General features: G+C 63.3%; 82 protein-coding genes and 2 pseudogenes. 38 read left to right on the forward strand and 46 right to left on the reverse strand.

Translation table 11 applies throughout. The features are described from left to right. Positions 1-114 precede the first annotated feature (114 nt). The 3 genes from ACIOVF_RS04760 to ACIOVF_RS04770 all read right to left on the reverse strand — a co-directional run bounded on the left by ACIOVF_RS04760 (position 115) and on the right by ACIOVF_RS04770 (position 3367). Positions 115-1293: a VWA domain-containing protein gene (locus ACIOVF_RS04760; RefSeq protein ID WP_045193466.1), complete on the reverse strand. Its 1179-nt coding sequence runs from the start codon at positions 1291-1293 to the stop codon at positions 115-117. A gap of 16 nt (positions 1294-1309) precedes the next feature. Next, positions 1310-2155: a MoxR family ATPase gene (locus ACIOVF_RS04765; RefSeq protein ID WP_038996581.1), complete on the reverse strand. Its 846-nt coding sequence runs from the start codon at positions 2153-2155 to the stop codon at positions 1310-1312. 138 nt (positions 2156-2293) lie between these two features. Then, positions 2294-3367 carry a DUF748 domain-containing protein gene (locus ACIOVF_RS04770; protein ID WP_401287899.1) on the reverse strand — a complete coding sequence of 358 codons (1074 nt, stop codon included), beginning with the start codon at positions 3365-3367 and terminating at the stop codon, positions 2294-2296. Positions 3368-3498: 131 nt separating this feature from the next. Here ACIOVF_RS04770 and cysK point away from each other — a divergent pair, with 131 nt between their 5' ends. The 4 genes from cysK to ACIOVF_RS04790 all read left to right on the forward strand — a co-directional run bounded on the left by cysK (position 3499) and on the right by ACIOVF_RS04790 (position 6870). Beyond that, positions 3499-4473: a cysteine synthase A gene (gene cysK, locus ACIOVF_RS04775; RefSeq protein ID WP_045193464.1), complete on the forward strand. Its 975-nt coding sequence runs from the start codon at positions 3499-3501 to the stop codon at positions 4471-4473. A 161-nt stretch (positions 4474-4634) separates the two neighbouring features. Then, positions 4635-5570: an aspartyl/asparaginyl beta-hydroxylase domain-containing protein gene (locus ACIOVF_RS04780; protein ID WP_401287902.1), complete on the forward strand. Its 936-nt coding sequence runs from the start codon at positions 4635-4637 to the stop codon at positions 5568-5570. A gap of 140 nt (positions 5571-5710) precedes the next feature. Then, positions 5711-5872 carry a hypothetical protein gene (locus ACIOVF_RS04785; protein WP_176794290.1) on the forward strand — a complete coding sequence of 54 codons (162 nt, stop codon included), beginning with the start codon at positions 5711-5713 and terminating at the stop codon, positions 5870-5872. A gap of 107 nt (positions 5873-5979) precedes the next feature. Beyond that, positions 5980-6870, forward strand: coding sequence for a DMT family transporter (locus tag ACIOVF_RS04790; RefSeq protein WP_401287905.1), 891 nt, complete (start codon positions 5980-5982; stop codon positions 6868-6870). A gap of 39 nt (positions 6871-6909) precedes the next feature. Here ACIOVF_RS04790 and ACIOVF_RS04795 read toward each other — a convergent pair whose 3' ends face one another. The 20 genes from ACIOVF_RS04795 to ACIOVF_RS04890 all read right to left on the reverse strand — a co-directional run bounded on the left by ACIOVF_RS04795 (position 6910) and on the right by ACIOVF_RS04890 (position 25436). Continuing rightward, the gene (locus ACIOVF_RS04795; RefSeq protein ID WP_401287908.1) at positions 6910-8139 is read right to left on the reverse strand and encodes a hypothetical protein; all 1230 of its coding nucleotides are present in this window, start codon (positions 8137-8139) and stop codon (positions 6910-6912) included. 445 nt (positions 8140-8584) lie between these two features. After that, the gene (locus tag ACIOVF_RS04800; protein WP_258716522.1) at positions 8585-9544 is read right to left on the reverse strand and encodes a PDR/VanB family oxidoreductase; all 960 of its coding nucleotides are present in this window, start codon (positions 9542-9544) and stop codon (positions 8585-8587) included. A 3-nt stretch (positions 9545-9547) separates the two neighbouring features. Then, positions 9548-9985, reverse strand: a complete 438-nt coding sequence (locus tag ACIOVF_RS04805) for a Rid family hydrolase (protein ID WP_401287912.1) — start codon at positions 9983-9985, stop codon at positions 9548-9550. After that, positions 9985-11016 (reverse strand): aromatic ring-hydroxylating dioxygenase subunit alpha, encoded by a 1032-nt coding sequence (locus ACIOVF_RS04810; RefSeq protein ID WP_045193457.1) that lies wholly within the window; start codon positions 11014-11016, stop codon positions 9985-9987. Before ACIOVF_RS04810 ends, ACIOVF_RS04805 begins: the two co-directional genes overlap by 1 nt. A 20-nt stretch (positions 11017-11036) precedes the next feature. After that, positions 11037-11264: a recombinase-like helix-turn-helix domain-containing protein gene (locus ACIOVF_RS04815; RefSeq protein WP_045193456.1), complete on the reverse strand. Its 228-nt coding sequence runs from the start codon at positions 11262-11264 to the stop codon at positions 11037-11039. Between the two features lies 1 nt (position 11265). Further along, positions 11266-11583, reverse strand: a complete 318-nt coding sequence (locus ACIOVF_RS04820) for a hypothetical protein (RefSeq protein ID WP_045193455.1) — start codon at positions 11581-11583, stop codon at positions 11266-11268. Between the two features lie 9 nt (positions 11584-11592). Continuing rightward, positions 11593-12735, reverse strand: a complete 1143-nt coding sequence (locus tag ACIOVF_RS04825; protein WP_401287917.1) for an FAD-dependent monooxygenase — start codon at positions 12733-12735, stop codon at positions 11593-11595. Between the two features lie 13 nt (positions 12736-12748). Beyond that, positions 12749-13714, reverse strand: a complete 966-nt coding sequence (locus ACIOVF_RS04830) for a VOC family protein (RefSeq protein ID WP_045193452.1) — start codon at positions 13712-13714, stop codon at positions 12749-12751. Then, positions 13711-15201, reverse strand: coding sequence for an aldehyde dehydrogenase (locus ACIOVF_RS04835; protein ID WP_045193451.1), 1491 nt, complete (start codon positions 15199-15201; stop codon positions 13711-13713). Before ACIOVF_RS04835 ends, ACIOVF_RS04830 begins: the two co-directional genes overlap by 4 nt. 10 nt (positions 15202-15211) lie before the next feature. Further along, positions 15212-16015 (reverse strand): aspartate dehydrogenase, encoded by an 804-nt coding sequence (locus tag ACIOVF_RS04840; RefSeq protein WP_045193450.1) that lies wholly within the window; start codon positions 16013-16015, stop codon positions 15212-15214. 10 nt (positions 16016-16025) lie between these two features. Then, a complete protein-coding gene (locus ACIOVF_RS04845; RefSeq protein WP_045193448.1) occupies positions 16026-17708 on the reverse strand; it encodes a thiamine pyrophosphate-binding protein in 1683 nt (560 codons plus the stop codon). Further along, positions 17701-18501, reverse strand: a complete 801-nt coding sequence (locus ACIOVF_RS04850) for an SDR family oxidoreductase (protein ID WP_401287922.1) — start codon at positions 18499-18501, stop codon at positions 17701-17703. The genes ACIOVF_RS04845 and ACIOVF_RS04850 overlap by 8 nt, the downstream gene beginning before the upstream one ends. Before the next feature lies 1 nt (position 18502). Further along, on the reverse strand, positions 18503-19330 hold the full coding sequence (locus ACIOVF_RS04855) for an IclR family transcriptional regulator (RefSeq protein ID WP_045193445.1): 828 nt from the start codon (positions 19328-19330) through the stop codon (positions 18503-18505). Then, positions 19327-20196, reverse strand: coding sequence for an alpha/beta fold hydrolase (locus tag ACIOVF_RS04860; protein ID WP_401287925.1), 870 nt, complete (start codon positions 20194-20196; stop codon positions 19327-19329). Before ACIOVF_RS04860 ends, ACIOVF_RS04855 begins: the two co-directional genes overlap by 4 nt. 4 nt (positions 20197-20200) lie before the next feature. Further along, positions 20201-20740, reverse strand: coding sequence for a cupin domain-containing protein (locus tag ACIOVF_RS04865; RefSeq protein WP_093386119.1), 540 nt, complete (start codon positions 20738-20740; stop codon positions 20201-20203). 14 nt (positions 20741-20754) lie between these two features. Then, positions 20755-21519, reverse strand: coding sequence for an SDR family oxidoreductase (locus ACIOVF_RS04870; protein WP_401287928.1), 765 nt, complete (start codon positions 21517-21519; stop codon positions 20755-20757). Next, positions 21519-22295 (reverse strand): ABC transporter permease, encoded by a 777-nt coding sequence (locus ACIOVF_RS04875; RefSeq protein ID WP_045193442.1) that lies wholly within the window; start codon positions 22293-22295, stop codon positions 21519-21521. The genes ACIOVF_RS04870 and ACIOVF_RS04875 overlap by 1 nt, the downstream gene beginning before the upstream one ends. A gap of 29 nt (positions 22296-22324) precedes the next feature. Further along, positions 22325-23323, reverse strand: coding sequence for an ABC transporter substrate-binding protein (locus ACIOVF_RS04880; protein WP_401287932.1), 999 nt, complete (start codon positions 23321-23323; stop codon positions 22325-22327). Positions 23324-23362: 39 nt separating this feature from the next. Beyond that, positions 23363-24199 (reverse strand): ABC transporter ATP-binding protein, encoded by an 837-nt coding sequence (locus ACIOVF_RS04885; RefSeq protein ID WP_045193440.1) that lies wholly within the window; start codon positions 24197-24199, stop codon positions 23363-23365. 334 nt (positions 24200-24533) lie between these two features. Next, positions 24534-25436, reverse strand: coding sequence for a DMT family transporter (locus tag ACIOVF_RS04890; RefSeq protein WP_045193439.1), 903 nt, complete (start codon positions 25434-25436; stop codon positions 24534-24536). 186 nt (positions 25437-25622) lie between these two features. Between ACIOVF_RS04890 and aceK the strand changes: the two genes are divergently transcribed. Continuing rightward, positions 25623-27344, forward strand: a complete 1722-nt coding sequence (gene aceK / locus ACIOVF_RS04895; RefSeq protein WP_401287935.1) for a bifunctional isocitrate dehydrogenase kinase/phosphatase — start codon at positions 25623-25625, stop codon at positions 27342-27344. A 125-nt stretch (positions 27345-27469) separates the two neighbouring features. Here the strand turns inward: aceK and ACIOVF_RS04900 are convergent, their stop codons facing one another. Then, entirely contained in the window at positions 27470-28339 is an 870-nt protein-coding gene (locus ACIOVF_RS04900; protein WP_401287938.1) for a DUF6279 family lipoprotein, read from the reverse strand. Between the two features lie 145 nt (positions 28340-28484). Between ACIOVF_RS04900 and ACIOVF_RS04905 the strand changes: the two genes are divergently transcribed. Next, positions 28485-29321, forward strand: coding sequence for a S1 RNA-binding domain-containing protein (locus ACIOVF_RS04905; RefSeq protein ID WP_045193436.1), 837 nt, complete (start codon positions 28485-28487; stop codon positions 29319-29321). Here ACIOVF_RS04905 and ACIOVF_RS04910 read toward each other — a convergent pair whose 3' ends face one another. Beyond that, positions 29322-29702, reverse strand: coding sequence for a hypothetical protein (locus ACIOVF_RS04910; protein ID WP_038996550.1), 381 nt, complete (start codon positions 29700-29702; stop codon positions 29322-29324). Between the two features lie 206 nt (positions 29703-29908). On the opposite strand from ACIOVF_RS04910, the gene ACIOVF_RS04915 reads away from it, so the two are divergent. The 3 genes from ACIOVF_RS04915 to def all read left to right on the forward strand — a co-directional run bounded on the left by ACIOVF_RS04915 (position 29909) and on the right by def (position 31770). Continuing rightward, positions 29909-30088, forward strand: coding sequence for a CsbD family protein (locus tag ACIOVF_RS04915; RefSeq protein WP_045193435.1), 180 nt, complete (start codon positions 29909-29911; stop codon positions 30086-30088). A 166-nt stretch (positions 30089-30254) separates the two neighbouring features. Next, on the forward strand, positions 30255-31241 hold the full coding sequence (locus ACIOVF_RS04920) for a YihY/virulence factor BrkB family protein (protein WP_093386097.1): 987 nt from the start codon (positions 30255-30257) through the stop codon (positions 31239-31241). Next, positions 31231-31770, forward strand: coding sequence for a peptide deformylase (def, locus tag ACIOVF_RS04925; RefSeq protein ID WP_045193433.1), 540 nt, complete (start codon positions 31231-31233; stop codon positions 31768-31770). The genes ACIOVF_RS04920 and def overlap by 11 nt, the downstream gene beginning before the upstream one ends. Here the strand turns inward: def and ACIOVF_RS04930 are convergent. After that, the gene (locus ACIOVF_RS04930; protein ID WP_401287944.1) at positions 31722-32174 is read right to left on the reverse strand and encodes a GNAT family N-acetyltransferase; all 453 of its coding nucleotides are present in this window, start codon (positions 32172-32174) and stop codon (positions 31722-31724) included. The genes def and ACIOVF_RS04930 overlap by 49 nt on opposite strands. A 285-nt stretch (positions 32175-32459) precedes the next feature. Between ACIOVF_RS04930 and ACIOVF_RS04935 the strand changes: the two genes are divergently transcribed. Together ACIOVF_RS04935 and ACIOVF_RS04940 are read left to right on the forward strand one after the other, a co-directional pair. Continuing rightward, positions 32460-32717: a DUF2790 domain-containing protein gene (locus ACIOVF_RS04935; protein WP_045193430.1), complete on the forward strand. Its 258-nt coding sequence runs from the start codon at positions 32460-32462 to the stop codon at positions 32715-32717. A 99-nt stretch (positions 32718-32816) separates the two neighbouring features. Then, positions 32817-33446 (forward strand): lytic polysaccharide monooxygenase auxiliary activity family 9 protein, encoded by a 630-nt coding sequence (locus tag ACIOVF_RS04940; RefSeq protein ID WP_045193429.1) that lies wholly within the window; start codon positions 32817-32819, stop codon positions 33444-33446. Positions 33447-33452: 6 nt separating this feature from the next. On the opposite strand, the gene ada is transcribed toward ACIOVF_RS04940, so the two are convergent. The 3 genes from ada to ACIOVF_RS04955 form a co-directional block, all read right to left on the reverse strand. After that, positions 33453-34514 (reverse strand): bifunctional DNA-binding transcriptional regulator/O6-methylguanine-DNA methyltransferase Ada, encoded by a 1062-nt coding sequence (ada, locus tag ACIOVF_RS04945; RefSeq protein ID WP_401287948.1) that lies wholly within the window; start codon positions 34512-34514, stop codon positions 33453-33455. Between the two features lie 76 nt (positions 34515-34590). Further along, positions 34591-35220 (reverse strand): DNA-3-methyladenine glycosylase, encoded by a 630-nt coding sequence (locus ACIOVF_RS04950; protein WP_045193427.1) that lies wholly within the window; start codon positions 35218-35220, stop codon positions 34591-34593. After that, positions 35220-36563, reverse strand: a complete 1344-nt coding sequence (locus ACIOVF_RS04955; RefSeq protein ID WP_401287951.1) for a PLP-dependent aminotransferase family protein — start codon at positions 36561-36563, stop codon at positions 35220-35222. The genes ACIOVF_RS04950 and ACIOVF_RS04955 overlap by 1 nt, the downstream gene beginning before the upstream one ends. 87 nt (positions 36564-36650) lie before the next feature. Between ACIOVF_RS04955 and ACIOVF_RS04960 the strand changes: the two genes are divergently transcribed. The 6 genes from ACIOVF_RS04960 (at position 36651) to ACIOVF_RS04985 (ending at position 41316) form a co-directional block, all read left to right on the forward strand. After that, positions 36651-37607 (forward strand): threonine dehydratase, encoded by a 957-nt coding sequence (locus tag ACIOVF_RS04960; protein WP_093386064.1) that lies wholly within the window; start codon positions 36651-36653, stop codon positions 37605-37607. Positions 37608-37729: 122 nt separating this feature from the next. Next, positions 37730-38389 carry a LysE family translocator gene (locus ACIOVF_RS04965; RefSeq protein WP_045193424.1) on the forward strand — a complete coding sequence of 220 codons (660 nt, stop codon included), beginning with the start codon at positions 37730-37732 and terminating at the stop codon, positions 38387-38389. Between the two features lie 315 nt (positions 38390-38704). Next, positions 38705-39139: a nuclear transport factor 2 family protein gene (locus ACIOVF_RS04970; RefSeq protein WP_045193423.1), complete on the forward strand. Its 435-nt coding sequence runs from the start codon at positions 38705-38707 to the stop codon at positions 39137-39139. An 86-nt stretch (positions 39140-39225) separates the two neighbouring features. Then, positions 39226-39570, forward strand: coding sequence for a YciI family protein (locus tag ACIOVF_RS04975; RefSeq protein WP_401287956.1), 345 nt, complete (start codon positions 39226-39228; stop codon positions 39568-39570). 19 nt (positions 39571-39589) lie between these two features. Next, positions 39590-40081, forward strand: a complete 492-nt coding sequence (locus ACIOVF_RS04980; RefSeq protein ID WP_045193421.1) for an SRPBCC family protein — start codon at positions 39590-39592, stop codon at positions 40079-40081. Beyond that, positions 40081-41316, forward strand: a complete 1236-nt coding sequence (locus ACIOVF_RS04985; protein WP_045193420.1) for an RNA polymerase sigma factor — start codon at positions 40081-40083, stop codon at positions 41314-41316. The genes ACIOVF_RS04980 and ACIOVF_RS04985 overlap by 1 nt, the downstream gene beginning before the upstream one ends. A 3-nt stretch (positions 41317-41319) precedes the next feature. On the opposite strand, the gene ACIOVF_RS04990 is transcribed toward ACIOVF_RS04985, so the two are convergent. Next, complete coding sequence (locus ACIOVF_RS04990) at positions 41320-41790, reverse strand: MaoC family dehydratase (protein WP_045187560.1); 471 nt, start codon at positions 41788-41790, stop codon at positions 41320-41322. Positions 41791-41824: 34 nt separating this feature from the next. Beyond that, a complete protein-coding gene (locus ACIOVF_RS04995; RefSeq protein WP_045193418.1) occupies positions 41825-42769 on the reverse strand; it encodes an alpha/beta hydrolase in 945 nt (314 codons plus the stop codon). A 209-nt stretch (positions 42770-42978) separates the two neighbouring features. Between ACIOVF_RS04995 and fadD2 the strand changes: the two genes are divergently transcribed. After that, on the forward strand, positions 42979-44667 hold the full coding sequence (fadD2, locus tag ACIOVF_RS05000) for a long-chain-fatty-acid--CoA ligase FadD2 (RefSeq protein WP_401287961.1): 1689 nt from the start codon (positions 42979-42981) through the stop codon (positions 44665-44667). Between the two features lie 275 nt (positions 44668-44942). Continuing rightward, positions 44943-46640: a long-chain-fatty-acid--CoA ligase FadD1 gene (fadD1, locus tag ACIOVF_RS05005; RefSeq protein WP_401287964.1), complete on the forward strand. Its 1698-nt coding sequence runs from the start codon at positions 44943-44945 to the stop codon at positions 46638-46640. Positions 46641-46724: 84 nt separating this feature from the next. Here the strand turns inward: fadD1 and ACIOVF_RS05010 are convergent, their stop codons facing one another. From ACIOVF_RS05010 to ACIOVF_RS05020, 3 genes are all read right to left on the reverse strand, one after another. Next, complete coding sequence (locus ACIOVF_RS05010; RefSeq protein WP_045193415.1) at positions 46725-48032, reverse strand: FAD-binding oxidoreductase; 1308 nt, start codon at positions 48030-48032, stop codon at positions 46725-46727. A 29-nt stretch (positions 48033-48061) separates the two neighbouring features. Continuing rightward, positions 48062-49426 (reverse strand): glutamine synthetase family protein, encoded by a 1365-nt coding sequence (locus tag ACIOVF_RS05015; RefSeq protein WP_045193414.1) that lies wholly within the window; start codon positions 49424-49426, stop codon positions 48062-48064. Positions 49427-49522: 96 nt separating this feature from the next. Then, entirely contained in the window at positions 49523-49687 is a 165-nt protein-coding gene (locus tag ACIOVF_RS05020) for a hypothetical protein (protein ID WP_177329126.1), read from the reverse strand. 186 nt (positions 49688-49873) lie between these two features. On the opposite strand from ACIOVF_RS05020, the gene hrpA reads away from it, so the two are divergent. The 6 genes from hrpA (at position 49874) to ACIOVF_RS05050 (ending at position 58774) form a co-directional block, all read left to right on the forward strand. Continuing rightward, positions 49874-53779 carry an ATP-dependent RNA helicase HrpA gene (hrpA, locus tag ACIOVF_RS05025; protein WP_401287967.1) on the forward strand — a complete coding sequence of 1302 codons (3906 nt, stop codon included), beginning with the start codon at positions 49874-49876 and terminating at the stop codon, positions 53777-53779. Positions 53780-53984: 205 nt separating this feature from the next. After that, entirely contained in the window at positions 53985-55106 is a 1122-nt protein-coding gene (locus tag ACIOVF_RS05030) for a beta-ketoacyl-ACP synthase III (protein WP_195883324.1), read from the forward strand. Positions 55107-55217: 111 nt separating this feature from the next. Next, positions 55218-55829 (forward strand): RNA polymerase sigma factor, encoded by a 612-nt coding sequence (locus ACIOVF_RS05035; RefSeq protein ID WP_045193411.1) that lies wholly within the window; start codon positions 55218-55220, stop codon positions 55827-55829. Next, on the forward strand, positions 55823-56053 hold the full coding sequence (locus tag ACIOVF_RS05040; RefSeq protein ID WP_045193410.1) for an anti-sigma factor: 231 nt from the start codon (positions 55823-55825) through the stop codon (positions 56051-56053). The genes ACIOVF_RS05035 and ACIOVF_RS05040 overlap by 7 nt, the downstream gene beginning before the upstream one ends. A 198-nt stretch (positions 56054-56251) precedes the next feature. Next, positions 56252-57565: an OprO/OprP family phosphate-selective porin gene (locus ACIOVF_RS05045; RefSeq protein WP_045193409.1), complete on the forward strand. Its 1314-nt coding sequence runs from the start codon at positions 56252-56254 to the stop codon at positions 57563-57565. 84 nt (positions 57566-57649) lie between these two features. Next, positions 57650-58774 (forward strand): GNAT family N-acetyltransferase, encoded by a 1125-nt coding sequence (locus ACIOVF_RS05050; RefSeq protein ID WP_401287972.1) that lies wholly within the window; start codon positions 57650-57652, stop codon positions 58772-58774. An 81-nt stretch (positions 58775-58855) separates the two neighbouring features. On the opposite strand, the gene ACIOVF_RS05055 is transcribed toward ACIOVF_RS05050, so the two are convergent. From ACIOVF_RS05055 to ACIOVF_RS05070, 4 genes are all read right to left on the reverse strand, one after another. Next, positions 58856-60688, reverse strand: a complete 1833-nt coding sequence (locus tag ACIOVF_RS05055) for an ABC transporter ATP-binding protein (RefSeq protein ID WP_401287975.1) — start codon at positions 60686-60688, stop codon at positions 58856-58858. Between the two features lie 64 nt (positions 60689-60752). Further along, entirely contained in the window at positions 60753-61310 is a 558-nt protein-coding gene (locus ACIOVF_RS05060; RefSeq protein ID WP_401287978.1) for a peptidylprolyl isomerase, read from the reverse strand. Beyond that, complete coding sequence (locus tag ACIOVF_RS05065) at positions 61304-62116, reverse strand: alpha/beta fold hydrolase (RefSeq protein ID WP_401287981.1); 813 nt, start codon at positions 62114-62116, stop codon at positions 61304-61306. Before ACIOVF_RS05065 ends, ACIOVF_RS05060 begins: the two co-directional genes overlap by 7 nt. Before the next feature lie 14 nt (positions 62117-62130). Next, on the reverse strand, positions 62131-63054 hold the full coding sequence (locus ACIOVF_RS05070) for a LysR family transcriptional regulator (protein ID WP_045193404.1): 924 nt from the start codon (positions 63052-63054) through the stop codon (positions 62131-62133). 49 nt (positions 63055-63103) lie between these two features. Here ACIOVF_RS05070 and ACIOVF_RS05075 point away from each other — a divergent pair, with 49 nt between their 5' ends. The 3 genes from ACIOVF_RS05075 to ACIOVF_RS05085 all read left to right on the forward strand — a co-directional run bounded on the left by ACIOVF_RS05075 (position 63104) and on the right by ACIOVF_RS05085 (position 65184). Continuing rightward, positions 63104-63418, forward strand: coding sequence for a hypothetical protein (locus ACIOVF_RS05075; protein WP_045193403.1), 315 nt, complete (start codon positions 63104-63106; stop codon positions 63416-63418). 109 nt (positions 63419-63527) lie between these two features. Next, positions 63528-64127 (forward strand): FMN-dependent NADH-azoreductase, encoded by a 600-nt coding sequence (locus ACIOVF_RS05080; protein WP_045193402.1) that lies wholly within the window; start codon positions 63528-63530, stop codon positions 64125-64127. Between the two features lie 178 nt (positions 64128-64305). Further along, positions 64306-65184, forward strand: a complete 879-nt coding sequence (locus tag ACIOVF_RS05085; RefSeq protein WP_045193401.1) for a carboxylate/amino acid/amine transporter — start codon at positions 64306-64308, stop codon at positions 65182-65184. Here ACIOVF_RS05085 and ACIOVF_RS05090 read toward each other — a convergent pair. Then, positions 65125-66426, reverse strand: coding sequence for a mechanosensitive ion channel family protein (locus tag ACIOVF_RS05090; protein WP_258610041.1), 1302 nt, complete (start codon positions 66424-66426; stop codon positions 65125-65127). The two genes, ACIOVF_RS05085 and ACIOVF_RS05090, sit on opposite strands and share 60 nt — an antisense overlap. 144 nt (positions 66427-66570) lie before the next feature. Between ACIOVF_RS05090 and ACIOVF_RS05095 the strand changes: the two genes are divergently transcribed. Further along, the gene (locus tag ACIOVF_RS05095) at positions 66571-67896 is read left to right on the forward strand and encodes a DEAD/DEAH box helicase (RefSeq protein WP_045193399.1); all 1326 of its coding nucleotides are present in this window, start codon (positions 66571-66573) and stop codon (positions 67894-67896) included. A gap of 96 nt (positions 67897-67992) precedes the next feature. On the opposite strand, the gene ACIOVF_RS05100 is transcribed toward ACIOVF_RS05095, so the two are convergent. After that, positions 67993-68262 carry a hypothetical protein gene (locus ACIOVF_RS05100; protein ID WP_093385885.1) on the reverse strand — a complete coding sequence of 90 codons (270 nt, stop codon included), beginning with the start codon at positions 68260-68262 and terminating at the stop codon, positions 67993-67995. A gap of 126 nt (positions 68263-68388) precedes the next feature. Between ACIOVF_RS05100 and ACIOVF_RS05105 the strand changes: the two genes are divergently transcribed. Together ACIOVF_RS05105 and ACIOVF_RS05110 are read left to right on the forward strand one after the other, a co-directional pair. After that, entirely contained in the window at positions 68389-68781 is a 393-nt protein-coding gene (locus ACIOVF_RS05105) for a transcriptional regulator (RefSeq protein ID WP_093385881.1), read from the forward strand. A gap of 109 nt (positions 68782-68890) precedes the next feature. Further along, entirely contained in the window at positions 68891-69817 is a 927-nt protein-coding gene (locus ACIOVF_RS05110; RefSeq protein WP_401287990.1) for a DMT family transporter, read from the forward strand. Here the strand turns inward: ACIOVF_RS05110 and ACIOVF_RS05115 are convergent. Next, entirely contained in the window at positions 69768-70949 is a 1182-nt protein-coding gene (locus tag ACIOVF_RS05115; protein ID WP_401287993.1) for an MFS transporter, read from the reverse strand. The genes ACIOVF_RS05110 and ACIOVF_RS05115 overlap by 50 nt on opposite strands. Before the next feature lie 106 nt (positions 70950-71055). Between ACIOVF_RS05115 and ACIOVF_RS05120 the strand changes: the two genes are divergently transcribed. Further along, positions 71056-71949, forward strand: a complete 894-nt coding sequence (locus tag ACIOVF_RS05120; protein ID WP_045193394.1) for a putrescine utilization regulator PtrR — start codon at positions 71056-71058, stop codon at positions 71947-71949. 124 nt (positions 71950-72073) lie between these two features. Beyond that, positions 72074-72199 (forward strand): PA1414 family protein, encoded by a 126-nt coding sequence (locus ACIOVF_RS05125; RefSeq protein WP_010223057.1) that lies wholly within the window; start codon positions 72074-72076, stop codon positions 72197-72199. 54 nt (positions 72200-72253) lie between these two features. Here the strand turns inward: ACIOVF_RS05125 and ACIOVF_RS05130 are convergent, their stop codons facing one another. Continuing rightward, positions 72254-73633: a sodium:solute symporter gene (locus ACIOVF_RS05130; protein ID WP_045193393.1), complete on the reverse strand. Its 1380-nt coding sequence runs from the start codon at positions 73631-73633 to the stop codon at positions 72254-72256. 145 nt (positions 73634-73778) lie between these two features. Then, entirely contained in the window at positions 73779-74729 is a 951-nt protein-coding gene (speB, locus tag ACIOVF_RS05135; protein WP_045193392.1) for an agmatinase, read from the reverse strand. A 222-nt stretch (positions 74730-74951) separates the two neighbouring features. Between speB and ACIOVF_RS05140 the strand changes: the two genes are divergently transcribed. From ACIOVF_RS05140 to ACIOVF_RS05155, 4 genes and pseudogenes are all read left to right on the forward strand, one after another. After that, a complete protein-coding gene (locus ACIOVF_RS05140) occupies positions 74952-75845 on the forward strand; it encodes a LysR family transcriptional regulator (RefSeq protein WP_045193391.1) in 894 nt (297 codons plus the stop codon). Between the two features lie 141 nt (positions 75846-75986). Next, positions 75987-76292 (forward strand): annotated as a pseudogene (locus tag ACIOVF_RS05145) (PAS domain-containing protein); the annotation flags it as partial. A gap of 279 nt (positions 76293-76571) precedes the next feature. Continuing rightward, positions 76572-77546, forward strand: a pseudogene (locus tag ACIOVF_RS05150) (methyl-accepting chemotaxis protein); the annotation flags it as partial. Positions 77547-77624: 78 nt separating this feature from the next. Beyond that, a complete protein-coding gene (locus tag ACIOVF_RS05155; RefSeq protein WP_401287999.1) occupies positions 77625-78224 on the forward strand; it encodes a tRNA-uridine aminocarboxypropyltransferase in 600 nt (199 codons plus the stop codon). A gap of 15 nt (positions 78225-78239) precedes the next feature. On the opposite strand, the gene ACIOVF_RS05160 is transcribed toward ACIOVF_RS05155, so the two are convergent. Genes ACIOVF_RS05160 through ACIOVF_RS05170 form a run of 3 tightly spaced genes read right to left on the reverse strand, consistent with a single transcriptional unit; the run spans position 78240 to position 83167 of the window. Beyond that, positions 78240-79595, reverse strand: coding sequence for an HlyD family type I secretion periplasmic adaptor subunit (locus tag ACIOVF_RS05160; protein ID WP_093385864.1), 1356 nt, complete (start codon positions 79593-79595; stop codon positions 78240-78242). Between the two features lie 10 nt (positions 79596-79605). Beyond that, positions 79606-81753, reverse strand: coding sequence for a type I secretion system permease/ATPase (locus tag ACIOVF_RS05165; RefSeq protein WP_371128686.1), 2148 nt, complete (start codon positions 81751-81753; stop codon positions 79606-79608). Positions 81754-81793: 40 nt separating this feature from the next. Then, complete coding sequence (locus tag ACIOVF_RS05170) at positions 81794-83167, reverse strand: TolC family outer membrane protein (RefSeq protein WP_045193386.1); 1374 nt, start codon at positions 83165-83167, stop codon at positions 81794-81796. 520 nt (positions 83168-83687) lie between these two features. Here ACIOVF_RS05170 and ACIOVF_RS05175 point away from each other — a divergent pair. Further along, the coding region (locus ACIOVF_RS05175) for a retention module-containing protein (RefSeq protein WP_401288003.1) at positions 83688-84812 on the forward strand (1125 nt) is incomplete at its 3' end.

An 84812-nucleotide genomic window follows, 5' to 3' on the forward strand; every position in this document is an offset into this window, starting at 1 on the left:
TTTGGGGGGTTTTGCGGGGGGGGTTTTTTTTGTTGTGTTTGTGGGGTGGGGGGGCGTATGGGGGGTCAACCCGGGCTCTTCGGGGGGTTTGGGGGGGGTTTCCCCCGCGATGCTCTACTTGGACAAAAACCGCATCCCTTCCTCCAACCCGCGCAAGGTCAGCGGGAACATCCGGTCCTCGACCAGCTCGCGCACGATGTTGGTCGACGCCGTGTAGCCCCAGGTGTCCTTGGGGTAGGGGTTGATCCAGATGAGCTTCTTGTACTTCTCCATGAAGCGCTGCATCCACACGTAGCCGGCTTCCTCGTTCCAGTGCTCGACGCTGCCGCCGGGCTGGGTGATCTCGTAGGGCGCCATGGCCGCGTCACCGACGAACACCACCTTGTAGTCGGCGCCGTACTTGTGCAGCAAATCCAGGGTCGAGGTGCGCTCGGAGGTGCGGCGCAGGTTGTTCTTCCACACCGACTCGTAGACGAAGTTGTGGAAGTAGTAGTACTCCAGGTGCTTGAACTCGGTCTTGCAGGCCGAGAACAGCTCTTCGCAGATCTTCACGTGGGCGTCCATCGAGCCGCCGATGTCGAACAGCAGCAGCAACTTGACGCTGTTGCGCCGCTCCGGGCGCATCTGGATGTTGAGCAGGCCGGCATCGCGGGCGGTGTGGTCGATGGTGCCGTCGATATCCAGCTCTTCGGCCGCGCCCTGGCGGGCGAACTTGCGCAGCCGGCGCAGGGCCAGCTTGATGTTGCGCGTGCCCAGTTCGACCTGGTCGTCGAGGTTCTTGTACTCGCGCTGGTCCCAGACCTTGACCGCCTTGCCCTGGCGCTTGCCGGCATCGCCGACGCGGATGCCCTCGGGGTTGAAACCGCCCGAGCCGAACGGGCTGGTGCCGCCGGTGCCGATCCACTTGTTGCCGCCGGCATGGCGTTCCTTTTGCTCTTCGAGGCGCTTCTTGAACTCTTCGATGAGCTTGTCGAGGCCGCCCAGGGACTGGATCTGCGCGCGTTCCTCGTCGCTCAGCGAGCGTTCGAACTCCTTGCGCAGCCAGTCTTCGGGAATCAAGGCTTCCAGGTGCTGGTTGAGGTTCTCAAGGCCCTTGAAGTAGGCCGAGAACGCCCGGTCGAACTTGTCGAAATGACGCTCGTCCTTGACCAGGATGGCCCGCGACAAGTAGTAGAACTCGTCCATGTCGGCAAAGGTCACGCGCTGCTTGAGGGCATTGAGCAAATCAAGCAGCTCGCGTACCGACACCGGCACCTTGGCCGCGCGCATTTCATTGAACAGATTGAGCAGCATGGCTATTGCTCCCGGCTCAGCGGTTACCGCGACGGCTCATGAAGGCCAGGCGCTCGAGCAACTGCACGTCCTGTTCGTTCTTGACCAGGGCCCCGGCCAGCGGCGGGATGGCCTTGGTCGGATCACGTTCGCGCAGCACCGCTTCGCCGATGTTGTCGGCCATCAGCAGCTTGAGCCAGTCGACCAGCTCGGAGGTCGACGGTTTTTTCTTCAGGCCCGGCACTTTGCGCACGTCGAAGAACACGTCCAGCGCTTCGCTGACCAGGTCCTTCTTGATGTTCGGGTAGTGCACATCGACGATCTGCTGCAGGGTGGTGCGGTCAGGGAAGGCAATGTAGTGGAAGAAGCAGCGGCGCAAGAAGGCGTCGGGCAGTTCCTTTTCGTTGTTCGAGGTAATGATGATGATCGGACGCTGCTTGGCCTTGATCGTCTCGTCGGTCTCGTAAACGTAGAACTCCATTTTGTCGAGTTCCTGCAACAGGTCGTTGGGGAACTCGATGTCGGCCTTGTCGATTTCGTCGATCAGCAGAATGACCCGCTCTTCGGACTCGAAGGCCTCCCAGAGCTTGCCTTTCTTCAGGTAGTTGCGCACGTCGTGGACCTTGTCGACGCCCAGTTGCGAGTCACGCAGGCGGCTGACCGCGTCGTACTCGTAGAGGCCCTGGTGGGCCTTGGTGGTCGACTTGATGTGCCAGGTGATCAGCTTGGCGCCAAAGGATTCGGCCAGCTGTTCGGCGAGCATGGTCTTGCCGGTGCCCGGCTCGCCCTTGACCAGCAGCGGTCGCTCCAGGGTGATTGCCGCGTTGACCGCCAGTTTCAGGTCGTCTGTAGCGACATAAGCGCTGGTGCCTTCGAACTTCATGAACCGATCCTCTAACGTAGCGCCGGGGGTACTTGGCCCCTGGCGGAAAAATTGTCATGCACGACTATAACGCGGGCTCCGGGCGAGTGGGAACGCAGACAGCCCATTCAGTCTCTGAATGGACCGTCACTCGGTGACTCAGTCAGCCTTGGGCGGCGTTTGCTCATAACGGGCGTTGAAGGCCTGGACAAAGCCGTTGCGCAATATTTGCAAAAACGCCTCGAAGGCACTGATATCGCTTTTATGCACGCTGCCGCTGAGTTCCACGCGGGTGGCGAACTGGTTCTTGCCCTGGTTCTTCAGCACGGTTTCGCTGCCGCCGACCAGTGCTTCCCAGATCGAGCGGAAAAAGCCCTTGTCCTGGTTCTGAACGTCCTGCTGCCAGTTGAACACATCGACATCACGCAGCAGCGGTTTGATGTAGCCGGTGAGCCGGCCGTTTTGCGCTTGCGCCTCGATCACCAGGTCGCCGTGGCCGGCATTGAAGTCGAACTTGCCATAGGCGCTGGCGAAGTCATTGAGCCGGCGCAGTTCGATACCGGTGGCGCGCAGGCGGAATTTGAAGTCGTCGAAGTCGCTGAACGGGTCGAAGGTGGCGCTGCTTTCGACACTGGCATCGCCCAGCAGGCGGGCCTTGGCGTCGAAGGTGGCATCGCGGCGGCCCTTGCGGTCTTCGACGTTGGTCAGGTTGCGGATGCTGGCATCGAGTTGGGTGGCCTTGAGGTTGACCGGCGGCCTGGAGTTGAAGTTGCGAAAACTCAAGGTGCCGTCTTCGATGCGCACTTCGTTGAGGGTGATCGGCAGCAGTTTTTCCAGCTGCTGGCGCCAGTCGGTGCCCTGGCCGGTCTGTGAACTCTGCTTGCTGGCGCCGTCGACGAAGTTCAGCTGCGGCTTGAGGAAGGTCACCTCGGCGACCACCGCCTGGTCGTGCCACAGCGAATGCCAGCTGATCGAGAGGTCGATCAATGGCGCTTCAAGCAGGGGCACCGGCACCTTGCCACTGGTCTTGACGATGTTCAGGCCGTTGATCTTATAGGCGCCGCGCCACAACGCCAGGTCGACATCGGTGACCTGCCCGCGGTAGTCGCCCATGTCGGCCAGCTTGTCGTTGAGGTAGTTGCGCACCAGCAGCGGCAGGGTCAGGTGCAAGGCCAATAGTAACAATGTGATACCCAGCAGCCCCCACAAGGGCCAGCGATAGCGGCGTTTCATCGGCGGCGGTTCCCGGCAAGGTAGTGATCGGTTGACCCCTGTCAGCCTCAGGGGTTCGCCGGTTGTGGACGCACTGGCGCTGCAGGCTTACCCTTGAAGTTTTCCGCCCGGTGCATAAAAGGACCCCCGCCATGAGCCGTATCTTTGCTGACAACGCGCATTCCATCGGCAATACGCCGCTGGTGCAGATCAACCGCATCGCCCCCCGCGGCGTCACCGTGCTGGCCAAGATCGAGGGGCGCAACCCCGGTTATTCGGTCAAGTGCCGGATCGGCGCGAACATGATCTGGGACGCCGAAAGCAGCGGCAAACTCAAGCCGGGCATGACCATCGTCGAGCCGACCTCGGGCAACACCGGCATCGGCCTGGCCTTTGTCGCTGCCGCCCGTGGCTACAAGTTGCTGCTGACCATGCCGGCGTCGATGAGCATCGAACGGCGCAAGGTGCTCAAGGCCCTGGGCGCCGAGCTTGTGCTCACGGAGCCTGCCAAGGGCATGAAAGGCGCGATCGAAAAGGCCAGCGAAATTGTCGCCAGCGACCCGTCGGCGTACTTTTTGCCCGGCCAGTTCGAGAACCCGGCCAACCCGGCGATCCATGAAAAGACCACCGGCCCGGAGATCTGGAACGACACCGATGGCGCGGTCGATGTGCTGGTGGCGGGCGTCGGCACCGGCGGCACCATTACCGGGGTGTCGCGTTACATCAAGCAGACCCAGGGCAAGGCCATTCTGTCCGTGGCGGTCGAGCCGCTCGGCTCGCCGGTGATCACCCAGGCCCGTGCCGGTGAAGAGATCAAGCCCAGCCCGCACAAGATCCAGGGCATTGGCGCCGGTTTCGTGCCGAAGAACCTTGACCTGTCGATGGTCGACCAGGTCGAGCTGGTCAGCGACGAGGAGTCCAAGGCCATGGCCCTGCGCCTGATGCAGGAGGAGGGCATCCTCTGCGGAATCTCCTCCGGTGCGGCCATGGCCGCGGCGGTGCGCCTGGCGGAAAAACCGGAAATGCAGGGCAAGACCATCGTCGTGATCCTGCCGGACTCGGGCGAGCGCTACCTGTCGAGCATGCTGTTTGCCGACCTGTTCACCGAGCAGGAAAACCAGCAGTAAGTCGCCGCGGCGCTGATCCCGGGCAATAACCGGCGCCGCTGTTTGTTGCACAATCCTTAACACTGAATCCCGGCCCTGCAGGTTTTCAGCAGGGCTGGATCGGTTAATATGTTCGATTAATCCGGCAGCGATGGCCTGATCGAAATTCCAAGGAGTGTTGCATGACCTTTTCCTTTGTCGCCAAGGCAGGTGTACTGCTGCTGTTTTTCGGCAGCACACTGTATGTGCACCTGCGCGGCAAGGCGCGTTTGCCAATGTTGCGCCAGTTCGTCAACCATTCGGCGCTGTTCGCCCCTTATAACGCCCTGATGTACCTGTTTTCCGGTGTGCCGTCCAAGCCGTACCTGGACCGCAGCCGTTTCCCCGAGCTCGATGTGCTCAAGGACAATTGGGAAGTGATCCGCGAAGAGGCCATGCACCTGTTCGACGAGGGTTACATCCGCGCCGCCGAGAAAGACAACGACGCCGGCTTCGGTTCGTTCTTCAAGAAGGGCTGGAAGCGTTTTTACCTGAAGTGGTACGACAAGCCGCTGCCTTCGGCCGAGGCGCTTTGCCCGAAGACCGTCGCGCTGGTCAACAGCATTCCCAACGTCAAGGGCGCGATGTTCGCCCTGCTGCCCGGTGGCAGCCACCTGAACCCGCACCGCGACCCGTTCGCCGGTTCCCTGCGCTATCACCTGGGCCTGTCGACGCCCAACTCCGACGACTGCCGGATCTACGTCGATGGCCAGGTGTACGCCTGGCGCGACGGTGAAGACGTGATGTTCGACGAGACCTACGTGCACTGGGTCAAGAACGAAACCGAGACCACCCGGGTGATCCTCTTCTGCGACGTCGAGCGCCCGCTCAACAGCCCGCTGATGACCCGCATCAACCGCAAGGTCAGTGCCTTCCTCGGCCGCGCCACCGCGCCGCAGAACACCGACGACGAGCGCGTGGGCGGGATCAACCAGGCCTATGCCTGGAGCAAGCGCTTCAGCAATGTCATCAGCAGCCGCGTGAAGCAGTTCAAGCGTGCCAATCCCAAGGCCTACCGGGTGTTGCGTCCGGTGCTGGCGGTGGTGGTTGCCTACTTGCTGTATCGCTGGTTGTTCTGAAACAGCATCGCGGGGGCAGTCGAGGGGGGGGCCCCCCCCCCCCCCCCCCGGGGGGGGGGGGGGGGGCGGCGACCCGACTTGCCCCGCGATAAACTCACCGCTATAGTCAGACCCACTTCACCCTCACCGAAGACCTGCTCATGCCAGCTTCCTGCCCAGCCACCGTATTCGCTACCGCGCCTGACGCGGTTGTCGTTGTGCGCGCGAGCCAGCAGCCGGCCATGATCAGTCACTACCCACCACCTGTCAGTAGCGTGGTCGTGTGCATCGTTGCACCGCCAGCGGTGGTAGTGCTGGGCTAAGCGGCCAATCGCTGCGCTCCCACACACCTGCACCCTACTGAATACGGTTGGCTGCCCCTCGCGGGTAGCGCCGTTCGGCTTATCTGCCCGAATTACAGGTGGCATTCATGTCTGTTCTATCGAAACAATCTATGGCCTCGGCGGCTACTACCAGCCTTTTCGTCCTGCTCTGGAGTAGCGGGGCGATCGTCTCCAAGCTCGGCCTGGCCCACGCCAGCCCGTTTGCCTTCCTGCTGCTGCGTTCGGCCCTGGCCCTGGCCGGCCTGCTGTTGCTCAGCCCGTTGCTCAAACTGCACTGGCCGCGCAGCCGCCCGGCGCTGCTGCAAGCCCTGGCCACCGGTTGCGTGCTGCTCGGCGCCTACCAGATCTTCTACCTGCTGGCACTCAACACTCACGTTACCCCTGGGGTGATGGCCACGGTCATGGGCGTGCAACCGATCCTCACCGTGGTGCTGATGGAGCGCCAGCGCTCCTGGAGCCGGTTGTTCGGCCTGGGCCTGGGCTTGAGCGGGTTGATCATGGTGGTCTACCAGGGCATCAACCTCGGTGGCGTGTCGCTGGCCGGCATGCTGTTTGCCTTGCTGGCGCTGATGAGCATGACCTGCGGTTCGATCATGCAAAAGCGCATCACCAGCAACCCCATGGGCACCCTGCCGTTGCAGTACATTGCCGGGCTGATGATGTGCGCGGTGTTTGCGCCGTTCCAGCCGCTGCACGTGGAACTGACCGACAGTTTCATCGGCGCGTTATTGTGGATGGGCCTGGTGGTGTCGCTGCTGGCGACCTTGCTGCTGTACCGGCTGATCGCCAAGGGCAACCTGGTCAATGTCACCAGTCTGTTCTACCTGGTGCCCGCAGTGACGGCGGTCATGGACTACCTGATCTTCGGCAACCGCCTGGCGGCGCTCAGCCTGTTGGGCATGGGGCTGATCGTCATCGGCCTGCTGTTCGTGTTCCGCAAGCCCGCAGCCGGGCAGGCGCAGTTGCAAGCTGACTGACCGTACGGACCGCCCGGCAGCGCGCCGGGCGGTTTGCTGTCAGAAGTAGTAGCCGATGTTGATGTTGGTGCGGTAGTACCAGTCGTTGCTGCCGACCGAGTTGGTGCTGGTCCAGCCCGTGCCGTTCTCGGCGCCGCCAAAGGGGTTGGCGTTCTTCGCCCAGGTGAAGTCGACCCAGGCCATGATCGGCATGGCCAAAAACTGCGCGCCGACGGTAAACATCTGCGAGTCATCCCAGCCGCTTTTGTCTTTCATCATGCGGCTGTAGTCGTTGTAGACCTTGATCTTCTTCAACTGGCCAAGGCCCGGGGTGAAGATGTCGTAGCCGACGTTGATCGAGCCGATGGTGGCCTTGGAGGCGATCAGGTAGGCCGGGGTCAGGCCGTTGCCGCCCATCAGCACCGAGTCGTTGCTGACGCCGTCGGGGTTCTTCGGATCGTATTCGTAGCGAATCGCCTGGCTGGTAAGCGTCCAGTTGCCGGCGTTGACGATCGCATGCACGCCGCCGGCCCAGTAGTCGCCATCGTCACGGGTGGTGGCGTTGTACAGCTCGGCTGCGGCCAGCGAGGCGCCGATTTCGGTTTTCCAGCCGTCACCGCTGAAGGTCCGGGCCACCCGGGCGTTGACCTGGTTGCGCTTCTCGTTGTCCTGGCGTGACTGGGTGAAGGCCACGGCGTTGTCGTCAAGATCGCTGTAACGGCCGACTTCCGGCGAGTAGCGGATGCCGCTGGGCAGCATGCGCGGGAAGTAGCCCAGTTGCAGGTCCCAGTCCTTGTCCTTGTAGCTGTACTTCAGGCCGCTGCCGGCGCTGACGCCATAGCCCATGAAAAACGGGATGTGGTAACTCCAGCCGAACTGCGGGTAGGGCTCAAGGCCAAAGGGTTTGAACGGTGCGCCCAGTTGCACGTTGGAATTGGCATTGAAGCGATAACCGACGTAGCCGCGGTCGATCGAGCGCTTGCCGTCGTCCTGGAACCAGTAGCCGACATCGCTGAACAGTTGTTTGTGGGTGGCCTGGACATCCAGGCGGAACGTATCAAAGAGGAAACGCCCGTTGTTCTCGGTGGTGTCCCAGTGTTCATCGCGGTAGTTGACCCGTAGCGCGCCGCCGATATCCAGCGAACTCTGGCCGTCGTCACTGCGCCAGGCAATGTGCGGGAAGGGTTTTTTCAGCGCTGGCGGCTGGTCCGGCGCCGCCGGGCCGGGCTCGGAAGCGAAACTGGTGGCGCTGCCAAGGATCAGGCCCAGGCTTATCACGTACTTGTTCATATCAATGCCCCGCAAGGTTGAGCAGTATCTCTGGGCAACAGCTGTCCGCCGCCTGGAATCAGGCGTTAAGCGAAAGTCAGCGGTGGCGCATCGGTAGGTTTGTTATTGTTTTATAGGTGGCACGTTGTTTTTATTTGAACTCGAGAGGTAAAGAGCAGGAACTGTGCCAGTGCTGATGAGTGACTGTTGTTTTAATAAATATGATGTAAAACAATTATTTATATCTGAAACGCCTTAATTCGTGCCGTGGGTGAAACAGCGTGGTGTTTAAGTAACAGGGGTGGGCAATGGCAGTGCGGTTTAACTGCACAGCGCGCGTTGACAGTGCGTGGGTTGTTTTATCAATGAATAAGTAATTGACTGTTCTGGGGCCGCCGGACCTGCGAAAGCCGCGCAAAAAAAAGCCGGCACACCCGGTGCCGGCCAATTGCGCGTGTTGCAACAGTTACAGATCAAGCACCATGCGCCGGCTCTTGCAGCCCGAGACACAGACCATCATCGATGTGTTCGCCGCCCGTTCGGCCTTGGTCAGCACGCCATCGCGGTGGTCGATATCACCTTCCAGCACCCGGGTTTCGCACGAGCCGCACACCCCTTCGCGGCAGCTGTACTCGATATCGCAGCCGGCTTCGAGCAGCACGTCGAGCAAGTTCAGCCCAGGCTCGACGTTCAGGGTTTTGCCGGACTTTTTCAGCTCGACGCTGTAGCTGTCCTGGGCATCTTCCGAGGGCGGCAGCTCGGCGGCGGTGAAGCGTTCGATATGCGCATGGGGGTAACCGAGGCTTTCGCAGGTGCTCTCGAAGGCATCGAGCATCGGCGTCGGGCCGCAGCAGTAGAAGTGCGTATCGCCGGGCTGCCCGGCCAGGTAATGGGCCAGGTCCGGTACCGCGTTCTTCTCGTCGTTGAAATGGTAGAGCACCTTGGCATCGACCCCGCTGAGTTCTTCCAGCAGCGCCGCTTCCTTGCGCGAGCGGGCGCAGTAGATCAGCTCTGCGGATTTGCCCAGTGCCAGCAACTGGCGAAACATGCAGTAGATCGGCGTGATGCCGATGCCGCCGGCCACCAGCACGTTGTGGCTGGCGTGCGGGTCGAGGGCGAAGTTGTTGCGCGGTTGCGAGATGTGCAGTTGCGTGCCAACCCGCAGTTGCTCATGGACGAACGCCGAGCCGCCGCGGCTGTTGCGATCGCGCAGAATGCCGACTACATAACGGCCCTGGTCGCTCGGCGAGTTGAGCAGTGAATAGCTGCGCACCAGGCCGTTGGGCAGGTGCAGGTCGATGTGCGAGCCGGCTTCGAACGGCGCGAACACGGTGTCGCCCCAGGGGCGCAGTTCGACGCTGATGATGCCTTCGGCTTCGTGGCGCAGGGTGTGCACCAGCGCGGTGATGGTAGAGGAGTTGGACATCGGTCACCTCAATGGCGCAGTGCGCAAGTCAATGTCGAGCCGGGCGCTGGCTTCGATTTCCACCACCAGTTCAGGGAACACCAGGGCGCTCACCTGAACCAGGGTGGAGGTGGGGTAGCAGGCAAAGCCTTGGAAGAAGTCGCGGCGGGCGCGAGCGACTTCATCCTTGTCGGCAATGTCGGTGAGGTACAGCGTCAAGCGGTAGAGATTGCCGATGTGCCCGCCTGCCACTTCGACCAGGGCGCGGATCTTGTTCAGTACCACCAGGGTCTGCTCGTAGGCATCCAGTGGCGCGCCGCCCTCGGTGGCCTGGCGGGTGGCGGGATGGCCGGTCATGCCGGACATCACCAGCTCGTTGCCCAGCAGCAGGGCGTTGGACCAGCTGGCAGTGGCCAGCTCGGTCACCGCCTGTGCCTGGATACGGTGCACGGGCAGGTTCATCACAGTTGCTTCGCTTCGATCAGCGCCAGTTGCTCCTTGGCCTTGCCCTTGAGGTAGCGGCGCAGGCGCACCACACCGAGGTCATGCTGATAGAGGTTCTCGCGCTGGTTGGCGTCGTACTCCATGAACTCCAGCAGCACCCGGTCCTGCTCCAGCACCGCCCAGTGGCGGGCTTCCAGGCGGTTCTTGTAGAGGAAGCGCCAGGTGTCGCGCTGCCAGCCGGTCAGTGGCCGCGCGCGCCAGTGGAACACTGCCGAGAGGCTGCGGCTGCTCGGGGTGTAGCTGCCGATGATGGTGAAGTTGCCGCCCGGGCCGCCGGTCTTCGGATAAGGGATTTCCAGGCGCAGCCAGTGGCAGCCGTTGTCGAGGAATTCGGTCCAGTCGAAGTTGACCCCACGCTGGCCTTCCTTCTCGAAGAAGAAGCCCTGCTCGGTGTCGCGGGTGACGAACTTGGCGGTGGCTTCGCCTTCGCTCATCGAGTGCGACATCTTGTGCAGGTAGGTGCCGTGCATCGGGTCCATGACGTTGTCGAGCACGTAGCGGTAGTCGCCTTGCCACTCGGTGTAGCAGAGAAAGCTGCTCCACTCGGGCGAGGTCAGTTGCTCGGGCAGCACCAGTTCTGGCGGGGTGTCCAGGTGCGGGTCGGTGGCGTTGAACAAAAAGATCGCTCCGGCCGCCTCACGGGTGTGGAACATGCGCGTCGGGCGGCTGCCTTCGAGCTTGCAGCCGGGGCTGCCGGGGACTTTGGTCACGGTGCCGTCGCAGCGCACCTCGACGCCGTGGTACGGGCACTGCAGGCGGTCGCCCAGCACCGGGCCCTGGGACAGCGGCGCGCCGCGATGCGGGCAGTGGTCTTCGAGGGCATGCACGCTGCCATCGTTGTCGCGCCACAGGGCGATCTTGTAGCCCAGGCGGCGCACCGACAGCGGCTTGTCGCCAAGCAGCCCGGAGGGCAATACGGGAAACCAGAGGTCTTTGAGGCCGTTGGCCAGGTGGTTCTCAACAGGATCGACGGTGAATTGCATATTCATCTTGTTTTACCTCCGGCGGGTCATGCGCCCAGCCGCGCCATCAGGGTTTTATAGGAGTCTTCGGTCCACTCGCCGCGGGTCAAGGGGCAAGGCGGCCCGGCCAGGTTCAGGTGCGCCAGCAGCTCGGGCAGCTGGGTGATGCCGTTGCCGTAGGCGCGCTCGATGGAATCGCCGAGCAGTTCTTCGAACGGGGTGTTGGGCCGTTTGCGCGCCTGATGGGGCTCCAGGTAGCGTGGGGTGTTGCTCATGTCATTGACCTCCATTGCGAACCCGTTCGCGGATCATTTCGCGGACCGGGACAAAGTCGTACGTCGGGTAGCATTCGGTGCGGAACACGCCCCAGGCGGCGCGCTCCAGTTCCACATTGACCTTGCCGAGCAGGCTCGGCGGCAGGCGCAGGGTGACGATCTGGCCAAGGCCCATGGCCACGGTCCAGGACACCAGCTCGACGCCGGCCGGCGGGAAGCTGTCCCACCAGCCCATCTGCTTCATGTGCGCCTGGATCTGTTCCAGGTTCTTCGACTGGTCGTGCCTGAGCACCACCGTCAGTTGCATCGTCTCGCTCATGCTTGGGCCTCAGGCGGCGCTGGCGGTAGGCACGGTCCAGGCGTCGTAGCCGTAGACCCAGTCGGCGTTGCCGCCGGCCTTGAGCCACTGGTTGCCGCGTGAACCGATCTGGATCTGGCTGGTGCGCTCCAGGCGCGACCGTTGGTAACCCTGCAGGGCGCTGGCGATCTGCGCCGGGCTGGTGACACCGTGCAGATGACGGGCCAGCACCACCGCGTCTTCGATGGCCTGGCCGGCGCCCTGGGCCATGAACGGCATCATCGGGTGGCAGGCGTCACCGAGCAGGGTGATGGCGCCTTCGGACCAGTACGGCAGCGGGTCACGCTCGTACAGTGCGGTCTTGAGGACTTCGTCGCAGGCGTCGAGCAGCGCCCGGGCGTCGGCGTGAAAGTCCTGGTAGTGGCTGCGCAGTTCGGCGGCGTCGCCAGCAGTGGTCCAGGACTCCAGGTGCCAGCTGTCCTGGGCGGTGGTGGCGAAGATGAAGATGTCGCGGCCCTGGTTCAGCGGGAAGGTGACGATCTGGCTCTGCGGGTTGGGCCCCCACCATTTGGTGAAGGCCTGGATGTTCGGTACATGCGCTACACGCTCGGCCGGGACCACGGCGCGGTAGGCGACCACGCCGGTAAAGCGCGGCTGCTCTTCACCGAACAGGGCATTGCGCACCACCGAGTGAATGCCGTCGGCGCCGATCAGCACGTCGGTGCGATGGCGGCTGCCATCCTTGAAGCGCAGCTCGACGCCGTCGGCATCCTGCAGCACCTGCTCGGCGCGCTTGGCGAACTGCACCTGGTGCAGCGGGAACACATCGGCCAGGGCCGCCAGCAGGTCGGCGCGGTGAATGGTCAATTGCGGTGCACCGTACTGGCTTTGCGCGGCGTCGGCCATTTCCAGGCGCGAGGTTTCTTCGCCTGTGTCCCACATACGGCTGATGCGGTGGGTCGGGCGCGCGGCCGGAATGCGCACGGCCGGGCCGACGCCGAGGCCATCGAGGGCGCGCACGGCGTTGGGGGTGAGGTTGATGTCGGCACCGACCCGCAAAAACGCCTTGGACTGTTCGAAAACCGTGACCTGGTGACCGGCCTGGCGCAGGGCGATGGCGGCGGTGAGGCCGCCGATGCCGGCACCGTTGATGGCGATGTTCAACGAAGACATGGACAACTCCTGCTCAGGGTTTGGGTTTGTCGGTAAGGAACTTGCCTTGCGGCGCCTCGACATGCTGCTGGCGCCGGGTATTGCCATCGATGCCGCCGGCAATCGCCCATTCGGCAAACACCGTCGGGCCCGGCTCGAACTCGCGCGGTTGCCATTCGCCGGTCAGCTGGTCTTCGTCGGCGTAATACTCGACCAGGGCGCCGGCCGGGTTCTTGAAGTACCAGAAGAACGCCGACGACACCGGGTGGCGGCCCGGGCCGATCTCGGTGGCCCAGCCACTGCGCGAGATGTGCATGCCGCCGCCGAACACTTCGTGCAGGTCGCGCACGGTGAAGGCGACGTGGTTCAGACCGGCGCGGGGGGCCGGCAGCTGAAGCATGAACAAATCGTGGTGGCCACCTTCTTCGGCGGTGCGCAGGAACGCGCCGCGGTTGGGATAGCGGTCCGAGGCCTGGAAGCCGAAGCGCTCGTGATAGAAGGCTTCGCAGGCATTCACATCCTTGACGAAGAACACCACGTGGCCGACTTCGATCGGCGTGGCGCGCTCATACACCGGCGCCGGCTTGTTGATCCGGCCCTTGGTCTGCCAGGTGTTGTGGCCGCTGCACTCGATGTCCAGTGCGCGCTTGCGGGTCACCTGCAGGCGGATCGCCAGGCCGTTGGGGTCGGTGCAGCCGATGCGCCCGTTGCCTTCGACAAAGCCCGGGTCGTTGGCGATGCGCTGGCTGTACAGGGCGAGGTCCGCTTCGCTTTCCACGCCCCAGACCACTTCACGCACGGTCGAGCCCGGCTCGATCGCCGCTGGCAGGCCGGGCTTGTTGATGTCGGCCAGTACCACCCGGCAGCCGTTGAGGGTTTCGAAGACCACCTCGTCGGCCTGTTCGCTGACCTTGTCCAGGCCCCAGTCGCTGAAGAAGCGCACGCAGGTGTCGAGGTCTTCGACGCCGTAGGTGACTTCATCGATGCCCAATACGCTCATGGCCTTGCCTCCACACCGGCCCAGGCCAGTGGTTGTTCGTTCATGCCCCAGTAGAGGCTTTTCTGTTCCATGTACTGCAGGATCCCCAGGCGGCCTTTTTCACGACCCAGGCCGCTGTCACGCCAGCCGCCGAACGGGGTGGCGATGGAGAACTGCTTGTAGGTGTTGATCCACACCGTGCCGGCCTGGATCTTGCGGCCCAGGGCCCAGGCGCGCTTGTAGTCGCGGCTCCAGATGCCGGCGGCGAGGGCGTAGAGGCTGTCGTTGGCCTGCTCGATCAGCTCTGCCTCGCTGTCGAACGGCAGGGCCACAAGCACCGGGCCGAAGATTTCTTCCTGGCAGGTCTGCTGGCTGTTGCTCAGGCCTTCGAGGATGGTCGGCGGGTAGAAATAGCCCTGATCAAACAGGCCGCCAGTCGGGCGTTGGCCACCGAGCAGCAGGCGGCCACCTTCGGCCAGGCCCAGGGCCACGTAGCGCTCCACCGACTCGCGGTGCGCGGCACTGATCAGCGGGCCCATCTGCGTGGCTTCGTCCGCCGGGTCGCCCAGGCGCAAACGTGCAGCGCCTGCGACCAGGCGCTGCATGAACGGCTCGTACAGAGCGCGGGCAACAAACAAACGCGAGCCGGCAATGCAGGCCTCGCCCGAGGAGCTGAAGATGCCGTACAACACCCCGGCCACGGCGTGATCGAGGTCGGCATCATCGAGGACGATGGTCGGCGACTTGCCGCCCAGTTCCAGCGACACCGGCATCATCTTGTCGGCGGCAATGTGGGCGATGTGCTTGCCGGTTTTGGTCCCGCCAGTGAACGACACACGCTTGATCAGCGGGTGCTGCGTCAGTGCATCACCGAGCAATGAGCCCTTGCCCGGCAATACGCTGACCAGGCCCTTGGGCAAGCCTGCGTCTTCGCAGATCTGCGCCAGTTGCAGGGCCAGCAGCGGGGTGATTTCTGCCGGCTTGATCACCACCGCATTGCCGGCGGCCAGGGCCGGGGCGACCTTTTGCGCTTCGCTGGCAATCGGCGAGTTCCACGGGGTGATAGCCGCGACCACGCCCATGGGCTCATAGACGCTCATGCTGACGAAGTCGCCGCGCGACGGAGTGATGGTCTCTTCCAGGGTTTCGCAGGCGGCGGCGAAAAACTGGAAAGTACCGGCGGCGCTGGCCACCAGGGCGCGGGTTTCGTTGATCGGCTTGCCGTTGTCCTGGCGTTGCAATTGCGCCAGTTCTTCGCTGCGCTGGCGGATCAGTTCGCCGATGCGGTACAGCACGGCGGCGCGTTCGTGCGGCTTGCGCTGGGCCCAGCCGCTGTTGAGGAAAGCCTGGTGGGCGCCTTGCACGGCGTCTTCGACATCCTCGAGGCTGGCGGCGTTGAGCCAGGCCACCGGCTCGCCGGTGGCCGGGTAGCGCGTGGCGTAGCGCTCACCGCCGCCCAGGCGCCAGGTGCCGGCAATGCAGATAGGTAGAGTCTGTTCCAGCGTCATCGACGTTCCCCTAGATGGAAATGGCATGGGCGTGGTTGCCCAGGGCACGGACCACGCTGTAGACGGTCAGCGCCGAGGTTTTCGGGTTGGCCTGCAGCGGCTTGCCGCGCAGGCTCATCTCGAAACCGCCGAAGGCACCACGGGCTTCGAAGTGGTGGACGTTCTCTTCGCTGAGCGGGTCGGCAATCAGTGTCACTCGCGTGCGGTCCAGGCCCAGCCCTGCCAGCGACAAGGTGGCGGCGACGTTGGCGTTCTTCGGGTACAGGCGCGCAGCTTCGCGGGCGCTGCCTTCGAAGATCACCGTGGCCTGGTCGATGGCGTCCAGGTTGCAAACCTCTTCGGCCGGGGTGTTCTTCCAGGCCCTGGCCGGTTTGCGCCCGGTGTAGTCGACCGAATCCAGGCCGCCGACCTTGGCCGCCGACAGCGCATCGATGCCGCCGATGGCGCCGGGCAGCAGCTCGATGCGGGTGTTGCCACGGGCGGCGGCGGCCTCCAGGCGCTCGACCAGGCCCAGCTCCGACAGCGCACCGACCGAGACGATCAGGCAGGCGATGCCGCGCTCCAGTGCCGGCAGCACGTGCTCCTCGATTGCCTTGTGCCCGGCGCATTCCACCAGCAAATCCGGGCGGGCGTCGGCGGGCAGGGCGGTGAGCACCTGCGGCGGGCGCTTGAAGCTGGCCAGGCGCTGTTGCACCAGGGCTTCGGAGCCGGCCGAGGCGATCACATGCTCGACGCGCAGCTGCGCATCGTTCTCCAGCAGTTCCAGCACCGCGACGCCAATGGCGCCGCAGCCGATCATGGTGATATTGAGCATGCGCAAGTCCTCAGGCCGTGGCTTTCTGGGCTTTGGTTTCGCTGTTGGGGGGACCGGCGAACTGGGTGGCAAAGCCGCCGACGCTGAGCATGTCGACTTCCAGCAAAAACGGCCCGCCCTGGCTCAGGGCGTTGTCCAGCACCGCGCCGAAGTCCTTCAGGTCGCTGACCAGGCCATGGCGCAGGCCGATCGATTCGGCCAGCTTGGTGTAGTCCGGGGTGTGCAGCTCGACATAGGCGTGGCGGGCGCCGTAGATGGCGTCCTGGATGTTGCGGATCACCCCGTAGCGCTGGTCGTTCATCAGCAGGATCACCACATTGGCTTTCTCCTGCACCAGGGTCGCCAGCTCACCGAGGTTGAGGATGAAGCCGCCGTCGCCAGCCAGGGCGAAGACCTTGCGCTGCGGGTCGGTTTCCGCCGCTGCCACCGCCGCGCCAATGCCCATCGCTAGCCCTTGGCCGATGCCGCCACCGAGGGCATGCACGCCGGCCAGCGGGTGGTAGAGGTTGAGCAGGCGGTTGCCCCAGATGCTGTTGGACAGGGTCACGTCGCGCACCCAGGAGAAATTGCGCCCGGTCAGCCCCTGCAGTTGTTCGACCATCGCCGAGTACGGGCCGAGGTCGGCCACCAGCTGCGCGCGCGATTGCGTGCGGACGGCCTTGAGCTCGTCGATAAAGTTCGGGTCGATGTTCAGGCGGCCTTCAAGGCGGTCGGCCAGGCCCTCGAGGGCCAGGGCCGAGTCGCCGCAGATGAACAGCTCGCTGGAGTAGCTGCGCCCTTCGATGGCCGGGTTGGCATCGATGCGCAGGGTGGTGCGCGGCAGCTTCAGGGCGTACTTGAAGGTCTCGTTGCTGCGCAGGCGCGAACCGGCCACCACCAGCGCATCACAGCTTTGCAGGAAGCCTTCGACCAGCTTGTTCTGCGAGAAGGCGCCGAGGCAACGCTCGTCGTCTTCGTTGACTACGCCGCGACCCTGGGTCGAGGTGATCACGCCAACGCCCATGTCCAGCAGGCGCTTGACCTGCGCACCGGCGTGGCGGGCGCCGCCGCCGAGCCAGAGCAGCGGGCGGGTGGCGCTGGCCAGGCGTTCGGCGACCAGGTCGAGGGCTTCCGGCGCCGGCACCGCAACCGGGATCGGCAGCGGCGAGAGGTCGCTCGGCATGGGGATGAAGGTCGACTGGATATCGATCGGGATCTCGACGCTGACCGGGCCGGTGGGCGCGGTCAGGGCGGTCTGCACGGCGAGCTTGAGGGTGCTCAGCGCGGTCTCGACACTGCGCACGCGAAAGGCCGCCTTGGACACCGCCTTGAGCATGGTCAACTGGTCGCGGGCTTCGTGGATGTAGGCGAAGTCCTGGTCCAGGTACGGCGTTTCGATCTGCCCGGTGATGTGCAGCAGCGGCGTGCCGGCGGTCAGTGCTTCGACCAGCGCCCCGGCGGCGTTGCCGGCAGCGGTGCCGGTGGACGTCAGGCACACGCCCAGGCCACCGGTGGTGCGGGCGTAGGCATCGGCCATGTTGGTCGCGCCGGCTTCGCCACGGGCCATGACGAAGCGGATGTTGCCGCGTACGGCGAAGGCATCGAGGATCGGCATGTTGTGGATCGAGATCACGCCGAAGGCGGCCTTGACCTCGCATTGTTCGAGGAACGCGGTGATGGCAGCGCCAACGGTGACAGTGTTTTCATTACGCATGGCGGGACAGGCCTCCAGAAACATCGATATGGCTGCCAGTGGTGTAGGCCGACAGGGGCGAAGCCAGGAACAGGATCGCTTGGGCTGCTTCTTTGGGCAGGCCCAGGCGCCCCAGGGGAATGTGTTTGCGTTGCGCCAGTTGCGCGGTCCATTGCGACCAGTCCAGATCGCGCTCTTCGCGGGCCTCGAAGCGCCGGCGCCACTGGCCGGATTCGACCAGGCCGATAAGGATGCCGTTGACCCGGATGCCCTGTTCGGCGAACTCGGTGGCCATTGAGCGCACCAGGTTCTTAAGGCCCGCACGTGCTGCCGAGGTGGCGACCATGTGCGGCTCCGGCTGGCTGGCCAGCAGCGAGTTGACGCAGACGATCGAGGCGCCGGCCTGGCCTTGCAGTTGCGCCAGGAAGGCGCGCACCGGGTAGATCACCGAGAAGAATTTCAGCTGCAGCTCTTCGCTCCAGGCCTCATCAGTGGTGTCGGCGAAGGTCGAGACCCGGCCTTGACCGGCGTTGTTGATCAGCACCTGGGCCGGGCCGAGGGCGGCCAGGCTGGCGGCAGCGAATGCGTTGACTGACGCGGCATCCAGCACATCGCAGGCTTGAGCCAACAGACGCGCTTCGGGGAAACGTTCGCGCAGGCGGGCTTCGGCGCTGTTCAAGCGGTCCTGATCGCGACCACAAAAGGCCACTGCCGCACCGGCTTCAAGCAGTTGCTCGACACAGGCCAGGCCAATCCCGGAAGAGCCGCCAGTGACGATGGCGGTGCGCCCGTGCAGTTGATAGAGGTTGCTCATGTCAGTCCCTCATCAGCGCGGTGACGCGGCCGGAGCCAGCGTTTGGCGTGTAGTTGAGCAGGCGCGACAGCTCATCGGCGCTGCCCCGCACATGGCCAAGCAGGCCGTCGAAATTGATGTGCGCAACCTGCACGGTAGGGATGGTCACGCCCATGGCGGCAACCACCCGGCCACTGTGATCACGCACCGGCGCAGCGATGGTCGAGATCGATGATTCGAAAAAACCTTCGCCGCTGACATAGCCGCGCTGACGGTCGCTCTGCACCAGGTCGAACAGCTCCAGTACGGTTTTCGGTGTGCACGGCGAGTGCTGTTCCAGGTGCTCCTCCGGGTACAGCTCACGCAGCTCGGCCAGGCTCAGGTCTTCAAGGAGGATGCGCCCCAGCACCGTGGCGTGGGCCGGCAGGCGGGTGCCGACGTTGACCGCGCTGGAGAACACCGACGGCGGCGAAACCTTGGCCACGTAGACGATCGAGCGACCGTCACGCACCACCAGGTTGCTCGGGTAATTAAGGTGATCGCACAGCCGCGCCAGCAGCGGTTGACCGAGCTCGGTCAGCTCCAGCGAGGCCAGGTACTCGAAGCCCAGGCGCAGTACTGACATGCCCAGGCGGTACTCGTTGCCGCTGCGGGTGACGAAGCCCATGGTTTCCAGGGTGGTCAACAGGCGGAAGATGGTCGAGCGTGGCAGCTCCAGGCGCCGCGCCAGTTCCGGCGCGGTGAGGGTGCGGTTTTGCCGGCTGAATTCACAGAGCAGCAACAGGCCGCGCTCAAGGCCGGGGACGATGTACTTGTCCTGGTTGTCTTTCAACAGATCCGAATCATTCATAGCGCAGTACCTGTCAGGGATTCTTCGAGGGCCCGGGCAAGCAGCGTTGCCACGGCCTCGGGTTGTTCGATCGGGCTGGCGTGGCCGGCCTCGGCAATCAACGCGAACGCTGCCCCCAGGGCCTTGGCCAGGGCCTGGCAGTCCTCGGGGCGGGTGATGCTGTCAGCGGCGCCGCAATGCACTTCGCACGGCACGGCCAGGGCGGCGTAGCGCAGCAGGTCATCGCCACACAGCAACTCGATGGCCTGGCGATAGCCCTGGGGCAGCAGCCGCGCCATGTTCCATTGCACCCAGGCGCGGGCCTCGCTGCTGGCCGCTGGCGAGAGCATGTGCGCGCTGCGCTGGTTGGCCATCTGGGCGATGCCCAGTTGTTCGAGGTTGTGCAGGCGCTGGTTACGCACCTGTTGCGCCTGCTCGGCACGGGCCGGGTCACCATAGCCGCGAGCCGGGCTGATCAGCACCAGGCGCCGCACCCGTTGCGGCTGCTGCTGGGCCAGGGCCGCAGCGCTGAGGGCACCGAGGGAATGGCCGACCAGCAGGCAGTCGTCAATCTGCAGCGCATCGAGCAAATGCCGCAGGCGCCGGGCATAGTCCGCCGCCTGTGGCGCAGGGTTGGCCAGTGGGCTGGAGTCGCCGTAGCCCGGTGCATCCCAGGCAATCACCCGGGCGTGCTGGCTCAGTTGCAGCGCCACCTGCAGCCAGGACGCGGCGCCCGAGCCGATGCCATGCAACAGCACGATGGCCGGCCCGTGCCCGGCTTCGCGGATCGCCTGGGCGCCGCTTGCCAGTTGCACCAGGCGCTGGGGGAAGCGCTGCTGCAACTGGGCCGCAAGGCCGGCGAGCGAGTGGTCGGTGGCGTGCAACATCGGCTTAACCGCGCTTGATCGAGGCCAGCGGGTGCGCTGGCGGGTAGGTCGGGGTCACCGGCTTTTTCGCGCCGAGCATCACGCACATCAGCGCGTCTTCATCGCCGATGTTGATCTCTTCGCGGTACACGCCCGGCGGTACCGAAATCAGGTCGCGGTCGGTGAGCACGGTTTCGAAGCGCTCGCCGTCTTTCTCGATGATCACCTTGAGCTTGCCGCGCAACACGAAGAACACTTCCTCGACGTCGGTATGGATGTGCGGCGGGCCTTCATGACCGGCCGGGATGACCATGGTCGAGAAGGTGAAGTGCTCCGAGGGGATGGTGTTCATGTCGCTGTTGACCCCGGTGCCGCCAGTGCCGACGTAACGCATTTGCGCGCGGCGGAACTTGGGGTCGAAGTCGGCCTGGAACTTCAGCGCGTCCCAGTCGTACTTGCGGGTCTGGTAGCGGGCGATGCGGGTCTGCATCCAGCCAGCGAGGTCCGAGCCTGCGGGTTGTTCCCAGGTTTTCGCGGTGGCGTTTTGTACGGATAGGTCGGTCATGGGTTTCTCCTTGCTCAAGGCATGACGAACCCGCCGTTGACCGGCAGGGTTTGTCCAGTGATGAAACGCGACAGGTCGGACAGGGCGAACAGCACGGCGCCGCTGACGTCTTCTGGCAGTTGCGGGCGCTGAATCGCCCGTTGTTCGGTGTACAGGCGGTGGCGCGCCTCGGGCACATAGGCGGTGGCCTCGACCAGCACCAGGCCGGGGGCGATGGCATTGACGGTGATGTTGTCAGTGCCAAGTTCACGGGCCAGGCTGCGGGTCATGGCGATGATCGCGCCCTTGCTGGCGACATACGCCAGCAGGTTCGGTGCGCCCCACAGCGGGGTGTCGGAGGCCAGGTTGATCACCGCGCCCTTGGCGCTGGCGCGCAGGGCCGGCAGGCAGGCGCGGGTCATCAGCCAGGTGCCGCGCACGTTTACCTGCATGACCTGGTCCCAGGTGTCGATGTCCAGTTGCTCGCAGGTCTTGCCGCCGGAGTTGGTGATCGAGGCGTTGTTGACCAGGCCGTCGAGGCCGCCGAGCACGGCAACCGCCTCGGCGACGCAGGCAGTGATCGACTCCGGGTTGCCCAGGTCGAGGGTCACGCCGGTCACCTGCAAGCCTTGCTCGCGCAGCTCGCAGGCGGCCTGCAGCACGCGCTCCTGGAGAATATCGGCGATCACCACGCGGGCACCGGCCTGGCCGATGGCCTGGGCGAAGGCATAGCCCAGGCCACGGGCGCCACCGGTGACCAGCACGCGGCGGCCTTCGAGCATGGTTTTGAATGGGTTCATCATTGGGTACTCAGCATGGCTTTGGGCAGGTAGTGCAGGACGCGTTTCTCGGCCCAGACCACCGCGCCGTAGGCCAGCACGCCGATCAGGGTGAGCATGACGATGGCGACGAAGACCCCGGCGGTGTTGCCCTGGCCTTCAGCGTCGACCAACAGGAAGCCCAGGCCCTGGTTGCCGCCGACCAGTTCGCCGACGGTGACGCCGATCACCGCCAGGGTCGAGGCGATGCGCAGGCCCGAGAACAGCGCGGCCATGGCCGAGGGGAACTCCACCAGGCGGAAGATCTGCCAGCGGCTGGCGTTCATGGTGCGCACCAGGTTGATCATGTCCGGGTCAACGGTACGGATTGCCGAGAGCACGTTGATCATCACCGGGAAGAACACGATGAGGATGGCGATGAGGATCTTCGGGTAGATGGTGTAGCCCAGCCACATCACGAACAGCGGCGCGAAGGCGACTTTCGGGGCGATTTGCAGGGCCAGGATGTACGGCGAGAGCATGGCCTCGGCCGACGGCGACAGGCCCAGCGACACGCCGATGGCCACGCCCAGCAGGGCGCCGAGGCCAAAGCCGACGATGATCTCGAAGGCGGTGATCAGGGTGTGTTGCAGCAGGCCGCTGGACTGCCACATCACCAGGCTTTCCTGGGCCACGCGGCTCAGTTGCGGCATGACGAACTCGGGCATGCCGAGCAGGCCGGGGCCCCACTGCCAGAGCAGCAGGAACAGGATCAGCAGGGCGACGCTGCCGAGCACGGAGGTGTTGAGGTTTCTCATCGGGCTAATACCTTGTTATGCATCCAGGCTTATTGCGCGGCCGTGGTGGTTTCGATGAACTGGTTGCTGTAGAGCTCGTCGAGCTTGGGTTCCTTGGCGACGATGCCTTCGCTGACGTAGAACTTGCGCACTGCGTCCAGGCGCGCCGGGTCGATGCGCCCGAGCACGGTCTGGTTGGCGTAGACGTGCTCGACATACAGGCGCAAGGTTTTCTCCAGCGCCGCTTCCTTGCCGGCGTAGGCCGGCACGGCCTTGGCGAAGGTGGCGGCGGCGGCCTTCGGGTCCTGGATGATGTCGCGCATGCCCTGCAGGGTGGCCTGGACCACGCCGCCGACCACCTGCGGCTGGTTCTTGATGGCCTCATCCGAGGCGAGGATCGCCTGGGCCATGCTCTCGAAGATTTCGCTCTGCGGGATCAGGCTGATCTTCAGCCCGGCCTCTTCGGCATTCACCACCCAGTCCGGCACCCCGGCCATGGCCTGGGCCTTGTTGGCTGAAAACAGCTGCCACACCCCCGAGGGGCCGGCGGCCTGGATATCGACGTCGGTCTTGCTCAGGCCAGCCTTGCGCAGCGAGGCGAGCAGGGCGTAGTAGGTGGTGTCGGAGTAGGACATCACGGTCAGGGTCTTGCCCTTGAGGTCCTTGATCGACTGGATGTTCTCGCCGGCGTTGGTGGCGATCATGGTCACCCCGCCGGCACCGAGCACCGCCACCGCACGCACTGGAATGCCGTTGGCGCGGACCACGATCGGGGTGTCACCGATGGCGCCGCCGAGCATGGCGTTGCCGGCACCGATCTGCTTGGCGACATCGACTCCGCCCTTGGCGGCGATGAAGGTCAGGTCCAGGTCCCTGGCACGGTAGTAGCCCTTTTCCTTGGCGATGATCCACGGCGCAAAAGCCGGCGAGTTGGGCGGCGCGGGCAGCAGGTAGGTGACCTTGGTCGGCTCTGCCTGGGCGCTGAGCGCCAGGCCAAGGCCCAGGGCGATGACTGAAGTCTGTGCCAGGCGTTGCAGGGACTTGAACATGCGTACTCCTGAATCGGTTGATGGGCCGGTGGCCGTTGATCAATGCAGTTCGGTGTCTTCGCCGACTTTCAGCAGTTCCATCAGGCGCCCGGCCAGCGGGCCGATTTCCGGCAGCTTGCGGCGCTCCAGCGGGTTGTCGCGAAACGGCAGGTCGACAGTGATTTCTTCGATGATGGTGCCGGGGCGGGCGCTCATCACCAGCAGACGGTCGGACATGGCAATCGCCTCGACCAGGTCATGGGTGATGAACAGCGCGGTTTTCTTTTCTTCGAACAGCATCCGCGCCAGGTCCTGTTGCAGGATCATCTTGGTCTGCGCATCGAGGGCCGAGAACGGCTCGTCGAGGAACAGCACCTGCGGGTCGATGGCCAGGGTCCGGGCCAGGGCGGCGCGCTGGCGCATGCCGCCCGACAGCTGGAACGGGTAGTGGTCGGCAAAGCCTTGCAGGTGGCAGCGATTGAGCAGATCTTCGGCAATCGGCTGGCGCTTGGCGGCGGGCATGCCCTGGATTTCCAGGCCCAGCTCGACGTTGCGGCGGATGCTGCGCCAGGGCATCAAAAGGTCCTTCTGCAGCATGAAGGCGACCTTGCGCACCGGCCCGACCACCGCTTCGCCACCGACGAAAACTTCGCCTTCGCTGGGGCGGTAGAGGCCCGAGCCCATGTTGAGGATGGTGCTTTTGCCGCAACCGGACGGGCCGATGATCGACACCACCTCGCCGCGGCGGATCTTGAAGTTCACCTCGCGAATGGCAAAGGGCGCCTCGGCCTTGCCCTTGGCCGGGAAGCATTTACCGACATTGCGAAATTCGATTTCGGTCGGCTCCAGGTCTTCCTTGGAGTGCGGCGTATTCCATTGAGAGGGGATTGCGTACATCTCTTTCACAGCCATTGGGGAAGCTCTCTGGTCTGTTTTATAGGTGATACGCGGTTTAGTGCATGAACAATGCCAAATGTGTATTGGCCCTGTTTTATTTGAAAAGTGCTTATTTATTAGTGAGTTATTGGATTATCAGGAAAACTTGTTTGTTTTATATATGAAACAAGGTTTTCTATATGGCACGAAATTGCACAACAACTGCGCGTGGCAATGGCGGGTGCAATGAAAAGAGGCTTTTCTCGGTAACGCGAGTGAAGGGCTGGTTTCAGGGGTGAAACCAGAAACTGTGGAAGCTGGCTTGGCAGCTCCCACAGGAAACAGCATTAACCGGTCAGGCGCGAACCGGCTTGGCAGCCGCCGCAGGCTTGAGCACCAGCCACAACGCCACGGCAATCAACAGCCCGCCATACAGGTGCGCCATCGACAGTGGCTCGTCCAGCAGCCAGGCGCCCCACAGCACACCGAAGGCCGGGATCATGAAGGTCACGGTGCTGGATTTGACCGGGCCGATCTCGCTGATCAGGCGGAAATACAGGATGTAGGCAAAGGCGGTGCACACCAGCCCCAGGCCCAGCAACGACGCCCACACCTGCCAGCCACCCCAGCTTGCCGGTGGCTGGGTCAGCACGCTGTAGCCGAACAACGGTAACAGCAGCAAGGTCGCGCCCATCATGCTGCCCAGCGCCGACAGGCGACTGTCGAGGCCGCCTTGCTGGTCCAGCCAGCGCCGGGCGAGAAAACCGGCCAGGCCGTAGCACGCGGTCGCCGCCAGGCACGAGAGGGCACCTTGCAGCAGCTTGGCGTCGAACGCCACCGGCCCCGCGCCACTGAGAATGCCAACCCCGAACAGGCCGAGAAAGATACCGCTGAGCTTGGCCAGGGTCAGCGGTTCACGGAACAACAACGCGCCAATCAGCACGCCCATCAGCGGCGTGGTGGCATTGAAGATCGCCGAGTAGCCGGCCGGCAGCACCTGGGCGGCCACTGAATAAAGGGTGGCGGGTATCCCCGAGTTGATCATGCCCAGCACCAGGCAGGCCTTGAGCTTGCCATTGAAGTCCCAGCGCACCCGCAGCAGGGCGAGAATCACCAGCAGGCCGAGGCAGGCGATGGAGACGCGGAAAAACGCCGTCGGCAGGGTGCCGAGCACCGGCGCAATGATGCGCATGAACAGAAAGCTCGCCCCCCAGACAGCAGCAAGAATCAACAGGCGGGATATGGCGATGGGGCTCATGGGGCTCTCCGGGTCCTTTGGGGCAGGGCGCGAGTTTACGTTACATCGCAGCCTGCGCTCTCTCCCTTTCTTGCGATTGAATTCAGCACCCGGCGAGTTTGGCCGATACAGCCGCGCCAACAGGCTTTCCCTGCCCGTGGCGACTGGCTAAGCTCAGGCTTTGACATTCCCGCAGAGGTCTGACGTATGCCCCAGCAATGGCCGGCCGCCGATATCGCCCGGATGATCCTCGATGGCTTCGACGATTACCGCGAGCATTTTCGCCAGATCACCGACGGCGCCCGCGAGCGCTTCGAGCAGGCCCAGTGGCAACAGACCCAGAGCGCCTCGGCGGCGCGCATCAATCTGTATGAGGAAAAAGTCAGCGAGGTCAGCGGCTGGCTGCGCCAGGGCTTCGAGGGCGAGGTGCTGCTCGACGTCGCGCTGTGGCCGCTGGTCAAAAGTGCTTATATAGGCCTGATCGACCCGCGCCTGGACGATGAACTGTCCGAGACCTGGTACAACTCGATCTTCTGCAGCCTGTTCAGCCATGACCTGATCAGCGATGGCTGCATGTTCATCCACACCACCCGGCCCTCGCTGCGCAGCCACGAGCGGGCAGCGCAAACCCGCACCTATCGGCCACAAAGCGGCTTGAGCGCATTGCTGGCGCAGGTGTTTGCCGACTACCGTTTCGATGTGCCCTACGCGGACCTTGCCGGCGACTTGGCACGCCTCGAGGGGCAACTGCGCGAGAACCTGCCGGACTGGGTCTGCAAAGACCCGGCCCTGGCCGTCGAGCTGTTTTCCTCGGTGTTGTACCGCAACAAGGGCGCCTACCTGGTCGGGCGCCTGTACACCCAGGACGAGCAATGGCCGCTGGTGATCCCGCTGCTGCACCGCGAGGGCCACGGCGTCGAGGTCGACGCGCTGATCACCGACGAAGCCGAGGTGTCGATCATCTTCTCCTTCACCCGCTCCTATTTCATGGTCGATGTACCGGTGCCGGCCGAGTTCGTCGGCTTTCTCAAGCGCATCCTGCCGGGCAAGCACATCGCCGAGCTGTACACCTCGATCGGCTTTTACAAGCACGGCAAGTCGGAGTTCTACCGGGCGCTGATCAACCACCTGGCCGGCACCGATGACCGCTTCATCATGGCCCCGGGCGTGCGTGGCATGGTCATGAGCGTGTTTACCCTGCCGGGCTTCAACACCGTATTCAAGATCATCAAGGACCGCTTCTCGCCGTCGAAGAACGTTGACCGCGCCACGGTGATTGAAAAGTACCGGCTGGTAAAAAGCGTCGACCGCGTCGGGCGCATGGCCGATACCCAGGAGTTCTCCGATTTTCGTTTCCCCTTGAGCAAGTTCGAGCCCGAGTGCCTGGCCGAACTGCTGGAAGTGGCGCCGTCCACCGTTGAAGTGCACGGCGACACCGTGCTGATCCGCCACTGCTGGACCGAGCGGCGCATGACCCCGCTCAACCTCTACCTGGAAAACGCCAACGACGCCCAGGTACGCGAGGCCCTGGAAGACTACGGCCTGGCCATCAAGCAACTGGCGGCGGCGAACATCTTCCCCGGTGACATGCTGCTGAAGAACTTTGGCGTTACCCGGCACGGGCGGGTGGTGTTCTACGACTACGACGAAATCTGCTTTCTGACCGAGGTCAACTTCCGCTATATCCCGCCGCCGCGCACGCCAGAGGATGAAATGGCCTCAGAGCCCTGGTACTCGATCGGCCCGCTGGACGTGTTCCCCGAGGAGTTTCCACCGTTTCTGTTCGCCGATAGCGGCCAGCGCCGGTTGTTCAACCAGCTGCACGGCGAGTTGTACGACGCCGACTACTGGAAGAGCCTGCAGGCGGCGATCCGCGGCGGCAAAGTGATCGATGTGTTCCCGTACCGGCGCAAGTGCCGGGAGGGCTGAACACTGTGGGAGCGGGCTTGACCCGCGATCGAGCGCGTAGCGGTCGTATGCCAGGCAACTCCTGGTTTGCTGGCTGTACTGGCCTCATCGCGGGTCAAGCCCGCTCCTACCGTTGAATGCGGCCGCTACCCCTTCAAGCACTTCAACTCACTGAAACTCTGGCGCACCTGCGCAAGCTTCTGCTCCAGGTGCTGGCGCTGTTGTTCGCTGCTCTGCGCCATCACATCCACCAGCAAGCGCCGCGCCTCCTGCTCGGTGCGCTGGAAGGCGATCCGGTACTCAGGGGTCCACAGGCTTTCGCGCTTTTTCAAGAGGATCTCCAGGCGTGGCTCGAAGCTGTCGCTGTGGCGCTGGTCCAGCGCCGCGCTGAACTGTGCCTGCCAATGGGCGCGGTTGGCGATCCACTGGCGGTTCTGCTCGCCCAGGCCCTGGGACCAGGTCATGACTCGAAGTTTTTGCTGCGGGCTGAGCTCGCCGAGCCAGGTGCTCAAGCGTTTTTCCATACGCTCGGCGCGGCGTTCGATCTGCCGCGCCAGTGGGGTATTGACGTATTTGGCCTGGCGTTCGCGAATGTCGTCAGCAAAGGCTTCGCGCATTTCCCGCACTTGCTCGTCATCCATGCTGCGCAACAGTTCGGCGGCCGACGGAGTGATCTGGTCGGCGACCTTGGCAATCGCCTGCCGGGCTTCTTCAGTGCGTACCTGCAACTGCTGGTCGGTTATCGCATTGCGGGCGACCATCGCCTGAATGTCGTCGATCCAGGTCAGGTAGCCGGGCAGTTGCGTGCGGCAATGCCAGGCCAGTTGCTGCTTGAGCCGTTCATTGAGCCAGGTTTTTTGCTGGCGATTCATGCTCAGGTAGTCGTTGAGCGACCAGGGCACCAGCATGTCGAGGTTGCGGTAGGCCAGGTCGATGCGGTTGCAGGCGACCACCAGCAAGGCCGATATCACCAGCAACAGAACGGTGCGCAGGTACTTGGACAGGCAGGCGTACATGAGCGAATCCTTGCGAAGGCTTGCTTGTCTTTATAGAACAGGGCAAGCCTGTGCGGTTCATTTTGCTGACAGGCCGTCATCGGCGACCGGGCGCAATCGCCGCGTGAGGTGTAGAATGCCCCGCTCGCAACGAGGATTTCCGGAAATGGCTTTAGTTGGGCGTTACAACACTTTGCAAGTGGTCAAGCACACAGACTTCGGTCTGTACCTGGACGGCGGGGCGGACGGCGAAATCCTGCTGCCCAACCGTTACATCCCCAAGGACACGCCCACCGAGGTCGAGGACTGGCTGAACGTCTTCATCTACCTCGACAGCGAAGACAAGCTGATCGCCACCACGGAAAAGACCAAGTTGCAGGTCGGCGACTTCGCCAGCCTCAAGGTCAAGGAAATCAACAGCATCGGCATCTTCCTCGATTGGGGCCTGCCCAAAGACCTGCTGATGCCGTACTCCGAAGAAAAGCGCCAGATGAAGGCCGGCGAGTACTGCGTGGTGCATGCCTACCTCGACAAGCGCACCCGCCGCATCACTGCAACCGCGCGCCTGGACCGCTACCTGGACAAGGTGCCGGCCAACTATAAGGTCGGCCAGGAGGTTGATTTGCTGGTGGTTGAAGAAACCCCGATGGGCTTCAAGGCGATCATCAACAACAAGCACTGGGGCCTGATTCACAAGAACGAGGTGTTCAAGTTCCTGCGTTCGGGCAAGCAGGAGAAGGGCTACATCAAAGAGCTGCGCAGCGATGGCAAGATTGCCCTGAGCCTGCAGCCCATCGGCCAGGACCTGGCCAACAGCCTGCACGACAAGATCCTCGCCAAGCTCAAGGACGCCAATGGCGTGCTGCCGGTCAGCGACAAGAGCGACCCGCAGTTGATCAGCGATCTGTTCGGGGTCAGCAAGGGCAATTTCAAGAAGGCCATCGGTGCCTTGTACAAGGATGGCCGCATCGTCATCCACGCCGACCGCATCGAACTGGCCTGATCAGACCTGCTTGAAGCCTGCGAAACTCAGGTTCTCACCGCCTGGGCGCAGGTCTTTGAGCAGCGAGTCGCGATCGGCGCTCAGCGCCAGGCTGATGGTCGAGCGACGCTTGCCCGGGTGGCGCACTTCCATTTTTTCCTGATGGGCCTGCAGGTAGTTCACCGGCACCTTCAAATGCTGCAGCTCGTCGGTTTCGGGGGTGTGCAGCAGCAGGTTGACCCAGTCGGGCTGGCCCTTGCGCAGCAGTTTCACCGGCACATCGAACCACCACAGGCTGCGCTTGGTGTCGAGCACGGCAAACAGGGTGTTGTCGCTGTTGAGCACGGGGCGTTCCAGTTCCTGGTTGCGGCGGGCGATTGCGGTGGGTTTGTCGAGTTTCATGCAGGTTCCTACGGGTGACGCTTGAAAGGTCGCTTATTGTGCTGGCAACGCGATGAAACATAAAGCGACGTTGCTCGCTGGCCTCTCTATTGCCCCTGCGCGCTCGACAGGCGGCCGCCGAAAATAATTGAAACTCTCGCAAGCGGCCACGGGTCCACAGACTGTCGACTCTGACAGCGTGTTATTTCCCCTTCAGGAGAACTCCCATGAGTGGCACTAAAGATAAAGTCAAAGGCATGGCCAATGAAGCTGTTGGCAACATCAAGCAAGGTGTCGGCAAAGTGACCGACAATGATCGTCTGCGCGCCGAAGGCGAACTGCAGGAGCGCAAAGGCGAAGCCCAGCAAGTGGTCGGCAAGGTCAAGGATGCCGTGAAGAAGCCTTGAACCCTGTGAGCAGGGCGGGACGACGGCCATCCTCGGGTGGCCGTTGTGCTATCTGCAGCAATCAATCGCAACTTTGAGGCGATCGTCGATTAGACTTCAGGACGTACCTGTCAGATGAGTGTGTGAGGAGCCCGCCCATGAACCTCGAGCGGCGAAAGGAGACGCTATGATTTTTCCCGACCTGCGCGGCTTGCCGTTGCACCGTGTGCTGGTGCGCACGGTCAAGGAATTTCTCGATGACGAGATGTCCACCTATGCCTCGGCGCTGGCCTACCAGATGCTGTTCTCGCTGTTTCCCTTCCTGCTGTTTTTGATCGCCCTGATCGGTTTCCTGCATTTGCCCGACTTCTTCTCCTGGCTGCGCCTGCAGTCGGAACTGGTGTTGCCGCCCCAGGCGCTGGAGCAGGTCAACCCGGTGATCGACCAGTTGCAGCAGTCCAAGGGCGGCTTGCTCTCGGTGGGTATCGTCATTGCCCTGTGGACCGCTTCAGCCGGCGTGCGGCTGATGATGAGCGCCATGAACGCCGCATATGATGTGGTCGAAGGGCGCCCGGTGTGGAAGCGCATTCCGCTGTCGGTGATCTACACCGTCGGTATCGCCGGCATGCTTCTGGCGGCCGCCGCGCTGATGGTGCTGGGGCCGCAGGTGATGGAATGGATTGCCGCGCAAATCGGCATGCAGGAGTTCATCGTCACCTTGTGGACGGTGCTGCGCTGGCCGGCGATCATCATTCTGATGATGGTCGCGGTGGCGCTGATCTATTACGTAATGCCCGATGTGAAGCAGAAGTTTCGCTTCATTACCCCGGGTTCGGTACTGGCGGTGGTGGTGTGGATCATCGCCTCGTTGGGCTTTGGTTATTACGTCAAGACCTTCGCCGACTACAACGCCATGTACGGCAGTATCGGTGCGATCATTGTCCTGCTGTTGTACTTCTACATTTCTGCTGCCGTACTGCTACTGGGCGCGGAGATGAACGCGGTGATCGAGCATATGTCCGAGGAAGGCAAGGACCCTGGCGAAAAAGACTTTGATGGCGTGGCCCCTGAGCATGATAAAAAGCATGTATCCGGGCTGGGCCGTGATCACTCCCTCGATCATGAAACCACGCCTGCCAGCGAACCCCTGAGTCGAAGCCAGCATGATTCATGACATCCTGAAAATGGGAGATGAGCGCTTGTTGCGCATCGCCCCGCCGGTGCCGGCGCACATGATCGGCAGCGCCGAGCTTGAGCGGCTGATCGCCGACATGTTCGAAACCATGGAGCATGTCGGTGGCGTTGGCCTGGCCGCGCCGCAGATCGGCATCGACCTGCAACTGGTGATCTTCGGCTTCGAGCGCAGCGAGCGCTACCCGGATGCCGAGGCGGTGCCGCGAACCATTTTGCTCAACCCGCTGATCACGCCCTTGGGCACCGAGGTCGAGGACGGCTGGGAAGGCTGCCTGTCGGTGCCGGGCCTGAGGGGCGTGGTGCCACGCTACCAGCGGATTCGCTACGAAGGCATCGACCCCCAGGGCCAGCCCATCGTGCGCAACGCCGAAGGCTTTCATGCGCGGGTGGTGCAGCATGAATGCGATCACCTGATCGGCCGCCTATACCCCTCGCGCATTCACGACTTCAGCCGCTTTGGTTATACCGAGGTGCTGTTCCCTGGGCTGGACCCGGCCAGCGACGACTGAACCCGCACCATCGCCAGCAGCGGCTTGCTTTGCTGGTAGCGCTGCAGGCGCTCGGCCAGTGGCGCAGGCAGGGCGTCGGTGCTGGTGAAGGCCTGGTGGGCGTAGAAGCTTGCCAGGTCCGGGTGACAGAACAGCCAGATATTGCCTTGCAACTCAGCCAGCGCCGCGTCGATCAAGCGCCCGGCGAGCTGTTGGCCGCGCCAGGCGGGGGCAACGAACAAGCCGGTCAGCCAATGGCCGCCGGGCACTTCACTCAGGCACAAGGCGGCGACGATTTCCTCGGTCCGGGCCACCCAAAGTCGACCCTGGGCCGCTGCGCGCATGGGCGAGCCGTGGTTTCGATAGAATTTATTCAGCAAGGGCCGCTCGGGCGCAAGCAATGGGCAGTAGCGTAAACGGGTCACAGGTTTGATCTGGCAATGGCTCTACCCCGGGCTTTTACACCGCAAGTCAATCAATGTCGAGGGGCGTGCCTCGGGGTTATTGTTGCACAAGTGGTAACAGTGATTGTCCGGCTTCGTGATTTAACGGCCTGAAGTACCTTGTAAACTAACCACATCCCACAGAATAAGTTGTAGTGGGGTCGGGTCTTCGTGTTATGTCCCATCGCTTGATGTAACAACTTCTCCGCGCCCTTATTGGCAAATGAAGTCAATCGATTAGTTTGATTGCTTTGCAGGCCTATTATCATGAAACGTTTAATTGCAGTTGCCCTGGTTGCTGTTTCTTCGTTCGCCCTGGCGGATGAAATCAATACCGCCGCGGCGCAACCGGTTGTCGAGCAGTACGACTACAGCACCAACCTGGATATCGCCAAGGTCATCAGCCTGTCGACCATTCCCAATGTCTGTGAAGTGGTACCGGCAACCATGACCTACGAAGACCACCAAGGTCAGCGCCACATCATCGAATACCGCGCCATGGGCGACGGCTGCAGCAACGGCTGATACCGTTCGGCGCCTCTGGGTTGCGCATTGCAGGGCTTGAGCTAGGGTCAAACGGGTCCAGGGTGGACAGGTTTTCTTATCTCACATGGAGTGATTGCAATGAACAGCCCTGAAAAGATTCTGCGTCACGGTCGAGTGATTACCCCTGCCAGTCGCGGTTCCACGGCGATTGAGCTGAAGTTGTTGGGGGTGTCCGAAGTCAATGAAATGGAAGGCGGCAAGAACTTTCCAGACACGGTCGCCGGCCCCGTACCTGCGCCTTATCAAGACGATGTACAAAGTACAGTACCCCCGGCAGACGGCTATATCCTCAGTGGCGGTCGGCAGGATAAGCGTGATTGTGTCAACTTTACCAATGCTGAAATGAGCGCCAAGCTCGGCCATGAATTTAAATGGCCATTGCTGAACGTGACACCAGGGCAAACCTTAAAAGTCGAGTGGACTTATACGGCGCCACACCTCACCCGCGGTTATCGCTGGTTTATTACCAAGGATGGCTGGGACGAGAGTAAGCGCATCACCCGCGCGCAACTTGAAACCACGCCCTTTGCCGATGACATTTATCCCTATGTGCCGCGCTGGGCCCATACGGACAAACTCGTGGCCAAGGTCGAGCACGAGGTCAAGCTACCGGCCAACAAAAAAGGCCATCACGTAATCGTGCTGCTGTGGCTGGTCGCTGACACCGGCAACGCCTTTTACCAGGCTTTCGACGTCAACTTCCAGTAACCCGCCTCACTGGCTCTCGCGCGCCAGCAGCTCACGCTTGCGCTCCACGCCCCAGCGGTAACCCGAGAGGTTGCCGTCGCTGCGCACCACCCGGTGACACGGGATGGCCACAGCCAGGGCATTGGCCGCGCAAGCCTGGGCCACCGCGCGCACCGCCCTGGGAGAGCCGATGCGCTGAGCGATCTCGGCATAACTGGCTGTACTGCCAGCCGGGATCGCCCGCAGCGCCTGCCAGACTCGCTCCTGGAACGCCGTGCCGCGCAGGTCCAGCGGCAGGTCCAGGCCGATGCCCGGCGCTTCGATAAAGCCCACGACCCTGGCCACCAGGGTTTCGAACCCGGCGTCGCCGCCGATCAGGTTGGCCTTGGGGAATTTGTCCTGCAGGTCATTGAGCAGCGCCTGCGGATCGTCACCGAGCAGTATTGCGCAAATCCCCCGTTCACTCTGCGCCACCAGAATTGCCCCCAAGGAGCACTGGCCGATGGCAAAGCGGATGTCGGTGTTGGCGCCGCCGTCGCGATAGGCCCCCGGGGTCATGCCCAGGCGCGCGTTGCTCGATTCGTAGAAGCGGCTGTTGGAATTGAACCCGGCCTCGTAGAGGGCGTCGGTGACCGTTGCCGATTGCTGCAACTGCGTGCGGACCTTGCGCGCGCGGTGGGCCGAGGCATAGGCCTTGGGCGTCAGCCCGGTCACGGCCTTGAACACCCGGTGAAAGTGGAAAGGGCTCAGGTTCAATTGCTCGGCCAGCTGGTTCAGGCTCGGCGCCGGGTCGGCGTTTTCGATCAAAGCGCAGGCGCGGGTGACCTGGGCCCGGTGCTGTTCGGCAACGTGGGTCTGGTCGGCGCCGCGGCGCTTGCTTGGCCGGTACCCGGCGGCTTCGGCCTGTTCGGCGCTGTCGAAAAATTCGACGTTGTCGATGCGCGGCAGGCGCGAGCTACTGCTCGCCCGGCAGTACACGCCGGTGGTGCGCACGGCATAGACGAAGGCCTGGTCAGCGGCCGGGTCGCGGGCCAGGATGGCCTGCCAGCGTGGGTCGGATTCGCTGATCCGTGGTTTGCCTGTACTCATGACGGGGTGCTCCTGGCGTTGATCGATGGGTTCAGGCTACGGCTTTGGCGCTGCGGAAAAACTCCGGGTCTTGCGTTCAAACTCGAGTGGCCGGCACTCGCCACAGGTACCAGGCGGCCACGGTCCGGTAGGGGCTCCAGTGCTTGCCCAGGTCGATCATCTGCCGACGTGTCGGTTGCCCTTGCAGGCCCTGCAAGCGGCGGTAGCCCTCGCGCACGCCGAAGTCGTCGGCCGGCAGGATGTCCATGCGCTCCAGGGTGTAGATCAGCAACATCTCGACGGTCCAGCGGCCCACGCCACGCAGGCTCACCAGGCGTTCGATCAGTGCCTCGTCTTCAAGCATCAGAGCCTGCTGATAGTCCGGCACCAGGCCGTCGAGGCGCGCCTGGGCGATGCCCTGGATGGTTGCCAGTTTACTCGCTGAAAAGCCGCAGGCGCGCAATTGCTCCGGGGTGGTCGCCAGCACCTGCTCGGGGCTGGGAAAGGCGCTTCCCGGGTAGAGCGCCAGAAAGCGCGCGAGGATCGCATCGCCGGCCTTGGCATGCAGTTGCTGATAGGCGATAGCCCGCACCAGTGCCTGATACGGGTCACGGGTGGGTTTGGGCTGGTGCAGGCACGGGCCAATCGCCTCGATGTGCGCAGCCCACTGTGGGTCGAGTGCGGCGAGGCAGGTTTGTGCCTCGGTATAGAACGCGTGCGTGCTCATCAGGCCTCCAGTGCCTTGGCCACTTGTTCCAGCGCCTGCTTGAGTTCGGCGCGGCTGCCAGCGGCCGACAGGCTGATACGGATTGCCGCCAGCTCATGCTGTTTTACCGCGAACACCTCGCCTGGCACCACCGCCACGCCATGGGCCCGGCAGGCCTCGACCAAGCGCGCGGCGCTGAGCCCGGCCTTGACCCAGATGTGCGGCGACGGCTGGCGGGTGTTAAGCAGGTGGCCACTGAGCACCTTGCACGCCAGGCGCCAGCGCTGGGTGATTTCCTCGCGCTGCCAGGCCAGGCGCCTTTGAGCGGTGCCATCGGCGATCCAGCGGCAGGCGATCTGCAGGTTCAGCGGCGACACCTGCCAGTGAGTGGCCTGGGCATGCGGATCAATCTGTTCCAACACTAGCGGGTCAGCCACAATCCAGCCCAGGCGCAGGCCGGCGCCCACAGTTTTCGACAGGCTGCTGATCAACAGGCCGCGCTCACCGAGCATTCGCCATAGCGGTGGTTGGTCGGTGAGCGCGCCGTAGACATCATCTTCGATCACCAGCAGGTCATGGCGCGCGACCACCTCGGCAATCGCCTGCTGGCGGGCGCTGCTCATGCACGCACCCGTTGGGTTGTGCAGGCTCGGGGTCAGGACCATGACCCGCGCGCCGGTGGCCCTGGCGACCCGGTCGAGGTCGTCGGCAACAATGCCCTGATCGTCCAGGGCGATGCCATGCAAGGGAAGGCGCAATTGCCGGCAGGCGGCCTTGATGCCGGGGGCGGTAAGGGCCTCGACCAGCACTGCTTCACCCGGCTGGCACAGCGACAGCAACACCGTGAACAAACCCTGCTGGGCGCCGCCGCACAGCAGCAATTGCCGCTCGTTCAATTGCAAACCGCGGTTGGCCAGCCAGGCGGCGCCGTGCACGCGAGCGCGCAGCAACTCTTCGGCGCTCAGGTAGTGATCCAGGCAAGCCGCCAGCCTCTCCTCAAGCAGCGCCTGCAAAGTGTTTTCGCTGTCGCGGTTGGCCGGCTCGATCACCGGCACGTTGGTCGACAGGTCGATCAGGCTCGATTGCACGTCGCGCTGCTTGAGGCGAAACAGCGTGGCCTCCTTGCTGCCGGCCAGCACATAGGTGCCACGGCCGACTTCACCCGAAACCAAATGGCGTGCCGCCGCCTCACGGTAGGCCTGCTGGGTGGTGCTCGGGTTGAGCCCCAGGTTCCAGGCCAGGCGCCGTTGTGGCGGCAGGCGTTCGCCGACTTTCAGCTCGCCGCGTTCGATGGCAATGGCTATTGCATCGACCAGGGCCAGGTAGCGCGGCTGGGCATCGTCGCAGAGGGTAGGGGTCCACATTTATTGTTGGCCATGCAATATAGGAATTTACCCATACAATGCGCGGCGACTAGGATCAGGTCAAATCCGATCCTGCCGAGGTGCTCCATGTTCGACCTGCCAGCCCTGCGCGAAGCTGCCCGCCTGGTTCATGCCAGCGTACCCGCCACCCCTCAGTACGCCTGGCCGCGCCTGGCCGAGCGGCTGGGCTGCGAAGTTTGGGTCAAGCATGAAAACCATGCCCCGACCGGCGCCTTCAAGGTGCGCGGCGGGTTGATGTATGTGCAGTGGCTGCGGGCACAAAAGCCGGCGGTGCGCGGCCTGGTCACCGCCACCCGTGGCAACCACGGCCAGAGCATGGCCCTGGCTGCGGGCAATGCCGGGCTGCCGATCATCATCGTTGTGCCCGAGGGCAACTCGCTGGAAAAGAACGCGGCGATGCGCGCTTTGGGCGCCCAACTGATCGAGCACGGCGCCGACTTTGACCAGGCCCGCGAAGAGGCCGCACGCCTGGCCCAGTTGCATGGTTACGAAAGCGTTCCACCGTTTCACCCCGAGTTGATCCGTGGCGTCGCCACCTACGCGCTGGAGCTGCTGGAAGCCGTACGCGAGCTGGATTGCATCTACGTGCCGATCGGCATGGGCTCGGGCATCTGCGGGTTGATCCAGGCGCGCAACCTGCTGGGCCTGCGCACCGAGATCGTCGGCGTGGTGTCCAGCGCCGCCGACGCCTTTGCCCAGAGCCTGGAGCAGGGCCGCATCGTCACCACCGCCACGGCCAACACCTTCGCCGATGGCATGGCCTGCCGCATGCCGTTGCCCGAAGCCTTTGAAATCATCCGCCAGCATGCCGCACGCATCGTGCGCGTCAGCGACGAAGAAGTGGCCCGGGCCATGCGCATCTACCACGAAGACACCCACAACACCGCCGAAGGCGCAGGCGCCGCCGGCCTTGCCGCACTGATCCAGGAGCGCGAGCGCCAGCAGGGGCGCAGGGTGGCGGTGATCCTCAGCGGGGCGAACATTGACCGGCAGCGGTATGCGCAGGTGCTGGCGGGCGATTGAAAAATCCTGAGTTGATCGGTTGATAAAAATGACAAGCCTGAATAAAGGCAATTTCTTCCAATACAGCCCAGCAGAAAACCGTTTTAATAGCGCCTGCCATCAACCGCGGTTACGGAACGTCGATGCCTTTTTCAAACGGATTTCTGCTGAGTTTGTCGCTGTGCCTGGATATCGGCATTGCCAATATCGCCATGATCACCCTGGCCATGCAGCGGGGTTTTTTGCAGGGTTTCTGGCTGGGGCTGGGTACCTGTGTCGGTGACCTGTTGTATGCCATTGCGGCGCTGGCCGGGATGACCGTGCTGCTGCAATTTGAAACGGTGCGCTGGGTGCTGTGGCTGGGCGGCTCGGTGTTGCTGGTATGGTTTGCCATCAAGATGCTGCTGGCGGCGCTGCGCGGCAACACCCATCTGCAGACCCCCGGCGCAATGGTGATCGAATCGGGCTGGCGCGAGTTCCTGCGCGGGATCTTCCTGGCCATGTCCTCGCCCAGCGCCATCCTCTGGTTTGCCGCGGTCGGCGGGGTGCTGATTTCCCGTTCAGGGGGCGGCAGCCTGCTTGAGGCCGGGCTGTTTCTTAGCGGTTTTTTTGCCGCCGGGCTGATCTGGTGCCTGTCGTTGTGCGGTATTGCCAGTCATGGCGGGCGCCTGCTGGGTGACCGCCTGCTGACCTGGTCGTACCTGCTGTCGGCGGGCATCTTCTGTTACTTTGCTGGCTACGTGATCCTTTCCGGTTACCGCGAGTTCATCCTTGCCGTGCCTGCGGCTACCCCGGGTCTATAATGATTCGGGACACCGGTGCGCAGGTGCCGTCAGGCAGGAGGATCTTCGATGAAAGGTCTGGATGCAAAAAAGATGACGAAGAAAAAACCACTGAAAACCGCCAAGGAAAAACACGCCGCCAAACGCGCCAAGCGCTCCGGCGACAGTTTTCTTGCGCAGTAACGCCAAGAGCTCCGCAAGGGGCTCTTTTTTTAGTCCCGAAATTGAGGTTGCTGGGTTATCCATTTCCCTAGCGTGTCGATTTCAACCACTGCCATTCGACCATCTGTGAACGCGCCGAGTCATCCGGCGCCCTATCGCACAGAGGACACGACCATGAACAGTGCCGCCGAGAACGAAATCCGCCAACTCATCGAGCAGTGGCTTCCCGCCGTACGCGCGCGCGATGTCGAGGCCATTACCGCGCCTTACGCCGAGAACATTCGCGCCTTCGATGCCATCCAGCAATTGCAGTTCCAGGGCAAGGCCGCCTATCGCGCCCACTGGCAGGCCTGCATGGATCACTGCCCCGGCGAGATGATCTTCGAAATCGAGCAACTGCAGATCCACGCCACCCCGGAACTGGCCCTGGCCCATTGGCTCAACCGCTGTGGTCCGGCCAGCAGCGAAGGCGGTGAGGATCAAGGCTGCTATATGCGCGCGACCGTTGGCTACCAGCGCATCGATGGCCAGTGGAAGGTGATCCATGAGCATTGGTCGGCACCCTTCGACATGGAATCCGGTGCCGCGCTGTTCTCGCTCAAGCCTTGAGCTGAAAACCCCGAGGGTTATGCCGAATCGCGCTTTTCAAGGCGGTGCGACCTGCCGCCATAGTATCCCCAGCGGTGGAGACGACGATGAAATACCTGTGCCTGGTCTACTGTGATGAAAGTCTGCTGCACAGCCTGCCTGAAAGCCCGGCCGACGCCGAGTGCATGGCCTATGCCGAGTCGGTCCAGGGCAGCGGCCGGATGCTCGCCGCCGAGGCGCTCAAACCGGTGCAGACCGCGACCACCGTGCGTATGCGCGGCGGGCAGATGAGCCTGACCGACGGCCCGTTCGCCGAAACCAAGGAGCAGTTGGCCGGCTTCTATCTGGTCGATGCCCGCGACCTCAACGAGGCGTTGAACATTGCCAAGGGCATTCCCGCAGCGCGAGTCGGCAGTGTCGAGGTGCGGCCGGTCCGCGAGTTGCAACCCTGAACCCAAGGAGCACAACACGATGAGCCTTTTACACCCCGAGCCGCCCAAGGCGCAGCATGAGTTGTCGTTGACGCGCCTGATCGATGCGCCGCGGCGCAAGGTGTTTCGCGCCTGGACCGAGCCGCAACTGCTGGCCCAGTGGTGGGGGCCCAACGGCATGACCACGCCGGAATGCGAAATGCAGCTGTGGGTCGGCGGCTTGTTTCGTACGGTGATGCGTGCCCCGGACGGCAGCGAATACCCGAACCAGGGCGTGTTTCTGGAGATCGTGCCGCCGGCGCGGATCGTCTTCACCGATGCCTTCGGTCCGGGTTGGGTGCCGTCGAACAAGGCGTTCATGACCGCTGTGGTGACCTTTGACGATGTCCACGGCAAGACCCAGTACACCGCCCGCGCCTGGCACTGGAGTGCCGCCGATTGCCAGGCCCATGAAGAGATGGGCTTTCACCGGGGCTGGGGTGAGAGCCTGGATCGCCTGGTGGCGCTGGTGACCACGCAGATGCCCGACTGATGGCAGCGCTGGCACAGGTACGGGCGCAACTGGAGGCCGTCTACCGTCAGGAGTCGCGGCGCATCCTGGCGACGCTGATTCGCTTGTTGGGCGACTTCGATCTGGCCGAAGAGGCCATGCACGAGGCGTTTTTCATTGCCGTGGAGCGCTGGCAACGCGACGGCATTCCGGCAAGCCCGCGGGCCTGGCTGGTGTCTACCGGGCGTTTCAAGGCCATCGACAGCCTGCGCCGACGTGCGCGCTTCGACCGTTCTCAGGTGCAGTTGATACAGGCGCTGGAGGCGCAAGAGGAGGTTCAGGTGAATGACGAAGAACTGGAGGACGACCGCCTGCGCCTGATCTTCACCTGTTGTCACCCGGCGCTGGCCGCCGATGCCCAGGTGCCGCTGACCTTGCGCGAAGTCTGTGACCTGACCACCGAAGAAATCGCCCGCGCCTTTTTGCAGAGCCCGGCGACCATCGCCCAGCGCATCGTAAGGGCCAAGGCCAAGATCCGCGATGCGCGCATACCGTACCAGGTGCCGTCGCTGGCCGAGCTGCCGGAGCGCCTTGATAGCGTATTGCGGGTGATCTACCTGGTGTTCAACGAGGGCTACTCGGCGTCGTCGGGTGAGAGCCTGATGCGCCACGACCTGAGCGATGAAGCGATCCGCCTGGGGCGTTTGCTCCAGCAGCTGCTGCCTGACCCGGAGGTGCTCGGGCTGTTGGCCTTGATGCTTTTGCAGGCCTCGCGGCAACAGGCGCGCAGCGACGCCGAGGGGGAGTTGGTACTGCTTGATGAGCAAGACCGCAGCCTGTGGAACCGTGCATTTATAGCTGAAGGTTGCCAGTTGGTGCAGCAAGCTCTGCGCAGTCAGCAGTTTGGTGTGTATAGCCTGCAGGCAGCGATAGCGGCCGTGCACGCTGAAGCTGCCAGTGCCGAGGCAACGGACTGGGATGAAATCGTCGGTTTGTACAATGTGCTGCTGCAGCGCTGGCCGTCACCGGTGATCGAGCTCAACCGCGCAGCGGCTCTGGCCCGGCGCGATGGCGCCGAGGCGGGGCTGGCGGCAGTGGAGGCAATTCTGGCCCGTGGCCAGTTGCAGGATTATCACCTGGCCCATTCGGCTCGCGCCGAACTGTGCCGCCAGCTGGGCCGCCTGGATCACGCCCGCGAGGCCTATCGCAGTGCCCTCGAGCTGACCCGTCAGGGCCCCGAGCGGCGCTTTATCGAGCGCCGCCTGGCCGAGTTGTAGGCATCAGCCGATGGTGATAGGCGGCGGGCTGACCAGCTCGACGGTCTGCTGTTTGCGCGGGGCGAGGATCTCGGCCTCGCCATCGACCACCAGTTCGTCGTTCTGGTTGAACACACGGGTGGCGATGCGCACCTTGAACTTCGGCAGTTTCTCGAGGATTTCCAGGCGCACGGTCAGGGTGTCGCCGAACTTGACCGGCTTCTGGAAGCTCATGGTCTGGCCCAGGTAAATGGTGCCCGGGCCAGGCAGCTCGCAGGCCACTGCGGCGCTGATCAGCGCACCGCTGAACATGCCGTGGGCGATGCGCTCCTTGAACATGCTCTTGGCGGCGAACTCGGCATCCAGGTGCACCGGGTTGTGGTCACCGGACATCGCCGCGAACAGCTGGATGTCACGTTCTTCGACGGTTTTGCTGAAGCTGGCGGTCTGGCCGACTTCAAGGGCTTCGTACGGGGTGTTGGTGACCTGGGTCATGCTTGGCTTTCCTTCTGACGTGCGGGTCGGCCGATCATTCGCTGCGGGCGGGGCGGCCAATGGCCAGGGCCTGCTCCAGCCAGTCGATGATGGCGGCCGTGACCTCGTCACGGTTGGTTTCGTTGAGCAGCTCATGCCGCGCCTGGGGGTAGAGCTGCAACTGCACATGCTGATTGCCGGCCAGGCGCAAGGCACCGGCCAGATCCTTGAGACGCTTGCCGGCACTGACCGGATCACATTCGCCGCCCATCACCAGGATCGGCAGGTTCGGATCGATCTGCGTCAGGTTGCGTGGCTGGCTGATTTGCTCAAGGCCCATCAGCAAGTCGATCCACAAACGGTTGCTGCAGCGAAAGCCGCACAACGGGTCGGCAGCATACTTGTCGACTTCGTCGTTGTCGCGGCTGAGCCAGTCGAACGCCGTGCGGTTGGGCTTGAAGGCCTTGTTGAACGAGCCGAACGACAGCCACTCGATCAGCGCGCTATGGCCCAGCGGGCCCTGGCGCCAGGCTTCGAAGCGGGCGATCAGGCAGGCGGTGCGGTACAGCGCGGGCGGTTGGAAGTTCGAGCCGCTGAGAATCGCGCCCTGCAGGCTGGCGCCGTGGTGCATCAGGTAGGCCTGGGCAATGTAGCTGCCCATGCTGTGGCCAAACAGGAACACCGGGGTGCCCGGAAACTGCTGGCCGATGTGCTGGCTGAGCAGGGCCAGGTCGTTGACCACGCTGTTCCAGCCATTGTGTCGGGCGAACAGGCCTAAAGTGCCAAGTTCGGCGGTGCGTCCATGGCCGCGCTGGTCGTGGGCGAGCAGGGCATAGCCGGCATTGCTCAGGGCCTCGCCCAGGCGTTGGTAGCGCCCGGCGTGCTCGGCCATGCCGTGGGCCAGCAGCACCACCGCCTTGATCGGCGAGGCCGGCAGCCATTGATAAACGTAGAGGCTGCAGTGATCGCTGGCCGGGAGCCAGAACGCGTCGTGGTGCATGGCGGGTCCTTGTGCGCGCAACTCGGTAAGTCAGCACAGTGTATAACCCAGGGACAGGATCGCAGGGTCATCAGCAATAAGATTCACAATGTTAATGACAGCGCTTGGCGTATTTGCCACCTGCGACATACCTGCTAACGTCGGCAGAGCACCTTCTTCGCCAAGCAGGCAAGGGGGCCGGATCGGCTCAGGTATGAGGACAATAATAGATGCAAGCTGATTTCTGGAATGACAAGCGCCCGGCAGGGGTTCCTTCGCAAATTGACATAAATGCTTACAAGTCAGTGGTCGAAGTATTCGAACGCTCCTGCAAGAAGTTTGCTGACCGCCCAGCGTTCAGCAACCTCGGGGTAACCCTGAGCTACGCCGAACTCGAACGCTATTCTGCGGCCTTTGCCGCTTACCTGCAGCAGTACACCGACCTGGTGCCGGGCGACCGCATCGCGGTACAGATGCCCAACGTGCTGCAGTACCCCATCGCGGTGTTCGGCGCCTTGCGCGCCGGCCTGATCGTGGTCAACACCAACCCGCTGTACACCGCCCGCGAAATGCGCCACCAGTTCAAGGACTCCGGCGCCCGGGCGCTGGTGTACCTGAACATGTTCGGCAAGCTGGTGCAGGAAGTGCTGCCCGACACCGGCATCGAGTTCCTCATCGAGGCGAAGATGGGCGACATGCTGCCGACGGCCAAGGGCTGGCTGGTCAACACCATCGTCAGCAAGGTCAAGAAGATGGTCCCGGACTACCGCCTGCCGCAGGCGGTGCCATTCAAGAGCGCCCTGGCCCAGGGCCGCGGCCAGGCGCTCAAGCCGGTTGCGCTGGGCCTCGATGACATCGCCGTGCTGCAATACACCGGCGGCACCACGGGCCTGGCCAAGGGCGCGATGCTGACCCACGGCAACCTGGTGGCGAACATGCTCCAGGTGCTGGCGTGTTTCTCCCAGCACGGTGCCGATGGCCAGCGCCTGATCAAGGACGGGCAGGAGGTGATGATCGCGCCGCTGCCGCTCTACCATATCTATGCCTTTACCGCGAACTGCATGTGCATGATGGTTACCGGCAACCACAACGTGCTGATCACCAACCCGCGCGACATCGCCGGCTTTGTCAAAGAGCTGAAGAAGTGGAAGTTCTCCGGGCTGCTCGGGCTCAACACCCTGTTCGTCGCGCTGATGAACCACCCAGAGTTCAAGAACCTCGACTTCTCGGCGCTGAAGGTCACCAACTCCGGCGGTACCGCATTGGTCAGCGCCACCGCCGAGCGCTGGGAGAGCATCACCGGTTGCCGCATTGTCGAAGGCTACGGCCTGACCGAGACCTCGCCGGTAGCCAGCACCAACCCTTACGGCCAGCTGGCACGCCTGGGCACCGTGGGCATTCCGGTGCCGGGCACGGCGTTCAAGGTGATTGACGATGCGGGTGTCGAGCAGCCCTTCGGCGAGCGCGGCGAGTTGTGCATCAAGGGCCCGCAAGTGATGAAGGGTTACTGGCAGCACCCCGAGGCGACGGCCGAGGCGCTGGACAGCGAAGGCTGGTTCAAGACCGGCGACATTGCCGTGATCGATCCGGACGGCTTTACCCGCATCGTCGACCGCAAGAAGGACATGATCATCGTCTCGGGCTTCAACGTGTACCCCAACGAGATCGAAGAAGTGGTGATGAGCCATCCGCAAGTGGCCAGTTGCGCGGTGATCGGCATCCCCGACGAGCGTTCGGGCGAGGCGGTGAAGCTGTTCGTGGTGCCGCGCGAGGGCGGGGTAAGCCTTGAAGAGCTGAAGGCTTACTGCAAGGCCAACTTCACCGGCTACAAGGTGCCCAAGCATATTGTCTTGCGCGAGTCGCTGCCGATGACGGCAGTGGGCAAGATTCTGCGCAGGGAGCTTCGGGATATAGCCTGAGGGAACTGGAAGCTGCAAGCTACAAGCCCGGCCAGCTTGTAGCTTGTGGCTTGAAACTTGAATCTTTAGAATTTTTACTCTAAAAATGACTACGTGATTATCAAGAGTCATTTCCGTGACTGTTCGGGCTACTTTAGCTCTAGGCGGCCCTTGGCAAAGCTGCTACTCTCGGCCCGCTTCTGATTATCAGGTTTGCAATAAACCGTAATCTTATATCAATAATAATCGCATCGACTGCGGTGAAGAATTCGCTGTTGCTGGAGGAGTGGGCTTCCATGATCGAAAATTTTTGGAAGGATAAGTACCCAGCCGGGATTGCCTCGCAAATCAATCCTGATGAGTATCCGAATATTCAGGCGGTATTGAAGCAGTCTTGCCAACGCTTTGCCGATAAACCGGCCTTTAGCAACCTGGGCAAAACCATTACATACGGCGAGTTGTATGAGCTGTCAGGGGCGTTTGCCGCTTACCTGCAACAGCATACCGACCTGCAGCCGGGTGATCGTATTGCCGTGCAGCTGCCCAACGTTCTGCAATACCCCGTTGCCGTGTTCGGTGCCCTGCGTGCGGGCCTGATCGTGGTCAACACCAACCCGTTGTATACCGCGCGGGAATTGGAACACCAGTTCAATGATTCCGGCGCCAAGGCGCTGGTCTGCCTGGCAAACATGGCGCACCTGGCCGAAAAGGTAGTGCCCAAGACCCAGGTCAAACACGTTATTGTCACCGAAGTGGCCGACCTCTTGCCACCGGTTAAACGCCTGTTGATCAACAGCGTGATCAAGTACGTGAAGAAAATGGTCCCGGCGTACAACCTGCCCAAGGCGGTCAAGTTCAACGACGCCTTGAACAAAGGCCGTGGCCAAACCTTTCAGGAAGCCAATCCAGACCGCCATGACGTCGCCGTATTGCAGTACACCGGTGGCACTACCGGGGTGGCCAAGGGCGCGATGCTGACCCACCGCAACCTGGTGGCCAACATGCTGCAATGCCGGGCGCTGATGGGCTCGGACCTCAATGAAGGTTGCGAGATCCTTATCACGCCGTTGCCGCTGTATCACATCTATGCCTTCACCTTTCATTGCATGGCAATGATGCTGATCGGTAGCCACAACATTCTGATCAGCAACCCGCGCGACTTGCCGGCGATGGTCAAGGAACTGGGCAAGTGGAAGTTCAGCGGCTTTGTCGGCCTCAATACCTTGTTCGTTGCCCTGTGCAACAACGAGAACTTCCGCAAGCTGGATTTCTCTGGCCTGAAGATCACCCTGTCGGGCGGCATGGCCCTGCAGATGAGCGTCGCCGAGCGCTGGAAGGCAATCACCGGCTGCGCCATCTGCGAAGGTTACGGCATGACCGAGACCAGCCCGGTGGCGGCGGTCAACCCGGCCGAGCAGAACCAGATTGGCACCATCGGCATTCCGGTGCCCTCGACCCTGTGCAAGATCATCGACGACGCCGGTGTTGAACTGGCCCTGGGCGAAGTCGGCGAGCTGTGCGTGAAAGGGCCGCAGGTAATGAAGGGCTACTGGCAGCGCGAAGACGCCACCAACGAGATCCTCGACAGTGACGGCTGGCTGAAGACCGGTGACATCGCCCTGATCCAGACCGACGGCTACATGCGCATCGTCGATCGTAAGAAAGACATGATCCTGGTCTCCGGTTTCAACGTCTATCCGAATGAGCTTGAGGACGTGCTGGCGGCGTTGCCAGGCGTGCTGCAGTGCGCGGCCATCGGTGTGCCGGATGAAAAATCCGGTGAAGTGATCAAGATCTTCATCGTGGTCAAGCCGGGCATGACCGTGACCAAGGAGCAGGTGATGGAGCACATGCGTGCAAACGTCACCGGCTACAAGGTGCCGCGTTTCATCGAGTTCCGCGATGCGCTGCCGACCACCAACGTCGGCAAGATCCTGCGCCGTGAACTGCGTGATGAAGAACTGAAGAAGCTGGGCCTGAAGAAGATCGCCTGAGTCAAGGCGAGCGCTTCGCGCTCGATCGCTGGCAAGCCAGCTCCCACCATCGATCCTGTGGGAGCTGGCTTGCCAGCGATGCTTTCAGCGCAGTTTTTCAAGCATCTGGTAATACCACATCCCCGCCGCCAGTAACGGATTGCCCAGCACATCGCCCATCGGCACCTTGATGTGTTTGCAGCCGGCAAAGGTATCGAATTTCTCCAGCGTCCCGGTCAGTGCTTCGGCCATGATCTCGCCCATGATATGGCTGGTGGCGATGCCGTGCCCGGAATAGCCCTGACAGTACCAGACGTTGTCCGAGAGCTTGCCCAGCTGCGGAATGCGGTTGACCACGATGCCCATTGCGCAACTCCACTGGAACTCGATCGGCACGCCCTTGAGCGCCGGAAAGGTGCGCTCGATGCACGGCCGCAGTTCGCCGGCGATATCCCGTGAATCGCGCCCGGAATAGTTGGCGCCACCGCCGAACAGCAGGCGGCCATCGGCGGTCAGCCGGTAGTAGTCGAGGACGAAGCGGCAGTCGTACACCGCAAGATCCTGCGGGTTGATCTGCGCGGCCAGCTCACCGAGCGGCGCGGTGGTGACGATACCGCCCATCGCCGGGAAGATCTTGCCCTTGAGCTGGCGTTTTTCCAGTTTGTGATAGACGTCGCCGGCCAACAGAATCTGCTTGGCCTCGACCCGGCCGTGGGCCGTCACCACCGCCGGCTGCTCGCCATGGATGATGTCCAGCACTTCGGAGTTCTCGAAGATCAGTGCGCCCAGGCTGTGTGCGGCGCGGGCTTCGCCCAGGCACAGGTTGAGCGGGTGCAGGTGCAGGTTGCGCCGGTTCTTCAAGGCCCCCAGGTACAGCGGGCTTTGCAGGTGTTCGCGCATGGCGTTCTGGCCCAGCAGCTCGACCTGGTCGCCCATGCCGCGACGCTCGGCCTCGGCAGCGAAGGCGCGCAGCTCGCCCATGTGCGAGTCTTTCATCGCCGCGTGTAGGTGGCCGCGCTTGAGGTCGCAGTCGATGCCGTAGCGCTCGACCCTTTGCTCGATGATCTGGTGGCCGCGCCAGCGCAGGTGCCAGATAAAATCATCGACGTCATCGCCGAGCTTGTCGCGCATCTGTTTGCGCATCGCTTCATCGCCCGAGAGGCTGCCGGTGACCTGGCCGCCGTTGCGCCCGCTGGCGCCCCAGCCGATGCGGTTGGTTTCAACGATGGCGACTTTCAGGCCGCGCTCGGCCAGCTCCACGGCGCTGGCCACCCCGGTAAAGCCGCCGCCAATGATTGCCACGTCGACTTTCACCGTGCCCTTGAGGGTCGGGTACTGGGTGGTGTCGTTGAGGCTGGCGGTGTAGTACGAGGCGCTGCGTTGGGCAGGGCCGGCGTTTACGGCTGCATTCATAACAAAATCCTTGGTGCAAAAATAAAGGGTCAGGCCTGGCTCAGGTACCAGCGCCAGTCCTGTTCGCCGACTTCGGCCATGAACTGGCGGTACTCGGCGCGCTTGACCGCCAGGTACACGCCGAGGAACTCGGCGCCCAGGGCTTCGCGGGCCCAGCTTGAACGCTCAAGCGCAGTCAACGAGGTCAGCCAGTCGGTGGGTAGCAGTTCGCTGGCCTGGGCGTAGCCATTGCCCTCGACCGGCGCGCCCGGGTCCAGTTGCTGGCGGATGCCGTGATGCAGGCTGGCGAGAATCGCTGCTGCGGCCAGGTAAGGGTTGGCATCGGCGCCGCAGATGCGGTGCTCGATGTGCCGGCTGTTGGCCGGGCCGCCGGGCACGCGCAGGCTGACGGTACGGTTGTCGACGCCCCAGGTCGGCGCCAGCGGCGCATAGCTGTTGGCCTGGAAGCGGCGGTAGGAGTTGGCGTTGGGGCAGAACAGCAGCAGCGAATCGAGCAGCAGCGTGAGCATGCCGGCCACCGATTGGCGCAGCAGCGGTGTACCGGCCTTGTCTTCGCTGGCGTACAGGTTGTTGCCCTGGGCATCGGCCAGGCTCACGTGCATGTGCATGCCGGTGCCGGCCAGGTGATCGAACGGCTTGGCCATGAAGCAGGCCTGCATCCCGTGCTTGTGCGCCACGCCCTTGACCAGGCGCTTGTAGCGCACCGCCTGGTCCATGGCCAGCAGCGCATCGCCATGCTCGAGGGTGATTTCCACCTGGCCCGGGGCGTATTCGGAAATCGCCGTGCGCGCTGGAATGCCCTGGGCCTTGCAGGCCGCGTAGAGGTCGGCGAGAAACGGCTCGATCTGCTCCAGCTCACGCAGGCCGTAGACCTGAGTGCCACGCGGGCGCCCGCCGTCGCGGTCCAGGGCCGGTTGCGGGCGGCCGTGGCTGTCACGTTGCTGGTCGAGCAGATAGAACTCCAGCTCGCAGGCCATCACCGGGTAGTAACCGTCGGCCTTGAGCGCATCGATGACCTTGACCAGCAGGTGGCGCGGGTCGGCGACAGTCGCCGGCAGGCCTTCGCTGGGGTGCATGCTGACTTGCACCGCAGCGGTGGGAATCTGCCGCCACGGCAGGCGCACCAGGCTGTTTTCCAGCGGGTAGGCGCGGCAATCGATATCGCCGACATCCCAGACCAGGCCTGAGTTTTCCACATCGTCGCCGTTGAGGGTCAAACCGAGGATGGTGCTGGGCAATGGCCGTCCGCTTTCGTACACCGCCAGCAGCTCTTCGCGGTGCAGCAGCTTGCCGCGTGGTACGCCGTTGGCGTCGAGGATGAACAGCTCGATCATCTCGATATCGGGGTTTTCAGACAGGAACGTTCGGGCCTGCTCGATAGGGGCAAAGTGCATGGTGTGCTCGCTCGCGCCCTCAGGCGCACAGGACTGTCTAGCCGGTCAGGCGGCAGTCTTCGACAAGGAAGGTCGGCCAGAAGCTGGCCGCACGGTTCACTGCAGAGCGAGGCGGGCGTCCGGTGGGCGGGCATGGCGGCAGTGCCACAAAGCCCAGAAGGCGAGAATGATGTGCACCAGCGGATTTTCCCCAGAGCGCGCCCGCACCTTCGGGAACGAAGGGCGCAGCAGCAGGCGGGGCAAACCGGTAGACGAAGTCATGCCTGGATACTCCCATGCCGGGGAAGGTTCATTAAATCAGCCTTTGGGTAACTTCAGATAAGCCGCGGCTAAACAATCGTCCGCCCGCCCGCAACCGTGCCGAGCGTCGGCAAATCTGCGACAATCGCAGCCCTTGAAAAGCCGATCATGCAAAAGCAGGCTCACCTGCACGACTAAAAAGCCCCCATGACTGACCACGCGATTGATCAACTGCTGAAAAACCTCGACCACGCCATGATTGCCGAGCGCCACCGTCTGCGCCGGCAGTTGCACGAGCTGCGCAAGCGCCCGGATGAGGCCAGGCTTGCGCAATGGGTCGACAAGGTCCAGGCCTCCTGCGCCCAGGTCACCGCGCGCAAGGCCAGCGTGCCGAGCATCCGTTACGACGACAGCCTGCCGATTGCAGCCAAGCGTGACGAGATCAAGAAGGTTCTGGCCGAGCATCAGGTGCTGATCATCGCCGGCGAAACCGGCTCGGGCAAAACCACCCAGCTGCCGAAGATCTGCCTGGAACTGGGCCGCGGCCAGCACGGCCTGATCGCCCATACCCAGCCTCGGCGGATTGCCGCGCGCAGCGTTGCCACCCGGGTCGCCGAAGAACTCGGTACGCCGCTGGGGGCGCTGGTCGGCTACCAGGTGCGCTTCGAAGACCAGAGCGACGCCAATACCCTGGTCAAGCTGATGACCGACGGTATCCTGCTGGCCGAAACCCAGCACGACCGCTTTCTCGAGCGCTACGACACCATCATTGTCGACGAAGCCCACGAGCGCAGCCTTAATATCGATTTTCTGCTCGGTTACCTCAAGACCCTGCTGCCGCGTCGCCCCGATCTCAAGGTCATTATCACCTCGGCGACCATCGACCTTGAGCGCTTCTCCAAGCATTTCAACGATGCGCCGATCATCGAGGTGTCGGGCCGCACCTACCCGGTGGAAACCTGGTACCGGCCGGTAACCCGCGAGCAGGACGAGGAGGGCAACCGCGTCGAGGACGACCTCACCGTCGACCAGGCGATCCTCGCCACCCTCGACGAGATTGCCGCCTTTGAGCGCAGCCAGGGCAAGGGCCCGGGCGATGTGCTGGTGTTCCTGCCCGGCGAGCGCGAGATTCGCGACGCTGCCGAGATGCTGCGCAAGGCGCAGTTGCGCCACACCGAAATCCTGCCGCTGTACGCGCGCCTGTCGCCGGCCGAGCAGCAGAAGATTTTCCAGTCCCATCCGGGGCGGCGCGTGGTGCTGGCCACCAACGTTGCCGAAACCTCGCTGACGGTGCCGGGCATCCGCTATGTGATCGATAGCGGCACCGCGCGCATCAGCCGCTACAGCTACCGGGCCAAAGTTCAGCGCCTGCCGATCGAAGCGGTGTCCCAGGCCAGCGCCAACCAGCGCAAGGGCCGCTGCGGGCGGGTCGAGCCGGGCATCTGCGTGCGCCTGTACAGCGAAGAAGACTTCAATGCGCGGCCGGCCTTTACCGACCCTGAAATCCTGCGTACCAACCTGGCGGCAGTCATCCTGCAGATGCTGCACCTGCGCCTGGGCGATATTGACGCCTTCCCGTTCATCGAGCCGCCGGACGGCAAGGCCATCAGCGACGGCTTCAACCTGTTGCAGGAGCTCTCGGCGGTCAACCGCGAGAACCAGCTCACGCCCCTGGGCCGCCAGTTGGCGCGCCTGCCGGTGGACCCGCGGCTGGGCCGCATGCTGCTCGAAGGCGCCAAGCAGGGCAGCCTCAATGAGCTGTTGATCGTCGCCAGTGCGCTGTCGGTGCAAGACCCGCGCGAGCGGCCGCCGGAGCGCCAGCAAGCGGCGGACCAGGCCCATGCGCAATGGAAAGACGCCGACTCCGACTTCGCCGCGCTGGTCAACCTGTGGCGTGGCTTTGAAGAGCAACGCCAGGCTCTGACCGCCAGCCCGCTGCGCAACTGGTGCCGGAAGAATTTCCTCAACTACCTGCGCCTGCGCGAATGGCGCGATGCTCACCGTCAGCTCAGCCTGATTTGCCGCGACCTGCAGTTGAGCATCAATAAAGAGCCTGCCGACTACCCGCGCCTGCACAAGGCGATCCTCTGCGGTCTGCTCAGCCAGATCGGCCAGAAGAGCGAAGACGGTGACTACCTCGGCGCCCGCCAACGGCGCTTCTGGGTGCACCCCTCGTCCGGCCTGGGCAAGAAGCGTCCGCAATGGCTGATGACCGCCGAGCTGGTGGAAACCACCAAGCTCTACGCGCGCATGGTGGCCAAGATCGATTCGGACTGGATCGAGCCGCTGGCCGGGCACCTGATCAAGAAGAACCACTTTGAACCGCACTGGGAGAAGAAGCGCGGCCAGGTGGTGGCCTTCGAGCAGGTCACCCTCTATGGCCTGATCGTGGTTGGCCGGCGCCCGGTGCATTACGGCCCGGTCGACCCGGTAATGTCCCGCGAGCTGTTTATCCGCGAGGCCCTGGTCGGCGGCGAGATCCAGTCCAAGGCCAGGTGCCTGACCGCCAACCGGCGCTTGCTTGAGCAGCTCGATGAGCTCGAAGCCAAGGCCCGCCGGCGCGATATCCTCGCCGATGAAGAAACCCTGTACGGCTTCTATGAGGCGCGCCTGCCGGCCGAGATCCACCAGACCGCAACCTTCGACAGCTGGTACCGGGTCAACAGCCAGAAAGACCCGCAGTTGCTGATCATGCGCGAGGAAGACGTGCTGGCCCGCGAGGCCAGTGAAGTCACCGCCGCGCAGTACCCGGACACCCTGCGCCTGGGCGACCTGAGCCTGGCCCTGAGTTACCACTTCGAGCCAAACCATCCGCGCGACGGCGTCACCGTGCGGGTGCCGGCGCCGCTGCTGCCGAGCCTGCCGGGCGAACGCCTGGAGTGGCTGGTACCGGGCCTGCTGGAAGCCAAGTGCATTGCCCTGGTGCGCAACCTGCCCAAGGCCTTGCGCAAGAACTTCGTGCCGGTGCCGGACTTCGTCAAGGCCGCCCTGCAGCGCATGAGCTTCGCTGAAGGTTCGTTGCCCCAGGCGCTCGGCCGCGAGTTGCTGCGCATGACCGGTGCGCGGGTCAGCGACGAAGCCTGGGCCGAAGCTGCGGCCCAGGTCGACAGCCACCTGAAGATGAACCTGGAAGTGGTCGATGGCCAGGGCAAGTTCCTCGGTGAAGGCCGTGACCTGGCCGAGCTGACCGCGCGCTTTGCCGCGGCCAGCCAGGCCGCGCTGGCAGTCCCGCAAACCGCGCAAAGCCAGCAGCCGGTGCAGGCCAAGGCCTTCACCCAGGTGGCCGAGACTGCGCAACAAAAGTTTGCCGGGCTGTCGATGACGGTCTATCCGGCGCTGGTGGAAGAAAACGGCACGGTCAAGGAAGGGCGCTTCTCGACCCAGGCTGAAGCCGAGTTCCAGCACCGCCGAGCCTTGCAGCGCCTGCTGCTGCAACAACTGGCGGAGCCGGCCAAGTTTTTGCGCGGCAAGCTGCCGGGGCTGACCGAGCTGGGCTTGCTGTACCGCGAGCTGGGTCGGGTCGAGGCGCTGGTCGAGGACATTCTGCTGGCCAGCCTCGACAGTTGCATCCTTGAAGGCGAGGCTACCCTGCCACGCGATGGCGCCGGCCTGGCCTCGCTGGCCGAGCGCAAGCGCGGCAGCTGGGCCGAGCACGCCGAGCGTCTGGCTCGCCTGACCCTGGAAATCCTCAAGCTCTGGCATGGCCTGCAAAAGCGCTTCAAGGGCAAGATCGACCTGGCCCAGGCCGTGGCCCTCAACGACATCAAGCAGCAACTGCGCAACCTGGTCTACCCCGGCTTTGTCCGCGAAACCCCGGGGCTGTGGCTCAAGGAGCTGCCGCGCTACCTCAAGGCCATCGAGCTGCGTCTTGAGAAGCTTGGCGCCCAGGTGCAGAAGGACCGGGTCTGGAGCGGCGAGCTGGGCAACCTCTGGAGCCAGTACCAGACCCGCCTGGACAAGCACCTGCAGGAAGGCAAGCGCGACGAGCAGCTGCAGCTGTATCGCTGGTGGCTAGAGGAATACCGGGTGTCGTTGTTCGCCCAGCAGTTGGGCACCAAGGTCCCGGTTTCCGACAAACGACTGAGCAAGCAGTGGAGTCAGGTGGAAGCCTAAACCCCTGCAGTTGTGGCACACTTGACCGATATACGCCGCGCATCCCGGAATAACCTGCCGGGCCTGCGCGGCTCACGCATGCAGCACTGCGCAGTGGCCCGCAAGCTGGGGGCATTGCCAGTCAAAGTTGGTACTTTGGTGCCAACTCAAACCGACCGAACAGGCCGTTGCCGGGCTGGCAATGGCCCCGAACAGAGGAACGACCGTGCATAACGTCGTCATCAGCGGCACCGGCCTGTACACCCCGGCCAACAGCATTTCCAACGAAGAGCTGGTGGAGTCCTTCAATACCTACGTGCAGCAGTTCAACCGCGACAACGCCGCCGCCATCGAGCGCGGTGAAGTCCAGGCCCTGGCCGAGTCCAGCGCCGCCTTCATCGAAAAAGCCTCGGGTATCAAGAGCCGCTTCGTCATGGACAAGGACGGCATCCTCGATCCGCAGCGCATGAAGCCGCGCCTGCCCGAGCGCTCCAACGACGAACCGTCGATCCTCTGCCAGATGGCCGTGGCCGCCGCCGAGCAGGCCCTGCAACGCGCCGGGCGTACTGCCGCCGACGTCGATGCGGTGATCGTTGCCTGTTCCAACCTGCAGCGCCCGTACCCGGCGATTGCCATCGAAGTGCAGCAGGCGCTGGGCATCAACGGCTTTGGTTTCGACATGAACGTAGCCTGCTCGTCGGCCACCTTCGGCATTCAGACTGCCTGCAACAGCGTACAGTTGGGCCAGGCCCGCGCAGTGCTGGTGATCAGCCCGGAAATCTGCACCGGCCACCTGAACTTCCGTGACCGCGACAGCCATTTCATCTTTGGTGATGCCGCCACCGCCGTGTTGGTGGAGCGCGCCGACCTGGCCACCTCCAGGCACCAGTTCGACATCGTCAGCACCAAACTGCTGACCCAGTTCTCGAACAACATCCGCAACAACTTCGGCTTCCTCAACCGCGCAGCCGAAGAGGGCATTGGCGCCCCCGACAAGCTGTTCGTCCAGGAAGGCCGCAAGGTGTTCCGCGAGGTCTGCCCGATGGTCGCCGAGCTGATCGGCCAGCACCTGACCGAGAACAACCTCAATGTCAGCGACGTCAAGCGCTTCTGGCTGCACCAGGCCAACCTGAGCATGAACCACCTGATCGTGAAGAAACTGCTTGGTCGTGACGCCCTCGAAGAAGAGGCACCGGTCATCCTCGACAGCTACGCCAACACCAGCTCGGCAGGCTCGGTAATCGCCCTGCACAAGCATCAGGACGACCTGCCACAGGGCGCCCTGGGCGTGCTCAGCTCGTTCGGGGCCGGCTATTCGATCGGTAGCGTGATCCTGCGCAAGCGTTGAGCTGCAACTACCGGTGAAGTGTCCCACGTTGTTGCGACACTTCACTGATAGCGTTGGCTGTAACAAATCCGCCTAATCGGACTCTACCCGCAGAACGATGGATGGATGGCGATGACTGCTGAACAACAAACCCGCTTGCTGGAGCGGCTGCTCAAGGGTGAGCAACAGGCGTTCAAGGAACTGGTCGACAGCTATCAGGGCGCCATGCGCGCAGTGGCCTATGCGATTGTCGGCAGCCGGCATGCCGACGAAGCGGTACAGGACGCCTGGCTGGCGGTGGTGCGCAACCTCAAGGGGTTCGAGCAGCGCTCGAGCCTGAAAACCTGGCTGCTGACCATTACCGCCAACGCGGCCAAGACCCGCTACAAGCAAAATCGTCGCGAAGTGCTTCTCGATGACCTGCCAGGCCCGCATGGCACCATTGGCGATGAGCGCTTTGCTACCGACGGCCACTGGCTGCAAGGGCCTTCGGCCTGGCATGAGGACACCCCGGAAGCCCTGCTCAGCCGCGAGCAGATGCGTGAATGCCTTGAGCACACCTTGCTCAGCCTGTCGGAACTGCAATGCAGTGTGCTGGTGCTACGCGAGCGCCAGGGCCTGGAGCTGGAGCAGATCTGTAATCTTCTCGAGATTTCCCTCTCCAATGTCCGCGTGTTGCTGCACCGCGCGCGCCTGAAGGTCTTTGCCACTCTGGAACATTTCGAGGAAACCGGTCAATGCTGAGCTGCAAGGAACTCGTCGCCCGCTCCAGCGACTATCTCGACGGACAACTGACCCTGGGCGAGCGCCTGATGGTCCGTCAGCACTTGTTGTTCTGTCGCCATTGCCGGCGCTTTCTCAAGCAGATGCGCGTGGCCCAGGCCACGGTACGGGCCTTGCCGGAGCAGTCGGCGGGTGACAGCGAGGCATTGGCTGAGCGTCTGGCGCGCGAGCTGAAAAACTCCTGAATCCGGCTCGGGAAGCTCTGCAACGGAGCTTTCCGGCTTATTTCATTTCGAAGTAAAAAAGTTCCCCTGTCACAAAACATTTATCTAAAAGCCACTGATCTGACATACACCCCCGCCAAGATTCCTCCCCAGCACAAGTGGCCTGAGCCGCGTGTTTTTCCAACATTATCAAGACCATAAAGTAGGGGAGCTTCTTCGATGATCCGTAAGCACTTCGCAGGTTTCGTAGCCAGCGCCTTGGCCATGGCCGTTACCGCCCAGGCTTTCGCGGGTACCGTGACCACCGACGGCGCCGATATCGTAGTCAAGACCAAGGGTGGCCTCGAGGTCGCTACCACCGACAAGGAATTCAGCTTCAAGCTGGGCGGTCGGATCCAGGCTGACTACAGCCGTTTCGACGGTTTCTACACCAACAACGGCAATACCGCCGACGCCGGTTACTTCCGCCGCGCCTACCTGGAACTGGGCGGCGTGATGTACAAGGACTGGGCCTACCAGATCGCCTACGACTTCTCGCACAACTCCGGCGGTGACAACCGTTCCGAAGACGGCTACTTCGATGAAGCGTCCCTGGCCTACAACGGCTTCAGCCCGGTATCGATCAAGGTTGGTCGTTTCGACCCCGAGTTCGGCCTGGAAAAAGCCACCAGCTCCAAGTGGGTGACCGCGCAGGAACGTACTGCCGCCTATGACCTGGTCGACTGGACCAACGCCCACAACGGCGGCCTGGGTATCCAGGCTTCGGGTACCGTCGGTGACTCGCTGTACGGCTCGGTCGGTGCCTTCGCCAAGGACGCCACCAACCAGGACAAGGACGGCGACAGCACCAAGCAGTTCAACCTGCGCGGCGTCTTCGCGCCGATGCACGAAGCCGGCAATGTCCTGCACTTCGGTATCAACTACGCCCAGCGTGACCTCTCCGACACCGCCTTCGATGGTCGTATCCGCAGCCGCCTGGGCATGCGCGGCGTCAGCACCGACGGTGGCCAGGATGCCGGCAGCAACGGCAACCGCCTGACCCTGGGCGGCGCCAACAACACCCCGGCCGGTGCCTACGACACCGACAAGGCCTGGGGCCTGGAAGCGGCATGGGCCATGGGCCCGTTTTCGGTACAGGGCGAATACGTCAAGCGTGACGTCCAGGCCGACAGCGCCTCGTTCTCCGACATCAAGGCAGACGGCTACTACGGCCAGCTGGCCTACACCATCACCGGTGAAGCCCGTGGCTACAAGCTCGGCAAGTTCGACAGCATCAAGCCTTCGAACAAGCAGATCGGTGCCTGGGAAGTGTTCTACCGCTATGACCACCTGAGCGTCGATGACGACAACGGCGCCTTTGCCAACATCGATGATGTCGAAGGCAAGGTCCACAACGTCGGCCTGAACTGGTATGCCAACGAGTCGATCAAACTCAGCGGCGTGTACGTCAAGGCCAAGGTCGACAACGCCCAGAACGCTGCCGGCGACGACAGCGGCGACGGTTTCGTAATGCGCGCGCAGTACGTGTTCTAAGCAACACCGCTCCTCATCCGTTAGATCTTCAGCCCCGCTTGCGCGGGGCTTTTTTTCGTCTGCGCGACGAGGCAGACTGCGCCAATGCCCAAGCTCATCCTGCAACACCTAGCCGAACTCACGCCTGCCACCTGGGACGCCCTGGTGCCGGGGGACCAGCCGTTCCTGCGCCATGCATTCCTGTGCAGCCTGGAGGACAGCGGCAGTGTCAGCCGTCGTACCGGCTGGAGCCCCGCGCACCAGTTGCTGACCGACAGCGCCGGGCAACTGCGAGCGGCCTTGCCGGCTTACGTGAAGACCCATTCGTTCGGCGAGTACGTGTTCGACCACGGCTGGGCCGATGCCTGTGAGCGGGCGGGTATTGCCTACTACCCCAAGCTGCTGTGTGCCGTGCCGTTCTCGCCGGTGACCGGCCCACGGCTGCTGGGCGACCCGCAGGCGGCGGCCGAGTTGGTGGATCAACTGACCGATGAACTGTTCGAGCAGGGGATGTCCGGCGCCCATATCAACTTCACCGATGCGCAGGCGGATGCGCTGATGCGCGAGCGTGACGGCTGGATGGAGCGCCTGGGATGCCAGTTTCACTGGCGTAACCAGGGCTACCGCGACTTCCAGGATTTTCTCGATACCTTGAGTTCACGCAAGCGCAAGCAAATGCGCAAGGAGCGCGAGCAGGTGGCGGGGCAGGGTATCGAGTTTCGCTGGTTTCGCGGCGAAGCGCTGAGTGAGGCGCAGTGGGATTTCGTCTTCGCCTGTTATGCCAATACCTATGCTGTACGCCGCCGTGCGCCGTATCTGACCCGGGAATTCTTCAGCCTGCTGGCCGAGCGTATGCCTGAGTCAATACGCGTGGTGATGGCGCGCCAGAGCGGGCGTGATGTGGCCATGGCCTTCAGCCTGGTCGGTGGCGACAGCCTGTATGGCCGTTATTGGGGCTGCCTGGACGAGTTCGACCGGCTGCACTTCGAGACCTGTTTCTACCAGGGCATGGATTGGGCGATTGCCGAGGGTTTGCAGCGCTTTGATGCCGGTGCGCAGGGCGAGCACAAGTTGATTCGCGGCTTTGAGCCGGTGATCACCCGCTCCTGGCACTATCTGCTGCACCCGGGCTTGCGCCGGGCGGTGGAGGAGTTCCTTGAGCAGGAGCGGGCAGGCGTGTTGGCTTATGCCCAGGAAGCGCGTTTGGCGTTGCCTTATCGGCAAGGTTGAGGGCCTCATCGCGGGTCAAGCCCGCTCCCACACTGGTCCTGTGTGGGAGCTGGCTTGCCAGCGATGAAGACACCACGGTGTTCAGTCGATCCCGACAAACCCCCCCGTCTGGTGGTGCCACAACCGCGCATACAGGCCCTGATGCGCCAGCAACTCCGAGTGGCTGCCCATCTCGGCAATCCGGCCTTTTTCCAGCACCACCAGGCGGTCCATGCGGGCAATGGTCGACAGCCGGTGGGCAATGGCAATCACGGTCTTGCCTTGCATCAGGGTTTCCAGGCTTTCCTGGATTGCCGCTTCGACTTCCGAGTCCAGCGCTGAGGTGGCCTCGTCCATGATCAGGATCGGCGCATTCTTGAGCAGCACCCGGGCTATGGCGATGCGCTGGCGCTGGCCGCCGGAAAGCTTGACCCCGCGCTCACCGACATGGGCATCGAAGCCGGTCCGGCCCTGAGCGTCGGACAGCTGCGGGATGAACTCGTCAGCCCGTGCCCGGCGCACCGCTTCCCACAGCTCTTCTTCAGTGGCATCGGGCCGGCCATAGAGCAGGTTTTCGCGGATCGAGCGGTGCAGCAGTGAGGTGTCCTGGGTGATCATACCGATTTGTGCGCGCAGGCTGGCCTGGGTCACCTGGGCGATGTCCTGGCCATCGATGAGGATGCGCCCGCTTTCCAGGTCGTAAAGGCGCAGCAGCAGGTTGACCAGGGTCGACTTGCCGGCGCCGGACGGGCCGATCAGGCCGATCTTCTCGCCGGGGCGGATGTCCAGGTTGAGGCCATCGATGATGCGGCTGCCCTTGCCATAGTGAAAGCTGACGTTGTCGAACTTGACCCCGCCGCGTTCGACCTTGAGCTTGGGCGCGCTAGGCGAGTCGTTGACGCTGACCGGCTGGGCGATGGTCTGCAGGCCGTCCTGGACCATGCCGATGTTCTCGAAGATGCCGTTGACCACCCACATGATCCAGCCCGACATGTTGACGATGCGGATCACCAGGCCGGTGGCCAGGGCGATGGCGCCGACGGTGATCAGCGACTGGGTCCACAGCCACAGGGCCAGGCCCGTGGTGCTGACGATCAGCAGGCCGTTGAGGCTGGTGATGACCACGTCCATGCTGGTGACCACGCGGGCGGCCAGCTGGGTTTTTTCGGTTTGTTCGCTGATCGCTTCGCGGGCGTACTGCTGCTCGAAGTCGGTATGGGCGAAGAGTTTCAGGGTGGCGATGTTGGTGTAGCCATCGACGATGCGGCCCATGAGCTTGGAGCGGGCATCGGAGGAGATCACCGCACGGGCCTTGACCCGTGGCACGAAGTAGTAGAGCGCGCCGATGTAGCAGGCGATCCAGGTGATCAGCGGCAGCATCAGCCGCCAGTCGGCCTCGGCAAACAGCACCAGCGAGCTGATCGCGTAGATCAGCACGTGCCATAGCGCGTCCACCGCTTGCACCGCAGAGTCGCGCAACGAGTTGCCGGTCTGCATGATGCGCTGGGCGATGCGCCCGGCAAAATCGCTCTGGAAGAAGTTCAGGCTCTGCTTGAGCACGTAGGTGTGGTTTTGCCAGCGGATCATGCTGGTCATGCCCGGGCTGATGGTCTGGTGCACCAGCAGGTCGTGCAGGCCGACGAACACCGGGCGCAGCAACAGCGCCACCACCAGCATCCACGTCAGCTCGCCGCCGTGCTCGCTGAAAAAGTTGACGTTCGGCGTGCCCTGGGCCAGGTCGATGATCCGGCTCAGGTAGCTGAACAGCGCCACTTCGATCAGCGCACCGATCAGGCCGACCACCAACAGGGCGGCAAAGCTCGGCCAGACCTGGCGCAGGTAGTACACGTAGAACGGCCACACCGTGGTCGGCGGCGCCGCAGTGGGCGCCTCACGGAAAATGTCGATCAGTTTTTCGAAGCGGCGAAACAGCATGAAAACGGTAACTCCTGTTCAGTTCGACCCGCGGGCCCGGTTCACGTCCCTGTGAAGCCCAAGGTCAGTCGATGCGTTTGGCCGACTTGATGAATACCGGGTCGACCGGCACATCGCGCATGCCTTTTTTCACTGTGGTGGGCGAGTTGACGATCTGGTCGACCACTTCCATGCCTTTGACGACCTTGCCGAACACCGCGTATCCGCGGTCGCGGCCCGGGTCGAGGAAGGCATTGTCGGCGACGTTGATGAAGAACTGGCTGGTGGCCGAGTTCGGGTCGGAGGTGCGCGCCATCGACAGCGTGCCACGGACGTTCTGCAGGCCATTGCTGGCTTCGTTGCGGATCGGGTCCTTGGTGGGCTTTTGCACCATCTGCTCGGTGAAGCCACCGCCCTGGACCATGAAGCCCGGGATCACCCGGTGGAACACGGTGTTGTTGTAGAAACCGCTGTCCACGTACTGCAGGAAGTTCTTGCTGCTGATCGGCGCCTTGGTTTCGTTCAGTTCGATTTCGATCTTTCCGAAGCTGGTATCGAGCAGTACATGAGGTGCTTTTTCGGCGGCCATCAGGCTGGTGGCGAAAACGACCGAGCAGGTGGCGAGCAGGAGTTTTTTCAGCATGGGCTCAATGATCCTTGAGAGGTGGTGGACGCCGCCAGGAACTGCAGCAGCGTCTGATTGAAGACGTGAGGTTGATCCAGGGGTGTAGCGTGCCGGGAATCTTCGATAACCGCCAGCCGTGCCTGTGGAATCAGCGCAACGTAGCGCTCTTTAAGTTGTACCGGGGTGTAATCCTGGTCGGCGCTGATGACCAGGGTAGGACAGCGAATCTGCCCCAGGCGTTGCGCCACGCCCCAGCCGACTATGGCGTCGAAACTGGCCAGGTAGGCGCGTTTGTCGTTCTTTGCCCAGCGCTCGGCCATCTTGCGGCGTAAATCGGCCTGCTGCGGCTTGGGGAACAACCGCTCGGCCAGGCCCTTGCCGATGGTTTCAAGGCTCAGCACGCGGGCCAGGGCCCAGCGCTTGGCCCACCAGATCCAGTCACTGCGGCTGCGGCGCTTGACCTCCGGGGCGCTGTTGACGATGCACAGGCTGCGCAGCCACTGGGGATGATCGACGGCAAACTGAAAGCCGACCATGCCGCCCATGGACAGCCCGACCAGGTGCACGGGGCCGGTCTGCAACCGCTCGAGCAGGGCCAGCAGGTCGGCGCTGAAGCTGGCGATGCTATAGCGCTCGCGTGGCTTGTCGGAGCGGCCATGGCCACGGATGTCCATGAGGATCACGTGGTAGTGGCGAGCCAGGTCCGGCACCTGCATTTCCCAGTCCTGGCAACTGGAGCCCAGGCCATGCAACAGCACCAGCGGCTCGCCCTGGCCGTATTCCTCGTAGTGTAGCGAGCAACCTTCATGTTCGAAGTAGGCCATCGGCGTGATTCCTGTCAGGCTTGGGCGGGCGCGGCGAAGGGCACATCCAGCGGTGCGGTGTCGAAATTGCGCAGCAACTCGACGAGGATCTGCGTTGCCGGGCCCAGGGGTTTGTCCTTGTTCGAGTAAAGGTAGAACAGTGGGTGGCGACTGCCACCCTGATCCAGTGGTAAAGGCTTGAGCAGGCCTTCACGCAGCTCGCGTTCGATCAGGTGCCGCGGCAGCCAGGCAAAGCCCAGGCCGCTGCTGACGAAAGTGGCGGCGGTGGCCAGGCTGCCGACCGTCCAGCGCTGTTCGGCGCCCAGCCAGCCGACATCGCGTGGCTGGGCGCGGCCTGAATCGCGAATCACCACCTGCAGCTGGCTTTCCAGGTCCTGGAAGCTCAGTTCCCGGTTCAAGCGGTGCAGGCTGTGTTCGGGGTGGGCGACGGCGACGAATTCGACCGAACTCAGTTCGGTGCCCAGGTAGCCGGAAATGTTGAAGCCGCTGATGGCAAGGTCCGCAATGCCTTCATGCAGCACCTCTTCGACCCCGGACAGCACCTCTTCGCGCAGGCGCACCCGGCAGCCACGGCTTTGCGGCATGAACGCGCTCAAGGCGCGGACCAGGCGGGCATTGGGGTAGGCGGCATCGACCACCAGGCGCACTTCGGCTTCCCAGCCCTGTTCCATGTGATGGGCCAGGTCTTCAAGCTGGCTGGCCTGCTTGACCAGTTGCCGCGAGCGGCGCAGCAGCACGTTGCCGGCCTCGGTCAGCACCGCCTTGCGCCCGTCGATACGCAGCAGCGGTACGCCGAGCTGGTCCTGCATGCGCGCCACGGTATAGCTCACCGAGGATTGCGAACGGTGCAGGGCCTCGGCGGCCTGGGCAAAACCGCCGTGATCGACCACCGCCTGCAGGGTCCGCCACTGATCCAGGGTTACGCGCGGCGCTTTCATCTTCGGCTCCTGTTGTCCTAAGCTGGCGCTCTTTCATGGAGAGCGTCGTATGAAGAAATGTTGTGCTGTATTGCTGGCCCTGCTTCCGCTCACGGCCCTGGCCTATCCCATCGACGTGAAAAAAGACATCGACGGCGTCAAGGTCGACTACACCACCTACGACACCGACCGTGACATCGGTTCGATCAGCGTCAACAACTATGGCGACGTCGATGCCCAGTGCAAGGTGACTTTCCGCAATGGCCCGGAAGCGCCACGGGTACGCCGGGTGAATGTGCCGGCGAAAAAAAGCGTCGACGCCACTGCCAAGTTCAACCGGGAAATCATCAAGCTGCGCATCACCTTGGACTGCAAGCCGAAATAAAACAATTTAACTGATAGGTTGGACCCAGTTTTTACGCTTTTTTATCGATAGGTCAATCATTAATCTTGCCTCCATCGACTTACCGAACTCGCCGATGGAGGCAAGCCCCATGTCCCGTGTACTCGTCATCGAAAGCAGCGCCCGCCAGCAGGACTCGATCTCCCGGCAACTGACCCGCGACTTCGTCAGCCAGTGGCAAGCCGCCCACCCAGCCGACCAGGTGACCCTGCGCGACCTGGCCGTCAACCCGGTGCCGCACCTGGATGGCAACCTGCTCGGCGGCTGGATGAAGCCCGAAACCCAGCGCAATGCCGAAGAGCTAGAGGCCCTGGCACGCTCCAACGAGCTCACCGATGAAGTGCTGGCCGCCGATGTGCTGGTGCTGGCCGCGCCGATGTACAACTTCACCATCCCCAGCACCCTCAAGGCCTGGCTGGACCACGTACTGCGCGCCGGCATCACCTTCAAGTACACCGAAACCGGGCCCCAGGGCCTGCTGACCGGCAAGCGCGCCTACATCCTTACCGCTCGCGGCGGCATCCATGCCGGCGCCAGCAGCGATCACCAGGAACCTTACCTGCGCCAGGTCATGGCCTTCATCGGTATCCATGACGTGACCTTCATCCACGCCGAAGGCCTGAACATGGGCGGTGATTTCCACGAGAAGGGCCTGAACCAGGCCAAGGCGCAGCTTGCCGCCGTGGCCTAAGCCGGCAATGAAATTTCCCGCCTGACACCTGTTGCTCCTTTGGGTGTACCTGCCCGGTCTGCCTTGCGCGTGACCGGGCTTTTTTATGCGGTTTGCCGTGCTAGCCGGCCTTGCCAGCGACTATTGCCGGGCTAGCCGCTAACCGTTAAGGTCGCCGCCTCCACAGCAAGGGGCCAACATGGGCTATTTATTGATCGTCGCGCTGATCCAGGCGTTTTCCTTCAGCCTGATCGGCGAGTACCTGGCCGGGCATGTCGACAGCTATTTCGCCGTGCTGGCGCGGGTGCTGCTGGCCGGCCTGGTGTTCCTGCCGCTGACCCGCTGGCGCCAGGTCGAAGCGCGCTTCATGCGTTCGATGCTGCTGATCGGTGCGCTGCAGTACGGCATCACCTATGTCTGCCTGTACCTGAGCTTCCGCGTGCTGACGGTGCCGGAGGTGCTGCTGTTCACCATTCTCACGCCCTTGCACGTGACCCTGATCGAGGATGCCCTGAACCGGCGCTTCAACCCCTGGGCGTTGGTGGCGGCGCTGGTGGCGGTTGCCGGCGCGGCGGTGATTCGCTTCGACAGCATCAGCCCGGACTTTTTCATCGGCTTCTTGCTGCTGCAACTGGCTAACTTCACCTATGCCGCCGGGCAGGTGCTGTACCGTCACCTGATCGCGCGCAACCCCAGCGACCTGCCGCATTACCGGCGTTTCGGTTACTTCTACCTGGGCGCCTTGCTGGTGGTGCTGCCGGCCTTTTTGCTGTTTGGCAACAGCCAGCACCTGCCGAGCACCGAGGTGCAATGGCTGGTGCTGCTGTTTTTGGGGCTGTGCCCGACGGCACTGGGCTTGTACTGGTGGAACAAGGGTGCCTGCCTGGTTTCCGGCGGCACCCTGGCGGTGATGAACAACCTGCACGTGCCGGTCGGCTTGCTGCTCAATTTGCTGATCTGGAACCAGCACGAGCCGCTCGGCCGGTTGTTCATCGGCGGGGCGGTGATCCTCGCGTCGCTATGGCTCAGTCGTCTCGGCACTCAGCGCCCGCTGCTGGCTGGGCAGGGTCGAGGGTAACAGGCCGGCGCGCAGGTCATTGCCGCTGGGTTGCTGGTACAGGCTCAGGCCGAACTCCGGCATCACCGCCAGCAAGTAGTCGAAGATGTCGCCCTGGATCCGCTCGTAGTCGGCCCACGCCGTGGTGCGCGTGAAGCAGTAGATTTCCAGCGGCACGCCCTGGGCGGTGGTCTGCATCTGGCGGACCATGCAGGTCATGTTCGGCTGGATCTCCGGGTGGCTCTTCAGGTAGGCCAGGGCATAGGCACGGAAGGTGCCGATGTTGGTCATCCGGCGACGGTTGGCGGACAGTTCGGCGACATTGCCCTGGGCCTCGTTCCAGGCTCTGAGCTCACTGCGCTTGCGGGCAATGTAGTCGGTCAGCAGGCGTACTTCGCTCAGGCGCTGCTCCTCATCGGAGCGCAGGAAGCGCACGCCGCCGGCATCGATGAACAGGCTGCGCTTGATCCGTCGCCCGCCCGACTGCTGCATGCCGCGCCAGTTCTTGAACGACTCGGACATCAAGCGCCAGGTGGGGATGGAGACGATAGTCTTGTCGAAGTTCTGCACCTTGACCGTGTGCAGGGTGATGTCGACCACATCGCCGTCGGCGCCGACCTGGGGCATCTCGATCCAGTCGCCGACCCGCAGCATATCGTTGCTGGTCAGTTGCACGCTGGCGACGAACGACAGCAGGGTGTCCTTGTAGACCAGCAAGATGACCGCCGACATGGCACCCAGACCTGAGAGCAGCAACAGCGGCGAGCGGTCGATCAGGGTGGCGACGATGACGATGGCGCCGAACACGAACAGGACCATCTTCGCCAGTTGCACGTAACCCTTGATCGAGCGGGTACGGGCGTGCTCGGTGCGCGCGTAGATGTCCAGCAGGGCGTCGAGCAGGGCGCTCAGGGCCAGGGTCAGGAACAGGATGGTGAAGGCCAGGGCGACATTGCCAAGAAAATGCTGGCTGGTGGCGCTCAGCTCCGGCACCAGTTTGAGGCCAAACTGCACCACCAGTGACGGGGTGGTCTGGGCCAGGCGCTGGAACACTTTGTTCTCGCGCAGGTCATTGACCCAGTGCAGGGCTGGCTGGCGGCCAAGCAGACGGGCGGCGTGCAGCACCAGAAAGCGCGCCACGCGGCCGAGCAGCAGGGCGATCACCAGCAATACGCCCAGGCCGATACCGGCGTGCAGTAGCGGGTGTTGATCGAGGGTGCCCCAGAGGTCCAGGGTGTTTTGCCACAGCTGTTGAATGTCCATAACGGTGTCGTAAAGGGTCCGCAAGTCGAAAACAAGGCCATTAGAGCGCGGATCGGCAAGAAGTTGCCAAAAGAAATTCGGCTCCGACGCCGGAAAACGTTACCCTATGCAACTGAATTTTTTGCACATGCCCGAGGTACACCCGTGTTTTCCCAATTCGCCCTGCACGAACGCCTGCTCAAAGCCGTGGCCGAGCTGAAATTTGTCGAGCCGACGCCGGTGCAGGCAGCGGCCATCCCTTTGGCGTTGCAAGGGCGTGACCTGCGGGTGACGGCGCAAACCGGTAGCGGCAAGACTGCAGCCTTCGTCCTGCCAATGCTCAACCGCCTGGTTGACCTCAAGCAGAAGCGCGTCGAGATTCGTGCCCTGGTGCTGCTGCCGACCCGCGAGCTGGCGCAGCAGACCCTCAAGGAAGTCGAGCGCTTCTCCCAGTTCACTTTCATCAAGGCCGGGCTGATCACCGGTGGCGAAGACTTCAAGGAGCAGGCCGCGATGCTGCGCAAGGTGCCGGACGTGCTGATCGGCACCCCGGGCCGCCTGCTTGAGCAGCTCAATGCCGGCAACCTGCACCTGGAGCATGTCCAGGTCATCGTGCTCGATGAAGCTGACCGCATGCTCGACATGGGCTTTGCCGAAGACGTCGAGCGTCTGTGCAACGAATGCCCGAACCGCGAACAGACCATGCTGTTCTCCGCCACCACCGGCGGCGCCGGCCTGCGCGACATGATCGGCAAGGTGCTGAAAACCCCTGAGCACCTGATGCTCAACAGCGTCAGCCAGCTGGCCGAAGGCACCCGCCAGCAGATCATCACCGCTGACCACAACCAGCACAAAGAACAGATCGTGCAGTGGCTGCTGGAGAACGAGACCTACGACAAGGCGATCATCTTCACCAATACCCGAGTGATGGCCGACCGCATCTACGGTCACCTGGTGGCCAAGGACTACAAGGCTTTCGTCCTGCACGGCGACAAAGACCAGAAAGACCGCAAGCTGGCCATCGAACGCTTGAAGCAGGGCGGCGCCAAGATTCTCGTCGCCACCGACGTCGCCGCCCGCGGCCTGGACGTCGACGGCCTGGACCTGGTGATCAACTTCGACATGCCACGCAGCGGCGACGAATACGTGCACCGCATCGGCCGTACCGGCCGTGCCGGTAACGAAGGCCTGGCGGTGTCGTTGATCTGTCACGGCGACTGGAACCTGATGTCGAGCATCGAGCGCTACCTGAAGCAGACCTTCGAGCGCCGGGTCATCAAGGAAGTCAAAGGCACCTACACCGGGCCGAAGAAGGTCAAGGCCTCGGGCAAGGCGGCCGGTGTGAAAAAGAAAAAGACCGATAAAAAAGGCGACAAGAAGGTCGTGGCCAAGCGCAAGCCAACAGCCAAGCCAAAGCCTAACGCGCCGCTGGCCAGCGCCGACGGCCTGGCACCGCTCAAGCGCCGCAAGCCGGCGCCGGCTGCGGAGTAAGCGCCGGCTTCATAGCCCTCCCACAGGTTCTTTGCAGCCCTTGTGGGAGCGGCGGTGCGGCGACCCGACTTGACCCGCGATTGTTTCACCCCGATTTCAAGTCTTCTTCTCAGCGTTCTTCAATTCCTGCATCCGCTTGTCGATCAGCTGGCACTTGTCCGGCAAGTCCTTGCTGGCCGTGCCCAGCTCCATCTTCTGCAGCTCGTCGTTGATCTCCTTGGCCTTCTGCGGGTTCTGCTCGGTGAGCTTGCTCACTTCCTTGGCCAGTTCTTCGCGCTTGGCCGTCGCTTCTTCCAGCGTGCACGCCCAGCCGGGCAGGGCCAGCAGCAGGCTGGCGGCAGCGGCAATGTTCAACAGGGTTTTCATCGGCAGGCTCCTGGGCAATCAAGGTGAAGTCTTGCGGTTGAGCCTGGCCGGGCGGCGAAAGTTCAGTCGAACCGCAGCCGCGTACACCGGTCACAATCTTACCTACCCCTGATTGAGGCTATGCCGATGACCACCTACGACTGGGACCTGATCGAACGCCTGTTGCACGAAGCGCAGAACAGCGCCGGCCACAGTTTTACCCCCAGGCCTTACGCCGAGCAGCATGCGGCCCAGCTGGCGGCCGAAGGTGCAGCCCCTGGCGATCTCGATCATCTGAAAACCCTGGCATGTGAGTATGAAAAGCTGCTGTTCGAGCGCGGTTACTTTGCCTCACGCCCGGAAGACGAGGGCGGCAACGGCGAGAACTTCATCCTTACCGAGCGGGGCTCGCGGCTGCTGAGCCTGCTGGACAGCAGCATTCCGGGCAACGATCACCCGCGCCAGGTGCTGGATGAACAGGAGGATGCATTGGACGAGGCGACTTTCGATCATTTGGCCTCCAAGGCGCAGATTGCCTGAAGCAGGTAACACAAGGCTGGCATTGAGCGGCCGCCGCCGCTGATAATCGGCGCTGGATCCACTTCTGCCGAGAGCCTGCCATGTTGCTGCCAGAAACCGGGGGCGCCCGATGAGCGCCAGCCGCCGCAATACCGATGCCTTTGCCCTGCAAGTGATGCTGGTGCTGTGCCTGATCTGGGGCATCCAGCAGGTGATGATCAAGTGGGCCGCACCGGATATTGCCCCGGTGATGCAGCAAGCCATGCGCTCGGGGATGGCGGCAGTGCTGGTCGGCCTGCTGATGTGTTTTCGTGGCGGCTGGGACCAGGTCGCCAGCACCTGGCGCGGCGGGCTACTGGCCGGTTCCCTGTTTGGCCTGGAGTTTCTGTTCATCGCCGAAGGCCTGAAGCTGACCTCGGCGGCGCACATGTCGGTATTCCTCTACACCGCACCGGTGTTTACCGCCCTGGGCTTGCATTTCATGCTGCCCAGCGAGCGGCTGCGGCCCTTGCAGTGGCTGGGCATCCTGCTGGCCTTTGGCGGTATTGCCTTTGCCTTTGCCGGTGGCGTTTCCCTTGAGCATCTGGACGCACAAATGTTGCTGGGTGATGCCTTCGGGGTGCTGGCGGGCCTGGCCTGGGGCGCAACCACCGTGGTGGTGCGCGCTTCGCGGCTGTCGGAGGCGCCAGCGACCCTGACGCTGTTCTATCAACTGGCGGTCGGTTTTGTCGGCCTGCTGTTGATCGCTGTCGCCAGTGGCCAGGTTACCCAGGTGCAGTTCACCCCGCTGTCGATCGGCAGCCTGCTGTTTCAGGGCCTGATCGTGTCGTTTTTCAGCTACCTGACCTGGTTCTGGCTGCTGCGCCGCTATCTGGCCTCGAACCTGGCGGTGTTCTCGTTCATTACGCCGTTATTCGGGGTGACTTTCGGCGTGCTGTTGCTGGGCGAGCCGTTGAGCCTGAATTTCGTCCTCGGCGCGATCATGGTGCTGCTCGGGGTGACCCTGGTCAGCGCTGAGCAGTGGGTGCGCCGGCGCCTGCGCAGCCTGCTCGGCTAGCCTGCGGGCGCAACAGCAGCAGGCCGGCGAGCACCAGGCCGCTGGCGGCGATCAGCAGCGCTGCCTGCAGGCTGCCGGCGAACTGATTGCTCAGCGCCGCCAGCAGCGGTCCACTGAGCTGGCCCAGGGCAAAACAGGCGGTCAAAAGCCCGGCATTGCGCTGGCTGGCGTGCGGTGCCAGCTCCCGCGAGCGTTGCATCACCAGCTGCATGCAGGCCAGGAACGGGCCGCCACAGAGGATCACCCCCAGCGCCAGGCCCGGGCCGTTGCCCAGCAGGCAGGCGAACACGCCGGCGGCCTGCAGCCACAGGGTCGCGATCAGCCAGCTTGAGGTGCTGCCCATGCCCGGGCGGCGCAGGCTGACCAGCAGCACGCCTAGCGCCGCCGCCAGACCAAAACCGGGCCAGAACAGGTCGGCCAGCCACTGCCCGTGAAAGCGCGCACTGGCCATCTGCGACATGAAGGTCGCGGGGATGATGTAGCCAATACCGTACAGCGCATACACCAGGCCCAGGCGGGCAATTCCTTGCCCGGCTGGCTGGACGCGCGCCCCGCTGACAGTAGGCGCTAGCGCCTGCGGGCGTGGCAGCGCTGGCAGCACGATCAGCAGCATCAACAGGGCAACGGCGGCATAGATTAACCACAGCGGCGCCGAGCCCAGTCCGTTGAGGTTGGTGATCAGCGCCAGCATTCCGGTTAAAAAAATTCCCACCCCGGGCCCGGCAAACACCAGGGCGCCGAGCCGTGGCCGATTGCTGGCCGCTGCCACCTGCTGGCTGAGGCTGGTGAGCATCACCAGCACCCAGGCGCTGGCCACGCCGGTGCCAAAGCGCAGCAGCAGGTGAGCCCAGAAACCGCTGGCCGAGAACGACGCCAGGGTCAGCACGACGCACAGCCACAGCCCACCGTGCAGGCGCGCACTGACCTGGCCCGGGCGGCGGGCGAACATCGCATCCAGGGCGCCGAGCAGATAGCCCAGGTAGTTGGCGGCGGCGATCAGGCCGGCGGCGGTCAGGCTGACCTGCCCTTCGCTGATCAGGTGCGGCAGCTGTGGAGTGAGGGCGAAGCGGCCGATGCCCATGGCCATCATCAGGGCAACGGCACAGGCGAGAAGGCGAACAACTGGCGACATGGCGGCAATTCCTGCACAAGCGTGAATGACCGTCAGGCTAAAGCCGGTTGACTTTCAATAAAATTGAATAATGATGAGCAACTTGTTCTGTTTTGGAGAATAGCTGGTGGAGCTCAGCCAATTGCGGATTTTCCAGGCGGTGGCCGAGGAGGGCTCGGTGACCCGCGCCGCCGAGCGCCTGCACCGGGTGCCGTCGAACCTGTCGACGCGCCTGCGCCAGCTCGAAGAGCAACTGGGCGTTGAGCTGTTTCGCCGCGAGCGCCAGCGCTTGCAGCTGTCGCCGGCGGGCAAGGTGCTGCTCGATTACGCCGGGCGCATGCTCGCCCTGCACGATGAGGCCTTTGCCGCCGTGCAGGGCGGGCAGCCGGCCGGGGAGTTCGTGCTGGGCTCGATGTACAGCACTGCGGCCATTCATTTGCCCGACTTGCTGGCCCGTTACCACAGCGCTTACCCGGCGGTGAACCTGCAGGTGCAGGCGGCGCCCAGCGGCGAGTTGCTCGAAGGCTTGCTCAGCGGCCGCCTGGATGCCGCCTTGGTCGACGGGCCGCTGGCCCTGGCCGGGCTCGACGGCGTGCCGCTGTGCGACGAAACCCTGGTGCTGATCACCGAACCCGGCCATGGGCCGGTGCGCAGTGCCCGCGATGTCGCCGGGCGGGCGGTGTTCACCTTTCGTCAAGGCTGTTCGTACCGGATGCGCCTGGAGGCCTGGTATGCCCACGATCACGCGGCCATGGGCCGGGTCATGGAAATCGAGTCGTACCCGAGCATGCTCGCCTGTGTGATAGCCGGGGCTGGGGTTGCGTTGATGGCGCAGTCGATGCTCGACAGCCTGCCGGGCCGCGAACGGGTGGCGGTGCATCGCCTGCAGGCGCCGTTCGATCAGGCCACCACCTGGCTGATGTGGCGCAAGGGCATGCGCGGGGCGAATTTGAGCGCCTGGATCGATTTGCAACAAGGGGAAACAGTTACCCAGGCAGCGCAGATGGCGCAGGAGGCTTGATTGAGATCAAACTTGCCCTCAAGTCATGTTGCACAGACATGCGCATTGCAATACTTGGGACTATGATCTGTATGAAGCATCGCAGGATTTATTCGCCGTGCAGGCTGACCCGTAAGGGGGAGTTATGAGAAACCATCTGTTCAACTGGCTCCACGACCTGGCCGCTGCCCTGGGCCTGATCCCGCCACCGCTGCAGCCGGTGCCGATCCCTACCGACGAAGAACAGCGCAAGCGCCAGCCACGTCGCTAAAACACATCGGCCGCCGCATCATTGCTGATGCGACGGCCGTGGTGCACCTGTCTATCAGGCCAGGTTGACGGCGCCTACCGGGCGGCGCGACATCAGGCTGACTACCACAAAGCTCACCAGGCCGATCGCCAGGCTGTAGTAGATCGGCGTGTTGGCGTCCATCCCATCCATGATCATGAACGCCAGGGCGGTGACGAAGCCCAGGGTCATGCTGGTGATCGCCGCCGCAGTGGTGGCGCGTTTCCAGTAGATGGCGCCGATCAGCGGAATCAGCATGCCGCCCACCAGCAGGTTGTAGGCCAGGGTCAAGGCGCTGATCACATCGGTTACCACCAAGGCGATACCCAGTACGGCAATACCGGTCAGCAGGGTGAACAGGCGGTTGATGCCCAGGCTCGACTGCTTGCCGCCGCGCAGTTTCGGCAGCAGGTCTTCGGTCAGGACCGTGGAGGCGGCCAGCAGGCCGGCACTGGCGGTGGACATCATCGCTGCCAGCGCAGCGGCAATCACCAGGCCACGGATACCGTCAGGCAGGGTGGATTTGACGATCGCGGCAAAGGCGTTGTTGGCGTTGTCCAGGTCCGGCAGGAGGACATGCGCGGCCATGCCGATCAGTGCGCACACCAGGCCGTAGATCACGCAGTACACGCCAGCAGTGGTGCCTGCGTACTTGGCGACTTTCTCGTCACGGGCGGTGAACACCCGTTGCCAGATGTCCTGGCCGATCAGGATGCCGAAGAAGTAGATCAGGAAGTAGGTGATGATGGTGTCCCAGCCGATGGTGGTCAGGCTGAAGTTGCTGGCCGGCAGCTTGGCCACCAGTTGATCCCAGCCACCGACCTTGTACAGGCAGATGGGCAGCAGGACGAACATCAGGCCGACGGTCTTGATCACGAACTGGACGATGTCGGTCAGGGTCAGCGACCACATGCCGCCGATGGTCGAGTACACCACCACGACGCCACCACCGAGCAGGATCGCGCCCCAGAACGGCAGGTCGAACAGCACTTGCAAAACGGTGCCGATGGCCAGGGTCGAGGTCACCGCGATCATCAGCGCGTAGGCAAGCATGATCACCGCACTGGCCTGGCGGGCCATGGGGTTGTAGCGTTTTTCCAGCACCTGGGTAACGGTGAAGATCTTCAGGCGCAGCAGCGGCTTGGCCAGGAACAGGTTCAGGGCGATGATGCCCAGGCCCAGCGCGGCGCACAGCCAGAAGCCGGAAATCCCGTGGACATAGCCCAGGCGTACGGTGCCGACGGTCGACGCGCCGCCCAGTACCGTGGCGGCCATGGTGCCCATGTACAGGCTAGGGCCCAGGTTGCGCCCGGCCACCAGGTAATCTTCATGGGTTTTTGCCCGGCGCATGCCGAACCAGCCGAGCGCGAGCATGCCGGCGGCATAAATCAGAACAACGAATATGTCCAAGGCCATGGGTGTCTCCAATTATCTTTATTATGGTGAGATCGACCCCGGCGCCAGGCAAGCCTGGCGCCGGGTCATTCGTCTACTCAGTGGGCCGTCGTTGCGGCCCGACTGTCATGGCTCCTGCCCTGTTGCAACTCCTGGTGTACTACCGTTAGCGGCGAACCACGCCCGGCAGTGCACAGAGCATTTCGTACAGCAGGTTGGCACCGAGCAGCGAGGTGTTGCCGGTGGTGTCGTAAGGTGGCGAGACTTCCACCAGGTCGCAGCCGATCAGGTCCAGGCCCTGGCAACCACGGATGATTTCCATCGCCTGGATGGTGGTCAGGCCGCCGATTTCCGGGGTGCCGGTGCCCGGTGCCCAGGCCGGGTCGATACCGTCGATGTCGAAGCTCAGGTACACCGGGCCGCCACCGACTTTCTCGCGCACTTCGGCCATCAACGGCTCCAGCGACTTGTGCCAGCACTCTTCGGCCTGGACCACACGGAAGCCCTGCTTGCGGCTCCAGTTGAAGTCTTCGGCGGTATAGCCCTGGGCGCGCAGGCCGATCTGCACCACGCGGTCGCAGTCCAGCAGGCCTTCTTCGACGGCGCGGCGGAAGGTGGTGCCGTGGGCGATCTTCTCGCCGAACATGTGATCGTTGACGTCGGCGTGGGCATCGATGTGCACCAGCCCGACCTTGCCGTGCTTCTTGTGGATAGCGCGCAGGATCGGCAGGGTGATGGTGTGGTCGCCGCCCATGGTCATGGGGATGACGTTGTGTTCGAGGATCTCGTCGTAGGCTTCTTCAATGATCCGCACGGCGTCGAGCAGGTTGAAGGTGTTGATCGCCACGTCGCCGATATCGGCAACCGACAATGAATCGAAGGGCGCAGCGCCAGTGGCCATGTTGTACGGGCGGATCATCACCGATTCGGCGCGGATCTGCCGTGGGCCGAAGCGGGTGCCGGAGCGCAGCGAGGTGCCGATGTCCAGGGGGATGCCGATGAACGCGGCATCCAGGCCTTCGGCGCTTTGCAGGTGAGGGAGACGGAGCATGGTGGCGATGCCGCCGAAGCGCGGCATTTCGTTGCCGCCCAGTGGTTGGTGCAGAATCTTGTCCACGGTCGGGCCTCATCGATTCGATTGTTCTAGTTGTTGGAACCTGTCTGGCTGGCCCGGGGCAACCCCTGAAATGCCGGCAAGCAGGTGCATTGCGGCAGAGTCTGCAAAAGGTAGTGGATGAAAAGAATCGCTACAGGCAAATACTTAGTTCAGGTTTTTCTGAACTAATGCCGGTATTGCGGTTAGAATCCGGCCATCTGTAGCCCTGCGGACCGCGATCACATGGCCTCTGCCTTGCCCGACCTGAAACTCCTGCGCATCTTCGTCAGCATCGTGCGCCACCAGGGGTTTGCCAACGCCCAGCGCGAGCTGAACCTGTCGACCTCGGCCATCAGTACCTACATGAGCCAGCTCGAGGCGGCCCTTGGCATCGTCCTTTGTCATCGCGGCCGTGGCGGTTTCAGCCTGACCAGCAAGGGTGAACTGTTCCACCAGGAGACCTTGCGCCTGCTGGCAGAAATGGACGGTTTCGAGCAATACGCGGCGGCGCTCAAGGGGGAATTGCGTGGTACCCTCAACCTTGGGGTGATCGACTCCACCGTCGGCGATCGGGCCTTGCCTTTGGCTGAAGCTATCGGTGCCTACAGCCAGGAGCACCCGGCGGTGCACTTGCACCTGTCGGTGTCGAGCCCCTACGAGCTGCAGCTGGGGGTGCAGGACAACCGCCTGGACCTGGCCATCGGCGCGTTTTCCACGCGCATGAGCGGGCTGGTGTATCAGCCGTTGTACCGCGAGCAACATTGGCTGTATTGCAGCAACCGCCACCCGCTGTTCAACGAGCGGCGCATTCCCGAGCAGGTGATTACCCAGCAGCGCATGGTCGGTCGCGGCTACTGGAGCCAGGCTGAACTTGCCCGCCACGGCTTCAAGCACAGCGCGGCAACGGTGGAGAGCATGGAGGCGCAACTGATCCTGGTGTTGTCCGGCGCCTATATCGGCTACCTGCCGGAGCACTATGCCCAGGCCTGGGCTGACAAGGGTGATTTGCGGGTGTTATCACCGGCGACCTTCGGCTATCAGGCGCCATTCTCCATGATCATTCGCCGTGGCCGCAGCCGCGAACCCTTGATCCAGACCTTTCGCGATCTGCTCAAAGCGCAACTCACTCCAGCCTGAACGAAACGGCCCCTGAAAAATTTAGTCGGGGCTGCAAAAAATCCTGAAAATATCGGCCGCAACCCCGTAATTGCTCTGCTAAACCTGTATTGGCTTGATGAAATTTCCCATCTCTCCTTTGTAGGGATCGCCCAGATGCGCATGAATTTGCCCGTCACTGAGCATGAAAGAACCTTTCCGAGCGAACAGCGGCTGATTTCCACCACAGACCTCAACAGCCGCATCACCTATTGCAACGACGCCTTTGTCGCCATCAGCGGTTTTACCTATGAGGAATTGCTCGATCAGCCGCACAACCTGGTGCGTCATCCGGACATGCCACCCGCGGTGTTCGGGCATATGTGGGAAACCATCAAACAGGGCAAACCCTGGATGGGTGTGGTGAAAAACCGCGCCAAGAACGGGGATTTCTACTGGGTCAGTGCCTACGTTACGGCGATTTACGAGAACGGCCGGATCAGCGGCTACGAGTCGGTGCGCTCGGTGCCGACCCGCGAGCAGATACGCCGAGCCACGGCTTTGTATGCACGGTTGCGCCAGGGGCGCAGCCCGGTGCCGCTGGCGGCTCGGCTGGGCGCGACAGTGGAACACGGCTGGCCCTTGGTCGGCGCTGGCATCCTGTCTGTGATCAGCTACCTGTGGCTGCCCCAGTACGCCGCCCTGGGTGTGCTGATGGCCAGCCTGCTCAGCGCCTGGTACTTGATCGAGGCGCGGCAGAACCGGGTGATCCGCCGCACCCTGGGCGAACACCCGAAAGCCTTCACCAGCCCTCTGGTGGCCCTGACCTACAGCGACAACAGCGGCCTGCAGGGCCAGCTGGACCTGGCGATCATCAGTGAAGAAGCCCGCTTGCAAACGGCCCTGACGCGCCTGGTGGATGCCGGTGTCGGGGTCAAGACGCGCGCCGCGCAATCCTCCGACCTGTCCGGGGCCCAGGCGCAGATGCTCGACAAGCAACGCAGCGAAACCGATCAGTCGGCCACGGCGATTGCGCAAATGGCAGCGACCATCCAGGAAGTGACGCACAACGTGCAGAACACCGCTACGGCCGCCTCCGATGCCGATCACCTGGCCCAGCAGGGCAGTGACCTGGCGCAGCAAAGCCTGCGCGCCATGGGCAGCATGGCCGAGGCGGTCAGCGACATCGGCCAGGCGGTCAATGCCCTGGCCGACCAGACCCAGTCGATCGGCAGCGTGGTCGATGTCATCACCTCGATTGCCGAGCAGACCAACCTGCTGGCGCTCAACGCGGCGATCGAGGCGGCGCGGGCCGGCGAGCAGGGCCGGGGCTTTGCCGTGGTCGCCGACGAGGTGCGCTCGCTGGCCCAGCGTACCCGTACCTCGACCGAGGAGATCCACCAGATTATCGCCTCGTTGCGCGCCGGCGCCGAGCGGGCGGTGTCCAGTGCCAGCAAGGGCGAGCAGATCTCCCGCGACAGCGTGCACAGCGTCGAGGCGGTGCAGTCGGCGCTGGTGGGCATCACCCAGGCGGTCAGCCGCATCACCGGCATGAGCCAGCAGATGGCCACGGCCTCGGAACAACAGAGTCATGTCGCCGAGGACATCAACCAGCAGATCACCCGCATTGCCCAGCTCTGCGATCACAGCGCCGGGCAGGCCAAGCAGGGCGCCGAGATCAGCCAGGACCTCGAACGCATGGCCGATTACCTGTACAGCCTGGCCGAACGTTTCAACCGCTGAAGCTTTTCGTCTCTCCCACAGGGAAGTGGGCTTTTTTCGGGGCTGCTGTGGCACACTTTGCCCGCTCAGGAGAACCCGATGTCCAGAATCCACTGCGAGCGCTGCCTGCGCCCACAAGCCCATTGCCTTTGTCCGCTAATCCCTTCCCTCGACAGCCGTACCCGCGTGCTGTTGCTGCAGCATCCCAGTGAAGTGCGCCATGCGCTCAATACCGCCAAGCTGGCGGCGCTTGGCTTGCGCAATGCGCAATTGCACGTGGGCGAAGTGTTCGAGGATCTGCCTGAGCTGCTGCAAGCACCGGGGTACCGCAGTGCCTTGCTGTTTCCGGGCGATGCGGCGCAGCCGCTGGTGGCCTATGCCGACGGCGAGGATAAGCGACCGTGGCAACTGGTGGTGCCTGATGGCACCTGGCGCAAGGCGAGCAAGTTGCTGCATGTGAACCCGTTGCTCGGCACGTTGCCGCGAGTGACCCTGGCCCAGGTCCTGCCTTCGCGCTATCGCCTGCGCAAAGCGCCGCAGGCGGGGGCGTTATCGACTTTGGAGGCACTGGTGCAGGCGCTCAACGTGCTGGAGGCGCCGGTCAATTTTGACGCGCTGTTAAAACCGTTCGAGGCGCTGATCGAGGGGCAGATTGCGGCGATGGGGCGCGAGACCTACGAGCGCAATCATCTGCGTTGAGCCACTGCGAGCGCCTCAGCGTTCGCGCATGGCTTCGGTACGTGCCTTGAGCACCGGCTTGAGCAGGTAATCGAGCACGCTCTTGTGGCCGGTGATGATATCCACCGTGGCAGTCATGCCGGGGATGATCAAAAGCGGTTTGTTATCACCACCCAGGTGGTTCTTGTCGGTGCGCACCTGGATCAGGTAAAAGGCGTTGCCCTTGTCGTCGGTGACGGTGTCGGCGCTGATCAGTTCGAGCTTGGCCTTCAGGCCGCCGTAGATGGTGTAGTCGTAGGCGCTGAACTTGACCATCGCCGACTGCCCGGGGTGCAGGAAGGCGACATCTTGCGGGCGCACCTTGGCCTCGATCAGCAGGTTGTCTTCCAGCGGCACGATCTCCAGCAGGTCACTGCCGGGCTGGACCACGCCGCCGATGGTGTTGACCTTGAGCAGCTTGATGATCCCGTGCACCGGCGAAACCACGGTGGTGCGGGTTACCCGGTCATCGATGGCGATGCTTGAGGCGGTGATCTTCGACAGGTCGGTGCGTTTTTCGTTGAGCTCCTTGGCCGCCTCTGAGCGAAACCCGGCTTCGGACTCTTCGATCTTGCTCTTGATCTCGGCCACCGCCGCTTCGGCGCGCGGGATTGCCAGGCTGGTGGCGTTGAGCGAGCCGCGGGCCTCAACGGCGCTGCGCTTGAGGCGCAGAATCTCCACCGGTGAGATCGCCCCGGTGCCAACCAGCGGCGTCGACATGTTCAGTTCCTGCTGCAACAGCGCCAGGGCCGAGCGGTACTGCTCGACCTTGGAGCGAAATTCGGCCAGTTCCTGGGTTTTTTGCCGCAGTTGCTCGTTGAGGGTCTGCTTTTCGCTGCTCAGCCGACGCTGGCGCGACTGGTACAGCGAGAGTTCGTCTTCGGCCACTTGTGGCGCCTTGCTGCGCACTTCTTCGGAGAGCTGGAACGGCCGGCCTTCGGCCTCGGCAGAAAGGCGCTCGACCTGGGCGGTGAGGGCAAAGCGGTCGGCTTCGCTCTCGCCCTTGTTGGAGAGAAAACGCGTGTCGTCCAGGCGCAGCAAGGTATCGCCCTTGTTCACCATCTGCCCTTCACGGACGAAGATCTCGGTGACGATGCCGCCTTCAAGGTTCTGGATCACCTGGACCTTGCTCGACGGAATGGCCTTGCCTTCGCCCATGGTCACTTCATCGAGCACGGCGAACTTGGCCCACAGCAGCGCCACCAGCAACAGCCCCGCGGCCAGCCACACGGTGATCCGCGACAGACGCGGCGAGTCCTGCAGGGTGGCGCCGGCCACATCGGGCATGAACTCGCGTTCGGCGGTCTTGCCGAAACTCTGGAAGTAGCTGCGCAGGCCTTGGCTTACGGACATGAATGACCCCCTAGAGTGCCGCGCCAACGCGGCCTTTGCGCAGTGCATCGATGACCGCTTCCTTCGGCCCGTCGGCAACGATCTTGCCGTTGTCCAGTACCAGCAGCCGGTCGACCAGGCTGAGCATTGAGGTGCGGTGGGTGACCAGCAGCAGGGTTTTGCCCTGCACCCAGCCATGCAGGCGCTGGCGCAGCTGGTCTTCGCTGCTGTTGTCCATGTGGCTGGTGGGTTCGTCGAGGATCATGATCGGCGGTTCGAGCAACATCGCCCGGGCCAGCAGCACGGCCTGGCGCTGGCCGCCGGAAAGCAGCTGGCCGCGCTCGCCGACCGGGCGGTCGAAGCCTTGCGGGTGCTGGCGGGCCAGCTCGCTGACGCCGGTCAGCTCGGCCACTTCAAGCATGCGCGCGTCACTCACATAGCGCGCGCCGAGGGTCAGGTTGTCGCGCAGGCTGCCGGCCAGCAGCGGCAGGTCATGGGCGACGTAGCCCAGTTGGTGGCGCAGGTCGGCGATGTCCAGTTGGCGCAGGTCGAGGTTGTCGAGCAGGATCTGCCCTTCGTCCGGGGCATAGAAACCCATCAACAGGCGCGCGAGGGTGCTCTTGCCCGAGCCGCTGCGGCCGATGATGCCGATGCGTTCGCCCGGCTTGACGCTGAAGCTGATGTCATTGAGGGCGGCAGCGTTCTGGCCGTGGTAGCGAAAGCTCACATGGCTGACGTCGAGGCCGCCGTGCAACTGGGTGCGCTCCAGCGGTTGCTGGCCGGCCTGGCGCTCCTGCGGCAGGGCCATCAGCGCGTCGGTGCTGCGCATGGTCAGCTGTGCCTGCTGGTAGCGGGTGATCAGCCCGGCGATTTGCCCGAGCGGTGCCAGCACCCGGCTGCCGAGCATGTAGCTGGCAACCAGGGCGCCGACGCTGAGGTTGCCGGCAATGATGCTGTAGACCCCGGCAACGATGGTGGCCATGCCGCAGAACTGCTGGATGAACAGCGTGCCGTTGGTGGCCAGTGCCGACAGGTTACGGGCGTGGGCGTCGAGGCGGGTGAGGGCGCCGTGGGTGCTTTCCCACTGGTACTGGCGCTCGCTTTCGGCGCTGCAGGCCTTGAGGGTTTCCAGGCCGCCGAGGGTTTCGATCAGCAGCGCCTGGCGCACGGCGCCCAGGGCCAGGCTTTTTTGCACGGTATCGCGCAGCCGCACCTGGATGAACAGGGCAAAGAAAATGGTCACCGGGAAGGCAATCAGCGGGATCACCACCAGCCAGCCACCGAGCAGGCCGATCACCGCCAGCATCAGCACCACGAAGGGCAGGTCGATAATGCTGGTCAGGGTCACGGCGGTAAGGAATTCACGCAGGCCCTGGAAGTCATGAATGCTCTGGGCAAAGCCGCCAACCGTGGCCGGCCGGGCTTTCATCGACATGCCGGTGATGCGTTCGAACAGGGTGGCGGAAAGAATCAGGTCGGTCTTTTTCCCGGCCTGGTCGAGCAGGTGGGCGCGGACCACGCGCAGGGTCAATTCGAACAGGGTGCCGATCAGCAGGCCGGCGCTCAGTACCCACAGCGTCGAGGTAGCCTGATTGGGCACCACGCGGTCGTAGGTCTGCATGACGAACAGGGGCACCATCAGCCCCAGCAGGTTGATCAGCAGGCTGGCGAGAATGGCGTCGCTGTAGAGCCAGCGTGAGAGTTTGAGGGTGTCGCGAAACCAGGCGTTGACCCGTGGCATCAACGGCGCACGCAGGTCTTCGAGTTCATGCCGGGGGCGGGCGAACAGCGCCTCGCCGGCGTAGGCTTGCAGCAGTTCTTCGCGGCTGACCCACTGCTCGCCGCCTTCGGCTTCACAGGGCAGGATCAGCGCCCGGCCGTCATCGCCCCAACGCCGCAGCACCGCGCAGCGGCCGTCCTTGAGCAGCAACAGCACCGGCAGGTTGAGCGCCGAGATCGCTCCCAGCTCACGCCGCAGGATCCGCGCCTGCAAACCGGCCCGTGCCGCTGCCCGGGGCAGCAGTTCAAGGCTCAGGCGTTGCTCGGGCAGCGGCAGGCCGGCACTCAGGCCGGCGCGACTGACAGTGCAACCATGCAGCTTGCAAAGGATCAGCAAGCCATCGAGTAGCGGGTCATCGAAACTCTGGCGCGGATCTATTGCCGAGCTCGCAGGTTGCATGCTGGTCACAGTCGCCTACTCCTGCCGCAGTTGGAGGGGTTTAGCGCATATCGGGCAGGCGCGCCTCGCTCTTCACTTCGCTCTTGGCGATCGCCTCGGGTGGCAGCGAGATGCGCTGCTTGTTCAGCAGTTCACCCATGTTGGCCAGCACCCGGTACATGGAGAACTCTTCGGTGTAGCGCACTTCGGTGTAGCGGCGGTTGGCGTTGTACAGCTCGTTTTCACTGTCGAGCAAATCGAGCAGGGTGCGTTGGCCGAGGCCGAACTGGTCCTGATAAGCGGCGCGCACACGGGTGGTGGTCTCGGCGTACTCGCGGGCCGCCGGCAGTTGCACGCGGGCGTTGTTCATGGCGTTCCACGACAGCGACAGGTCTTCGGTCAGCTGGCGCAGGGCGTTGTTGCGGATGTCCATGGCCTGGTTGATCTTGTGCGCATCGGACTGCAGGCGGGCCTTGTCGCTGCCGCCGCGGAACAGGTTGTAACTGAGCTCGACACCGGCCTGCCAGTCGTTGTTGTCGTGGCCGACCTGACCTGCAGTGTTGTTGTTGGCACCGGTTGCCAATACTGCGTCAATACGCGGGTAGAACGGCGACTTGGCCACTTCGTATTGCTGCTCGGCCGCATTGACGTCGGCCTGGGCGGATTTCAGGTAAGGGTTGTTTTCGAGCATGTCCTGGCGTGCAGCAGCCAGGTCAGCAGGCACTTCACCCTTGATGGTCACCGGGGTTTCCAGCTCATCGGGCTGGCGACCGACGACGCTATAGAACCTGGCCTCGGCATCGGCCAGGTCGACCTCGGCGGTGTACAGGTTGTTTTCCGCCAAGGCGCGACGGGCAGTGGACTGGTCGCGGTCGGCGTTGCTGCCGACCCCGCGCTCACTGCGCAGGCCGATCTGGTCGTTGACCCGCAGGTGCGCCTGCAGGTTGTTCTTGGCCAGGGTTACCAGCTCGCGGCGTTTGAGCACTTCAAGGTACACCTCGACGGTACTCAAGGCGACGGACTGGGCGGTGGCCTGGGTGTAGTAGGCCCGCGAGTTCACCACTGCCTCGGTACGGCCGACTTCGTTGGCGGTGTTGAAGCCGTCGAAGAGCATCTGCCGCAGGCGCAGGTCGGACTGGGTGTAGGTCAGTGTCTCTTTATTATGATTACGCGTGCCGTCGGCATTGAAGCCACGGGTATTGGTGTTGTCGGAGCGTTGTCGACCGTAACCGGCCACCAGGTCGACGGTGGGGAAGTAACCGCCTCGGGCGAACTTCACGTCTTCATCGGCCGACAGCCGGCTGTTTTTGCTGGAGCCGATTTCCGGGTGGTAATCCACGGCGCTTTGCACAGCCTCATTAAGTGACATCGCCTGGGCATTGGCACATGCCATGGCCAACAGAATTGCGCTGGTGATGGGGGTCAAAACGCGCATGGGTTACTTCTCCCTGATTTCTAATAATGGTCCTGCGATTCGTCAAAAAAGTGACGAAAACCTGAGGTCAAACCGTATCAGGCTTGTAACAACAGAGCTAAGAACATTTACGCGCGAAGCTAAGAAGATTTTTTCATAAGAGTTATGCGAAAAAAAACTTATGCGGTCTAAGAAATCCGAGACATTGTTCATATCAGGCAGCCCGTGGAATCAGCGCTAGGGTGCATTTTTTCGGGCGTCAGAGAAAGTTCCCGTGTTTTTGCAGCAGAGGGCATGGATGTAGCGGAGGGGATGGAGGCGGGGCGAAGTTTGGCGACAAATTTTTGGCAGGTGTCACTAGGCCACTTCGCTCAATCACTTTCACCGCAGCTCTGGCAGGCGAAGTCATTGATTTCATTGAAATCATCTCGCACTCCAGGGCTGTTTTAGCGTTGGCCCGGGTTAATTCCGCCGGGCTGGCCACGCGATAGTTCAGCGCACGTTGCTGCAATCAACCGATTTGCAGTGGAGGAGTGCGCTCATGGCTAAGTTAATCGGTGTCGTCAGCAAGGTGGTGGGCGAAGTCTTCGCTGTAGGCAGCGATGGCAGCCGCCGGCCGCTGATCGAAGGCGACAAGGTATATGCCGGCGAGCAGCTGGACACAGGCCTTGCTGGCGCAGTCGCCGTCCACCTGCAAAACGGTGCCGAATTGACCCTCGGCCGTGACAGCAATCTGACCCTGACCCCTGAGCTGCTGGCGGATCGCGCGCCGCATGTTGATACACCGGAGTCGCAGACCCCCAGCCAGGCGCAACTGTCTGATGTCGAGAAACTCCAGCAAGCCATCGCTGCGGGTGCCGACCCGAGCCAGGACGCCGACCCCACTGCAGCCGGGCCAAGCACTGGCGGTGCAACGGGGGCACTGGGCGGCGGGCATACCTTCGTGATCCTCAACGAGGTGGCCGGGCGCGTTGATCCGCAGATCGGCTTTCCCACCGCAGGCTTCAACGGCTTTCCCGAGTTGCCGCAGCTGGACGTCGGCCTGATCAACAACAATGACGAAGCCCCGCCAGTGCCGGTGATCGACAACCCGGTCAGCCTCGAAGGGCTTGCCGTCGAGGGCGGCGAGCTGTCGTTGAACGAGGCCAATCTACCCCAGGGCTCGGCCAGCAATCCGGCGGCCCTGACCCAGGCGGGCAGTTTTACCGTGCAGGCACCCGATGGGGTGTTCAACCTTAACGTCGGCGGCATCAATGTGGTCACCGCCGGTGCGGTGACCGGCATCGGCCAGTCGATCACCACTGGCCTGGGCAATTTGCTGACCATTACCGGCTATGACCCTGCCACTGGCGTGGTCAGCTACAGCTACACCCTCAACGATGCCGAAACCCACCCCAGTGGCGCGGGTGCCAACGGGCTTGGTGAAAGCATCGCGGTACTGGTCAGTGATACCGACGGCGACGTAGCCACTGGCTCGCTGGATGTCACGGTGATTGACGACGTACCGCGGGCAGTGGCCGATAGCAATGCCGTCACCGCTACCGAGAACCAGCTGACCCTGACCGGCAACGTGCTGACCAACGACGTGCAGGGTGCGGACCGTGTACCCACCGGGCCAATTACTGCCGGCACCTTCGTCGGCACCTACGGCACCTTGGTGCTGGCC

The sequence above is a fragment of the Pseudomonas sp. NPDC087612 genome, from assembly GCF_044743505.1.
Taxonomy (GTDB): Bacteria; Pseudomonadota; Gammaproteobacteria; order Pseudomonadales; family Pseudomonadaceae; genus Aquipseudomonas.

What these genes read in the sequence shown, in the direction of transcription:
- ACIOVF_RS04760 (WP_045193466.1), bottom strand. Translation starts at nt 1,293, where the DNA reads ATGCTGCTCAATCTGTTCAATGAAATGCGCGCGGCCAAGGTGCCGGTG.
- ACIOVF_RS04765 (WP_038996581.1), bottom strand. Translation starts at nt 2,155, where the DNA reads ATGAAGTTCGAAGGCACCAGCGCTTATGTCGCTACAGACGACCTGAAA.
- ACIOVF_RS04770 (WP_401287899.1), bottom strand. Translation starts at nt 3,367, where the DNA reads ATGAAACGCCGCTATCGCTGGCCCTTGTGGGGGCTGCTGGGTATCACA.
- cysK (WP_045193464.1), top strand. Translation starts at nt 3,499, where the DNA reads ATGAGCCGTATCTTTGCTGACAACGCGCATTCCATCGGCAATACGCCG.
- ACIOVF_RS04780 (WP_401287902.1), top strand. Translation starts at nt 4,635, where the DNA reads ATGACCTTTTCCTTTGTCGCCAAGGCAGGTGTACTGCTGCTGTTTTTC.
- ACIOVF_RS04785 (WP_176794290.1), top strand. Translation starts at nt 5,711, where the DNA reads ATGCCAGCTTCCTGCCCAGCCACCGTATTCGCTACCGCGCCTGACGCG.
- ACIOVF_RS04790 (WP_401287905.1), top strand. Translation starts at nt 5,980, where the DNA reads ATGTCTGTTCTATCGAAACAATCTATGGCCTCGGCGGCTACTACCAGC.
- ACIOVF_RS04795 (WP_401287908.1), bottom strand. Translation starts at nt 8,139, where the DNA reads ATGAACAAGTACGTGATAAGCCTGGGCCTGATCCTTGGCAGCGCCACC.
- ACIOVF_RS04800 (WP_258716522.1), bottom strand. Translation starts at nt 9,544, where the DNA reads ATGTCCAACTCCTCTACCATCACCGCGCTGGTGCACACCCTGCGCCAC.
- ACIOVF_RS04805 (WP_401287912.1), bottom strand. Translation starts at nt 9,985, where the DNA reads ATGAACCTGCCCGTGCACCGTATCCAGGCACAGGCGGTGACCGAGCTG.
- ACIOVF_RS04810 (WP_045193457.1), bottom strand. Translation starts at nt 11,016, where the DNA reads ATGAATATGCAATTCACCGTCGATCCTGTTGAGAACCACCTGGCCAAC.
- ACIOVF_RS04815 (WP_045193456.1), bottom strand. Translation starts at nt 11,264, where the DNA reads ATGAGCAACACCCCACGCTACCTGGAGCCCCATCAGGCGCGCAAACGG.
- ACIOVF_RS04820 (WP_045193455.1), bottom strand. Translation starts at nt 11,583, where the DNA reads ATGAGCGAGACGATGCAACTGACGGTGGTGCTCAGGCACGACCAGTCG.
- ACIOVF_RS04825 (WP_401287917.1), bottom strand. Translation starts at nt 12,735, where the DNA reads ATGTCTTCGTTGAACATCGCCATCAACGGTGCCGGCATCGGCGGCCTC.
- ACIOVF_RS04830 (WP_045193452.1), bottom strand. Translation starts at nt 13,714, where the DNA reads ATGAGCGTATTGGGCATCGATGAAGTCACCTACGGCGTCGAAGACCTC.
- ACIOVF_RS04835 (WP_045193451.1), bottom strand. Translation starts at nt 15,201, where the DNA reads ATGACGCTGGAACAGACTCTACCTATCTGCATTGCCGGCACCTGGCGC.
- ACIOVF_RS04840 (WP_045193450.1), bottom strand. Translation starts at nt 16,015, where the DNA reads ATGCTCAATATCACCATGATCGGCTGCGGCGCCATTGGCGTCGCGGTG.
- ACIOVF_RS04845 (WP_045193448.1), bottom strand. Translation starts at nt 17,708, where the DNA reads ATGCGTAATGAAAACACTGTCACCGTTGGCGCTGCCATCACCGCGTTC.
- ACIOVF_RS04850 (WP_401287922.1), bottom strand. Translation starts at nt 18,501, where the DNA reads ATGAGCAACCTCTATCAACTGCACGGGCGCACCGCCATCGTCACTGGC.
- ACIOVF_RS04855 (WP_045193445.1), bottom strand. Translation starts at nt 19,330, where the DNA reads ATGAATGATTCGGATCTGTTGAAAGACAACCAGGACAAGTACATCGTC.
- ACIOVF_RS04860 (WP_401287925.1), bottom strand. Translation starts at nt 20,196, where the DNA reads ATGTTGCACGCCACCGACCACTCGCTCGCCGGCCTTGCGGCCCAGTTG.
- ACIOVF_RS04865 (WP_093386119.1), bottom strand. Translation starts at nt 20,740, where the DNA reads ATGACCGACCTATCCGTACAAAACGCCACCGCGAAAACCTGGGAACAA.
- ACIOVF_RS04870 (WP_401287928.1), bottom strand. Translation starts at nt 21,519, where the DNA reads ATGAACCCATTCAAAACCATGCTCGAAGGCCGCCGCGTGCTGGTCACC.
- ACIOVF_RS04875 (WP_045193442.1), bottom strand. Translation starts at nt 22,295, where the DNA reads ATGAGAAACCTCAACACCTCCGTGCTCGGCAGCGTCGCCCTGCTGATC.
- ACIOVF_RS04880 (WP_401287932.1), bottom strand. Translation starts at nt 23,323, where the DNA reads ATGTTCAAGTCCCTGCAACGCCTGGCACAGACTTCAGTCATCGCCCTG.
- ACIOVF_RS04885 (WP_045193440.1), bottom strand. Translation starts at nt 24,199, where the DNA reads ATGTACGCAATCCCCTCTCAATGGAATACGCCGCACTCCAAGGAAGAC.
- ACIOVF_RS04890 (WP_045193439.1), bottom strand. Translation starts at nt 25,436, where the DNA reads ATGAGCCCCATCGCCATATCCCGCCTGTTGATTCTTGCTGCTGTCTGG.
- aceK (WP_401287935.1), top strand. Translation starts at nt 25,623, where the DNA reads ATGCCCCAGCAATGGCCGGCCGCCGATATCGCCCGGATGATCCTCGAT.
- ACIOVF_RS04900 (WP_401287938.1), bottom strand. Translation starts at nt 28,339, where the DNA reads ATGTACGCCTGCCTGTCCAAGTACCTGCGCACCGTTCTGTTGCTGGTG.
- ACIOVF_RS04905 (WP_045193436.1), top strand. Translation starts at nt 28,485, where the DNA reads ATGGCTTTAGTTGGGCGTTACAACACTTTGCAAGTGGTCAAGCACACA.
- ACIOVF_RS04910 (WP_038996550.1), bottom strand. Translation starts at nt 29,702, where the DNA reads ATGAAACTCGACAAACCCACCGCAATCGCCCGCCGCAACCAGGAACTG.
- ACIOVF_RS04915 (WP_045193435.1), top strand. Translation starts at nt 29,909, where the DNA reads ATGAGTGGCACTAAAGATAAAGTCAAAGGCATGGCCAATGAAGCTGTT.
- ACIOVF_RS04920 (WP_093386097.1), top strand. Translation starts at nt 30,255, where the DNA reads ATGATTTTTCCCGACCTGCGCGGCTTGCCGTTGCACCGTGTGCTGGTG.
- def (WP_045193433.1), top strand. Translation starts at nt 31,231, where the DNA reads ATGATTCATGACATCCTGAAAATGGGAGATGAGCGCTTGTTGCGCATC.
- ACIOVF_RS04935 (WP_045193430.1), top strand. Translation starts at nt 32,460, where the DNA reads ATGAAACGTTTAATTGCAGTTGCCCTGGTTGCTGTTTCTTCGTTCGCC.
- ACIOVF_RS04940 (WP_045193429.1), top strand. Translation starts at nt 32,817, where the DNA reads ATGAACAGCCCTGAAAAGATTCTGCGTCACGGTCGAGTGATTACCCCT.
- ada (WP_401287948.1), bottom strand. Translation starts at nt 34,514, where the DNA reads ATGAGTACAGGCAAACCACGGATCAGCGAATCCGACCCACGCTGGCAG.
- ACIOVF_RS04950 (WP_045193427.1), bottom strand. Translation starts at nt 35,220, where the DNA reads ATGAGCACGCACGCGTTCTATACCGAGGCACAAACCTGCCTCGCCGCA.
- ACIOVF_RS04955 (WP_401287951.1), bottom strand. Translation starts at nt 36,563, where the DNA reads ATGTGGACCCCTACCCTCTGCGACGATGCCCAGCCGCGCTACCTGGCC.
- ACIOVF_RS04960 (WP_093386064.1), top strand. Translation starts at nt 36,651, where the DNA reads ATGTTCGACCTGCCAGCCCTGCGCGAAGCTGCCCGCCTGGTTCATGCC.
- ACIOVF_RS04965 (WP_045193424.1), top strand. Translation starts at nt 37,730, where the DNA reads ATGCCTTTTTCAAACGGATTTCTGCTGAGTTTGTCGCTGTGCCTGGAT.
- ACIOVF_RS04970 (WP_045193423.1), top strand. Translation starts at nt 38,705, where the DNA reads ATGAACAGTGCCGCCGAGAACGAAATCCGCCAACTCATCGAGCAGTGG.
- ACIOVF_RS04975 (WP_401287956.1), top strand. Translation starts at nt 39,226, where the DNA reads ATGAAATACCTGTGCCTGGTCTACTGTGATGAAAGTCTGCTGCACAGC.
- ACIOVF_RS04980 (WP_045193421.1), top strand. Translation starts at nt 39,590, where the DNA reads ATGAGCCTTTTACACCCCGAGCCGCCCAAGGCGCAGCATGAGTTGTCG.
- ACIOVF_RS04985 (WP_045193420.1), top strand. Translation starts at nt 40,081, where the DNA reads ATGGCAGCGCTGGCACAGGTACGGGCGCAACTGGAGGCCGTCTACCGT.
- ACIOVF_RS04990 (WP_045187560.1), bottom strand. Translation starts at nt 41,790, where the DNA reads ATGACCCAGGTCACCAACACCCCGTACGAAGCCCTTGAAGTCGGCCAG.
- ACIOVF_RS04995 (WP_045193418.1), bottom strand. Translation starts at nt 42,769, where the DNA reads ATGCACCACGACGCGTTCTGGCTCCCGGCCAGCGATCACTGCAGCCTC.
- fadD2 (WP_401287961.1), top strand. Translation starts at nt 42,979, where the DNA reads ATGCAAGCTGATTTCTGGAATGACAAGCGCCCGGCAGGGGTTCCTTCG.
- fadD1 (WP_401287964.1), top strand. Translation starts at nt 44,943, where the DNA reads ATGATCGAAAATTTTTGGAAGGATAAGTACCCAGCCGGGATTGCCTCG.
- ACIOVF_RS05010 (WP_045193415.1), bottom strand. Translation starts at nt 48,032, where the DNA reads ATGAATGCAGCCGTAAACGCCGGCCCTGCCCAACGCAGCGCCTCGTAC.
- ACIOVF_RS05015 (WP_045193414.1), bottom strand. Translation starts at nt 49,426, where the DNA reads ATGCACTTTGCCCCTATCGAGCAGGCCCGAACGTTCCTGTCTGAAAAC.
- ACIOVF_RS05020 (WP_177329126.1), bottom strand. Translation starts at nt 49,687, where the DNA reads ATGACTTCGTCTACCGGTTTGCCCCGCCTGCTGCTGCGCCCTTCGTTC.
- hrpA (WP_401287967.1), top strand. Translation starts at nt 49,874, where the DNA reads ATGACTGACCACGCGATTGATCAACTGCTGAAAAACCTCGACCACGCC.
- ACIOVF_RS05035 (WP_045193411.1), top strand. Translation starts at nt 55,218, where the DNA reads ATGACTGCTGAACAACAAACCCGCTTGCTGGAGCGGCTGCTCAAGGGT.
- ACIOVF_RS05040 (WP_045193410.1), top strand. Translation starts at nt 55,823, where the DNA reads ATGCTGAGCTGCAAGGAACTCGTCGCCCGCTCCAGCGACTATCTCGAC.
- ACIOVF_RS05045 (WP_045193409.1), top strand. Translation starts at nt 56,252, where the DNA reads ATGATCCGTAAGCACTTCGCAGGTTTCGTAGCCAGCGCCTTGGCCATG.
- ACIOVF_RS05050 (WP_401287972.1), top strand. Translation starts at nt 57,650, where the DNA reads ATGCCCAAGCTCATCCTGCAACACCTAGCCGAACTCACGCCTGCCACC.
- ACIOVF_RS05055 (WP_401287975.1), bottom strand. Translation starts at nt 60,688, where the DNA reads ATGCTGTTTCGCCGCTTCGAAAAACTGATCGACATTTTCCGTGAGGCG.
- ACIOVF_RS05060 (WP_401287978.1), bottom strand. Translation starts at nt 61,310, where the DNA reads ATGCTGAAAAAACTCCTGCTCGCCACCTGCTCGGTCGTTTTCGCCACC.
- ACIOVF_RS05065 (WP_401287981.1), bottom strand. Translation starts at nt 62,116, where the DNA reads ATGGCCTACTTCGAACATGAAGGTTGCTCGCTACACTACGAGGAATAC.
- ACIOVF_RS05070 (WP_045193404.1), bottom strand. Translation starts at nt 63,054, where the DNA reads ATGAAAGCGCCGCGCGTAACCCTGGATCAGTGGCGGACCCTGCAGGCG.
- ACIOVF_RS05075 (WP_045193403.1), top strand. Translation starts at nt 63,104, where the DNA reads ATGAAGAAATGTTGTGCTGTATTGCTGGCCCTGCTTCCGCTCACGGCC.
- ACIOVF_RS05080 (WP_045193402.1), top strand. Translation starts at nt 63,528, where the DNA reads ATGTCCCGTGTACTCGTCATCGAAAGCAGCGCCCGCCAGCAGGACTCG.
- ACIOVF_RS05085 (WP_045193401.1), top strand. Translation starts at nt 64,306, where the DNA reads ATGGGCTATTTATTGATCGTCGCGCTGATCCAGGCGTTTTCCTTCAGC.
- ACIOVF_RS05090 (WP_258610041.1), bottom strand. Translation starts at nt 66,426, where the DNA reads ATGGACATTCAACAGCTGTGGCAAAACACCCTGGACCTCTGGGGCACC.
- ACIOVF_RS05100 (WP_093385885.1), bottom strand. Translation starts at nt 68,262, where the DNA reads ATGAAAACCCTGTTGAACATTGCCGCTGCCGCCAGCCTGCTGCTGGCC.
- ACIOVF_RS05105 (WP_093385881.1), top strand. Translation starts at nt 68,389, where the DNA reads ATGACCACCTACGACTGGGACCTGATCGAACGCCTGTTGCACGAAGCG.
- ACIOVF_RS05110 (WP_401287990.1), top strand. Translation starts at nt 68,891, where the DNA reads ATGAGCGCCAGCCGCCGCAATACCGATGCCTTTGCCCTGCAAGTGATG.
- ACIOVF_RS05115 (WP_401287993.1), bottom strand. Translation starts at nt 70,949, where the DNA reads ATGTCGCCAGTTGTTCGCCTTCTCGCCTGTGCCGTTGCCCTGATGATG.
- ACIOVF_RS05125 (WP_010223057.1), top strand. Translation starts at nt 72,074, where the DNA reads ATGAGAAACCATCTGTTCAACTGGCTCCACGACCTGGCCGCTGCCCTG.
- ACIOVF_RS05130 (WP_045193393.1), bottom strand. Translation starts at nt 73,633, where the DNA reads ATGGCCTTGGACATATTCGTTGTTCTGATTTATGCCGCCGGCATGCTC.
- ACIOVF_RS05140 (WP_045193391.1), top strand. Translation starts at nt 74,952, where the DNA reads ATGGCCTCTGCCTTGCCCGACCTGAAACTCCTGCGCATCTTCGTCAGC.
- ACIOVF_RS05155 (WP_401287999.1), top strand. Translation starts at nt 77,625, where the DNA reads ATGTCCAGAATCCACTGCGAGCGCTGCCTGCGCCCACAAGCCCATTGC.
- ACIOVF_RS05160 (WP_093385864.1), bottom strand. Translation starts at nt 79,595, where the DNA reads ATGTCCGTAAGCCAAGGCCTGCGCAGCTACTTCCAGAGTTTCGGCAAG.
- ACIOVF_RS05165 (WP_371128686.1), bottom strand. Translation starts at nt 81,753, where the DNA reads ATGCAACCTGCGAGCTCGGCAATAGATCCGCGCCAGAGTTTCGATGAC.
- ACIOVF_RS05170 (WP_045193386.1), bottom strand. Translation starts at nt 83,167, where the DNA reads ATGCGCGTTTTGACCCCCATCACCAGCGCAATTCTGTTGGCCATGGCA.